Below are 115,343 nucleotides of genomic sequence, written 5' to 3' on the forward strand. Positions count from 1 at the left end.
CAGCAGCCCATGAACCACTTCTGCAGATCAGCAATCTTCAGGTCGGCTTCTCGACGCGAAATGGACACCTGGAGGCCGTCCGAGGCATCGACCTTCACCTGTCGCGAGGCGAGGTGCTCGGCGTCGTGGGAGAATCGGGATCGGGAAAATCGCTGAGCATGCTGGCCGCGCTCGGCCTGCAGGCGCGCAACGCGACCGTCGGTGGCTCCGTTCTGTTCAAGAAGCAGCAATTGGTGGGACTGCCGCGCAAGAACCTGCGGGCATTGCGCGGCGGCCAAATCGGAATGATCTTTCAAGATCCTCTGTCTTCTCTCAATCCGGTCATGAAGGTTGGCGACCAGATTCGTGAAATGCTGTTCCTGCATCGCCGCGGACTGAGCCAGGCGATGGCGACCGAGCGGGTGCTGGAGTTGCTGCGACTCGTTGCCATCCCCGAACCCGAACGCCGTCTCAGCCAATATCCGCATGAGTTTTCGGGCGGCATGCGCCAGCGCGTGATGATTGCGATGGCGGTGGCGAACAATCCCGAGCTTCTTGTCGCCGACGAGCCGACGACGGCGCTTGATGTCACCGTCCAGGCGCAGATCATGCAGATGCTGCGGGAGTTGAAGGACAGATTGGGTCTGGCACTCATTCTCATCACCCACGACCTCGGCGTGGTCGCCGGTCACGCTGACCGTGTTGTTGTGATCTATGCAGGGCAAGTGGTAGAAGAAGCCGCGGTGCGGGAGCTTTTCGCCAATCCTCGCCATCCCTATACCCGAGGCCTCATTGCTTCGATCCCCACACTCACATCGAACAGTTCGAAGCTTTATTCCATTCCCGGCGCGCCGCCGGCGCTTGGCGCCTTTGCGGAAGGCTGTGCGTTCCATCCGCGCTGCAGCTTTGCGCAGGACATCTGTCGAAAACTCGATCCGCCAACCGTCGTCATCGGCCAGCATCGCGCGGCTTGTCACTTTGCTGACAGCTTGCCGCCTTGGCAGGGTCGTCGTCACGGTGAAGCGGAGCGGCCGAGTCGGTCTGAAATCGTAGGCCCCGGGGAGGCATTGCGAGATGGAAATGTCGCACTGTCGGTCAGAAATTTGTCAAAAGTCTTTCCTGTAACGGGCGGTATCTTGATCCGGCGCGAAATCGCCGAGCTCAAGGCCGTCGATGATGTCTCCTTTGATCTGGAGCGTGGCAGGACACTTGGCCTGGTGGGCGAGTCCGGGTGCGGCAAGTCGACGCTTGGACGCAGCCTGCTGCGGCTCATCGAGCCCACCTCGGGAAGCGTGTATGTCAACGGAACCGATGTCCTTTCACTCGATGCCAAGGCGATGCGGGACATGCGCCAGCATCTGCAGCTGGTTTTCCAGGACCCCTATGGTTCGCTGCATCCGCGCATGCTGATTGAAGACAGCATCGCCGAGCCTTTGCGCATAACAGCGATGAATCGTCTGCAGCGGCGCGAGCGGGTGGAGGAAATGCTTGATCTGGTCAGTCTCAACGCAGCCCATGGCAAGCGTTATCCGCATCAACTTTCCGGTGGTCAGCGACAGCGCGTCGTCATAGCCCGCGCTCTTGCGCTGAAGCCGGAGATACTTGTGCTCGATGAGCCGGTTTCGGCGCTGGATGTCTCGGTCCAGGCCGGCGTTCTCAACCTGCTGAAGGAGATCCAGGAGAAGATGGGGACGGCATATGTTTTCGTTGCGCACGACTTGTCGGTGGTCCGCCATATATCCCATACCGTTGCCGTCATGTATCTCGGCCGCTTCGTGGAGGTCGCTCCTACCGAGATACTGTATGGGCGGCCGTTGCATCCTTACTCCCAGGCCTTGATGTCCGCCGTGCCGGTTGCCGATCCCGATCTCGAGCGCAGCCGCAACCAGATTCTTTTGAAGGGTGAAGTTCCCAGCCCGATCAATCCACCGTCGGGTTGTCCGTTTCGCACCCGCTGTTTCAAGGCGCAGGATTTATGCGCTCAGCTGAAGCCGCCGCTCGTCGAAATCGAGGCTGGCCACTTCGCCGCCTGCCATTTTCCCGCGCCGATGGAAGGCATGTTTGCAAATTGACGAAGGAGCGCGTGATGATGGGCGAAATATAGATGGACTTTGATCGGGATGATCGACTTCAGGGCTTTGTCCAAAGCGGCTACGAGACGGTGGCTGAGGCGTTCCGGGCCAATTTCCAGCAGCGCGGCGATCATGGCGCTGCTTTCGCCGCGGTTGTCGATGGCAAGCCGGTGATCGACATCTGGGCCGGCTCGGCCGATCGCGGCGACCGCCGCGCTTGGGATGCCGACACGATAGCGGGAATTTTTTCGGGGACCAAAGGACTTGTGGCGACGTGCCTGCTTTTGCTGCTCGAACGCGGTCAGCTGGACCTCGATCTGCCGGTCTGCACCTATTGGCCGGAGTTCGCAGCTCATGGTAAGGATTGGATCCTCGTTCGGCATCTTGTTTCGCATCAGGCCGGATTGCCGGGACTTACGACGCCGGTGACGGCGGAGGAGGCGACGGATGACGTTCGCATGGCGCAATTGCTGGCCGACCAGGTGCCGATCTGCAAACCTGGAACGAAATTGCAGTATCACGCGCTGACGTTCGGCTGGCTCTGCGGTGAGCTCGTTCGCCGCATCGATGGTCGCAGCATCGGCCGGCTTTTTGCAGATGACGTCGCCCGTCCCCTGAGCCTTGATGCCTGGATAGGTCTTCCCCTGGACCAGGAGAGCCGGGTGGCTGTGCTTGAACGCGGCCCGGGCTTCGGTATTGATACGCAGGCGTCATCGGCAAGCGATCGCGTCGCCTGGTCGATTTGGGAGAACCCCCGCCGATTTTCGGTGGATCCCATGCCCGCAAATACAAGGTCCTGGCGGGCGGCGGAAATACCGGCCGGCAATGGCGTCGCGTCTGTGCGGGCTGTCGCTAAGCTCTATGGATGCCTGGCCCGGGGTGGAGACATAGACGGAACGCGTATCTTGCAAGCCATCACGATAGAAAAGGGCAGGCAACGCCTGATCATTGGCGTCGAGCCGTATCTCGGCCAGCAGCTTGCCTACGGCGTTGGGTTTCAGCTGCAGACGAAATCTCGCATTTTTGGAGAGCCGGAAATTGCCTTCGGTCATGATGGGGCGGGTGGCTCCATGCACGGAGCCTGGCCGGAGCTTAAAACGGGATTCTCCTATGTCACGAACACCCTCATGAGGTCTGAAGCTGGAGATCCTAGGTCAAACGCTCTGCTCGCCGCACTTCATCGCTCGGTATGCGCACGTGCTTGATTTACTTACCCCTATGATGAGGTTTGCTTCGGAGCGGCACAAACCAGTCGCAAAAGTGAGACTGGAATTCTGCAATCGAGACTTGTCAGGGCAAGACCGCGCGTCTTTGGGGCGCGACAGCTGGAATCCCAGCCCGCCATGGAGTGGCACAACCATTGCAGTTTCGTTGCTGTTCATTGCGCAGGTTCTTGAAGGACCAAGCCTGATGCGGGTTACACCCAATGCCGAACGAAAGATTCAAAGAAAAGAAGGGGAAAATGATGAAGGAAATCTGGAACTTGCCTTATCTGCGACTATCGAAATTATCGGTTGGCGGTCTTGCCACCGCCGCGGCGCTGTTCGGGGCGACCCTCGGGGCAGTTCCTGCATCGGCCAAATCGCTTGTGATCGCGCGCGATATGGACATGAACTCGCTGGATCTGCATCGCGCATGGTGTGAGTCATGCATCATTTACAACAATGCCGTCTACGAGGGCCTCCTGACTCTCGACGCAAACAATAAGCTGGTGCCGGTAATCGCCGAGAGCTGGCAAGTCAGCAATGATCTCACGACATTCACCTTCAAGATCAATCCGAAGGCTACCTTCTCCGACGGTTCGAAGGTCGAGGCAAAAGACGTTAAATGGTCCTGGGAAAGACTGCAGAATATTAAGGGAAACGCCGCCGAACTGGCAGAAGCCATTGCTTCGGTGGACGCCCCTGATCCGGCGACCGTCATCGTAAAGACGAAAGCACCCAATTCGGAATTCCTCAACGTCCTTACAGCGACCTATTTCGGTGTCATCAATCGTCGTGTCGCCGAAACGGAAGGCAAGGCCAATGCGGGTCCCGACGCGGCAAAGTCGGATTCGAGCGAACCATGGTTCTTCTCGCATTCGGCCGGCGCCGGGCCCTTCGTGCTCGAATCCTATGAACCAGGCTCGGAACTCAGGCTCAAGCGCAATGAGCACTACTGGCGCAAACCTGCAAATGTGGACGAGGTGATCATGCGCCAGGTCGGCGATACGGTTGCGCAGGCGCAGCTGCTTCAAAGCGGCCAGGTCGATATCGCCATGCAGGTCGATGCCGAGACTGCAAAGACGCTCACCTCACCAAATGTAAAGGTCGAATCGGCTCCCTCATTCAACTTCATCTATGTGGCCATCGGTCCTGGCGCCGTCGCCAATCCATTTCCCATGACGATGGAGATCCGCGAAGCGATCTCCATCGCGATCGATCGCAAGTCGTTGATCGACTTTACGGTTGGCGAGGGCAATGGCGAGCTTATATCCGTGCCTTTCCCGATCGGCTTTCCTGGCGCCAGCGGACATGCAATTCCGGAATACAATCCGGAAAAGGCCAAGGCGATGCTTGCCCATGCGGGCAAGGCGGACGGTTTCACGCTCGACGCCACTTATCCGCAGCTCAATGTCTATGGTGTTGATCTGTCGATCATGATGCAAAAAATCCAGCAGGATCTGGCCAAGGTAAAGATCACGCTGGACCTCAAGCCTGTCGAAATGTCCGCATGGCGGCAGCGTGTCAGCGGCGACCATATTCCCTTCACCGGAGCTTATTATTCCCCGGATTTCTACGGGACTTCGCAGTTCGTCCAGACCTTCGGTCTGGCGGAGGGAACCCTGTGGTACAAACGTGGCGGCGCCGAGCGTGATCCGTCGTACCTCCTCCCCGAAAATCTCAAGCTGATGGCCGAAGCCCTGAAGGCGAAGCCGGCGGACGCGGAAAAAATCTGGTTCAAGATCGGCGAGAACATCAAGAGCGACAACGTCATTCTGCCGATGCTCAGCCCGAATCTCATGCTCACCTATGGGAGCAAAGTGCACGGTGTGCGCAATTCGGCGATCTGCATCCTGCCGCTGTATGACGTTTCTATCGAAGATTGATGGTTGCGCTTCCTGACAATTGCGACCGTGGCCTTCCTGGGTCGCGGTCGGTCAATGTCGGCTAAATCTGTCATTACCCGGCCGCATATGCGATAGTGATGAACGTCAGAAAATTCCATGCGAGGGACTAATGCTGAACTACATATTGAGGCGTGGGGTTGCGATGCCCTTCATCTTGCTCGGCATCATCACGATGGCCTTTTTGCTGACCACCATCACCAAAGGCGATCCACTGACGGCCATCGTCAGCGAACAGCAGATGAACAATCCCGAAATCGTCGCGGCGGCGAAAGCCCGCTGGGGCCTCGATCGCAGCTTACCCGAGCGGTACTTCATTTATGTGGCCAATCTGGCAAGGGGCGATATGGGCACCTCCTTCGTGACGCGCCGGCCGGTGTCGCAGGACTTGATCGCGCGCTTTCCAGCCACGTTGGAACTTGTGATCGCCGCGATGATAATTGGTGCGACGACTGGCGTCGTGTTCGGTGTGCTGGCAGCCTATTACCGGGATTCAGCCATCGACCAGGGTGCGCGGCTGTTTTCCCTCTTCGGATCTTCCGTTCCGATCTTCTGGCTGGGTCTAGCGCTGCTTTTCGTGTTCTCTGTGCATTTCCAGCTATTGCCCGGACCGGGGCGGCTTGACCCTCGCATATCGCCGCCGCCCTTCGTCACGGGCTTCATGACTGTGGATTCGCTGCTGGCAGGGAATCTGGCAGCGTTTGCAGACGCCCTTCGCCACCTTGTTCTGCCGTCGCTCGTGCTTGGCTGGACGGTCGCCGGAACGATTTCCCGCCTTGTTCGTGCAAACATGCTCGAGATCATGGAGCGCGAGTTTATCCTGACGGCCCGCGCCAAGGGGGCCGGTGAATTGCGCGTCGTTTTCAGGCACGCGTTTCGCAACATTCTGGTGCCGGTCCTGACTGTCGTCAGCTACACCTTCGCTTATCTGATTACCGGCGCCGTGCTCACGGAAGCGGTGTTCGGCTGGCCTGGTGTCGGCAGCTACGCTGTGACGGCCGCCCGTTCATTGGATTTCCCGGCGATCATAGGTGTTACCATCGTTGGCGGCGCCATGTTTTTGATTACCAACCTTTTGACGGATATCGCCTATGTCTTCGTCAATCCGCGCGTCCGTCTGACATAGACGATGTACGGGATGCAGCAAATATTGGAACAAACGTCTCACGATGAACGCGGGAAGGGGATGTCATGAAATTTGACGCGGATGTCGGAGTGTTGGGACTGGGGGCGATGGGCTCGATGACAGCGTGGCGTGTGGCCAAACGCGGCGTCAGCGTTTTGGGTTGGGACCGTCTTGCTCCCGGTCACGACCAGAGCGCCTCGGGCGGCGAAAGTCGGATTTTTCGCACCGCTTACAAGGAAGGACCGGCCTACGTAACGCTTCTGATCCGGTCACGATTGTTGTGGCAGGAGCTGGAGGCTGAAACTAATAGTTCGATTTTGAACCTCATCGGTGCTCTCTTGATGGCGCAGGAGGATTCCGACTATATGCGCAATGTGATTGCGTCCTGTGAGAACTACGATCTCGACCACGAAATACTGTCGGCCGAACAGATCCGCCAACGCTATCCCGTCCATACGCTCGATCCAGGGGAAGTGGCGGTATTGGATCGCTGGGCTGGCTATATAAGGCCCGACCGCGCCAATATGATAGCGGCCCGTCATGCCGAGAAGCTGGGCGCGGTGCTGCACCGCTATACGCCCATTCGCGATATCGAATTCAGTCAGGAAGGTGTCACCGTTTATTCCGACAACCGCGAATGGCGCGTTCGCAAACTTGTTCTCTCTGCTGGCCCGTGGACCCGTCGCCTCCTGCCGGGCACGGCCCAAAACCACAGTCTGGTCCGGATCGTATTGGCTTGGTATCGAACGGAGAACGACGCCCTTTTCCAGCCTGATGTCTTTCCAATCTTCATGCGCCAGTCAGGAGGTCTGGATTTCTGCGGCTGGCCAATGATCAACGGCGACAGCGTCAAACTCGGCCGCAATGGATCGCATGGGGTCTTTGACGATCCCGATCGGCTCGATAGAAATGTGGAGCCGGAATGGTTCGTGCGCTGGCGTCGGATGATACGAGACTATTTGCCGGGCATAATTCCGGATCCGGTGCGCGTTGGCGCCTATATGGATGGTTGGACGCCGTCGGGCCATCCGGTCGTGGATATTCATCCCGATTGCCCAAACCTCGTCACAATGTACGGCTTCTCCGGCCACGGGTACAAGCTTGCACCGATGTTCGGGGAAATCGCCGCGCGTCTGGCGCTCGGGGAGAAAATCGAAGAGGACATTTCGATCTTCCAATCTCTCCCGCTCGGTCCGCTGGATGCCGTTCCGGATGAAGCGGTGGTCGTTTGATGACATCATAGTGCCAGCATAAGGGCACGCGCGCCGCAGCGCCCTTGCCTTCGCGGTCAATTCATACCCGCGAGCTCAACCCCTTGCCCCAAAAAGGGGCAAGGGCACACAACAAAGAAAGCTCCACTTGCCGGCTGGGAAGTGATCACGTGATGTCGAGCATCTCGTCGCTATTTTCGAACTTCTCCAGGACATTGAGCGTGATTTGCGAGACATTATTTCGGTAATTCTCATGGGACAGACTTCCCGCCCAAGCCATCGAGGACACGCTGAACACTGCGCCGCCATTCTTCGATGTGTAGAGAGCAAGGTCGCCGCGGACCAAAGGAGACTCCACACCGTCCTGCCCCGGATAAGGAGCGAACTGGTCTTCTGGTGTGAGCATGGCATTGGCCGTGTGGCCAACGGAGGAAGCCAGGAGCAGGGTATGCGGTGGAGTGCCCAACCCATAGTCCATCCGGTCCATTTCCAAGCCGCTGGCGCCCCCGTTGATCAGACCAAAATTACCGATCACTTCGTCAGGCCCGACGCCTTTCATGATCCAGCTCGCCTCATCGGTCACGGCATCGGGCATCTGTTTATAGCCCACCGAGATATCGGCGCCGTGTGCGGTGTAGCCTACTGTCCATATCTTCTGTGGCGGACGGCCACGCATCCGCCAGAGCCCGCCCTTTTCTCCCGTCGTGCTGTGATACAGTTCGCCGGGTCTTGCCCGCCATGCCTGGTCACCGGTTTCGCCCTTTCGCACCTCAAGGACCCAGGGTTTTCTTGGATCGAGCGTCGCCACCCAGTAAAAGCCGTTAGCGGCCAGATACATGGCCCGCCCACCTGTGGAGATATAGTCTTCCCAGGCGTCGAGCATGGCACCGGAATAGTATTCCGGATGGGATCCCGTGATAACCACGGCATAGTGCTTGAGCAGTTCCGCGCCCTCGGTGTTGAGATCGTGGTCGGTGATGATGTCGAATTCGCGTTCGAAATGCTTGAGCCAGTCGATGATGTAGAGATCGGCTGGAAACTGCCAGAAAGCGCCAAACTCGTGCTTGTAGTGAGGGCGAAGGTTCAGGATCGGGCGGCGCCAGGAGCTGTATTGGACACCCCTGCCGTCAGCATGCAGATCGTAAACGGAAAAGCCATACAGCGGCCGGGATTCGTGCATCTCCAGGTCAATATCTTCAAGCGTTGCGAATGCCCCTTGTGTCAGCTGCATGCTGTCCGCGTTCTGCATGACTTGGCTATTGGCATAAGCCATGTAGGAGAAGGTGGGAACCAGAAAGGCAATGCGCTTTCGATGGCCACCTTTGGCCGGAGTCACGAAGAAAGGGATGTGATCCTGATCGTCGCCCGCATTCAGGCGCAGTGCGTAGACGCCCGAAGGCAGAGTGTCCGGCACGTCGAACGAAAGCGCCTTATCCCACCGACAGTCGTCAAGCGAATCCTCGTGAAACCAGATCGCGCCATACATCTGGGGCGCATGGATGAAGCGCTCCTCGCTGCCGTCCCAATTCCAACCCGTCATCGCCCGGTCCGGGCTGTTATAGCAGGTCCCATGGAGTTCATTGCCACTGACATCAGAGACGGAATCCGCGTCAACGCCTTGCCTGCTTATCTCAGCCGAAAAATCCCAGCGAGCTCTGAGATTCTTCGGTTCGACACCGTGGGATTCGAGTTCGGAAAGGGCCTTTCCACTCAGGGCTTTCTCCGTAACAAACGGCGAATCGACCTTGCCGTTGAAAAGCGCGGTGACGCGAATGCGCTCGCTGGCGCCTTGCGCGGATCCCGCGATGATGACACTCACGCCTGCATCTGCGGGGGCGATCGGGCAGGTCTCAACCACCACACAGTCCGTCTCCAGCGGCACGGTTCTGGAAAGCCGTGAGTTGTAGGCGTTGATGACGGTCCGCTGAGAAAGTCTCAGGATGCGGGCATCAGGATCGAATGTCACCGTGACAGCATACCAAACTTCACGCGCAAGCCGCCCTTTTGCGGAAACGAACTTCGTATTAACACCGTCCCCGACACAGAACCGCAACCGACCGTCAACGACTTCCAATTTCCAGCCAATAGCTGTCTCTTCGCTCCAACGGCTTATTACCGTCGAGTTCCGATGCGGCAGCGAAGGCGACAGGTAAAGATGAAGGGTGAACCCATCGCTGCCAGCGAGCTGGCTTGCAAGGTCTGGAATTTCGATGAAGCCGCCCAGCTGGGTGAATTGAGGATGGCAGCCGTAGGTACCATTGATGTCGGCTGCTACATTCTCGGAATGAAAGCCCGGCCCATCTGGGTTCGGGTCGCCATGGATAAGTTCGACCAGCTGGAATGTGACATTCCGGCTATATTCGTCGTGAACAAAAAAATCGATGGTTTGACCGGCCGTCACATTGGGTCGGTCGGTGTAGCCACGCAAGGGAAGACGGGTCACGAAACGATATCCTTCACAGTCATTTGCGTCCAAAGATCCAGCTCCTGCAGGCGGGCGCTGAATACCGCATGGGCGGCATCATTTTCGTTCGAGAACGTTTCGTTGCCCATCAGCTCCGTGGTTATGCCCGGGCCGCCCATCCGCGCCAGGCGGTACTCCCTGAAGGGCTTTACGGCGTAGATGAAGATCTTGCCCGAGCTTGGAATGTTGCGGATGTATCGCAGCACTTCACTGAGGTCACGACTATGGGAATCACCGTTGCCGCGCGGATTCCGCTCATGCTCGGCAATCAGCTCCGGCGTGACCATCTTTCGGATGATATCCTTGCGACGCTGATTAAAATAACCGGACCAGTCTTCTGTCCGATCTCGATAGTGTGACGGGTCGGTAATGGGCATTCTGTAACCATCCTCATTCAGAGCTCACCTTGATGCTGCAGTGGATTTTGGCGCGGACGCAATACGACCGGGCCACAACCCTCGTGGTAGCCTGATATCCGGGCAGGATACTCCAGGATTCCACGAGTGCTGCGCAACCGACGTTGGTTATCCCTTCACAGTGGCCCCGATGCACTTCTCGGCGCTTTCTTTGGTAATTTCAGGCGTATCCAGGGTTGTCATCTTGGGCACGGATATCCCTTGAGCCACCTTGATCGTCAATTCGGCGCCGAACTTTCCCATCAACACCGGGTTCCACAGGACGGTCGAGTATTCCTTCCCGGCCTTGACGTTCTGGTAGCCGATCGGATCGCAATCAATGCCGACGGCGACGAAATCTTTCCCGGCCTGCTTGCCGGCGCGTTCTCCCGCCAGGATCGCACCCTGCAACATGGTATCGGAGTGCGCGAAGACGCCGACGATGTTGGCATTTGCGTATTTCGAGAACATCGTCGTTGCGACCGTCTGTGCCTGGCTCAAATCCCAATTCGCGGTCTGCGTCTCCACCACTTTCAAGCCGGGAGCGGCTTTAGCGAGACCGGCGGCAAACCCTTTTTGGCGGGCGGTCGTCGTGAACCCGCCGAGGGCTCCGGTGATGTGAAGGACAGAACCTTCCGGTGCCTTGCCGATCGACTTGAGGCCGGCCACAAGGGAGGCGGCTTGCCTGGCGCCCATCTCTTCTTCGTCCATGCCGAAAAATGCGGAGTAAAGCGTCGTATCTGCCGTTGCAGGCGGGTAAACGCCGATGACGATCGGCACTGAAGGGTTGGTTTGCTTCGCCCTGGCAAGTGCCGGCAGCAATGATGTCTGGTCCGTAGGCCACAGAAGGATGGCGGCCGGGTTTGTGCTGATCGCCCGATTGAATTGCTGCGTTTGCTGAGCCGCCTGACCGAAATCGACGTACTCGACAATGACGTTTGCACCCTCCTGCTTTAGGGCATCCGTCGCGACATTCGCGAAGGTGGCACAGGTATCGCAGCTTGGGGTCAGCGAAAGAATGAACACAGTCTTGCCGGCGAGCGCCTGGGCGGCTGCGGCCGGAGTTCCGCTTGAGAATGTCGCAGCCGCGAACGCCGCCACCGTGGACAGGATAAGGATTGTCAGCTTGGTCATTGGTATTCCCCTATTTATTGTTGAAGTTCAGATTGTCGCGAAGACATGCCGGCATCTGCTTTGTGCAGTCTGCAGGCAGGTTGGTTGTTACGAATTGAGTTTCGCGTGATTTCCGTATTGCAGCCTGGGGGCGTTCAATCCGACACCACGATTTCCGCACGCCGAAGGACAAACTGCGCAAGCGGCCGATCCAGCGCCAGCACGGCAATCAGAATCGCTCCGTTGACCAATTCGATCGTCGAAGACGAGATGCCCGCCAGACCAAGTCCACTCGTCACCACCGACAAGAGAAACGCGCCACCGACAGCGCCCAGAAGAGATCCTCGGCCGCCGCCCAGCGCAATTCCGCCAATGAGGACTGCCGTGGCTGCACCGAGCAGGCTGTCGTAGTCGGCACCTGGGGTGCTGGAAGCAAGCGATATCGCCTGCAGCGCTCCAGCCAAGGTCACGCATACGGCGGAGATCACAAATGCGATCATCAGTGTCTGGATGACGGGAAGGCCCGAGGCACGGGCTTTCTTGCCGTCCCCGCCGGTCGCGTACAGGTAGCGCCCCCATCTGGTGAGCTTGACCGCCACGATGATCAACGCCACGATCGTCAACTCGGCGATGCTTTGCCAGGACAAGACCTGAGCGATCGGCTTCGTCAATTCGAGGCTTATCGTGTAGTCCATCATCGAAACGAAGTTGTTGTTCGAGACCAGAAATCCGAGCCCGATGCACAACATCATTGTCGCAACAGTGATCGCAATGGAAGGTATCCGGAGAAAACCGACGGTCCAGCCATTGACCAGCCCGCAAATCACTCCCGCTGCCGTCGCGAGGGTAAGACTGCCGATAAGCCCGACCGTGTCGGCATACTTGATGACCACAAGGCCTGCCAGAGGGAAGGTGCCGACGATCGAGAGGTCGAATTCTTTGGCCAGCATGACCACTCCGAGCCCCGTTGCCAGGAGTGCCAGGACCGAGAAGATCTGAATGAGCGAATAGATATTTCCGAAAGTGAAGAAATGCGGCACGAGGATCGAGAAGGCTATGAACGCAAGACTTGCGATCCCCCAGGCAAGCGCCGTTCTGGCGGACCAATATCCTTGCCGCGATATATGCTGGAAACTGCGAGAAAAATTGCTCATCGGCGTTGCCGGCTTTCACGTGAGAGGATGCCCGTGAGGACAACGACGGTCAGCACCAACGCTCCTTCGACCACTCTTTGAAGCGAGTAGTCGAGTCCCGCCAGAGACGCGATATTGACCAGCAATCCGACGAAGATTGCGCCAATGGCAGCACCAACAGGTGTTCCGGCACCCCCTGTGATGGCGACGCCGCCGACCACCACCGCGACAATCGCTTCGGTACCGAAACTCGAGCCCAGTTGGAGTTGTCCCGAGTTGGATTGAGCGGCCAGCAGCGCGCCGGCCATGCCGGTCGTAGCACCAGAAATTGCAAAGGCGCAGACAATCAGCCCGGTTCTCGGGACCGCCGAAATGCGTGCGGCCTTGTCATTCAGTCCCAGCAATTTCATCTGTCGGCCGGGAACGGTATGACGCATCACCCAGAAAAGAAGCAGGGTTAAAACCAGAAATATGGCCGCCTCCATCGGCAAGAAGCCAAGCAAGGTTGCGTTCAGCATTTTGGTGTCGCCGACGCCCAGAACGGTTTGTCCACCCGTCCAAAGCTGCCCTATGCCAATCATCATGGCGCTCGCTGCAATCGTCACAATAATCGGATCACCCTCGAACCGCCCGATGACAAAGCCCTGGATCGCACCGACACAGGTCGCCATGACAATCGTGATCATCATCGCTTCAATGGCTCCGAAATGCAGAAACGTGGAAAAGCAGATCGTGCTGAGCGCCACCAGAGTGCTGACCGACAGGGAGAACACCTGACCGGAAATGGTGATGAGACTGAGCCCGACTGCGACAATCCCGATTAATGAGACCGACAGGCTCAGCCCGCGAAAATTCGGAACGCTGGCAAATCCGTCGAGATAAAAGGCAGCAAGAAGGCTGACGACGATCGTTGCCGCAGCCACAAGAGCCGCGCCGGACGGTTGGTAGAACCGGACAGTCGCAAGCTTCGCCACGTGTTGGGAAATCGCGCTCATGCCGCCGCTCCACGAAGAATTTCGCTGAGAAGGACGGTGTCATCCATCCTGCCGACAGCGTGTCTGCCGATGATCCGTCCGCGGTACATCGTAATGACGTCGTCAGCCAATTCGCGAATCTCCAGCAGGTCGCTTGTCGATACGATTATGGGGACGCCCTGGCGGGCAAGTCGCCGGAGGCTCCGGTAAATATCGGGTCGGGCCCCTACGTCCACGCCACGGGTTGGCTCGCACAGAAGCAGCAGCTTCGGGGCACAGGCGAGCGCCCGCGCCAACGCGACTTTTTGCTGGTTGCCGCCGCTGAAGGCCTGGACATTTTCGCCGAGCCGCGTTCGGGTGAAATGCACTTTCTCGGCCTCGCCGATGGCCAGTTTCTTCTCCTCCCGGCGCCGCAAGATCCGCCATTTGCTGACGCGGCCGAGTGCGCTTGAACTTATATTGTCGGTAACGCTGGCATTCAGGAAGACACCTTCCGTTGCCCGGTCGGCCGGAACGTATATGACGCCATGACGCTTGGTCTGGCGGTAGGATTGCAGCGGCAGATCCGAACCATACAGGGACACGCTTCCACTGCTTGGCGGCGCCAAGCCAGCCAGCGTCCTGGCAACTTCGTCTGCGCCAGAGCCGACCTGACCAAATATTGCCAGGATACGTCCCGGATTTCCAACAAAGGAAATATCGTTGAACCTGCTGCCGAATGATAGCCCGCTGACGTCCAGCGTCGGCGCTCCGAGGTCGCGGTCTTCACGTTCGACGATGCTGAGGGACGGTGTCTGCGTGTGACCCAGCATATGGGTTATGACGTCGTGCATCTCGAAATTTTCGGTCGGTCCGCTGGCGACGACTTTCCCCGATCTTAGAATTGAAACGCGATCGGCAAGCTGGAATACTTCTCCGAGCCGGTGCGTGATGTACACGACCGAATGTCCGGCTTTGGCCAATCTGCGCGCGACCTTATACACAAGTTGGATTTCGACATCAGACAAAGTGGCGGTGGGTTCGTCGAGAACAAGCACTTTCGCATTGCGCATCAGCCCCCGGGCAATTTCCAGGAGTTGCTGCTTGGCAAGAGACAGTGTTTCTACCGGTCGGCTCAAGCTGACGTCATCAAGTCCGACCATGGCCAGAACATCGCGCGCCGTCCGCCGCATTCTGCGATACGGGACAAACAGTCCCCCGGAATTGTCCGCCAGTACCAGATTGTCCAGCACGGAGAGTTGAGGGATGACTGAAAGCTCCTGGAAAACCATCGCGACATCGGAATTCATGTGAGCGGGCCCACGAATTTCTCCTGATGTCGGAGCGATGACGCCAGCGAGGATTTTCACCAGCGTACTCTTTCCAGCACCGTTCTCGCCGAGAAGCGCGTGTATCTCGCCGCTCCGAAATTTTACGCTGACATTGTCGAGGACCGTCACCCGTCCATAGATCTTCGTTATCCCTGCGGCTTCCAGCAATATTGGATCATTTTCCAAAGACGGTTCCGACTGCTTTGCTATCTCGGTCAATTCGGCGACACACCTTTCTAAATCCAAATCGTTTCATTGGGTGAACAAGGTTCTTGGCAGCAACAACTGTCGTTTGGTCTGCTGGAAATGAAGACGCAAACACCGTGCCATCGGATTGCGCTGACGAAAAATAGCTCACCGTTCCAAACCGGGGATTTTTTCGTGACTGTTCTATCCCACTGTCATCATTAGGGAATTTTGCTGTTTCCCTCCAGCGCAAGGCCCCGATCAAGTCGGCAAGTCGGCACTTCATTGGAAATTGCAGTCGCAGCCGTGATTTCCCTGCGTCTCTTTCCTGAGACTCCACGGCTGCTGATATTCAGGGCCCTCTCCATTTGAGGATACCGTCCCGCTAACAATGGTTCAGCGCGAAGAATTGGCCGCCGGCCGCAGATCGGATCAAAACGGCGGCACTTTTGTGTGCCGCCATGTCGGCATCCGCCTATGAGATAGGCGTGAAGCAACTGGCGCTGGTTGACGCCGACGGGAAGATCGGCACAGGCCTGTCACACGGCGCGGAGCCGTCGATGTCAAGCCGGTACGCTTCTTTAGCGCCGCTTTAAACGCAGTTCGCATCTCGCTATTGGCGATGGATCGAAGCGACTTGATCTAAATGAAAATTTTGAAAGGAAAGACCAGGCTCAAGCAGAACTGCCCCGCACGACCAGACGGGGTTCCAGCAGGATATGTCTAGGATTTTTGCGCCCGTCAATTCTCTCGAATATCATGCTGGCTGCATGCTCTCCAAGGGCTTCGGCGGATTGGTCCACGCTGGAGAGGGAATTCTGCGCCAGCTTAGAAAACGCCATGTTGTCGATCCCGACGATGGCGAGTTGACGAGGGACATCAAGGCCGGCACGCTTGGCCTCGCTCAGAACTTCAAGTGCGGCGAAATCGTTCCAGCAAAACACCGCATCGGGACGGTCTTGCCCCCGCAACATGATTTCGGTCAGCGGGCCGACGTCGATTGCACTCTCTTCCGAATACAGAACCCGCGCGTGATCGTCTAAACCGTACTTCGCCATGGCTGCGAGATAACCTCTCTCGCGGCGGTGCGGAACCGCGCCTGTGATATTCGGCCAGCGGACGTTGACCATGGATATCTTTCTGTAACCCTGCTGGCATAGATGTTCTACGGCCAGACGGGCTCCCTTTTCATCATCCGCGTTTGCCGTATCGAAGGCAACGGTTTCGGGGTCGTGATATGCGACGAGCACGGTCGGTATCTTGCGGGCGGTCGCTTCCAGCACATCCTTCCCAACGCGGGGTGCAATCCAGATCAATCCATCCACCTGCCGGTCCAGCATTGCCTCGATGAGCGACGCCTCATTTGATCCCAGGGACTGACTGACGCCAAGCAGCGGCTGATATTGCGTGCCGGCCAGCTTTCGACTGATGCCCACGAACACGTCGGCAAAAAATGGATTATGTATTTCGGAAGCGAGCACACCTAACGTATACGCCTTGCCGCGCATGGCTCTGGCGGATGTTTGCGGTCGATAATCGAGGCGCTCGATAGAGGCCATGACCTTGCTCCGCAATTCCTGGCTAACGCCATAGGCATTGCAAAGCACCTTCGATACGGCGGACCGCGAAACGCCGGCATCAAGTGCGACCGTTCGTATTGTTGGACGTCGCTCGTCGGGTTCTGACCTCATCGAAAGTCCTATCGCTAAGTGGCCGAGATCTCACATCAGGTGATGCTGGTTAGCATAATCTGTTGCAACTCAATACATCTTATACTAACGTGGACCGATCCACGTAGAACGATCCACGCCGCGCATCAGGGATGGCTGCTTAACATAATCACAAATTTATCTCCGGGCTGCGATTCTGCGGCTCTTGGTTCCAACAAGGAATGCCACAGAGGAGCGAAGCCTATGTCGACGGTCATGACGGTTCTGGGACCGGTGCCAGCCAGTGAACTTGGAAAGACCATCGTTCACGAACATCTTTTCATTGATTTGAGCTGCTATTTTCGTCCGCCGGAATCCGAGGAAGCGGCAAGGGCATTCGCTGAACCTGTCAGTCTTTTCAATCTGCATGTCATGCACAAGGATCCCTACGGGAGCAGGGACAATTGCATCCTCGATGACGTAGAACTTGCCGTGCGCGAAGTCGAGGTGTTCAAGTCGCTGGGCGGACGTACGATCGTGGATGTCACCTTACCTGACATCGGGCGCGATGTGGCCAAGCTCGCTGAGGTGTCGAAACGAACTGGCGTGCATGTTGTTGCCGGCTGCGGGCATTACATCTTGTCGGCCATGTCGAATGCAACCAAGTCGGCGTCTCTGGCGCAGATCGAAGATGAAATGATGCGGGATATTGTCGACGGTATCGATGGCACGGGAATCCGGGCTGGAATTATTGGTGAAATTGGTACAGGCGATCCCATCGATCCTCAGGAAATCAAGGTTCTAAGGGCGGCGGCACGGGTCCAGCGAAAGACGGGGCTGGCGATTACGATTCACGTTCATCCGCCGGGCAGACGCGGGAATGAAGTCTTGGACATTCTTTTTGATGAAGGGGTCGCGCCGGATCGCATCATACTCGGACATGTCGACACGGCTCTGGCGCATCTTGATATCGATTTCGATGGTGCAATGGACTATCTGCAAAGCCTCATGGCCCGCGGCTGTTACGTGGAATCGGATTTATGTGGCAATGCTCATTATTTTCGCACGTCGTCCGCAGCTTGGTGGATGCCTACGGATCGGGAACGCTGCCGGGCGCTGGCCGCCCTTGTGCGCCTGGGCTACGGCGATAAATTGCTTCTTTCCCAGGACGTCGGCCATAAACACTATTTGCAATCCTACGGTGGCTGGGGATATGGCCATGTCCTTGGCGATTTCAGCCATCACTTGCGTGAGGCCGGACTGGACCAAGCTGATATAAACAGAATGTTCCTGGAGAACGCACACCGGATACTTACGCCCGCCACGGGATGAGCGGATTAGCCATCGATCGGCGGGTAATCTGTTGGATTTTGTCGGTGGTGAGCAAGAAGTAGCGCCGTATCAAAGCGGTCAAATTATTGCGCTGGCTGCTGTCGCTCCATAGTTGCCGTCACAGAGACGCACTCCTCAAAGGTCCCGATCGTCGCGCTCTTCAGACCTATGGCGCTGAAGGAGTGGGCTGCGGTGGCTCGTCGCAATCTGAGCCTTTAATTCTCCATGTAAAGCGTTCGATCTTTACGCGGCTTAACTGTGGACGTCGTTATCATAACGTGAAAGTTCCATAATTGGTATTACGCTTTAAAATTGGGGCGGGAGGTGGGTTCAAGGATGAAGTGCGACTTGCAATAGATAACAAAGGTTTATCGTTTGCAAGGAAAGCGCAATGAAACGCACTTACTCCCATATCGACTTGGACGAACGTCGCAAGATCGCTCGCTGGCGTATGGCGGGCCAGAGTATTGAGATGATCGCCGAGACACTCGGTCGCCATCGCTCGACGATCTTTCGTGAAATCAAGCGGAATACGTTTATCGATGAGGTGGTCCCGGACCTCAATGGCTATTACTGCGTCACGGCGCATGACATGGCTTGCGAACGGCGGGCCAAGCTGCGGAAGCTGGCGCGCTTTGCGAATGTGAGGCAGTCCGTGATCGACCGGATCATGCATGGTTGGTCGCCCCAGCAAATCGCCGGTCGCATGCGGCTGGAACAGCATCCGATCTTTGTCAGTCACGAGACAATCTACAAGTTCGCATACTCGGCCGACGGTCATGCCATCAAGCTGTGGCGTCACCTGCCGGAGCATCGAGCCAGACGGCGACCACGACATGCAAGACGTGAGCACAGTCAACGCTTTAGTCCGGAACTCAACATTCTGCACCGGCCGGATGTCGTTGCTGAACGCAAGCAGTTCGGGCATTGGGAATGCGATCTGATCCAGTTCCGCAAGAAGTTCGGCAAGGCGAATGTGACATCGCTTGTTGAGCGGGTGAGCCGCTTTACGATCTTGTTGCGCAACAATGATCGCCAGTCCCGCCCGGTCATGGATGGCATCATCCAGGCGCTGAAGAGCCTCCCTCACCTCGCCCGCCGATCGTTGACATTCGACCGAGGCACCGAATTCACTGACTGGCCGTACCTTCAGGCAGGCATAGGCACGCAAACATGGTTTTGTGACCCACAATCGCCCTGGCAAAAAGGAACGGTCGAAAATACCAACCGGCGAGCGCGAAAATGGCTTTCGAGAGACGTCGATCCCTTGTCCGTAGCCGCCGCCGATCTGATGGAGATCTGCAATCGGCTTAATCAGACACCGCGTAAATGCCTCGGCTACCGAACGCCGGCTGAGGTCTTCCGCAAGAAACTGCTCGCGCAGATGCGACATGCCAGCTAGCTTGAAAGCCACGCAGGTCGCACTTCGGCGTGAACTCACAGGAACAAGAGCAGTCCGAAATCGTACGCGGCCTTTATCAACCAAAGACAGCAAATACGTTGTGATATAGTGCTTTCCATGCGATTCTACGGTCAGTTCCGAAGGAGGTAAATTATGTCTGAAATGATGCTGGCAACACTTTCCAATATTCGGACAGTCGAAGACATGGTCGCCGCGTTCCGGGACGAGGAGCATTGCCGCCATTTGCTGGAAGGCATGGTATGGCGGGATGGCAGGGTCTGCCCCGCCTGTGGTTACAAACGCTCGATCGCGATAGCTGGCCGCGACATGGGCAAGCGCCGCGCGCGGCCGGGTCTCTATCAATGCTCCAGTGGTGATTGCCGGTTCCAGTTCACGGTGACAACACACACGCCCCTGCACGCCACGAAACTTCCCTTGCGCGTATGGCTCAAGGCGATGTGGTTGTTGCTGCAGTCGGACAAAGGCCTGTCCTCGGTCCGTCTCGCAGAGGTACTGGGGGTGAGCCAGCCCACGGCCTGGCGGATGGGCCATGCGTTGCGCCTCATGGTGGCGCGTGAGCGCATGCTCGACGGCACGGTGGAAGTCGACCACTTCTATCTTGGCGGCACACCGAGAAAGCATCCCGATGATCCGCCGCCCGGAAGAGGCCGCAAGGGGCAGACAAAAACGGAGAAGACGCCGGTTATGGCGATCGTGCAGCGACCGGCAGACGTTACCCCTGGCTCCACCGCCGGCGACGCCCGCGCCGCTGTCGTTACCGGCCTTTCATTGCGGGCTGCCGTAGGCGCAATTGCAACACAAGTTGAGCTTCATGCGCATTTGATGAGTGACGAGGCAAAGACATTCATGGCCATTGGCGAAAGCTTCGCCGCACACGAAACAGTCAACCACTCCAGCCGTGAATATGTCCGGGATGCCGTCCACGTTAATTCCGTTGAAGGGTTCAATGCTCGGGTCCGCCGAACCATCGCAGGTGTTTTTCATCACATCAGCCCAGAACTTGCCGACCTATATTTCCACGAAATCGGTTTCCGCTGGTCCCAGCGCATTGTTACCGGACAGGCTCTGCGAAAAAGCCGAAGCGGCAAGGAAAGCATGAAAACCCTTTGGTCGAGGGTGCCGCCGGCGCTGCAATTACTGCAAGTGTTCCGCGCTGCTACCGGCCGTCAGATGCGCAGAAGCCCGGATGGCGGCATCACCATCAAATCGGCCGTAGCTGTCTTTGGTTGATAAAGGCCGCGTACGATTTCGGACTGCTCTTGTTCTGACCCCTTAATATAAGTTTAACCGTGAATGAGGAGAAACCACCTCTAAAAACTAGAGCCGCCGGAAAGTCCCGACGGCTCATTATGATCCGCTAGCTGGATTTAGTCGCGGCGGATGCCGCTCGAACCGACATTCCTTACGCCGCCCGTGCGCTCGTCTTCCACCTCGACTTCGGTCTTGCGGAGCGAGTCGGAAATCGTTTCGTTGCGCTGTTCGGCGGTCTTCTTGAGGGCGATCTCTTCGACGACGCGCGCGTCCTTCGACACAACAGCTTCCTCGCGGTGCTCTTCGGCCTCAATCGTACGGTCGACGAATGCGTTCTCGGCACCCGTCAGTGGGCGATTGACGGTGCGGCGGGTGACTTCGACACTTTCATCTCGCAGAGAGACGCTCTCGCTGACCGGGGTCTCGGTAACGTACGAGCGAACTCGGACGCGTCCGTTGTTGACGTCGCGCTTGCCGACCCGCAGCTCTTCCTCGACGACCGGAATGGATTCTTCGTTGTTAGCTTCGATTGTGGACGTGTGGGCCGTACCGCTGGTCCGATCATACGACGACGATGCGAACGCTTCGGTCGATCCCGAACGCGACCAGCCCTCCGACTCCCAGGCCTTGGCGCGCTCGTCAATGTCGATGCTGCCATCGTCATCAAGGATGTCCAGCGCGCGGTCGTGCAGATCGAGAGGGTAGCCGGAGACAGTCAGCAGGTAGCCGCCCCGACGAATGCCCTCGGCATAGGTGGAGCGATCGTCGTCGGCGAGGAAGAATTCTCCGAGCGTCGCCCAGAAGCCCTTGGTCTCATGCGTCGTCGTTGCCGTGTCGCCGTCGCGATCTGCGATGAGCTGGATCGCCGAGCGGGGGATGCCAGCCTCGGCAAGTCTTTCGATCGCCCGGTCGGCTTCCGATCGGTCGTCGTAGAAGGCCGTGATGGTGTTGGAATGGGACGGTACGGTGTTGTTGTTGTCTGTGTAAGCCATAGCCATTGCCTCTCGTTGTTATTCGTCGATGCGTTCGACGGTCGCGGTTTGCTTCTTCAGAGTGACAGGCACCGACACATCTTCCGACGTGACGATCTGCCGAATGCGGATCTCTTCGACGACCGGGATGATCGTAGTGTCGCCTTCGACCCTGGTTTCGGGGACGGCACCGATTTCACGGTCGATGCGTTCCCGGATGACCTCGACGCGCGTTCCGGCCAACGTAGCCTGCGCCAGTTTCTCGACCTCGCTGCTCGAGGTCGAAACACGAACACGCCCGGTCACGACGCGCTCCTTATCGACGGTGACGCTTTCCTCGACGAGCTGGATTTTCCGATCGTTTTCGTCTGACATTGTCACCGCCTGTTTTGCCTAGAAAGAACACCTAAGATTCCTCAGGGTTCCGCGCTGGCCAGACGTTAGCGATCCCAGGGCGGGATAAAGCGGCGGTCCTGATAGTCTGAGATGGAACCCGAATGCAGCGGCCGCAGCTTCAGCCGTTCGTCATCCGCATTGTAGAGTTCGCCTGTCACAGGCAGACCCTCTCCCGGACGATCCAGCATCATCGGCCCGAAGAACGACGCGGCAATATAAAGCGGATAGGGTTTCGTAGTGTGATAAATCCGAGGAAGGAGCTCCCGGCAAGCCCTTCTTGTGCAGGGCGAAACTCCGTTTGAGCGTGCCATAATGAGGACTGCCGCCATGAAACATTTGCTTCCGGAATGCGGAGGGCCGGAGGGCGATCACCCCTCCGGCCGCGACTGATCAGGCCTTCATCATTTCGAGATGGGCGATGTGTTCGTTGATCATCCCACGTGCGAGCTTCGCCGTGTTCAGGTGTTCGCGGATTTGGCCGACTTTGAGGTAATCTGCTGGAGCGGTTCGAGCGGTAACGCCAGACGATGTCAAACTGCCTAAGCTGGATGTGGGTAAGTTTCTCATCGCAACCTGTCTTTCCAGCTACATCTTGTGAGATGACCATCATTTTGCCTTAGCTTAAAGCAGTGTCGTTTCCTGATAGTTTGACACCAAGCGTCTCCGGCAGAAAAATAGCTGCCATGAACGCGACTGCATATGAGCACAATGCGCATATCCCCATTGCTGTCCCGAGTGGAAGGGACGCGGCTATAACTCCCACGGTCGCCGGAACGACGGAGCCAAATCCTCTTCCTCCGCTGAGACAGAAGCCCTGACCGCTTGCACGGATGCTCGTGGGGAAAAGCTCCGAAAATGTCGGGACCATGCCTGAGGCTAGCGCACCTTGGAAAGCGCCAAGAAAGAAGCTAAGCCCGATGGTGATCCCAGGGCCAATTGGGGCAAGGAGATAGATGCCGGCATTAAGTGATTGGAGTATGAGGAAAGTCATGAAAGCGCGGCGTCTGCCAATTCGATCTGAGAGCCAGCCGTATAACAGTGGACCGATCAGAGACCCGAGAATGTTCAAAGCGAGGTAGCCAGCGCTTGTTGTCACGGTCATTCCAAGCGCGGTTCTCAGATAAGTCGGAAGCCAAGTAATCATGGTGTAGGCTCCTCCGAATATACCGGTCGACATGATCGCCGCAGTGAGCGTTGTTCTGAAATAGATTCCCTGGAAGATCGACCAGAACGGCGTCTCTTCCGTTTTCGCGGACTTCGCATCAACGTAAACCCGGGACTCGGGAACAAGACGCCTGATGAAGAAGACTAATCCGGCGGGAAGGATGCCGATTAGAAAGAAGACCCGCCATCCTAGATGCTCGGGAAAAAGAGCAGAAATGATAGGCAACAAGCCGACGGAGATGCCGTATCCAACAGCGTAGCTGCTCTGGATGGATGAAGCCACACGGCCCCTCAAAGCTGGCCTGATCACTTCACTAATCAGTACGCCGCCGACTGCGGCCTCACCTCCGTACCCCAAGCCTTGCAAAAAGCGGAACAGGAAAAGAGGCGAAAATCCAGTTGCAAATGCCGATGCTGCGGTCCACAGTGCCACCCAGGCAATTGTCCACTGTAAAATACGAACTCGTCCCAACCGATCGGCGAGGATTCCCGCACCCCATCCGCCAACAGCCGCACCGACCAGAGCCGCTGTGGCCAAGTAGCCGGCCTCCGGGCGCGTGATTCCAAGGGTGGTGATCAACGCCGGTATGACAAGCGCAAAAATAGTTGAGTCCATCGAGTCGAGCCCGAAGCCTGCAAAGCAAGCCCAGTATGTTTTCCGCTCGACGGGGTTCAGATCCGAGAACCACCCAATTTTCATGTACCGTGCTCCCAATATCAATTTGGAAATCGTAGCTACACGCAGCAACAAATCGCCCTGATCTGTATAGAGTGGGGCGTATTCGGTGCACCCGTGAGGATCTGCCGCTGACCGGCAGAGGAATAGCAGCCGCTTATTCGCTTACTGGCTGCAACTACCGTTTCACCACTTGTCGCAGCGTGCCGGAAGATGAGGAGGGCGCAGGCAAGGTGGTGATTGCGCCCAAAACGTTCTAGTCGAGCCGGATGCCCGCCTTCTTCACCAAGGCGCCCCACCGTTCGACTTCCTTGGCGATATGGTCATGGAATTCTGTCGGTGTATTGGTCCAGACGTCGGCGCCTTCGAGCGACAGCCTGTCCTTGATTTCAGCGCCGGACATGGCGGCGACGATCTCTTTGTTGAGGCGGTCAATGACTTCCTTGGGCGTGCCTGCCGGGACCAAGATGCCATACCATTGCGAGGCTTCGAAACCTGGAAAGCCCGATTCCGCCACTGTCGGGACGTCGGGCGCGGCACGAAGCCGGCTGGCGCCGGACACTGCCAAAGCACGCATCTTGCCCGCTTCGACGTGCTGGATGAGGTTGGGAGCCCCGGTGAAGGTCAGCTGAACGCGCCCGCCAAGCAGATCTGTTACAGCCGGCGCCGTCCCTTTGTAAGGCACGTGCGTCAATTGTATGCCGGCCTGATCAGCAAGTGCGACCATAGCAATATGCGCAGCACTGCCGTTCCCGCCGGACGCGTAATTCAACTTGCCGGGGTTCTGCTTCGCGTAATCGATAAGCTCCTGCAAGGTCTTTGCAGGTACATCAGGATGTACCACCAACATGTTGTGAACCTGAGCAATGCCACTCACGGGGTCCAAGCTCTTGAGAGGATCATAGGAAAGCTTGGGATAAAGGGCCGGGGCCACGCCCAGAGTGCCGATATGGCCCATGACCAAAGTATGGCCATCGGCCTCGGCGCGAGCGACGGATGCGACGCCGACCGTTCCTCCGGCTCCTGGTCGGGATTCGACGATCACCGGAAACTTCAGCGCTACTTCAAGCTTCTGGCCCAGAAGCCGTGCCAAGATGTCGGTCGATCCGCCAGGCGTAAAAGGGACAACGAGGGTTATGTTCTGGGTGGGATAGGATTGCGCCTTGGCTGATGAGAAACCGGTGGCAGTCAGGCCAAGAGCTGAAGCTCCGACGAGAACCTGGCGCCGAGTGATCTCTACCTTCGATAAGCTAGTCATGTGCATTCTCCTCCGATGAAGCGTTTAGATCATTGTCACGGGCGCCGAGTACGAGGTGGGTGGCTGGCCTGCGGTCAGTCCTCGACGAAGACGTCTTCTCTGCCGTGACGTATGGCTGGAATAAGCGCGAGAACGAGCGTCACAGCGGCCAAGCCAAGCAGCCCCTTGCTGATCGGGCTTTCGATCAAGGTCATGAGTGAGCCGTGCGATATGATCAGCGCCCGCCTGAAGTTTTCTTCAATCAGCTCGCCCAGCACAAAACCGAGCAGCAGTGGCGCAGGCTCAAATCCAAGCCGGATCAGGAGATAGCCGACAAGCCCGAACAGCCCGATAAACATCACGTCCGTCGGCAATGAACTGATTGTGTATATGCCGATGCAGCAAAACAGCAGGATTGCCGGAAACATCAGCCGATAAGGGACTTTGAGCAGCCGGACCCAGACGCCGACAAGGGGAAGGTTGATGATCAGCAGCATGAGGTTGCCGACCCACATGGAAGCAATCATGCCCCAGAAAAGGCTGGGACTCTTCGTCATCACCTGAGGTCCCGGCACGATGCCGTGAATAGTCATCGCTCCGACCATGAGGGCCATCACGGCGTTGGAAGGAATGCCAAGCGTCAGCAGCGGGATGAAAGATGTCTGAGCCCCGGCATTGTTGGCGGATTCCGGACCTGCAACACCCTCGATCGCTCCTCTGCCGAAACGGCTGGGATCTTTAGCAATCTTCTTCTCCAACGCGTAGGAGGCGAAGGGACCGAGGACCGCTCCGCTGCCGGGCAGAATACCGAGAATGGCGCCAATGGCGGTGCCTCGAAGGACGGGCTTGTAGGACTGCTTAAAATCATCCTTGTTCGGAAGCAGGCGGCCGATTGCCTGTCGCACGGTATCGCGGCTTTCGGTGGCGTCGAGGTTGCGCAAGATTTCCGAGACCCCGAAAAGGCCCATAGCAAGCACGGCAAAGTCAATGCCATCAGCCAGGAAGGACAGGCCAAAGGTCATTCGCTCTTCCCCGGTTTCCAGGTCTGTGCCAACGGTCGACAGAAGGATCCCCACGAGGATCATGGCAATGGCCTTGAGGATCGAGCCGCGCGCCAATACCACGGCGAAGATCAGTCCCATCACAACCAGCGCGAAATACTCCGGGGCACCAAAAATCAAGGCGACACTGGTGAGCGGGCCACTGAGGGCTGCGATCACAACGGTGGCAACCGTTCCCGCAAAGAAGGATCCAATGGCTGCAACACCGAGGGCTACTCCCGCCCGACCCTGACGCGCCATCTGATGGCCGTCGAGAGCCGTCACCACCGAAGAAGCCTCGCCCGGAATGTTGACAAGGATGGCCGTGGTTGATCCGCCATACTGGGCACCGTAGTAGATGCCAGCCAACATGATCAGCGCACCGGTCGGGTCCAGACCAAAGGTGATCGGCAGCAGCATGGCGATTGTGGCAATTGGGCCAACCCCCGGCAGGACACCGATCAGAGTGCCGACAAGACAGCCGATGAAGGCAAGACTGAGGTTGACCGGCGTAAAGGCAACGGAGAAGCCAAGGCTCAGATTTGCAATCAGATCAGTCATGGCAAGCTTCCGTTCTTGTCGCGTGCCGCTGTTGCCGCTTTTTGAGTACGAGGAGTGCAACCGAGATAATGATCAACGCTGCGGCGGCCGACCGCAGCAGCAGCTTTGCCGGTATGCCGACCAGAGTGCTTGCTAAGAATTGCGGAAAGACGGGAAGCGGAAGGTTCAGAATGTCGCCGAACAGGAGTATGCAGAAGGCGGTCAGCATCAAGGCAAGGATGATCATTTCGCGCAGTCGTGCTTCGGGTGCGGCAAACCCCGCCACGATGACTGCGAAGGGGCCGGCTATGATCAGACCGAGCCCAGGAACAGTGAAGGCTCCCAAATGAAAGGGCCGGATCATCAACGCGAAGCCGAAGATCGCCAACATCACGAGCCCGACGCCTCTCCACTTGAGATGCCCAAAAGCTTCATCATTGGAGCGCAGTGAAGTTCCGACCAGAGCAAGGCCCAAGGCGACGATGCCGATGGCGAGCCATCGCGGCAAAAAACCTGCTCCCATGGCAGCTAGATTACCTTGCGAGAGGTCACTCGTCAGCCAAGCTGCAGTTCCTCCCAATGCCATCAATACCAGGCCGCCAATCATATTCTGAGTGAACGGCAGCCGAGTTCTCTTCCCATCGTGCATCATGCATCTCCCTTGCATTCAGCAAGGGATCAGGCATTTTAGCGGCTGAAACAACTGAATTTTATGAACCACTGGCTGAATGAATTTCACCTAGCTTGAGGATTGGCTTTTGAATTACTCGTCCCGCGTGGACTTTCTTGGGTTGAGCGCGTTTGTCGCCATAGCGGACCGCGGCAGTTTCCGGGAGGCCGCCACGCATCTAAATCTATCACACACTGCAATCAGCCACCGTCTCCGTAAACTTGAAGAGCACCTTGGGCAGAAGCTGTTCGTGCGAGGTAATCGGGACGTGAGCCTGACCCAGGCCGGGCTGGATCTGCTTCCAAAGGTCAGAGAGACGATGGCGCAATTGGCTACATCTGTGGACGAGCTGCGGCAGGTCGGTAAGGAAAGACAGGACAAGATCTCTATCGCCTGCCTGCCGACAATCGCGGCGGGCCGCCTCCCTGGCATCCTGAAGCGCTTCCAGGAGACACACCCTCATGTTTCGGTGCAGATCTACGATAAGTCCGCATCGGAGATCTCCGACCTTGTGGAGAAGGGTCTGGTGGAATTCGGGGTCAGCATTATTACAACCCACCGATGGGACTTCGATATCGAAGTTCTTGTTGACGATCCCTTCATTCTGGTCTGCCCCAAGGATCATCAGCTCGCCCAGAAGCGGCAGGTAGACTGGCATGATCTTCACGGATACCCGCTCATCCGGGTTAGCCAGCACTCCGGCAACAGAATGATCATAGATGATGCGCTGGCGGGTTCTGGTGCTCAACTGTTGTGGAAATACGAGGCCCAGCATTTGCAGACGGCGGTTGCCATGGCACGCGCTGGGACGGCGCTTGCGGTCGTGCCGCGGATGGCCTTTGCTTCCAACAACGAAGACCTGGGACTGATTCAACTGCACAACCCCAGTGTCACTCGGCAGATCGGCATCGTGTCTAGAAGAAGCGCTCCGCTATCACCAACCGCCGATAAGCTGAGAGATCTCGTAAGGCAGATGTTCGCGTGAGTAAGGCGGTAAAAGCGAGGCGGCAAATTTGCCCCTTTCCAGGTCTCAGCAGCACGATCTTATATAGACATAGCCGCTTACTAATGCCCGGAACAGCCACCGGTTACTTTGATGATCCTTAGCGCCTTGGCTATCCGTTGTAACGATCTCGGGCCAGGACAGGCGGCTATTGCAGGCAGCTACGCGAAGGAAGCACGCCCCCGAGTAGGGGGCTATCCCGGAATAGCATTGCCTTCAAGATACAGTTCTCTGGCGCGAGCAATATTCCAGTGGGACGGGGATCTATCTTGGTGGATTGGGACCATACGGACCAGAACGGCAAGTCGCGCGTCATGATTTCCAGTAGTAGCGCAATGGATTATCCAGCAGGAGTTTCCGCTGGTGTTCCTCCGTTAAAGCGATGCGCGGGATCACATCCACCAGATTTCCGTCATCCGGCATGTGAAATGTCATGTTCGGGTGCGGCCAATCGGTGCCCCACAGGACCCGGTCGGGAAACTTTTCCACTAACGTGCGCGCAAACGGTATGACGTCATCATATGTCGGAGGCCCAGAAGAAGACAGCCGTTCGGGACATGTCACTTTGCTAACGAAGTTCTCGTGCTCCGTCATCAGCTGCACGAAGCGGCCGAATTCTGGTCCATCCACCGCTTTCGTAACATCTGGCCGCCCCATATGATCGACAACCACGGTCGTGGGCAAAGATGTGAAGAAGTCCCAACGTTCCTCAAGATCGGCCGCCTCGAAGTAGATGACCACATGCCATCCAAGCGGAGCTATCCGGTCGATGATGGCGTGGTAATAGGCGTCTGGCTTGGGATCAACGAGGCGGCGAACGAAGTTGAAACGGACCCCTCGCACCCCGGCTTCATGAAGTTCCGACAACTCGTCGGGCGACACGGTGTCGCGAACCGTCGCAACGCCGCGAGCCTTGCCATTGGAAGCACGCAAGGCATCCACGAGAGCCCGGTTGTCAGCGCCGTGGCAGGTTGCCTGAACGATGACGCTCCGGTCGAAGCCCAGGTAATCGCGCAGAGCAAACAGTTTGTCCTTGCCTGCATCGCATGGTGTATATTTCCGCTCAGGCGCAAAAGGGAACTCGTCTCCTGGACCAAAAACATGGCAGTGGGCATCGACTGCGCCGGCCGGCGGGCGAAACTTTGGCCTGCTCGGGGAGGGATGGAAGCACAGCCAGTCTGGGTCCATGGTGAACTCAGCCATCACAGACCCCTTGCCTTGAGCTGCGCGTCGAGACGCGGATAGACCCGCCGCGCGTTCAACTCGAACACCTTGCGCTTGTCTGCCTCGGAAATCTGAAGAGAGTCGACATAGCGTTTCGTGTCATCGAAATAATGGCCGGTCTGCGGATCGATGCCGCGCACCGCGCCAACCATCTCGGAGCCAAACAGGATGTTGTCGACGTCGATCACCTCGAACAGCAGATCGATGCCGGGCTGGTGGTAGACGCAGGTGTCGAAAAAAACGTTCTTCATGACGTGCTGGTCGAGAGGCGGCCGCTTCAGCATGTCGGCAAGCCCACGATAGCGACCCCAGTGGTATGGCACGGCCCCACCACCATGCGGAATGATGAACCGCAGGTTCGGAAAATCTTTGAACAGATCGCCTTCGAGAAACTGCATGAAGGCGATCGTGTCGGCGGCGATGTAATAGGCGCCGGTCGCATGCATGGCGCAATTGCAGCTTCCCGACACATGGATCATCGCCGGCACGTCCAGTTCGACCATCTTCTCGAAGAAGGGATACCAAGCGCGATCGGTGAGCGGCGGGGAATCGAAGCGCCCGCCCGAGGGGTCGGGATTGAGATTGCAGCCGACGAAGCCGAGCTCGTAGACGCAGCGCTCCAGCTCCTCGATCGAGGTGGATATCGAGGTGCCCGGTGTCTGCGGCAACTGGCATACGCCGACGAAGGTCTCGGGGTAGAGATCGACGACCCGCTTGATGAGGTCGTTGGAACGCCGCGCCCACACCCGCGCAGCCGCCTGGTCACCAATGTGCGGTGCCATGGCCGAGGCGCGGGGCGAAAAGATCGTCATGTCGGCACCGCGCTCCCGCAACAGGCGCAGTTGGTTGGCTTCGATCGTATCGCGGATCTCATCGTCGGAAATTTCGGGATAGGCGGGGTCGATGTCACCGTCGCTCTTAATGGCACCTTCCTGCTGAGCGCGCCATTTTGTGTGGGCGATGGGAGCGGTCGTATAATGGCCGTGGCAATCGATGATCATGGCGTCTGGATACCTCCTTCACGGCGAAGCATCGACAAGGCGACGCATCGCAGATCGGTTCGGGAGGTGCTGCCGCAATCAGGTCTGACGAGCGGCTCTCCTCTCATCTCGTGCAAGAGTTTTAGCGAAGAGCATCGGTTCAGGCATATCGAAACGGCTTCCTCTCCATTAGTTTTTCTGAGGTCCAGTCTTTACAGGCCGCCTTGAACTCGGTGACGAACGCCGCCTGCAACTGGGTCGGACGCCAGTCGTCGCGAATGGTGATGCCAATTTTTCGTTTCGATGAAAAGTGCCCGCGGACTTCCGCAAGCAGTCCAGCCCGGCGTTCGAAGATGAATTGATCGCGCGACATTAGAGTCAGCCAGTCGTCGTTCAGCATCAGCCCGCGACCGATCGTCACCGAATTGCTCTCGATTTTAACGCGCGGCGGTTCAAGCTCGTACTCGGCAAAAATCGCATCCCACCGCGTGCGCATTGGAGCGCCGCTGCTGGCGATCACCCAGGGGAAATCCCTCAGCCGGGCAGGATCCAAGAAGTCGCTGCTGGCCAATGGATGACCTTTGCGTGCAACGATGACCAGATCGTCGTCGAAGATTGCTTCCTCCACGACGTCGCCCACCGGTGGAGGGTCGCGCAAGGCGCCGATCAGGAAATCGAGCTGGCCGTTGCGCAAGCCGGCGAGAAGGTCCGCATACGGTCCTTCGACGACATCGATGCTGGCGGCAGGATTGGCGCGCGAGAACCGTGCCAGCGCCCGTGGCAAAAGGATCGTCTGTGCCATCGGCAATGTGCCGATCGCTATTCGTCCTGCGCCTTCGCGGCGAAGTGCCGCCAGTTCGTCGAAGCCCGCTTCGATTTCCGCCAGCGCCAGGCGGGCAAAGCGGAGCAGGTTTGTTGCAGCCGGAGTTGGCTGAACTGTCCTGCCATGGCGCGCCAACAACAATATGCCGAGCAATTGTTCCAGTTCGCGAGCAGATCGGTGCAGCGCCGGCTCGGACAATCCCGTCAGTTTCGAGGCCATGGCAAAGCTACCCGCCTGATCGACGGTCAGCAAGGCGCGAAGCTGTCCGAAGGTTATGCGACGCTCGATGTTGGGGAGGCTCGGCAGTCGGGCGGATCGCCGGACGCTGTTTCCACCGCGCACGATATAGGCAAGCGCCCGCTCTATGCGCGCGCTCATCAGTTCGCCTGCCCGCGTCAGGGTGACGCCGGTCGGCTGACGATCCAGCAGGGCATGGCCAAGTTGCGCCTCGACTTTCGCGACCGCCTGCGTGATTGCTGGCTGCGACAGGTTCAAGGCCAAAGCCGCATTGCTGATGCTGCCCAGGCGACCCGCCGTGGCGACGGCTTCGAAATGGCGCAGATTGATGTCCCGCTTCATATCCATGCCGGCACTTAACCAGAGCTTATGGCTTGGACGCAAATCTATTTTGCCTTTCCGGCGGGCTGGTCACTAGATTGGCTGAGGAGGACGAAGAGGAGTATGACCGACATTCCGGTGCGGCGCGTTTGCCAAATCCCGATCTGTGCGCTCTGCGCAACACCGGACGGGAAGCACGTCTCTTCATCCATTTGAGTTCGGTCAGTCGGCAGCGTCAGTACCGTCGACAGGCCTGGATCGCATCGCGTCGCCAGAGGCGCCGGGCATCTTGTCGAGATGCTTTCGCCTATGCACCGGATGCGCGAGGAGGAAAGATACGCGTGACCTATTCGCAAGCAACCAACTATGTGCCGCCGGAATCGGAACCAGCCCGCGAAGGCGGCAGGTTCGGGATTTTCGGCCAGCTCTGGTTCCAGGTTCTGGCCGGCACGGTGATGGGCATCCTGCTCGGCCATTACGCCCCGGGCATCGCGGTGGCGATGAAGCCATTGGGCGATGCTTTCATCAAGATGATCCGCATGATGATCGGCCCGATCATCTTCGTGACGGTGGTGCACGGCATTGCCGGCATGAACGACATGAAGAGCGTCGGCAGGGTAGCCCTGAAATCCATTCTGTACTTCGAGGCGATCACGACGCTGGCGCTGGTCTTCGGTCTGGTGACCGTCAACCTGTGGAAACCGGGCGCCGGGATGAACATAGACCCGAGCACACTTGATGCCGCGTCGATCAAGTCCTATGTCGCGACCGCGCAGGATCAGTCGATGACGGCCTATTTCATGGGCATCATCCCCGACAGCTTCCTCAGTGCCTTTACCGAGGGGTATGTCCTGCAGGTCCTCTTCATATCGGTTCTTTTCGGTATCGCACTTGCCGCCATCGGCGAACGTGGTCGGCCGGTCTTCCAGGTGATCGAGAGCGCCTCGCAGGGGTTCTTCAAGATCATCGGCTACATCATGTATTTCGCGCCGATCGGTGCATTCGGCGCCATTGCATTCACCGTCGGCCAGTTCGGCACATCGTCGCTGTGGTCGCTCGGATCGTTGATCATCGAATTCTTCGCGGTCTGTGCCTTGTTCACGGCGGTCGTATTCGGCGGTATTGCCTACTGGTGCGGCGTTAGCCTGTTGCGGCTGTTCAGCTATCTGTGGGACGAGATCGTCATCGTCGCCGCCACCACGTCGACTGAGACCGTGCTGCCGCGGCTCATCCAGAAGATGGGCAAGGCGGGATGCGAGGAGTCCGTCGTCGGTTTCGTCGTTCCGGCCGGCTATTCCTTCAACCTCGACGGCACGTGTCTGTACCTCACGACAGTCGCGATCTTTTTGGCGCAGGCGACCAACACGCCGCTGACGATCTGGCACGAACTGAGCCTGATCGGCGTCCTCCTCCTGACGTCCAAGGGCGCGGCCGGCGTCGCCGGCGCTGCTTTCGTCGTGCTAGCGGCGACATTGAACACCACGGGCGCCATCCCTGTGGCGAGCATCGCCCTGATCCTCGGCATTCACCGCATTCTCGCAGAGGGGCTTACCTTTGTGAACCTGATCGGCAACGCACTGGCCTCCATCGTCATCGCCAAATGGGAAGGCAAGCTCGACGAGAAGAAGCTGGCCGAGACGGTCGGCACGCGGCGCCTGCAGCGCATACATGGCGTCACCGTCAACTGAGATCGGCCGTCCAGGCTGGAACGAAAGGAATTATCGAAATGGCTACTGTTGTCCAGAATATCGAACGCGCCGAAGCCGACGTCATCAAGCGACTGGGCGCTGCCGGCGTGGCCACCGTCCATGAGGCTCAGGGGCGCAAGGGCATGCTGGCGAGCTACATGCGGCCCATCTATAGCGGTGCCCAGATCGGGGGCTCCGCGGTGACGATTTCGTCGCCCCCGGGTGACAACTGGATGCTTCACGTCGCGATCGAGCAGCTGAAGGAAGGCGACATTCTCGTGCTGGCGCCGACATCGCCCTGCGACAATGGATATTTTGGCGATCTTCTGGCGACATCTGCCATGGCGCGGGGCTGCAAGGGGCTGGTTATCGATGCCGGCGTTCGCGACATCCGAGATCTGACCGCCATGGGTTTCCCCGTCTGGTCGAAGGCGATCTCCGCGCAGGGAACGGTAAAAGAAACGCTGGGGTCGGTGAACGTTCCAATTGTCTGCGCCGGTGCGCATATCGAAGCAGGCGATATCATCGTCGCCGACGATGACGGCGTCTGCGTCGTCAAGCGGACGGAGGCACTGGACGTCCTTGCAGCGGCCGAAAAACGCCTTGCCAACGAGGAGGCCAAGCGCTCGCGGCTGGCGGCCGGCGAGCTTGGTCTGGATATCTACGGCATGCGCCCGACGCTGCAGCAGAAAGGCCTCCGCTATGTATGAGGACGGCATCCTGTGCCTGTGGATGCGCGGCGGCACATCCAAGGGCGCCTATTTTCTTGCCGAGCATCTCCCGGCCGACCAGCTTGAACGCGATGCGCTGCTGCTGCGCATCATGGGGTCCCCGGATCCTCGCCAGATCGATGGTATCGGCGGCGCAGATCCGCTGACCTCCAAGGTTGCGGTTCTGTCGCCGTCCAGCCGAGACGACGCCGATGTCGATTACCTCTTCCTGCAGGTTTTTGTCGATCAGGAGTTGGTCAGCGACCCAGGGCTGCGGAAACATCCTGGCCGGGGTTGGTCCGGCAGCGATCGAGCGCGGATTGGTCGCTGCCGAGAACGAGCTGACCGAAGTCCGGATCCACATGGTCAATTCCGGCGAAGTTGCCGTCGCCAAGATCTCGACGCCTGGCGGGCGCGTGAGCTATGCGGGTGAAGCCGAGATTGCCGGCGTACCTGGCCGGCATGCGGCCGTCCCGCTTCTGTTTCAGAATATTGCCGGCTCGATGAGCGGCGCCCTGCTTCCCACCGGCACCGAGATGGATGTCATCGACGACGTCCATGCGACGCTGATCGACAACGGCATGCCATGCGTCGTGATGCGCGCTGCCGACTTCGGGCTGAGCGGCACGGAGACACGCGAAGAGATCGAGGCTAACAGTGTGTTGAAGCAGCGCATCGAAGCCATTCGGCTGAAGGCCGGCCCGATGATGAACCTGGGTGATGTCACGAAGGCCTCTGTCCCCAAGATGACGCTGGTGTCTGCGGCTCGGAACGGCGGCGCGATTTCGACGCGCAGCTTCATTCCGCATCGGGTCCACGCATCTGTCGGCGTACTTGCTGCTATTACCGTGGCAACTGCGACCCGGCTCGCAGGCGGCCCGGCAGCAGAGATGGTCGCCGCGCCGGAGGATGGTCGATACCTGATCGAGCACCCGACAGGCGCGATGGAAGTGTTTTTGGATATCGACGCCGAGGGACAGATCAAGGCTGCCGGAACGGTTCGAACGGCACGCAAGCTGTTCGACGGCCAGGTCTATCCCGCTCCGGCGGAATGAGAAGCTGCTGGACTGATCTGCGCTGAAGAAGAGAGCCGCGGCCCGGTGTCGATCACCAGCCAACGCGAATTCATGGACGTCGCATCGCGCGGGTCAAAATGGGAGGTGAAGACATGAATAGGCAGGCGGGAAGAATATCCAGACACTTACGGGCGGCGGCAGCAGGCGCAATCCCGCGGGCAATGCTTTGCCGACCGATGCAGCATTGGCGCAAGCCTGTCTGGCGCCAGACATCACTTTGGTTATCCAGTTCGGACCAGGCGGCATAGCCGCCATCAATGCGTGTATCGTCGTTAAGCGCTACGCAAGGAACCAGTGTAGCCATCCAGCTCCGCGTTAGGGACGGCCCGGGCGGCCGTCGCCCCGCCGTGCGATCCATGATGATGATCTGCCCGGTTGATGATACCGCGTCCTCTGGTCGCTATCGTATGAGCCACCCCGCATCCTCACACCGCAACGCATCGATATCGGGTAGGTCGCGCGGCGTCTCATGCGGTGAGTTCCCGCAATGGACCGGGATCACCGAAGCCGGACTTCTGGATTTGAGCGTTGCCAGTCCGACACGCCTAGAACTTTTTGGACTGGCGGATGTGCAGCACGGTTACCTGCTTGAACAACTCGACATCCCCGACTGCCAGAGCGTTGATCATCTGGTGATGCTCGGTTGATGACTTGTCTATTCTGGCACGCGTATTCCACTGCGAGACCGGCGCCGACGACGTGCGCTCGCGGATGTCGCGGACGAGTGCCACAAGTTCGTCATTCCCGCATAGTGACAACAGCGCGCGATGGAAGGCCAGATTTGCTTCGTAAAGTTCCAGTACGGTGCCCGTTTGGATCAATTCGTCGAACCGGTGGGCCAATTGCCGCAGATCGTCGATCGTGTCTGGCGTAGCATTGGCGACGATCCGATCCGCTACCGATGTTTCCAGGATGATGCGAATATCGCTGATCTGCTCGGCCTGACGCTCATCGGGCGCGAACACATGGTAGCCGCGATTTGGTTCATGCGCGACCAGCCGACGCAGCGCCAATCGGTCGAGCGCCCGGCGGACCTCCTGTCGCGTGCAGTTGTAGCGTCGCTCCAGGTCGCTCTGCTTCAGCCAGGATCCGGCCGACAGCACGCCGGTGAGGATGTCGTGCAGGATAAGGTCCGTGACATCGACGTCGATGGCATTTGGACTCCTTTGGGTTTCTAACACGTTCATTGCCTGCCCCTTCTGATCGCATAGCCGACCATCCAGGATTGAATACCTCGGCCGCGCTCATTATGCCAAAAAACAATCCCTGCCTACATATTGCACAAATCATCGATATCGTATTGATTGGCGCCAATCTTGGTAACTCTTAGCAGCGCAGGACCTAGACGTCATGAAAAATTCGGAAGCGGTCTGGGATATCGTTGAGGAAAAGCGAGACGCCTTCTTCGGCTTAAGCGATCGCATCTGGGGCATGCCGGAGACGAATTATCAGGAATATCGCTCCGCCGCTGAACATGTGGCGATGCTTGAGGCCGAAGGCTTTCGCGTTGAGCAGGGTATTGCCGGCATGCCGACCGCGATGATGGGCGAGGCAGGCGAGGGCGGTCCGGTAATAGCTATCCTCGGCGAGTTCGATGCGTTGCCCGGCCTGAGCCAGCAAGCAGGTGCTGCCGAACAGCGCCCAATCGAGGAGGGCGGCAATGGTCACGGTTGCGGCCATAACTTGCTGGGTTCGGGCTCGATGATGGCGGCGGCAGCCGTGAAGGAGTATCTGGCCCGCAACAATCTCAAGGGACGCGTACGCTATTACGGCTGCCCGGCGGAAGAGGGCGGATCATCCAAGGGTTTCATGGTGCGCGCCGGCCTGTTCGACGATGTCGATATTGCCATCTGTTGGCACCCGGCCGCCTTTGCTGGCGTCAACAACCCGATTTCGCTGGCCTGCAACGAGATCAATTTCCACTTCACCGGCCGCGCTTCGCATGCCGCCGCTTCGCCGCATCTGGGCCGCAGCGCTCTCGACGCCGTCGAACTGATGAATGTCGGCGTCAACTACATGCGCGAGCACATGCCGTCCTCGGCGCGCGTCTACTACGCCGTCACAGATACCGGCGGGCATGCGCCGAATGTGGTGCAGGCCAAGGCTTCGGTGCGCTATCTGATCCGTGCGCGCACTTTGCCAGAACTGCTGGTGCTCGTCGAGCGGGTCAAGAAGGTGGCCGAGGGTGCCGCGTTGATGACGGAGACCAGTGTGCGCAGCCGCATCATCAGCGGTGACGCTAATCTCGTCGGCAATACGCCACTAGAAGCTCTGATGCATGCCAATCTGGAGCGGCTTGGACCCCCCGTCTTCGATCAGGCCGATCATGAGACTGCCAAGAAATTCCAGGAGACCTTTTCGCCGGAAGATATTGCCGCCTCCTATGACCGCTTCGGTTTGGAGCCGGAGAAGGGTCAAGCTCTCTGCGACATCATCTTCCCGCCCGGAAGCGGCGACGGCACGCTTGTTGGGTCCACTGACGTCGGCACCGTCAGCTGGGTCGTGCCGACCGTGCAGATGCGTGGCGCGACCTATGCGATCGGTACGCCCGGCCATTCCTGGCAACTGGTTGCCCAGGGCAAGTTGCCGGCGGCCCACAAGGGCATGGAACATGTGGCCAAGGTGATGGCGAGCACTGCCGTCGACCTGCTGAGCAACCCAGAGCTGATTGTTGCCGCCAAGGCTGATTTCAACGCGCGCCTGAAAGGCACACCCTTCATCAACCCGATCCCCGACGACGTGATGCCGCCTTTGCCGGAGAACACCGATGTCTGAGTTCGCTCTCAAACCCGTTACCGACCGGCTCATGGCGCATCTCGGCGAATTCGCCAAGCATGTAAAACTGTCCGGCACGCCGGAAGAGCTTGAAAGCTTTCGATACCTTCAGGCGGAAATGACCGGTCACGGTTACCGCACCGAACTGCTGTTCCACGATGCCTATATCAGCCTGCCGGGCAAGGCCCGGGTTGAGGTCGATGGCCAGAGCATCCCGTGCATTACACATTCGATGTCGCTGCCAACCCCGGCAGCCGGACTGTCGGCGTCGCTCGTCTATATCCGCGAGGGCGAAGCCGCCAATTTCGCCGCCGTCGATGTGCGCGGCAAGATTGTGCTGGTCGATGGCATCACCACCGAAGAGGTGGCGGCACTCAGCCGCGACGCCGGTGCGCTGGGCCAGCTGCATATCAGCCCGACCGAGCATCTTTATGAAATGTGTGTCTCGCCGGTCTGGGGCAGCCCCTCGCAGCATACCCGCGCTCAACTGCCGACAACCGCGATCTGCACGATCAGCCGCGACGACGGCGCAAAATTGCGAGAGCGCTGCCTGAACGGTGAGACGGTCACCGCCTTCCTGCAGACCGAAGTCGATACCGGCTGGCGCAAGACGCCGATCCTGGTCTGCGAGATGGATGCACCCAAATCCGTCGAAGGCAAACCCTTCGTGATGTTCTCCGGTCACCACGATACCTGGCACTATGGCGTGATGGACAACGGCGGCGCCAATGCCACAATGCTCGAATCCGCCCGGCTACTGGCCGAGCAGCGCGACCAATGGCAGCGCGGTCTACGCATCTGCTTCTGGTCAGGTCATTCCCACGGCCGCTATTCCGGCTCCGCCTGGTATGCGGACGAATATTTTAATGAGCTCGCACGCCGCTGCGTCGCCCATGTCAATGTCGATTCCACCGGCGGCGAGGGAGCGACTGTGCTTGCCAATTGTGCGGTCATCGATGAATTGCAGGGCGTTGCCGCCGACGCCATCGGCGCTGTCACCGGCCAGAAACATCTGGGCCGCCGTCATGGCCGCGCCGCCGACCAGTCCTTCTGGGGAGTCGGCATTCCCTCGATGTTCGGCAGCCTCAGCCATCAGCCGCCCAGCCCGGTGAAAATGCTGGCTCCGCTCGGCTTGTGGTGGCACACGCCGCACGACACGATTGAGCACATCGATCCGGATTTTCTGACCCGCGATACCGCCATCATCCTGCGGGTGCTCTGGCAGCTGCTGATATCGCCGGTGCTGCCGCTCGACTACACCGCTTATGCCGCCTCGCTGCAAGTTGCGCTGTCGGTGGTGAAGAGCGGCCTCGATGGCCGAATGGATATTTCGCTGCTCGAGGAAGCCGCGGCCGCCCTGGCAGAATCCGCAAAGCAGGTGGTGAGGAAATCGTCATCCGCCTCTGCGGAACAGGCCGAACGCCTCAACGCCGCCCTGCTCAAGGCCTCGCGGCTGTTGGTGCCGCTGAATTACACCAGCGGCGAGCGCTTTCATCACGATCCTGCCCTGCCGCATCAGCCCTGGCCATCGCTCTCCGGCCTGCGCGAGCTGGCGGCGTTGCCAACCGGCTCCGACGACACGCTGTTTTACGCCGTGCATGCGCGGCAACACGCAACCGCATCGCCCACGCATTACAGGAGGCGACATTCATCCTTTCGACGGCGCTTTAGGCAGCGCTGGCCGATCCGAAGACCAGATATCCTAAACGCTTTCGTTTCAGCGCCAGATGAGATCGCTGCCATGTCGTGCGCGTTGTCGACGAAGAAGATGTCCGAGTTCTGGAAAACAAGGTCCGCCGTCGTCGCTAGCGGATTGTCTGTTGCAAGCGTGGGTCCAGCGACGCCAAATAGCTTCATGGCGAAACCAAGGGTGTTATTCTCTTGATCAGGCTTATTAGGAGGCGCGTCGCTCGACCAGCGAATCCAGACGGCATAAGGGCCGGCTGCCCACAGACCAACGCGGAATTCTGGTGGACAGGAGGATGCGACGCCAAGTTGTCCTTTCGCCACGCCGTGCTGTTTACGAAACACGGCACGTTCGGCTGGCTTCTCACCCTTTGCGATGCGAACTTTCTGGAAGTCGTCGATGAACGACGCACGGATGTCTTCGAGGGGCTCGATTACTGATCTGGGTGGTATATGGTCAGTCGCCCCAATCGTGGCGGTCGGCACACTCGAAGTGGTGTCAAAAATTCTGTTCATGGCGACCCCCATTCGTGCGGATTCAACTTTCTTGTATCAATGGCGGACGATTCACGACGGATCAAAATATCCGACCACTTTGCCTTCTACGCCTCAAAGCAGCAGCATATCCGCGCCGCTGCCAAAGTCGCCAATAGCATCGTCAATGACCCCCGTCGTCATAACCACGGGCAATCGCAGAATGCGATTTTTCATGGGCTTAGTTTGATCCCGGCGCTATGCGCCTTCCTGTCGGCCGGCGCCTTGGTTTGTGGCTGACCTAGCCGAGGATTCATTCGGTCTCTGTCGGCTTCGGTGACAATCTGCGGGCATCTCACACAGGCCGGTCTCCCCTGTTCTGCAAACCAACGACAGGATTTCCTTACGACGCAGGGCGGTAGCGAGTCGGTCACCACAGCGAGAGTTTCGACAATGCGGCTGGCGAGCGTGCAAATTTGACCATCGAAATGGGTACAGCGCTCCTCTTCGCATCGTGCAGCGATCCGGAGCACGCGCAAAGGGGGTGCCGGTGATACTAACTGCAGTACCTCTTCGGTGACCGGCAGAGCGGCGTTGAGATATGAAACTCGCGAACCTTCTGGTGTCCGGTTGACGACACCCAAAACCCGAGCTTGGTCCATTCCGGGCTGAGCACTGGGACACATCGCGTGGTCAGTCTCGATGCGCTTTCCCATCGCCGGTCCTCACAATGTGACAGCTTCGTTCGTCGGAAAGAAGCCGACTATGACGTTTCCATCGCGTATCAGTAGATCCATTGTCTTGACGCCGGATACCGGCTTTAGTTTCTTGCCAACAAGCTTTGCGATATTGGCAACGTCCCCCAAAACGCGGCCCTTTACCTCGGATTCCCTGATCACGAAACCGATAATTCCGGGATTGGGTATAAAGCTGATTTCGGGTTCAATTTCGAAAAGAGCCGGGTTTTCTTTGTGAACTTCGGAAATCGCTGCTTTCACGTTGACCGCTAGCTCAGCGATGCTGATCGATTTCGCCCTCTTCATATCGCCCTCAAAAGCAAAGAACATCGAAATGCAGTCGGCATTGCCGTGCAAGTCTTTGCGCGTTACAGGATTAGTCTTGAAGAATACTGCCTTGATATTGCAAGCGCCGACAATAGTCAAGGGAATTGTATTGTGAGGTTGAATGCCACTTTGTGGGGAGATATGGGATATGCGAAGACACGCACCTGGTTCAGAGTTAAAAATGAGCCGATCTTCGCCTGGGGCGGCTTTGGCGCGTGAGCCACGATTGAGGGCCGGTCTATTCGGGTGCCATCACCGATACCAACGAGGCCGTTGTCCCACCGCACAACCGCATGCCGGCTCTGCTTCATCGCGACGAATATGACCGGTGGCTGAATGGCAGTTTTGATGATCTACAAGCGCTTCAGAAACGGGTGTTTCCCGCTGATTTAATCGAGATCGACAGAACGAGCGAGCTCTGGGTCAAGAAGAAGTCAGCCAACCCGGACGGCGTCATGCTCCCTAAAGAGAGGCTAGGCCTGAGTTTAATCGTCCCCGCCTTAGTGCTGCTTGAGCACTCCAGAATTTGCTGCGAAAACAGGTCCGTAAAGCTATGTGGAGAATAACTGCTCGCTTGACGAGAGTAATATTAAGGTTATTCTATATTAACGCTTGTTGTGGAGACGCAAATGAGCAACGGTGAGTATACTGCCCTTGTCGTCGGTATCCCGATGGAACCGAGAAGGTTTCTGATTACCATCCAAGCGATCGGTTAAACGCCGTTGTTCTTTCCAACGAATTTGCAACCGACGAAATGAAGAAGCTTTTCAACGTATCCAGCAGCGACTGGAGGAAGAATCCGGCAATGATCATCGTTGATGGAGTAAAGCTTAGGCCGAATTGCGATTATCCCGACTGCCAGAATGCCTGACAATTTGCGGTCCGCATCGCTTATTTGAATATCCGTACAGGTTTACAGGAATTCTTCGTCGCTTCGAGCCGAAGCCCATGCAAGCGAATTGACAAGCGAAGGTGGCTTCCGTGAAGATATTTAGGCACAGCACGACGCGCTACATTTTTCTCGCATTCGCACTCGGCTCCAGTTGGCCGGTGGGCGGCCACGCCATGGGACGAAACCCGGACGAGGTCGTCGGAAATCAGTTGAGCCAATACAGGCGCGTCCTCCTTACCTATTTCAAAGCGTTCAACTTGTTGCCGATCGTGCTTCCTGCCGATCAGGTGCCTGGCGACGTCTTCGACATGGGCCAAAAAGGTGTGCTGGTATCGAAGGCCGACGAGTGCTTTCCCGGCTTGAAGCAGCCTGAGCCAGTGCAGTCTGTCCTTGCCTACACCTTCGAACTCGACACTCAGAAGGCGGGCCTGGCATTGGGAATCCCGAAAATCGGCTCGGTCGATCTGGGTGGAGATTTCGAGCAGACGATTACGGTTAACTATACGGATGTGAAGGTTCGCACAGTTTCCCAGCAGTCGTTGAGGACGACCGCATCGGACAAATGCCCCGACGTTCTGGCGATCGCGCGGCAAAAAGAGGTCGCACTGACAGACGGATCGAAGCCTGCACTCTTGGCCATCGTAGGAACCGTGGTGACGGCGAAGCGCGAGATTTTCATCGGCGCAAAGACAAGTATAGACATGAAGGTGGCCGCAGATAAATTGAGCACGTTGCTGACGGGGACCGGGGCCGGTATGGCCCTGAAAGTCAGTGGCCTCGATCCTTCGCTCAGTGCCGTGCTCGGGTTCGGAGGCAAAAGTGGCCTCCTCGTTCAGAGCAACATGGAATTGCCTGTGGCTTTCATGCCGGCATTTATCCCTGAGGTGCTCTTTGCAAGTACGCAAGGCGACCAAAAGCCGACGCCGCGCGCGCTCAAGTGGGATGATTACGATCCTAACGCAGAACAGAACAAGCAACTTCTGAGGTCGCTCATCGATGGGGCAGCAAACAAATAGAGGGCCGGTCCCCATAGCGGTCGTCTTGTTGATGGTGATTGGAGGTTTTTTCCTTGGCGCAGGACCTTCGGCAGCGCAGGCGCCCCTCTCGGATCGGATGTCACGAATAAGCGAGATGATTGCCTCCGGGAAGTTCAAAGAGGCCGCAATCAGTGCCGCGCAATTGATACAGGAGATGCCGGCGTTGGAAGCGTCCGTCTCAGATCAGATCGAGATGTTCCGGCTTGCCGGCAAAGCCGAGTATCAAATCGGCGAGTTTCAGAAGTCCCAGCAATACAACGAGCAAGCACTCGCGCTGGTTCGCGGTGCCGCCCAACCGGACCGCGAGGAGATCGCGTCGATTGAGGCAGATGTCGCTGTGGCATTGAGGAATCTCGGGCGCTACGGGGAGGCGGAACAACGCTTCAAGGCGTCCTACGATGCTTTCCAGCAGACATCAGTGCGCAACAAAGCCGCTTATTCGGATGTACTTGTCAATTACTCGATCCTTTTATACCAACTCAGCGATCTCGATCGAGCAGCTGACCTAACCGATCAGGCGATCAAGATCCGACGTGTAATCAGCCCGCCAGCGCCTGCGAGTCTTGCCCAGGCCCTTGATAATTTCGGCACGATCCTGATGTCGCAGGGTCGGCTCAGCCTTGCCGAGCCTCCGCTCCAGGAGGCACTGCGCATCAGGCGCGAAACGTTGAAAGCGGAACATCCAGACATCGCCGCAAGTTTGAATAATCTCGGCACGCTCCAGTACCGAAGGGGTGAATACGCACAGGCCGATGGGCTATTTCGCGAGGCGATCGCTATCGACATTGCAGCTTACGGTGAAGGCGACGCTCAAGTCTTGCTGGATTTGAACAATCTCGCCGAAACTCTGCGATCGATGGGCCGGCCGGATGAGGCGCTCGAGCTTCAAATGAAAATATTGTCGGGCCGTGAACGGCAATCTGCGAGCAACGGCGCCGACGAAGCGGCATCCTATGATCTCGCCCTATCGAACGCGAACGTCGCAAACCTTCTGAGTGATCTCGGAAGAGATCCTGAAGCGCTGGCATATTATCTTAAGGCGCTCACGCTTGATGAAAAGAGGGCCAATGGCAGACCATCCGTCGAAATTGCCACGGACCTGAACAGTCTCGGCGACTTGATGAGGGAGAGTGGGAAGCCAGACGAAGCGGAGGCGTTCTTAAGGCGTGGAATACAGATCACTGAGCAGTTGGGTGTTTCCGGCAAACCGATGAGGGCTACTCTGTACAACAATCTGGGTGCTCTCGAATTTGATCGGGGCAGCTTTGAAAAAGCTAGAATATCATTTCAAACCGCACTGGATATCAGAACCGAGATTTTGCCGCCCGAACATAAAGATCTCGCCGTCAGCCACGCATGGCTTGCTGAGACTCTTTCGAATCTCGGAGATCAAACTTCGCTCGTTCATGCGCGAAAGGCTCTCACGATTGTGGCCGCCCGAGGCAATCGGCTCGCGGAAATTGGAAATTCAATGGCTAGTGTAGCAGCTGAAGCAAGGACCAGTCGATTGGTCGTCGAAAAGGTTCTTTCGACAATCGCGCGGAGCGGGCCGCGCAGTGGACGTTTTCTCGGGGCGGAGGTCGCGGACGACGCACTCGCCGCACTTCAGATCGCGCAATCAAGCGGGACCGCGGTCGTTGCCGCGCGCACCGCTGTGGCTACGCTATCTTCCGATCCGAACACCGCGGCGTTGATGCGCGATATATCTGACCTAAACGATAGACGCGAGCTTGCAGCCCAGAAAGAGGCCGGCATCGCAGCGAGCCCTTCGGCTGACCATAACCAACCCAACGAATCCTCAGCCCAAATTCAAACCCTGATCGAAACAAAACTTCAATCGCTTTCACCCGAGTTTATCGCATTGGTCCGTCCGCCAACGCTCACTTTTCCAGCGATTCGGCAGAACCTCGAAGTTGGCCAAGGTTGGCTAGGCTTTGTCGTGGGAAGTCGGATCACGACGGTTGTCCTTGTGACAGAGGGGGGCGTGGAGGTCACCTTGGTTGGCGAGGGGGCAAACAAGATCGCACAGCAGGTTCAGCACCTCGTTGAACAGCTAGACCCGGCGGCAAATCGGCCGTTTGATCTGGAGGCATCCTACAGTCTTTATGGCCGTCTTCTTGGTTCGATCGACGATGATTTGAAAAGGTTGGCGAGCGTTGTGGTGTGTTCCGACGGGCCTCTGGAAAGCCTACCATTGTCCGTCCTCGTGACGTCTGAGCCGACCAATCTGACGGGCAATACGGCCAATTCATACCGCCGTGCCGAGTGGCTTTCCAATCGCAACATCATTCAGCTGACGCCGAGTTTTGCGACACTCATTGCGTCGCGACGCGTCGGGCCGCGCGCCAGCACAAGCCGATCCTTTATCGGATTTGGTAACCCCTCCCTCGGCCCCCCACAGAACGTCGGTGTCGTGGCAGGCGCCAATGTGCTGACTAGCTTGGTCGTTCTGCAGGGAACAGGCGAGGCGGTCACCAAGGTCTCCGAAATGGCAAGCTTGCCGGAGACTGCGGACCAGCTGGCTGCGATGAACGCTTTGTTCGGTGGCACGACCGGACACCTGGTGATGGGGCCGGCAGCAACGCGCGACGCGGTTCTAACCGCGGATCTGAGCCGGTTCAGGGTCATTGCATTCGCGACGCATGGGCTTCTTGCAATCAAGAACACCACCGGCGAACCTGCGCTGGTCATGACCCCGATCCCAGGGCAGGATGACGGTCTCCTTACCGCCACCGACATAGCGAGACTGAAGCTAGACGCCGATCTTGTGATCCTCTCGGCCTGTAACACCGCTGCTCCACGCACAGGCTATGCAGCCGATGGTCTATCGGGGCTCGCTCGCGCTTTTTTTCAGGCGGGTGCAAGGACGATTGTCATCTCGCACTGGCCGGTCGACAAAAATGCGACAACCACCCTGATGAAGATCCTTTCCACCATCAAAGGCGAGAGCATCGCCGTGGCGTTTAACCACGCTGCGCGATCGTTGCGTGATGATCAACCTTTTGCCCACCCAGCCTTCTGGGCACCGTTCTCGCTGGTAGGCGACGGAAAAGAACCCTTGCAGGCGCAGTAGCGCGAGTAAGGGTCGCGCAGATTTGGTGCCTGCGAGTTCCTAAGTCAATCTTATACGTCGCCTTGCTGATGTTGACTCTTTGGGCTTCCCAAATCGCGGTGAATCTGAATCTCTGGGGCAAACCGGAGGTTTACGATGCGATCAGGGATTTCGTTGCGTGAAGATTTTGATGGAGACCATCTCCGGCGGCTGGCGCGGCAGACGAAGGACGCGGCCCAGGTAAGACGCTTGTTGGCGCTCGCGTCGATCTATGACGGCGGCACGCGGTCAGATGCCGCCCGCCTCGGCAATGTCACGCTCCAGATTATCCGGGACTGGGTCCTGCGCTTTAACGAACGCGGCCCCCAGGGCCTGATCAATGGCAAGGCTCCCGGTCAGCAGTCGCGGATGAACGATCAGCAGCGTGCGGCGCTGGCGCAGGCCATCGAGCGTGGTCCGACGCCCTATCTCGACGGCGTCGTTCGCTGGCGTCTGTGCGATTTGGCGCAATGGCTCTGGGAAGAGTTTCGCGTTTCTGTGAGCGAGCAAACGCTGAGCCGTGAAGTTCGGGCCATGGGCTATCGCAAGCTGGCTGCCCGGCCCAAACATCACGCGCAGGACCCTCAGGCCATTGACGATTTTAAAAAAGTTTCCCAGCCGCAGTGGCAGAAATTGTTGCCGGAGCAGCCCAAGGAAAACGAATAGAGATTTGGTTCCAGGACGAGGCCCGGATCGGGCAGAAGAACAAAATCACGCGCCGTTGGGCCAAGCGCGGAACGCGACCGTCCGCGCCGCATGATCAACGCACGAGATCGGCCTATATCTTCGGTGCCATCTGCCCGAAGCTCGGCAAGGCCGCCGCGCTGGTCATGCCATGGTGTGACACCTACGCAATGACCCAGCATCTGGCTGAAATCGCCCGTCATGTCGATGACGGCGCGCACGCCATCCTGATCATGGATCAGGCTGGCTGGCACATGTCCAACACGCTCGTCGTGCCCGACAACATCACCATCCTGCCGTTGCCGCCGAAGTCGCCGGAGCTCAATCCCGTCGAAAACCTTTGGCATTTCATGCGCGAAAACTGGCTCTCAAACAGGATCTTCAAATCTTACGACGACATCGTCGCTCACTGCTGCGATGCCTGGCGAAAGCTCGAAAGCCAGCCGTGGCGCATCATGTCCATCGGACGCAGAGAGTGGGCAAATGGGTTTTGATCAATGAGACGGCGTATTATGCCACAGTGACGTATTTTCAGTAGTTTAGACGATTGATTGAGGGGGCCGGTGGTTCGGATCCCTTCACATCAGGATTTTTGTCAATTGTTCATTCGAGTGGCATCGAATTTCTCCTTCGTAGGCGGATCCACGGTCTGAGCCCATAGCAATTACCGGCCCGGTTCTCGGGCCTATACAACCTCATATGTGGAACGGCCCGCGGTGCAAGGGGCTTCACAGTCGAATTCACGCATGCGGACGGTGCGGTCATATGTACGGCCTTTACGTGCGGTACATGACCGCTGGCCTCGATGAGATCCGCGAAACGAGGAGCTAAATCACATCCGCGCACTTTAAGTGCAGTGAGGTTGGCGGCTTTGCTCGGTTCGGGATTTCGTCCCATGGGTTCATCGCTTGTTGTTGCACCTTACATCTGCCGGCCTGCGCCGGTCAGATTGGTTTGTGGGTCATATACTCATCAGGCAGCCGCAGTAATCGAGAGCGGCTTGGGACGATTGTAAACCCCGCCGTTATTCAGCAGCGCCCAGATGATCCTGGCCATCTTGTTGGCCAACGCGACAGCTGCCACCTTGAACGGACGCCTGGCAAGTAGCGCTTTCAGCCAAGGTCGTGCCCGATCATCGTTTCGAGCAATCCGCAGAACGGCTGTCGCTCCGAGGACCAGGAGAACGCGGAGTTCGGGATTACCCATTTTAGAGATCCTGCCCAATCGCTCCTTGCCTCCGCTGGAATGGGGCCTCGGTGTCAATCCCACCCAGGCGGCGAAGTGGCGTGCCGATTTGAAGCCCCCGGGATCCGGAACTAAGGCCTTTATCGTCGCCGCAGTGATGGCACCGACACCGGGGATCGTCGTTAGGCGGCGCATATCTTCGTCGCGCTTCGATTCCGTAACGATGGTACGTTCGAGCACGTCGAGCTGGTCGGCCAAGGCGTCGATTTGGTCGACAATCGCCGTGAGGGCGAAGCGTGCCGCTGCGGGTAGTCGAGTATCTTCTACTTCCCGAACGATGGCCACCAACGCTGCGACGTTGGGAAGGCCACTGGCCGCGATGATACCCAGTTCGGCCAAATGCGCTCGTAAGGCGTTAACCGACTGCGTTCTCTGTTGCACCAGAAGAGACCGTGTTTTCAGCACCATCGCCTCCGCTTGCTGTTCGGCGGACTTGATAGGGACGAAGCGCATGGTCTTGCGGATCACCGCCTCGCTGATGGCTTCCGCATCGGCCGCGTCCGTCTTGCCGCGCTTGACGAAAGGTTTGACGTAGGCCGGCGGAATGAGGCGCACATCATGACCAAGTTTAGCGATCTCCCGCGCCCAATAGTGAGCGCCACCGCATGCCTCCATGCCAACCAGACATGGAGGCAGCCTCTCGAAGAAGCGCAGCACCTCGGTGCGACGCAGTTTTCGATTGAACATGGGCGAACCTTCATTGTCGGCGCCGTGAACTTGGAAAACGTGTTTGGCCAAATCCAGCCCGATGGTGCTAACTTGCTTCATGGAACGGTCCCTCCTTTGTGGCGTTCAAGCAACGACCACGTTTTAGCACTAGATGCTGTCGGAGCGGGCCGTTCCACCTCATCACATCCGGTCGCCGCTCTCACGCGGCTGCACCATTATCCCGCTTTCGACGGGCACGGGCTCAGGAGAACGGGACCAAACTCAAGGTCGGCGTTGAAAGCCAAAAGGATTCCCGGTCCGTTCACCTGGATCCGTCAGGGCTGATCAGGCCCTGAGGATTAGAAACTGTGTTTCGCAGCAGTTTGTCTTTCAGGCGGTTTTCATGATTGCACCTTCGATGACGACGCCGGAGCTCACATACTTCCAGAGGGCCACGAGCAGCTTACGCGCGAGCGCAACGATCATCGGCGTCTTTAAGCGGCCGGCGTTCCCCGCGATGCGTTCCTTAAACCATAGCGTTAAAGTCGATCTCGGTTGGTGGCGCAGCCATAGCCAGGCGAGTTCGACCATCGTTGCCCGCAATCGCGGATTTCCCGCTTTCGAGACCCCTTGTTCGCGATTGACGTTGCCGCTTTGCCAAGGGGAGGGCGCAAGGCCCGCATAGGATGCGATTTGCCGCCGATTGTCGAAGTGTCGGAACAAGCCTTCCGTGTAAAGTATCGTAGCGAACTCTGGGCCTATTCCTTTGATGCCTAAAAGCGCGGTCGCCTCTTTCGGCGTTTCCGGCGTCTCCTGAACGATCAAGGCATCTCGCTCGGCTTCAACAGCCTTGATTTGTGTGAGCAACAATTCGAGGCGATCGAGTTCTCTGCAGATTTCCCCTTTCAAATGCTTTGAGAGTGGCCGACCATCGCCAGTCCGAAGTTCTTCCAGACGTTGGCGGCGATCTCGATTGACAGGTTGGTAATCCCGAATTCCTTGCGTGAAGAGCAGCCCCTTTATGCGGTTGACGTGGAAGACACGTTCCGCAATCAGAGTTTTCCGCTCCCGTCCAATCCGTCGATTGTCGTCTTCCTCGGGTGAGAGAAGTTTGACCATTGAGCACGCGCGAGGCTCCCCTCGGCCTTTGACAGCGGAAGAATTGAGAGCGCTTCAAGAGTATGCCGAACGTCACGGCCGCTCATGGAAGCGCATTCTGAACCACGTCTGGATGGGAGAGGCGCCGCCTGACGACGGTCCCGTTCTGCGCCGGTTGCGCAACACCCACGGTCCCACCTGGCTGGATCGCTATCGCCTGCCCAAGCGGTAGGCAGCGTTCTGATCAACGCTTGCGCACGGGCTCGCAAGGGCGCCGCAATCCAGCGACGGCAGCTTCATCAAGAAAAGCCCGAGTTGCGCCGGCATGTTTGGGCAGCGCTTCACCTCTTGCACTCCGAGCCTGGGTCCAGCGAAGGGCTCCAGATGATGACGGCAAGTATTGGCGCGGCCCTTGCATGGTTTCCTCTTCCGTCTTGGCACCCGGACTCGATACCCGGCCGATCCGCCTTTCGGTTTCGTGGCGGTCTGAACCAGCGCCCGTTCGGTTCAAGGCCGCTGTCGCGCCGCGGGACGGCCGGCCAAGCCGCTCGTCGCAAAGCAGGTACGCGGAGCTTCGCAGGACCCATGGCCCCGCTTGACCGCGCACCGGCTCCGCTCGATCCGGCCCGTCCGGACCCTGAACCGCCCGGCTTGCGCCGGTTCCTTTCGACCGCACCGAAGGGCGGATCGACCAAGGGGTCGAACGCTTCGGAAAATCGAAAAGGAAACCATCATGGCAAAGCCCGTAAACCAACCCCGTCAACCCGCTCGCCCGTCCGCTCGCGTCGTCCAGCTCCGCAAGGGCGCCACGATCGAAATGGTACGCCTCACATGCCAGGATGAAGCACAGGCGCTCAAGATCGCCGAAAGCTTTGGCGCCGCCGTCCTCGATAGCGACGGTATCCGCGACATGCACGAGCGCTTGATCGTTGAGACCGCCACCGGTCTCGCAGAGGGCCTCGGTGAACGGGCGATGCAGATCCATCTTCAGCGCATTGTCGGAGCCTATGTCGGATCGGCCCATGGCGCCGGCCAGTTCTACTCCCGCGCCGTCAGCGAAGCGCGCGATGCCACCGCCAAGGGTGCCGCCAATGCCCGCGACGAGGATCTCGACGGCCCCGTTGGCTACGACAGCGCAGCCCAGCGCAAACGCGAGTTCGCAGCCGACATGGGTATTCAGGCCCACGCGCTCAGGATGGCCGCCGAAGGTACTGTCTCAGCTTACGAGCAAATCGTCGGTGAGTCTTGGAAGCCCTTCGACCGGCCGGTCGAACATCCCGGACAGACGCTCGACCGCACAGCGGCCGCAGCACAGATGTCGGCCTTCGATTAAGTTCGAGATGGCGGAGCTTCGGCTCCGCCCTTCTACCGGTCGGCGACATGTCCTGCCAGAAACAGCCGCGTTTACGAGCGTGCCTTCAAAAGATCTGCCGCGCTTGTTCCGAGATCGTAACCGGCGCCAAGAAGCGCATCGTCACTGACAAGCTTCGCTCCTATGCAGCGGCACAACACCAGGTCATTCCGACAGTCGAGCATCGATCGCATCAGGCCTGGACAATCGCACCGAGAACTCGCATGGAAGGCCATCTGATCCAACCGCATCTGTCCCAAAAGACTCTTGCGGATTTAGCCTCACATCACCCAGCCAGGAGCTTTCTCGGATCATCCCCAACGAGATGGAGCGACCTGCTCGGATTGTGTGTGGATCCTCCTTAAGTTGGAGGTTGGGGGTGTTAGTCGGTGGGACGCGGGACAGTTGCGTGCAAAGAGTGCGTCGTCCTCACCCACAAGCAGAGCGGCCCGAGGAGGCGCTCGACTACATTGCTCAACTGGAACCTCATGGATTACATTTGAGTGCCGGCGCGTAGTCCTGAAAATGAGATATCGTCCCGTATGCAGGCGATCCGGTGACCACCGCTCACTTCCCTGAGCGCCGGACGCGCCAACGAACAAGCCTCAATCGCGAAAGGGCAACGTGTGCGAAACACGCAGCCACTTGGAGGATTCGCAGGGCTGGGCGGATCGCCACGAAGCGCGATCCTCAGGACCGGCCTGACATCCGCATCAACCCTAGGGATGGCGCTCAGCAAAACGGCTGTATACGGGTGACGGGGGTTGGAGAACACGGCCTCCACCGAACCTTCCTCCATGATCCGACCAAGATAAAGTACAACCACCCGGTTGCACAGGTGCTTCACGACCAGTAGGTCATGGCTGATGAACAGAAGGGTCAGGTTCAACGTCTCCCGCAACTCAATAAGCAGTGCGAGAATTTGAGCCTGAACGGATACATCAAGGGCGGAAACCGGCTCGTCGGCGACAATGAAGTCTGGCTCCGTCGCAAGGGCGCGGGCAATCCCGATGCGTTGACGTTGGCCGCCGCTGAACTCGTGCGGAAACCTTTGAGCGTGTTCCGGACGAAGTCCGACCTGAACTAGGAGATCCGCAATCCGGCTTTCGCGTTCGCTTCTGCTCTTGCGGGTATGGAGCTTCAAGGCATCGTTGATTTGCGAACCGATCCGACGCCTTGAATCAAAGCTCGAATAAGGATCCTGGAAAATAATCTGCATCCGTTGACGAAGTCGGCGCAAATCAGTCTTGTTCATGCCGTCGAGCGTCTCACCGTCGAAGGTCACCGAGCCACCGCTCAGAGGGATGAGATTGAGGAGAAGCCGTCCGATTGTGCTTTTGCCGGAGCCACTTTCGCCGACCAGCCCGACTGCCTCGCCGCGGTTGATGGTGATGGATACATCGGAGACAGCTCTGACCGGTTTTTTGGCGGACAGGAACTGCGACGATCCAAAGGTTTTTTCCAGGCACGAGGCCTCGATCAGCGGAATGGTCATAGTTCCTCCCAACGAATACACCGGGTTTTGCGGTCGACTTCAATGCTGACCAAGGAAGGTCGCTGTCTTTCACAGTCGGGAAGGCAAAGCGGACATCTCGGGGCAAACGAACAACCGGGTGGTAGATGATGCGGCGGCGGAACCGAGCCTGGAATACCAACGGGCGCGGGGCCGAACTCCTTGGGATAGCTCTTTAGGAGAGCCATGGTGTACGGGTGTTTGGGTTTGTGGAAGACATCTCCGACCGGTCCTTCTTCCAGAATTTCCCCGGCATACATGACCATCACCCGGTCAGCAATTTCGCGGACGACACCAAGGCTATGCGTCACAAACAGGATCGCGAGATCACCCTCATCCCGGCGTTTGCGGATGAGATCGAGGACCTGCGCCTGAATTGTCACATCGAGCGCCGTTGTCGGTTCGTCCGCAATCAAGAGCTTAGGCTGGTTGGCCAACGCAATCGCAATCATGACGCGCTGCTTCATTCCGCCGGACATTTCGTGCGGGTACACACGAGCGCGACGGGCGGGATCCGCGATCCCGACAGATGAAAGGAGGTCGACGACGGCGTGCGAAACCTGCTTGCGGGTCATCTTCGCATGGGCTTGCAATGCTTCCGCCAGCTGGAAGCCGATCTTCTTGACCGGGTTGAGGCTGCTCGACGGATCCTGGAATATCATGGCGAGCTTGCGCCCGCGACTCTTCAAGAGCTCGCCTTCGCTAAGCCCGAGGATTTCTTCGCGCTCGATCTGGATACTGCCCGACCGCGCTGCAACCCCCTCGGGAAGCAGGCCCATGACCGACAGGCTGAGCAGCGATTTGCCGGATCCGCTCTCACCGACCAGCGCAACGATTTCGCCGCTACAGATCGATAAAGAGACATTGCGCACCGCATAAAGGGGAGCTTTATCGTTGGTAATCGTGACCGACAGGTCATTCACTAAAAGACAGGCGTCGCGATTCGCATCCGCCGCATGTGACAACCGCGGCTCGATTATCGCTCGGGCTCTGAGTCTCGGCCTTGGGTCGAAGTGGTCACGCAGACCGTCGCAAAGCGCATTCATGACGAGGACGATGAAGGTAAGCGCCGCAGCTGGCCAAATGAGGAGATGCGGAGCCTGATACATAGACATACGCGCGGACGCGACCATGAGACCGAGCGATGATTCCGGTGGCGGAACACCGAGACCTAGAAAGGAGAGGCCTGATTCCATGAGAACAGCCGTCGCCATGGCGATGCTACATTGGACCAGAAGCGGCCCGATAATGTTCGGCAATATCGTGCGGAACATGATAAAGGAGCTGCGCACCCCGAGCGCCCGCATGGCTTCGACGAATTCCTGTTCGCGGATACCAAGAACGCCGGAGTAAACGACCCGCACGAAAGTGGGTACGAAAACGACGGAAAGTACCCCAATCAGTGTCGTGAGCCCCGGACCCGCGATCGTCACGACCAGCAGGGCAACCAGCAAGGGCGGGAAACAGAGCATGACATCTGATCCCCTCAATGCGAGAACGGCTGCAATCCCTTTGTAATAGCCTGCAAGAAGTCCAAGCACCGTCCCGATGGCAGCGGCAATCAGCGTCGCGATCACTGCGATCGTCAAGGACACGCGCACGCCATGAAGAAGCCGCACCAGGACGTCGCGACCGAAATCGTCCTGTCCGAGCCAGTGCGAAGCGGACATCGGGCCAAAGCGGCCCGTAAAATCCATGGCAATCGGGTCGGCTCTCAGGATGAGCGGGCCGCAAAAGGCTGCAGCGATAAGGAGGGTCAGCGCAACAATACTGAAGACAAGTCCGGGCTTCATGCGACGCGGCTCCTGGGATCGAGCACTCCGTAAAGGATATCGATCAGCAAATTGAGGAGCACAAAGACGATCGAAATCGTCATGATGATGCCAACCACCATCGGGTAGTCCCGGTAGTTGACAGAAGACACGAGCAACGACGAAAGGCCCGGCCAGTTGAAGACGTATTCCACGAGGACTGTGCCGCCCAAGAGCCCACCAAGTTGCAGCCCGAAGACTGTGGTTATCGGCAGTAGCGCATTGCGGACGACATGGTGAATCATCGTCCGGGGTTGTGACACACCTTTGGCGCGTGCGGTACGAATATAGTCCTTCAGCGCAATCTCTAGAACGGCCGTGCGCGTAATCCGGAAAATCGTCGCTGAAAGCCCGACCGCGATCGTGGTTGCTGGCATGATCAGCAATATCAGATGCTGAACAGGATCTTCGCTGAAGTTTACGAAGCCGCCGGCAGGTACCAGCCGCCAATACTGCGCCAAAAGGTAAAGAATACCTGTTCCAACGACATAGATTGGAATGGAAATGCCAAGACCGGCAATGGCGCTGAGGACACGATCGATCCACATGCTTCTCGAAAGTGCCGCAGCCACCCCGAAAGGGATACCAACGAAGGCGCTGATCAACGCGGCTGCACCGATCAGTTCGAATGTGCGCGGCAAGCGCTTGGCGATTTCGGCTCCCACGGAGGCTTCGTCACGCAGCGAATATCCGAAGTTGCCGTGCACAAAACCCTTCCAGGCCTGCAGGTATTGTTGGAGGAAGGGCTGATCGAGACCGAGCTGGGTGCGCAAGGCGGCAACAGTTGCCGGATCTGGTGCGGAGCCACTTTGCGAAAGAAGGAGTTCCGCGGGGTCGCCCGGAACGAGGTAGATGATGGAGAAGACGACGCTTCCGACAATCCAGACCAGCAGGATTGAAATCAGCAAGCGTTTTACAAACCAGACCATAATGCTTTCCTAGATAACAGACGTCGGCAGATCCTGGGCATCCGAAAGATAATGCCGAAAACAAATCAGGCGACCGGCAGTAGCCGGCCGCCCGACGCCTCGTTAACTAAGCGACGTGCTCTCCAGGGTTCTTCCGGAGAAGAATGTGAGCGCTCCGGGAAGGTTGTTGAAGCCTTGGACATTCTTGCGCAGCGCATAGGACTGGTTGCGCCAGGTCAGGCCCACATAGGGGGTGTTTTGGTAGACGAGTTTTTCGACCTCGGCATAGATACCCTTGCGGGCCTCGAGATTGCTTTCCCCACGACCCCTGGCCAACATCTCAGCCAGGCCCGGCGTCTTAATGTTGAGGCTGCGGGTATAGGCGGGCGACAGGGAATCGTCGACGATGGATGTGATCCCGTCCGGGTCATTGTTGTCGCAAGCGGTTCCGTTCACGCCGATATCGAACTGACCCTTGTTGCCGAGCGAAACACGCGTTGCAAAGTCCGGAAGGTTGAGCTGCGCCTGGATGCCGATTGCCGCCAGACCCTGTTGCACAACCTCCGCTGTGGCCTTCTGGATCGCCACGTCGGATGCTGACAGGAGATTGCACGAAAATCCGTTCGGAAAGCCGGCTTCCGACAGGAGTGCCTTGGCCTTCGCCAGGTCTTCGGTCCAGAAATTCGAGCGCGGGGCATCAAAATAGGGAGTGCCCTTGTAGAAAGGAAGACCCCTCAGGGGTTCACCGTGCCCATAGAATGCCGCCTGGACCATGGCCTCACGCTTCATCGCGAAGGCAACAGCCTGGCGAACGCGTGGGTTGGCCATCGGCCCCTGCGTGCCGTTGAACATCAGGTACATGAAGGCGCCCGGTGTCGTATCCAGCTTGAGATTGAGATCTTTCTCAAGGTTGTCGATCGCCCACCATGGGGCGTATTCCGTCATGTCAATGTCACCTGTCTGGAGGGCCGCGACACGCAGGTTTTCGTCCGGAAATGCCTGCAGCCGGATCTTCGAAACTTTCGGCAGGCCCGGCTTGTAATACTTGTCGAAGGCTTCGACGTCGATGTAGGAGCCACGCTCAATGTTAACGAGCTTGAAGGGACCCGTCCCGTTGGCGTTGTTTTCCTTCGTCGTCCCCTTTTTCAGGATCGGCATATAGTAGGTCGCCAGGAGTTGGGTCACCGTCACCGACGGGTTTTTCATGATGACCTTGACGGTCCGCTCATCCGGAGTCTCGATCGAGGCGACTTCCTGAAACTGAGCGCGGAAGTAAGCGGTCGAATCCTTGGCTGCGACCTGTTCCAACGTCCACTTTACGTCTTCTGCCAACAGCGGCTGACCGTCGTGATAGGTCGCCTTGCGCAGCTTGAACGTGAAGACCTTGTTGCCGTCATTTTCAAAACTCTCGGCAAGCTCTCCCTGCAGACTTCCATCCGGGGCAAATGAGAACAGGCCCCTGTGGACAAGGCTCATGAACGTGCCGGCGGCGGCGCCGGCATTCACCCATGGCGTCAGGTTGGCCGGAAAATTGTTGAGGCCATAACGAAGATACTTGCCGGGCGTCTGCGCCAACGCGGTCTTGGCGGCCATTCCGACAAATGGAAGTGTAAGCGAACCGCCTACGAAACCACGACGAGAGATATTCATGCTTTAGTTCCCCTTCTTTAGCTAACTTCCTATTGCGAGAAGGCAAGCGGCGCCAAGCGCCGAAGTAGCTGCCCTTGTCGAGCAACCCCTTCACGCCCGCTTGACACGGTGGCCCGGAGTCAAGTTCAGATAGTTATGCAAGAATTTATAGCCCAAAATGTAGTCCAGTTGAAATTGGATTGCAAGCTGGTATTATCGGCGGTCAAAATTTTTGGTCGCGCAGGCAATCATGCGCGATTTGGTCTAAAACCCCACCCACTGGAGGGCAATCGCGTGAGATCGGTAGAGATCGCCGAGCATTAAGCGGTGAGGGGATGCGCGAATGCGCAAGGCCGGCCGGGCCTGTTGCGGACCAAACCAGAGCGTTGGGGTCGTATGTTAACGTGCTGACCGGTCTTTTTCGTTCGTCCGAAAGACGACCAGTTTAGGATTGTTCAGCGAGTTCATGTACTCGATGGCCTGGCCATCACTGGTTTCGACGGTGAGGCGCAGGGACAGGACTGCAGCGCCCGGGGTCATTTCGAGCAGACGGCTTTCGAGGTCGTTCAGATACGAAATGGTGATGGTTCGGTCCGCATTGATTGTTTCATATCCATAGCGGCTTTTGAGCAACGCGTAGAGCGATTGCCCAGTGATTAGATCCTCAGCCGTCAAATCTGGTACAAGCTTGGTGACGAGATAGCTGGTCTCAATGCAAAAGGGCTTCTGGTTTATACTCCATAGGCGCCGAAGAATGGTGACGTCGTCATCCTCCGCGATGCGAAGGCGCTCCGCCATTCTGGCGCTGGCCTTTTCCACATGGAAATGCAATAGTTTATTGCTCGAAATGCCACCTTCCTCGGTGATGTGGCGCCCTACGCCGATAGACCTGTAGATATCAAGTTTGCGCGCCACTTTCGCTGCAGCGACGCGCGTTCCGCCGGTTCCATTGCTTTCTAGCAGGCCCGCTTTGATCAGATTTGCGACAGCTCGCCTGACGGTCGCCCTGTTGATACCGAGGGTTTCAGCGAAGTCGCGTTCGGAAGGAATACGGTCGCCCGGGCCGTATTCCGAAGAGGTGAGCAGTTCCTTGATGTGTTGCTCCACCTGCCTGAATAGAGGGCCTTTCCCACTGCTGGCCGTCGTTCCGCTTGCTGCTTCCGAAAGAATCTGACGTCGCCCTGTCTGCGTCGATTTTGCTGCGGTCACGCTCAATTTGTATCCCACCGGTTCTGACTGAAGTGTTCCAATTATAATGGCGCCAGGAGTACCAAAAGTCAACGAAACTGAGCATCCTCAAAAAATGTGGTCTAGTATGCCTTGATCTGGTCCGCTATCTGGTATAGCAAAATGACACCGCATATGATCCAGACACATCAGAGAGTAGGTCAAACCATGCAGCCATCCCAAATTGAATCCTCCATCCAGAGCGCGCTTGCAGCGGTTGCGCAGCGGAAATCGGTTTCGACCATCTACTTCGTCGCCTGTGGCGGATCGTTTGCCCAGATGCATCTGCCGAAATATGCGGTTGATCGAAATTCCTCGACTATTTTTGCTGAGACTTTCAACTCGGCCGAGTTCATTGCTCGCGATCCGGTTCATCTCGGCGAAGGAAGCGTCGTCATCCTTTGCTCGAGCTCCGGCAACACCCCCGAAACGGTAGCAGCCGCTGCTTTCGCAAAGAAGAAGGGCGCCTTCACCATCGGACTGACCACGAAACCCGAGTCTGAGCTCGGGCAGGTCTCCGATTCCACGGTTCCCTATGTCTCGACGCCGCTGATCGGCAACCAGGACGCACCGTCCGGTATCATCCTGCGAATCGCATTCGGTATCGTGAACGCTCGCGAAAATTCGCCAAAGGCGGCTGCACTTCTGTCGGCGCTGGAAAAGGTCGGAGATATCGCAGCCTCCGCCCAGAAAGTTCATGCGGAGGATGCCCGCGAATGGGGTGAGCGCAACAAGCGCGAACCGACGATCTACACGATGGCGTCGGGTTCGAACTGGGGTGTCGCCTATTCCTTCTCCATCTGCATTCTCCAGGAGATGCAATGGATCAACTCCCAGGCAATCCATTCCGGCGAATACTTCCACGGTCCCTTCGAAATCACCGACTTCGATACGCCAATCTTACTTCTTGTCGGCCTTGGTCCGACCCGCGAGATGGACACACGGGCACAGAAGTTTGCCGAGAAATACTCCAAGAATCTGCTCGTGCTGGATGCCGCCAAGATCGACATGCACGGCGTCGCGCCCGAGGTTGCCGAATACATCACGCCGTTGGTGTTCCAGCCGCTGATGCGCATCTATGCGGTGGAGCTGGCGGAGCGTCGCGGCCACCCGCTTACGGTTCGCCGATACATGTGGAAGATGGAATACTGATTGACCATAGGGTAGTGTTCTCTCGTCGATCGACACAGCTTCTCTAAAAAGTGTCTTCCCGGACCGCACGCATCGCTCGGTCTTCGTGAGCGATGCGAAACTGACCAGCCCCACGATCTCTGGGGCTGGTCCGAAAGCCACCGAGGCGACCGTAGAAAATGGGTACTTTCATGTGGGATCGCGAGCCGTCACTTCTTGGAATAGGCGACAACACCGTCGACGTCTATGTCGACAAGGGTTGGATGTTTCCAGGCGGAAACTCGGTTAACGTCGCCGCGATGGCCGCCAAACTCGGTGTTTCCGCAGGCTATGTTGGATGTCTTTCCCGCGATCAATACGGCTCGCTGATCTATGACGCCTTAAAAGAAGAAGGCGTTGACCTGTCCCATTGCCGCAGAGCCGAGGGCGCCAATGCCTGCGCTCTTATCGGCCATGACCAGGGAGACCGCCGATTTCTAGGCTCCCGTCCGGGCGTGCGGGAAGACTTTACGCTGATGGACGACGACTACCTTTACATGAGGTCCTTCGACATCGTGCACACGAGCATCTTCAGCGGTCTCGATGATCGTATCAAGACGCTCGCGGAGAACGCCACGATGCTTTCCTACGACTTTTCCAATCGTTGGACGGATACTCATCGGGATCATCTGGCGGACAAGATCGATATTGCTTTTCTGTCCTTGAGCGAGCTTGCACTCGACGAGTGCGAGGGAGTGCTTAAAAGCTGGGCGCAAGCTGGATGCCGGACCGTGGTCGGGACGCGCGGGAGCGAAGGTTCTCTTGCGCTTCACGAGGGACGGCTTTGTTCCTTTGGCGTGAAGCCCGCTAGGGTCGTGGACACGCTCGGTGCAGGTGACGGTTTCGTCGCCGGCTTCCTGGTGGAATGGTCCAAATCGTCCGACCTCACACGCGCGCTCGAGGCTGGTGCCGTCAATGCTGCTGCAGCTTGCGCGGTCATGGGCGGTTTTGGCCATGGCCGACCCTTCTCGGTTCTCCCGGATGACCTGCCGCCCAGGCGTGCAGCCGCCCGCACCTGACAGGGCGTCGGTCTCTGAAAAGGCGCGGCCGGCGTATATATCAATACTCACACCCGGAGTAACGCTGAACTAGGCGGCCCGGGCTCGATAAAAGGGGATCTTGCTTGAACTGGATTATCGGTGTCGATGTCGGCGGCACGTTCACGGATTTCTTTGCCTTCAACGCTATGAGCGGTGAGAACCGCTACTGGAAGCGCCCTTCCACGCCCGATGATCCGGCAAAGGCGATCATCGACGGACTTGGCGAACTGAGCCGGGCCCACGGCATTGATCTTAAGGACGTCTCGCGACTTTGCCATGGCAGTACCGTTGCAACAAACGCACTTATTCAACGGCGAGGAGCCCCGGTTGCGCTCGTCACGACGAAGGGCTTCCGCGATGTTCTGGAAATCGGGCGGCAGACAAGGCCGGCCATTTTCGACTTCCATCTCGACCAGCCGGCGCCCCTCGTTCCCCGGCGCCATCGTTTCGAAATCAACGAGCGCATCATGGCAGACGGAAGCGTGCGCAAACCCGTTGATGCCAGCGATCTAAGCGCGGTCATCGACGCAATTCGCGCCGAAAAGCTTCCTGCCGTCGCCGTGTGTTTGCTCTTCTCCTACATCAGACCCGAACATGAAAAAGAGGTCGGAGAGGCAATCCGTGCAGCGCTCCCGGATGTTGCGATATCGCTGTCGAGCGAGGTTCAGCCGGAGTTTCGTGAATTCGAGCGGTTCACCACGACTGTCGTCAATGCCTATCTTCAGCCTCGCCTTGATGTCTACATCACGACCCTGATCGAAACACTGGGCAAAGCCGTCCCCAACGCCAAGGTTGGTATCAACCAGTCCAGCGGCGGATTGATGTCGCTGGCAACAGCGCGCGCGTTTCCGGCGCGGATGGCTTTGTCGGGGCCTGCAGCCGGCATCGTCGGTGCGATCGAGATCGCAAAGGAAGCCGGGCGCTCCGAGGTGATTACGCTCGACATCGGCGGCACAAGCGCTGACGTGGCGCTTATTCGCGACAATGTCGCTGAACTCTCCAGTGGGCGAGACGTCGATGGTTTCCCGATCCGGTTGCCGATGATCGATATTGCAACGGTCGGCGCGGGCGGCGGCTCGATCGCGTGGTTCGATACCGACGGCCTGTTTAAGGTCGGCCCGCAAAGCGCCGGCGCTGTACCCGGTCCCGCCTGCTATCGACGTGGCGGGACCCTGCCGACGGTATCAGATGCCAATCTAGTGCTTGGCCGCCTGCCGTCGACCCTGATCGATGGTGAGATGACGCTCAGCCGCGAACTCGCCGAGAAGGCCCTGAAGTCGGTTGCCGACCCCATGGGCAAGTCGATTGAGGCCACCGCTCTGGGCATTCTCGAAATCATGACTGGCAACATGGTCCGCGCCATCCGCACGATGTCGGTTGAACGTGGCCACGATCCGCGGGATTTCGCGTTGATGCCCTTTGGCGGAGCCGGGGCACTTCACGCTCGCGATGTGGCTGTTGCGCTCGGTATCGGTGAAATTATCGTTCCGCTAGCACCAGGTATTGTCTGCGCCCAAGGGTTGACCGACGCCAAACTTCAGGAGAGCTTTGTCGTGAGCAGCCTGATCGTCTGCGAGGATGATGCCCGCGATACAATCACCGCCACTGTGCAGGGATTGCTCCAAGCCTGCGACGACTGGTTTGAACGCGAGCAGATCGAGGCATCGCATCGAAGCATTGATATCAGCGTCGACGCCCGCTTTCGTGGTCAGAACTATGAACTGAATGTCATACTCGGTCAGTCACGTACTGGCGCGCCGCCCGACATCGTCTCCATGGATGAGCTCAGGGAGCGTTTCTTCGCAGCACATCACCGAGCGTATGGGTTTGCAGATCGCCAAGGCTCCGTCGAAATCGTCAACGCCCGGGCCACCGCACACGCCCCCCTGGGCGTGGCAAGATCGCCGATGCAGGTAATTGCCTCCGAACGCCGCCCTCAGGCAAAGCAGTTCCGCGAGGTATGTTTCGGTGTCGCCAAAACAGTGAAGACGCCTGCCTTCCGACGCGATGAGCTTGAGCCCGGAGACCTGATCGAAGGGCCAGCCGTTATCGACCAGATGGATGCCACCACGGTTATTTTCCCAGGCGATATTGCCCATGTCGACACTTTCCGCAATATCCTCATCGAGGTTTCCCAATATGTCTGAGACCGCGACCGTGCTTCACGACCCGATCACGCTGGAAATCCTCTCGAACGCGTTGCGCTCGGTGGCGGACGAGACCTTTGTCGCCCTGCAGAAGAGTGCGTTTTCCACCAATATCAAAGAGCGCCACGACCATTCTACCGCCTTGTTCGACAGTAGCGGCCGCCTCGTCATGCAAGCCCAGAAATCCCTGCCGCTCCATGTGGGCGCGATGTCCGGCACGGTGGCCAAGGTCGTCGAGAAATATGGCACCGACATCCACGAGGGCGATGTTTTCGTCGCAAACGATCCCTACGCCGCGTCCGGCACCCATTTGCCCGACATCTGCATATCCGCGCCCATCTTTTTCGACGGGCAACTGATCGGTTTCAGCAGTTCGACCGCACATCACGCCGATATCGGCGGCGCGAGTGTTGGTGGGTCGGCCGCCGGGTTGACCGAGATCTTTCAGGAGGGCTTGCGGATTCCAATGATCCGCCTTTTCTCGGAAGGGATGGTGAACCAGGAGCTGTTCGACCTCCTGCTGTTGAACGTGCGGCGGTCGGAGGAGCGCAAGGGCGACTACAATGCTCAGTTTGCGGCGGTAGCACTCGGCGTCAAGCGCATGCAGGAGATGTGCCGCCGTTATGGTGGGCCTTACGTTGCTGCTGCCTTCGATGAGATCATCGCCCGGACCAAAAAGCGGATGGAGAGGGCGATCGCGAGCATTCCGCAAGGCGAATATGCCTTTTCTGACATTATCGATGACGACGGGCTGGGGAATGAGAACATCCCCGTTGCAGTCCGGATCATCAAAAGCGCGGATCGCCTCACCGTCGATTTCGAGGGATCTGCCCCCCAGACCGCAGGAAATATCAACTCCCCCTGGGCGGATACTGTCGCAACCGTCATCTATGTATTGAAGTGTGTCCTGGACCCGCACATCCCCAGCAATCATGGCCTGTTTGCAACGGTCGACGTCGTAGCGCCAAAGGGGTCAATCGTCAGGGCGGAGTTTCCGGCCTCCGTGACAAATCGCTCTACGACTGCACAGCGTGTGGTGGATATCATGATCGGAGCCCTGGCTCAGGCACTGCCCGACCGGGTGGTCGCCGCCTCAAACGGTGCCAATACCGGTATCTATTTTTACGGTACCGACCATCGCACCGGCAAGCCGTTTTACTTTTTCGAAACGATGGGAGGCGGCTTCGGCGCTCGCCCGGAAAAGGACGGAAAGGACGCTGTCCAAGTTCACACTACCAATACCGCCAATACGCCCGTCGAAGCGCTCGAAAGAGAATTTCCGCTGTTTGTCGAGGAGTATTCGGTGGTGGAGAATTCCGGTGGCGCAGGTCGTCAGCGCGGCGGCTGTGGGCTGCGTCGCATCGTCAGGCCGCTTGGTCAATCCTGCACATTCGGGGGGACTGGCGAGCGCTTTAATAACCGCCCATGGGGTTTGTTTGGTGGTCAGCCCGGGGAGATGGGCAGCTTCGCGATCTCGGGCGACGATGGAAGCATGACGCGCCTGCCGAACAAGATCCCCAAAGTGCCTGTGGCACCCGACCAGACCGTCGTCATGCAAACGGCTGGCGCCGGCGGATATGGCGATCCCGCCGAGCGTACGCCCGCCGCGGTCCATGACGATCTTCTCGATGGGCTTTTCTCCCGTGCGTATCTCGAAAAACATTACCCCGCACAGATCAAGAGCGCCGAGTAAACGGAAACAAACAGGCAAGGCCCGGCAGGCAGGTCTCGCGACAGCCAGCTTGAAACAGCAGGAGGGCACCATGATGGCGAAAGCGCGCAAAGTTGGAATTATTGGCGCGGGAACGATCGGCAGGGCGATCCTCCACGATCTGATGACATCGCGCCTTGCGGAGATCGACTATATACTGATTTCCAATCCAAGCAGACATGTGGACCTGCGCGATTTGGGCCCAGCCATTCTCACCGACACGGAAGAAGCGCTGGAGCGATCTGTGGACCTTGTCATCGAGGCGGCAATGCCGGATATCCTGGCTCGTGTGGCGCCAGCTGCGCTCCGCTCCAGCGATGTCTGCGGCTTCAGTTGCACCGCGCTTGCCGACCCGACGACCGAGGCGGCGATCCAAGCTGCTTGCCAAAGGTCGGGGCATAGACAACACGTTCCCCACGGCGCGATCCTTGCGCTAGATGGACTTGCAGATGGTCGTGACGTGATCGATCGTGTGACGGTGACTACGACCAAAAGTGGCAAAAGCCTTGGGATCGACAAGGATGCAGAGGGTGTGATCTTCGAAGGTCCAACGCGCGATGTTTGTGCCCGCTTTCCCCGCAACGTGAATGTCCATGCCGCCATCGCGCTAGCTGGGATCGGTTTCGACAATACTGTCAGCCGCGTCGTAGCCGCTCCCGGGCAGGAAGACATGCTGCACCGTCTGGTAGTCGGGGGCAGGGGCTTTTCCTGGGATATCCAAGTGTCTTCCCGTTCGCTCGGCGGGGTCACCGGTGCCTACACGCCACGGTCCGCAGTGGGGTCCATTCGCCGTATTCTGGCCGGTGGCGGATTAAGCATTGCCTGACCAATGCGAGGCAACGGCAATCGAAGGGCAGTTTAGGCATGAGCACAACGATCGATATCGAGGCCGCAGCGCGCCGCATAAACGAAAATGCGCTCCGAACGCCGCTTCTGAATTCCCCGCTGATGGACGACGTTGCCGGGCGGCGCATCCTTGTCAAAGCCGAATGCCTGCAGAAAACTGGATCTTTCAAGTTTCGCGGGGCCTGGTCGGCAATCTCCGCTCTTCCCAATGATATTCGCGACCGCGGGGTTATTGCATATTCGTCCGGCAATCACGCACAAGGCGTAGCACTCGCCGCCCGCATGCACGCCATACCTGCTGTGATCGTCATGCCAGCCGATGCCCCGAAGATGAAGGTCGATAACACGCGTGCCTATGGCGCCGAAGTCGTTCTCTATGACCGGCGGACGGAAGATCGCGACGCGATCGGCGTGGACATTGCCCGAGCCAGAGACCTGACACTCATACGCCCTTACGACGAGCCTAACGTGATCGCAGGGCAAGGCACGATCGGGCTCGAACTTGTCGAGCAGTTGAAGGCACTCGGTGTCGCCGACACGCAAATTCTCGTACCGTGCGGCGGTGGTGGGCTGACCTCGGGAACTGCGCTTGCGCTCGAAGCCTCAGGCACTGGGTGGACCGTGCGCCCCTGTGAGCCTGAATGTTACGACGACACGACCCGCTCGCTGGCGCAAGGGTCGGTCGTTGCCAATCCTGGGTATGCACCCACAATCTGTGATGCGATCATGACGCCGCAGCCCGGCAATGTCACCTTTCCAATTATGCACAGATTGTGCGGACCCGGTCTGGTTGTTTCCGACGACGAGGTTCGCAGGGCCATACGGCTAGCCTTCAACCATCTGAAGATCGTAGTCGAACCGGGTGGTGCGATCGCGCTCGCTGCAGCGCTTTCCCGCCAGAACAGAATCGACACGGATACGATTACCGTCATCGCTTCAGGCGGGAACGTTGATCCTCATGTCTTTGCGTCGATGTTATCGATGTAATGCGTTATTCATCCTAGTTTCAGGAAGAGGTTTGCATGACCACGGTACTCGAAAAATTTGAAAAGTTGAAGACCGAGCATGCGCCCGGGCAGGAGGTACGGCAAAAGACGCCCGCCTTCGAAGAGTTGTTGATTGGCGAAAAGCTCGAAGGTCGAACGGTTGATTTCTCCCATGGCGACGTCGATGCATTCCTTCCGACCCCTGGTGCTTTCGAAGAGTTCAGCGACGGTGTGCACAGCGGCGGCAAGCAAGCCTACACCGTGTATCGTGGGCTTGCCGATCTCCGCGAAATTCTGTCGGTGAGGCTCACGAGCTTTACCGGCGCACCGGTCAACGCTGCCGACAACCTGATCATTACCCCCGGAACGCAAGGCGCTCTTTTCCTGTCTGTCGCCGCGACTGTTGCCGCCGGCGACAAGGTTGCAATAGTCCAGCCCGACTATTTTGCAAACCGTAAGCTTGTCGAATTTTTCGAAGCGGAAATGCTGCCGGTTCAGCTCGACTATCTTGGCACTGACAAGGCTGCGGGGCTCGATCTCAACCAGTTGGAGGCAGCCTTCCGCGATGGCGCCCGCGTATTCGTGTTTTCCAATCCTAACAATCCGACCGGCGCGGTCTATTCCACGGAGGAAATCGATGCCATCGCGGCGCTTGCGGACCGGTACGGCGCAATGGTCATTGTCGATCAACTCTACTCGCGCCTTTTGTACGAAGGCACGGAATACCAGCACCTCCGCGCCGTTGGCGGAACCGGCCGCGACAACGTCATCACGATCATGGGGCCATCTAAAACCGAGTCGTTGAGTGGTTACCGTCTCGGCGTCGCCTTCGGCCCCTCATCGGTCATCGAACGAATGGAGCGGCTCCAGGCGATCGTCTCCCTTCGCGCTGCCGGATATAACCAGGCGGTCCTCCAGACTTGGTTCTCTGAACCTGATGGCTGGATGAGCGAGCGTATCAAACTTCACCAGGCTATTCGCGATGATCTCCTTACCCGTTTCAGGGCGAGAGCAGACGTCGCAGTACGCACACCACAAGCCGGAAGCTATATGTTTGCCAAACTGCCGCGGCTTCGGGTATCGCCTATCGACTTCGTCAAGATCTTGCGCCACCAGGCAAGGGTGATTGTGACGCCGGGAAGCGAGTTCAGTCCCCACACCGCCTCCAGCATCAGGCTGAATTTCTCCCAGAATCATGCGGCCGCTACGGGGGCTGTCGAACGATTGGTTACGCTGATCGAGCGGTACAGAGAAGCGCGGCCCTAACAGTAGGCTCCTGGTCCATGCTGCCTGAACTTGCTCCGCGGGCCGCTATTCTATCACTCAGATTAACGTCCACAAATCAAAACGCGGCCAAACGGACCGGCATCTTCCGCGAAAGGCCACTCTTTAACGGTTGGATAGATACCCTGATGCGGATCGTCTTGTTCTCCGGCGGAAGCGCCTGATCACCTCGTTCAAGAGCGCGAAGGAGATCGCCACCAATCCCGGCCTGATCATCCAGGCTCCGACGCTCGTCAACTATGTGAAGGTGCTGACGGACACGAGCCGCTTCAACATCTACGCTTTCCTGCTCAATAGCACGTCGGCCGCCTTCATCGGCTCCTTCCTGGCGCTCCTTCTGTGTCTGCCGGCTGCCTACGCGATCGTTAGGACGAATGTCGGCCGCAAGCATCTACTGCCGATCGTCGCCAACCTTCGCGCCGTGCCTTTGGTGGTGTTCGCGATCCCGCTCTACATGATGTTCCAATTCGTCGGCCTCCTCGACACCCGGACAGGTCTCGGGTTGATCCTGACGATCGTGAACCTGCCGCTCAGCCTCATGATGATGGTCAACGCCATTTCCGAGATTCCGGGGGAGATCGACGAGGCGGCCCGCATGGACAAGGCGAGCGCCTTCGTCATCCTCCGGAGGATCGTCGCCCCGGTCATACGACCCGCGATGGTAACGGCCCTGATCTTCGGCTTCATCACGGCATGGAACGAGTACCTGTTCGGCCTCATGCTGACGACCCGGCAGGCTGTGCCGATCACGGTCGGCGCGTCGTTCTTTTTCTCCGCAAGCGGCGGCGGCATCCAGTGGGGCGCTTCGTCTGCAGTCATGATCCTCGGCGCACTGCCTCCCGCCATCCTCGGAAGTCTCATCTATCGACAACTGACCGGATCCATGACCGCCGGCGCGGTCAAAGGTTGATCGGCAAGCATTTGAATTGGAGGGACCATGTCACAGATCAGATTTGAGAAGACCAGCAAGGTCTTCGGCAAGATAACCGTCATACCACCGCTCGATCTGGAGATCGGCAAGGGAGAATTCGTGGTATTCGTCGGCCCATCGGGCAGCGGAAAGTCGACGCTTCTCCGCCTGATCGCGGGTCTCGAGGACGCCAGCGGCGGCAAGATCAGTATTGAGGGCAAGGATGTCACCAGGGTTCCTTGCGGGGACCGAGGCCTCGCGATGGTGTTCCAGAGCTGTCCGTCGTCGAATGATTTGAGACTTCCTCGGCTTTGGAAGAATGGAGTTTCCGGCTCGGTTTGCGCGTTGATTTAAGCTGCTTTCTTTTGGTGGTTCAAGCGGCGTTGTCTGATGGTGTCTCTTTTGATCTTTTCGCGTTCGAGCAGTATGGTCTGGCCGCGCCCGGAGTAGACGTCGGCTGGGGTAAGATTGTCGAGGCTTTCGTGATAGCGCCGATGGTTGTAGTGCTCGACAAAAGCCGCGATCTGAGCTTCGAGGTCCTCCTGGAAGAAGTAGTTTTCGAGCAGGATGCGGTTCTTCAGCGTCTGGTGCCAGCGTTCGATCTTGCCCTGCGTTTGCGGATGGCCGGGAGCGCCGTGGACCTGCCCGATCTTGTATTTCTCCAGCCATTCACCGAGATCGGAAGCAACGTAACACGGGCCGTTGTCGGACAGCAGGCGCGGCCGGTGTTCGACCTTGACCTTGTCGCATCCTGATGCCGCAAGCGCCAAGTCGAGCGTGTCGGTAACATCCTCGACTTTCATGCTGGTGCACAGCTTCCAGGCGATGATGTAGCGCGAGAAGTCGTCGAGGATGGTCGACAGGTAGAACCATCCCCAACCAATGACCTTCAGATAGGTGAAGTCAGTTTGCCACATCTCGTTCGGGCGCGTGGTCTTGTCCTTGAACTCGTCGTTGGCCTTGATGACGATATAGGTGGGCGACGTTATCAGATCGTGGGCCTTGAGCAGGCGGTAGACCGAAGCCTCTGATACGAAATAGCTTTCCGTGTCGGTGAACTTCACGGCCAGTTCGCGCGGCGACAACTCGGCATGATCCAGCGCCATTTCGATGATACGGTCCCTGACATCGTCGGGAAGACGGTTCCATACCCGTGACGGGGCGGATGTCCGGTCTTCCAGCCCCTCGACGCCGTAGGTCAGGAAACGATCATACCAGCGGTAGAAGGTCGGCCGAGGAATGCCGAGCTTGTCGAGGGTCTGCTTGGCAGGCAGGTGGGATTCTTCCACGAGCCGGATAATCTCAAGCTTCTCGGTGGCGGGATATCTCATTCGTCGCCGCCCCCATCCCCGATCATGCTTTTTTTAAGCAGGCGGTTTTCCAGGGTGAGGTCGGCCAGAGCCTCCTTCAGGTCGCGGCTTTCACGGCGCAGTGCTTTCACCTCGTCAGTGGTTGCCGAACGGGCGGTGTCGCCCGCAAGCCGCTTCTTGCCAGCTTCGAGGAATTCCTTGGACCAGCTATAATACAGGCTCTCGGCAATCCCTTCACGTCGGCAGATTGCGGCAATGCTGTCCTCGCCACGAAGGCCTTCCAGCACGATGCGAATTTTCTCTTCCGACGAATGGTGCTTGCGCGTGGCGCGGCGGATGTCCTTGATCGTCTTCTCGGTCGTCGATGTCTGCGGCCCGGATTTCTGTCTCATGGGCGCTGATGTCGGACAGTGCTGACCAAGGGCATCCGCAGTTTCGGCGACATGGTTCAAAACAAGAGGGCCAAGGACATCACTCCCGACGATGTGATGTCAACCGTGGCCTCGATGCTCGCTGTCTACATCCGCGAGCCCGAGTTCGTCGGCCAGACCAAGGACAAGCTGGCGACGGCCGAGGCGCAGCGGACCGTCGAAAAGGCGATGTCGGATGCTTTCGACCACTATCTGTTCCAGAACAAGTCCGAAGGGACCAAACTCCTTGAATGGGTGATCGACCGGGTAGATGAAAGGTTGCGCCGGAAGAAAGAGAAGGACGTTTCCCGCAAGACTGCCGTCAAGAAGCTCAGGCTTCCAGGCAAGCTGGCCGATTGTTCGCAGAACGATCGCAAAGGGACTGAACTTTTCATCGTCGAAGGAGACTCAGCTGGCGGCTCCGCCAAGCAGGCCAGAAGCCGCCTTGACCAGGCGATCCTTCCGCTGAGAGGCAAAATCCTGAATGTGGCGAGCGCGACGCGGGACAAGATGGGGTCGAACCAGCTCATCAACGACCTAACCACTGCGCTCGGATGCGGGACGCGCAGGAACTACCGCGAGGACGACCTCCGCTACGAGCGCATCATCATCATGATTGATGCTGACGTGGACGGCGCCCATATCGCGTCGCTGCTGATCACTTTTTTTTATCAGGAAATGCCGAAGCTTGTGGAGGAAGGACATCTCTTTCTTGCCGTGCCGCCGCTCTTTCGGCTGACGGTCGGTTCGAAGACCGTCTATGCCCGAGATCACGCGCACAGGGCAAAGCTGCTTAAGTCAGCTGGGTTCAAAAACAAGAAGGTCGAGATCGGACGGTTCAAGGGACTAGGTGAAATGATGCCCGCGCAGCTCAAAGAAACCACTATGGACCCGACGACGCGAACATTGCTCAAGGTTGCTATCAGCGAGGGTCTGGAAGACGCGACAGCCGAAGTCGTTAGCGCTCTTATGGGGACCAAAGCTGAAGCCCGGTTCTCGTTTATTCAGGCGAACGCAGAGTTCGCACAAAACCTCGACATTTAAAAATAGCAAAGCCGTGACCATCGCCGAGGAAAGGATAGGCTCTGAGCTCCTCGGGATCGCTAAGTATGGCCCGTCCGACATTTTCACACACCCGTGACTGAGCCGCTACGTTTTACCACGGTTTGGGAACATCTTCTGAGGTGGGTGGGCATTCAGTTGGGGGCACGCGTTCTAGCGTAATGTCCGGGGAAGAACTTACGAAGCATAGTTGTCAACGTCCCCGACATACTACATGGCACCTCGAGAATAGGGATGCAGATGACAAGGAATACACGGCAGGAGATCGCGGACAGAGTACTGGCGCGAATGCGTGAACGCGGGTTCACCGTCGAACAGGACAGCGCCTTCATGAACCTCATCGACGACTGGACGCATGGCCTCATAGAAATGGCGGAGGTCAGCACTGCGCGTAGGCCGTTTTCGTGAGTGCCGCCTTCACGCGTCGGGATGGTGTTGCAGTAGGAATTTACATAGCCATCGTCGGTATGCCAGGTCACCGCCCATTCGACCGCGCCGTGCCTACCTGCCGTGCCGACGCTGCCCGCGAAAGGTTCGGAGACGATAGTCGCTTCCTTACCCAGCGCCTCAAGCAGGTAGTCCTTGAGACCGCCGGGGAAATGCAGCGTCGCCTCGGCCGGTGTCGGATCCTTTCGTTCAAGCAGTGATTGGTCGCATTTCCACCTGATCTTCACGCCCTTGACGAGATACGCCTTCGACCGTGCCATGCGAAACAGGGTTGCCGGGTCGAAGCTAAGGGCATTTCCAAAGATTTCAGGATCGGGATGGAAGCGAACGGTCGTGCCGCGCTTCTGTACCCTGCCGACATGTTGAAGCGCAGAGGTCGGCTTGCCGCGGGAATAAGTCTGTTTGTAAAGCTGGAGGCCGCGAGCCACTTCGACGACGAGATCGTCCGAAAGCGCGTTGACGACTGAGACGCCGACGCCATGCAGTCCTCCGGAAGCCTCGTAAGCGGACCCGTTGAACTTTCCGCCTGCATGGAGTTTGGTCATGATGACTTCGAGTGCGGAGACGCCCGACGAATGCTCGTCAATCGGAATGCCTCGCCCGTTGTCTGCTACCGACAGCATCCCGTCCGCGGTCAACTCCACGTCGATCACCGTGGCGTGGCCGGCAACGGCCTCGTCCACCGAATTGTCCAGCACCTCGGCAAAGAGGTGGTGGTAGGCCTTCAAGTCAGTACCGCCGATATACATCCCCGGCCTCGCACGGACCGGCTCCAAACCCTCAAGAACCTTGATGGAATGCGCGCCGTAATCGGATTCTGCAGCTAGCTTGGGCGCTGCTTCTTTCGTCCGCTTCGCTACCACCTTGGCTACCTGGAGCGAAGTTTTGCTGTCGAAGAGGTCGGTCATGTCTCGTGCTCAGTTCCCGCTTTGTTCTCTCTGTTCCTAACATACTGGACATGCTTGTCTAGGCACCTGTGGCTCGGGGGAGGGCGGATAGCCTGTTGCTCACTCGAAGATAAAGGACATCGCCTCGCAGATGGATCCTGGAACATATAGGTTCCACCCGCTCAAATTGCTTGAAGCTGCGGGAACCGGCTTGGATCCTCTTTTAGAACCAAATGCCCCGTCGGGGTGGACTGACAGCTTTCCAGTCGCTATCTCCTCGGCTTACGGCGACTTAGGGCACGTCGCGACACATCTTCAAAAAATCCGGAAGCTCTTCGAGTGAAAAAGACACAACGTAGTTTTGCGATCGAATACAAATCCGGCCGCCGGAAAATTGACGCCAAGCCTAACTCTATCTGGGGCAGTATGGACCTCAAGTCTGTCGCGCGGGACGTAGAGGAGGAGGCTATGCCATTCCTGCAGAAGGTGTCTGCAGGCGATGAATTGGATCCGGATATGTCGGCACCAGAAGAAAATCCCCCTTCGCCAAGATTGACACCGCCCGCAGCGACGCCGACAAGTGCTGAAGAAACACGAGGGATGTTCATGGCCGACGACACCGATACAATCAACGATGCTGAAGCGCCCGCGCTTGAAGAAGCGCCTGTTGCACAAAAGAAGCAACGCAAGCCCCGGGCGAAGAAGACATCTCTGGGGGCTGGGACCGACACGATAGCAGAGACTGCCTCAGGCGGTATCGATGGTCAAAAAATGCGAGGCCGCAAGGCAAGCATGAGCGAAGGCCCAGCGGCAGCCAAGCGCCGAGCCCCCAAGGTCACACTTGAGGTTGACCAAATCGCTGATGAGGTGGCGCCTTCAGCTGGCGATGAAATGGCCGATCTCCTGCAGCTCGAGGCGGAAAACCAGAGGCTGCGCAAGCTGCTGGCTGAAAAGCTTCGTTCCGAAAACGCCGATCTTCGGAAAAAGCTCAAGCTCGATTGACCTGTCGGCTGCGGCCAAGGACTGGCCACATGATCACATTAGCGAGCTAACGAGTTCGGCGGCTACCAGACTGTCGCCGGACAGAACCCGCATGCATGCGGAATAGATGCGAGGTTGATCCAATGGCATCTCCTTGGAAGTTTTTGAGCCGGTTCGTGCCAGGCCGACGCGGGCAAAAGCAGGACGACGGCAAAGTCGTCCACCCGAAGCCGGATGTCCTGGCTATTGCCGGTCCGTCCGGGTCGGTGGCGGAGGAAGACTTCGACTCCGAAGACCCGTTGGCAGATGTTGAGCTGCCACGTCCGGATCCATCCGATCCTGTTTCGGTAGAGCATGAGCCTGTGGGCGGCGCCGTAGAGGAAGCTGGTGAGAAGTTGGACAATGTCGTCGCCGGCATTGTGGTTGATGGTTCGGCGCCATCCGACAACACGGATCTTGGCGTCACCTCTGCACCGGATGCTACGGATCTTCACCCACCTGTCGAGGGCAAAGCACGCAAACCGAGGCCACGCGCAAAGAAACCCGAGCCGGTTGTGGTCACTGCGCAAGTCTCTTTGGGCGTCGACACCGCGTCGGATGACACGATAAGCCTTGATGAGGAGATCAGGGTGCTCAGGGGGCAGCTAGCAGCCAAGCTTCAGCTGCAAAACGCGCAGCTGAGAAAGATGCTGGAGCGATTCGAGCGATAACCCAAGACGATGCCAGATCGCTTAAAGCCGGATAGGGATCAGTTTTCTGGGTGGGATATGTCTTTCAGGCTACATGTTAATGCCAGTGCATGGTAATTCTGAAAAGATGACGCGACAGGATCAAGCCGACAGAACAGCCCAATTTGATATGTTCGATGACGCGGCGGTGGTCCAAGAGACGGCGGCCTACTCCACCTCGCGTGCCAGACGCGTCAAGCGTCAACCCCTGGAAGAAGCGGAGATGGTGGCGCATCTTGCAGCCTCTGGCCGCTACCGCATCCTGCACAAGCTCGAACCACGTCGGGTCGCAGTCAGCGTTGGCCCAGAATGCCCCCTGAAGGGCGTCATCGTCGACACCGAAACCACCGGTCTCAACCACCGCAGAGACGAGATCATCGAAATTGGCGTTATTGCCTTCACCTTCGATGAACAGGGGGCTATCGGTGATGTCACTGGAGTGTATGGCGGACTGCAGCAGCCTGAATCCGCCATCCCAGAAGAGATCACCAAGATCACCGGCATTACTGACGAGATGGTTGCCGGTCAGCTTATCGATATACCGATGCTGCGGTCCCTAATCGAACCTGCTGATTTGATTATCGCCCACAATGCCAGTTTCGACTGTCCGTTCTGTGAAGCATTCTCGCCGGTGTTTTCCGGTAAGGCATGGGCCTGCTCAAACGCCGAAATCGACTGGTCAGAGCGAGGCTACGAGGGCACCAAGCTTCGTTACCTGATCAACCAGGCCGGCTTTTTCCACAATGGCCATCGTGCGGTCGATGACTGTTTTGCGCTGCTGGAGGTTCTCGACCGGAAGGGTGATGCGGATAGTTCCACCCCCTTCGCGGACCTCTACAAAGCGAGCCAGCGCTCGCGTGTCCGTATCTTTGCAGAGAACAGCCCTTATGATCTGAAAGATCACCTGAGGGCGCGGGGCTACCGTTGGTCGGATGGAAGCGAGGGCGGGCCGAAATCTTGGTGGGTTGAAGTGGATGAGACGGATCTCGAAGACGAGCTCCATTATCTCCGCCGGGAGATTTACCGATATCCCGAAGCAGACCCGCTGACGAAAGTCATGACGGCGTTTGACCGATTTCGAGCCTAATGCTCTTGTCCTGAACTTGCCTAAGAAGGGGTCAAATGCTTCCAGCGCATAGCTGTACTGCGGTTGCCTGCCGTACTCACATCGAAGAAATCACGTAAGAATACCTCCAACGAAGCGATGCACCTCCTCCCGCAGGGCTTCGGAATTTAGAGCAAATCCTGTTCAGTCCGGGTCATATCCGGCGGCTCTAAAATAGTTTGCGCATTCCGCTGGTGTGAAGCGGTGGACCAAGGCGCCCACCGCATCCCACAGTGCGTCAATTGTTCGTTCACCCCGCGGCGGGCTTCATATCTACCTGATCGACGTCCGAGGAGGTGAGATCGAGAGAGAATTGATGGCAGAAGACCAAGGGTTGAGTTCGAGTCTCTTCAACAGCTGGAAAAGGTTCCTCGCGAAAAATCAAAAGCTTATTGCACCTCATTTACGTATCGATGGTTAGCCGTAGTGGCCCGATGTGCCGAAATCAGAACTGGAACGGCCATCTGGTCATAGGCGACCTCATCGATGGTGAGCACCGCGGCAGGTTGCCCCAGGTCTAGCCACCGGACATCGTCCTCCGTCGCCAAATCGGCCCCGATTTGCTCGCGGATGGCCGAGATGCGGATCCCATGTTTTTCAAGAAGATGTAGGTAGAAGAGCGGGGGAATGTCCTCAGCCTTTTCTGGGAAGTCGGGAATTCTGTCGCTAGCGAGCGTAAGCGTTTCATGCATAATCGGGCGCTCGTCCACGTATCTGACCCGATGAAAGCTCACAGTCGGAGCTCGTTCTTCAATCTGAAGCTTGCGTGCCTCGCCGGCTACGGCGTGACCTCTTTTCAACCGAGTTACTTTGGTAACTGACTTGCTCAGGGACCCGTCTAGCCCGTGCAGTCGAAAGTACTGAAAAAAGAGCCTGAGGCTATGCTGCGGTTTACGGCCGGTGACTATTGTCCCTGTCTTGCGCCTGCGGCTTAGAATGCCGTCATTCGTTAAATCCATCAATGCTCGGCGAATGGTCCCGACCGCGACCCCGTATGTTTGGGAAAGTGCAACCTCACTCGGCAGAACTGCGCCCGCTTTCAGGTCCCCGATCATGATCGCTTCTGTGATCTGCCGCTTAACCACTTCATAAAGCGGGATAGCGAGCTCGCTGAGGTTAACTGATGTTGATGAATTTATAGGCGATCCAGCCAATGAATTGCCTCTTCTTTGGAGTTGACGAGAACCAGTCGGATGAGCAGTATTACTATATAGTTTATATGAAAGCACAAGCTGAGGAGGCGGTTTGCTTTGAGCCGAGGAGACATCGTGAGCTCGCACCGAACCACCTCACAAGAAGGCGCTTTCAACACTGCCATGACAGCGATTGAGCGCTATGTCGAGACCGCCGTTGCTGATCTCGCCCGTATGATCGAAGTCGATACGTCATTCCCGCCAGGCGAAGGTTACCATGCCTTCGCAGACCTGATGCAGGACTTGCTAGCGCCGATGGGCTTTGACTGCACCCGCGTGATCGTGCCGGAAGAGCTCTGGAAGGTCGAGGGAGGCCCTGCTTCAGGTGCGCGCACCGATCTTATCTCCTCGCGCGAGACCGGGAAGCCGGTTCTCGGCCTTTATTACCACGTCGATACGGTTCCGGCAGCCCCCGGCTGGCAGCGTGATCCGCTGAAGCTCACCGTCGAAGGTGATACGCTCTACGGTCTCGGCGCCGCCGACATGAAGGGCACAATCGCCGCGACGCTTCTGGCGCTTCGGGCAGCGAAAGAGGCGGGCGTCGAACTCGCTTACGATCCGATGCTGCTGCTGTGCACTGACGAGGAGGGCGGGCTTTATCCAGGCATCCGCTACCTGGCCGAACAGGGCATGCTAAAGGGCCATATCCTCAATTTCAACGGCTCGGCCGCGCCGCGTGTCTGGGCCGGATGTTTCGGCATCTTCAACCTGCAACTGACGATCCGTGGCCATGCCGTGCATGCCGGCGAGGGCAACCGCACCGGCGCAGGCATCAATGCGATCGAGGGCGCGCTGCCGGTCATGAACGCACTGATGGGCCTAAAGCCGGTCGTTGCTGCCCGAGCCTCGGCGCTCGCCCCGCCGCCCCATGCGACGGGCCCGCTGCGCCCGCAGCTGACGATCGCAGCCGTCGAAGGTGGCACAGCCGGCGGCCAGGTGCCGGCCGAGGTAAAAATCCTCGTCAGCCGCCGTTATGCGCCGGAAGAAAGTTATGAAGAGGCCCGCGCCGAGATCGAGGCCGTCATCAACAAGGCTGTTACCGAAACGCCGGGCCTTGGGCTTGGCATTGATCTCGTCGGTCATCTGATCCCGACTGCCGATCCGGACGGGCCACACTGGCCGCGCTGGCAGAAGGCGCTGTCGGTCGGTTTCGGTTACAAGCCGGAAGACTTTCACAAATGGGGTGCGGCAAGCTGTTCGGACTTTGGCTACGTCCAGAAGGCCGGTTTTACGCAGGAAGTGCTGCTGAGCGGTCTCGGCCGGCCGGAAAGCTGCATTCACAGCCCGGAAGAACATACGACGAAACAGGACATCGTCGCGCTCGCCAAGAGCATTCTTGCCTATCTCGCGGCGGATTTCGCCGCCGATCTCATTCCCGAAACCGCATCCATAATCTGAAGGGGACTACGCATGCTTGAAATGAAACGACGCTTTTTCCTGGCCGGCACCGCTGCAATCCTCGCAGCACCCGCCATGACGCCCGCTTTCGCCGCGGCTCCGACCAAGGGTGGCACCCTGCGTGTCTCGATCGACCAGGCCGTCAGCGTCATCCATCCGCTGCTGACCCGCGTTAACCCGGAATACCTGGTCAGCGAACTGCTCTACAGCAACCTGACCCGTCTCAAGGTCGACATGTCGGTCGAGCCGGATCTGGCCGAAAGCTGGAGCGCCAATGCCGAACTGACCGAATGGACCTTCAAGCTTCGTTCGGGCGTAAAATTCCATGACGGTTCGGCCTTCTCCGCCGATGACGTCGTCGCCACCATCAAGGCGATCCTCGATCCGGCCAATGCTTCGCCGGGCCGCAACAATATCGGCCCGATCGCATCGGTTACGGCCGTCGAGCCGCAGACTGTCAGCTTCAATCTGTCCGGCCCTTATGCCGACCTTCCGGTCGCACTGGCCTATACCAACGCCCGCATCATTCCGGCCGCAATCGCCACCGGCGAATTCAAGAGCCTGGCCACCAAGGCCGTTGGCACCGGTCCCTTCAAGCTCACCTCCTACGAGCCTGACCGCCTGATCGTCGTTGAGCGCAACCCGGCCTATTACGATCCGGCACGTCCCTATCTCGATCGTATCGAAATCCGCGTCTTCCCGGATCTGTCTGCCGAAGGTTCGGCCCTCATCTCCGGCGATACCGACATCATGTCCACCGTCCAGCCGACCGAATTCCTGCGTCTGAAGGACAGTGCCGGCGTCGATACGCTGCGCGTTCCGTCGGGCCAGTTCTGCAACATCAACTTTGGTTGCGACACCGCACCGTTCAACGATCCGCGCGTCCGCCGCGCCATCGCGCTCACGGTCGATCGTCAGGCCATGGTCGAATTCGTCACCGAAGGTTTTGGCACGCCGGGCAACGACACCCCGCTCAACCCGTCCTACCAGTTCTTCAAGCCGGTCGCGACGCGTGCTCAGAACATCGCGGAAGCCAAGAAGCTGCTTGCCGAAGCCGGTCATCCGAACGGTTTCGAGACGACCCTGATCGCGTCTGACCGTCCGTCGGTGCGTGGCCACCTGGCCGTCGCGATCCGCGAAATGGCCAAGGAAGTCGGTATCACCATTAACGTGCAGACGATGCCGCATGCGACCTATCTCGATCAGGTCTGGAAGAAGGGCTCGTTCTACGTCGGCTTCTACAACATGCAGCCGACCCCGGACGGCATCTTCAAGCTGCTCTACACCTCCGACGCCTCGTGGAACGAGACGCGCTGGAACAACAAGGCTTTCGACGCCCTCGTCGCCGAAGCCCGCGGCACGACCGACAAGGAAAAGCGCACAGACCTCTACACCAAGGCGCAGGCCCTGATGAACCAGGAAGTCCCGTCGATCATCCCGGCCTTCTTCGACGTGCTCGCCGCCAAGCGCAGCTGGGTCCAGGGTTACGAAGTGCATCCGCGCGCTTCCGTCTTCCGCCTCGACTACGTCTCCTTGACCGACAAGGCACCGAAGCGCGGCTGATACCAAACCACCGGACGCGGCAACTGCCGCGTCCGGCCCTCTCTTGAACCAAGGAACACTCGTGTCCCCGAATTACCTGCTCAAACGATTGCTGATGATCTTCTACACGCTGTTTGTCGTGTCGCTGATCGTGTTTGCGATCACGCAAGTCCTGCCGGCCGATGCCGCCGTGATGATGCTCGGCGAACATGCAACGCCCGAAGCGCTCGATGCGCTGCGCCAGACGATGGGTCTCAATTCGCCCGTCTGGGTGCAATACGGGCACTGGCTCTGGGCTTTGCTGCATGGTGATTTCGGCACCTCGTTGCGCACCGGTCAGCCGATCGGGCCTGCCATGTTCAGCGCGCTCGGGCGTTCCCTGCTTCTCGCCTTCCTTTCGATCGGACTGATGCTGATCCTGGCGATCCCGCTCGGCATTATCGCCGCCGTCCGGCGGGGCAAGATCGCGGATATCGTCGTCAGCCTCGTTTCCTATCTCGGCGTCGCCCTGCCGGAATTCGTCACTGCCACGGTTGCCGTCCTGGTTCTGGCCGACTGGCTGAAATGGCTGCCGCCGACCGGTTATGTGCCGCTGACCGAGGACTTTTTCGGGGCGATCGCCCATCTCGTCCTGCCGGTCTGCGTCATCTCGGTAATCCTCATCGCCCACGTCTCGCGCATGGTGCGCTCTGAGTTGGTGGACGTTCTGCATACCGATTACATCCGCGCCGCCCGGTTGAAGGGCATGTCGCGCGGCACGGTCCTGCGCCGGCATGCGCTGCGCAACGCGCTTCTGCCGACGATCACCATCGTCGCGCTGGATGTCGGTTATCTTCTGGGCGGTGTCATCGTCGTCGAGGAAATCTTCGCCATTCCGGGCATCGGCCGCGAGTTGATTGTCGCCATCCAGGCCCGCGACCTGCCGGCCATCCAGGCGGGCGTGCTGATCATGGCCGCCACCTATTCCATCGTCAATTTCATCGCCGACATGCTCTACGCGGTGCTCGACAAGAGAATCCAGTATGATTGAGTTCTTGAAACGTCTCCTGCGCACGCCGCAGGGCGCCATCGGCCTCTTCGTGGTCCTGCTGGTTCTGCTGATCGTCGTCTTCGGGCCGATGGTTGCCCCCAACGATCCCGACAAGATGGCGCCACTCGCCCGCTACAAGGCGCCGAGCCTCACTTTTCTGCTTGGCACCGACCAATATGGCCGCGACATCTTCAGCCGCCTGCTGATCGGTGCCCGCGCCACCGTCGTCATGGCGGTGCTGGCGACGATCGTCGGAACCCTGGTCGGCGCCTTCATCGGCACGACCTCGGCTTTTCTCGGTGGCCGCGCAGACGAATTCATCATGCGCACCATCGATGCGGTCATGTCGATCCCGAGCCTGCTGTTCGCGCTGCTCGTCGTCAACCTGCTTGGCTCCAGCACGATCAACGCGCTCGTGGCCGTGGCGATCGCCTTTGCGCCCGGCATGGCCCGCATCACCCGAAGCGTGGCGCTTTCGGTGCGCAAGCAGGATTACGTCAACGCGGCGATGGCCCGTGGCGAAAGCTCGGCTTTCATCATCCGCCGCGAAATGCTGCCGAATGTCGTAGCCCCAATCATCGTCGAGATGACCATCCGCATTTCCTTCGCGATCATTCTGTTTGCCACGCTTTCCTTCCTTGGCCTCGGCGCCCAGCCGCCGGCTGCGGAATGGGGCCTGATGGTCTCGGAAGCCCGCCGCTACATGCACCTTTCGGCCGGCATCCTGATCTGGCCGAGCGTTGCGATCGCGATTGCCTCGATCGGTTTCAACCTGCTCGGTGACGGGCTGCGCGATGCGCTCAACCCACGCACATGAGGCAGGCACGATGACCAGTACTCCAGATATGCCCGTCCTCGACGTCAGGAACTACAGCCTCGATTACGAGACGGCGAACGGCACGTTTCATGCGCTGAAAGGGCTCAACCTTTCGATCTTGCGCGGCGAAATCCTTGGCCTCGTCGGCGAATCCGGTTCCGGCAAGACATCGCTCGCGTGGTCGATCATGCGTTACCTATCGAAGAACGCCCGTGAGGTTAGCGGCGAGATCATGCTTGGCGCCAAAAACCTGCTGACCATGTCGGATGCCGAGGTCGAGATGATGCGCGGCCAGCGGATCAGCATGGTGTTTCAGGATCCGAGCACGTCGCTCAACCCGACGCTGTCGCTCGGGACCCAGCTTTCCGAAGTTCTGGTTCGCCACCGTGGCCTCACACGCAGACAGGCTTGGGCGGAAGGCGAGGCAATGCTTGCCCGCGTCGGCCTCAAAACGCCGGCCGACATGATGCGTCGTATGCCGCACGAGGCTTCGGGTGGTGAAAAGCAACGCGTCGTCATCGCCTCGGCCTTCGCCTGCAATCCCGAATGCATCATCTTCGATGAGCCGACGACGGCGCTCGATGTCATTACCTCGCGCCAGATTCTTGACCTTTTCGTCGAATTGCAGGCCGAGACGGGTGTTGCCTCGCTTTATATCTCGCACGATCTGGCGCTCGTCTCGCGCACCGCAAGCCGGGTGGCCGTCATCCGTCGCGGCGAGATCGTCGAGCAGGGACCGGTGCGGGAGATTTTCGCCAATCCGCGTGAAGAATACACCCGCGAGCTTTGCGCCGCAGTTCCGAACCCGTCGCGGCGGCTGGTCGCGGACAGTGTTGCAAAAACCGATGGCAAGCCGCTGGTCTGGGTGGAAAATGTCAGCGTTCATTATGGCCGCAAGCCGTTGCTGGCCTCGCTCACCGGCAAGGCGTTTACGCGGGTCAAGGGCAACAATGCGGTGACGCTCGGCGTCAGCGAGGGCGAGATCCTTGGTATCGTCGGCGAATCCGGCTCGGGCAAGTCGACGCTTGCCAAGGCGATGACCGGGCTCAACCCGTTCGAGGGCAAGATCTGGTTCGACGGCCGGCCGATCACCGGCCTTGCCGACATGGACACATCTTACCGGAAGGATGTGCAGATCATCTTCCAGCATCCGGATGCCTCGCTCAATCCGCGCCACAAGATCGGCGAGATCCTGTCGCGGCCGTTGAAACTCTACGGTTCCGGCGGCAATATCGCCGAACAAGTCGGCGACATGCTGGAAAAGGTGCGTCTGCCGCGCACCCATGCGGATCGTTACCCGCACCAGCTTTCCGGCGGCGAGAAGCAGCGTGTGGCGATTGCCCGCGCCTTCGCCTCCAAGCCACGGCTGGTCATCTGCGACGAAATCACCTCGGCGCTCGATGTCTCCGTCCAGGCCTCGATCGTCGAGTTGCTGCTCGATCTGCAGAAGGCCGGCAACACGGCCTGCCTGTTCATCACCCACGATCTCAACCTCATCCGCCAGATCGCCCACCGGATCGCCGTCATGTATCGCGGCGATCTGATCGAGATCGCCCCGGCCACCGAGATCGAGAGCCCGGGACGGGCCGAATATACCCGCCGCCTTATTGCAGCCGTCCCCCTTCCGGCCGGCACGCAAGTTTGATTTTGAGCATAGGAGCATGACAATGGACCCGAAGTCCCTGGTGGATCGGATCGACGAAAAGGCCTGCCTCGATTTCCTGTCGAAGATGGTCCAGCACAAGAGCCATTCGGAAACCGAAGGCGAGAAGGATCTCGCCCGCTGGATGGCTGCAGAGCTTGAAAAGATCGGCGTCGAAGCCGAGCTTCAGGCGTTTGACGAAGGCCGCCGCTTCAACACGATCGGCCGCCTCAGGGGGCAGGGCGGCGGTAAAAGCCTGCTGTTCAACGGCCATCTCGACACCAACCCGGTCACCGAAGGCTGGACGGTCGATCCTTATGCCGGCCTGGTCGATGACAAGTTCATCTACGGCATCGGCGTTTCGAACATGAAGGCCGGCGATGCGGCCTATTTCTGCGCCGTGAAGACGCTGGTCGATGCCGGCGTCAAGCTGAAGGGCGATGTCGTTTTGACCTTCGTGGTCGGCGAACTGCAGGGCGGCGTCGGTACGCTGGCTGCGATCCGCAGCGGCGTGAAGGCCGACTATTTCATCAACAGCGAGCCGAGCGACCTCGTTGCCGTCACCATGCATGCAGCAGCCCTCAGCTATGTCATCGAACTGACCGGCGATACCCGCCACCTCTCCAAGCGCGAAGAGTCGGTCGATGCGATCGCGGCGGCCTGCGACATCATCCCGCGCATCAACGCCATGACCTTCAGCGGCGCTCGCAGCGATGTGCATCGCTCGATCAACCGAGGCCATGTCGGTGTCGTGCATGGCGCGCTCGGTCGCGACCTTGCGGAATGGCGTCCGCCGCAGGTGGCCGATTTCGTCCGCCTCAAGGGTTCCTGCCGTTATGCGCCGGGCCAGACCCAGGAAGGCGTGCTTGCCGATCTCGATCGCGAATTGCGCGCACTCGAAGAAAGGTTCCCGGGCCTGAAGGCGAAGCTCGTTCCCGAACAGATCGAAGGCCGGCCGCTGATGCCGCCCTTCGAAGTCTCGCCGGATAGCCGCATCGTCAAGTCGATCAATGCCGCTTATGAAACCGTGCGCGGCGAAAAGCAGCCGACCGGCGCGATTACCCCGACCCGTTTCTACGGTACGGATGCCGGCCATCTCTACCATGAGCTTGGCATGGAAGGCATCGTCTGCGGTCCGGGTGGCCGTTACAACACCATGCCGGACGAGCGCGTCGACATCGTGGATTTCCTCGACATGATCCGCGTCTACATGCTGACCATTCTCGATATCTGCGAAGTGGCCTGATCATGTTTGCGGCGGCGGAATATCAGCGGCGACTGGCCAAGGCGCAGGCGGCGATGGAAACCGCCGCCGTTGATCTCCTGCTGATCGACAGCGGCGAACTGCTCGCCTGGGCGACCGGTTATACCGTGTCGGAAACCATGTATCGCGCGGCCTTTTTGCCGCGCGAGGGCGAGGCCTGGTTCACGCTGCGCGCATTGGACGAAGCGCCCTGCCGCGAGAAGAGCTGGATTTCCGACGTCACCGGTTTCAGGGATACCGAGGATGCCGTTGCGGCGGTGGCGGCAAGCATCGTCGCGCATGGCTTCGGCAATGCGCGGATCGGCCTCGATACCCGGTCCTACAGCATGAATGCCGAGACTTGTGCGCGGCTCGGGGAGTTATTGCCTGAGGCCTGGCTCGTGCCGATGCCCGGCCTCAGCGACAGCCTACGCTGGGTCAAATCCGACGCGGAAATTGCCGTGCTGCGGCAGGCTTCCGAGATTGCCGACAAGGCGATGCTGGCGATCGCGCAGCAGGCAAAGCCCGGCATGACCACCCGCGATGCGGCGGCGATCGCATCTGGCGTCTTTTTGCGGGAAGGGGCTGATACCGGCGAAGTCGGGCCAATCGTCAAGGCAGCCGGCAGCCATGAATTCCTGCATGGCGTCTTCAAGACCGAGACGATCGGCGCGGGCGACATCCTGCATTGCGAGCTGATCCCGCGTGTCGGAAATTATGGCGCTCGCATGATGCGGCCAGTCATGGTCGGCACGCCGTCGGCTGAGCTTGCGGCAACGGCCGAAAGGCTGGTCGCGCTGCAGGATCGTCAGGTTGCAGCGATGAAGCCGGGCACTCTGGCCCGCGATGTGGATGCGATCATGCGGCAAGGCGCGCTCGATGCGGGTCTGCGGCCGGATTATGAAAACGTCACTGCCTACACGCTCGGCCTTTACACCCGCACGCCGCGCACCAGCGATTTTTCCCGGGTTCTCCTGCCCACGTCCGATTGGGGTCTCGAGGAGGGAATGGTCTTTCATCTTTATGCCACCGCCCAAGGCCTTGGGTTCAGCGAGACCGTGGTTGTAGGGAAAGACTGCGGGCTCCGCCTGACAACATGCCAGAGGCAGATTCTGCAACCGACAATCTTGTGAAAGTTGCAACGAGGGGTCTTAAGTTCACATCCATTCAAGGCGAAAGATCTACTTTCAATAGGTCTCCGGTTGCGCGAAACGCTGACGGATTAATGCTGAATTTCTGCGCTATTCTCTGCTTGCCGCAGCGGAATTACAGCCTATTTTAGCGACCGATAAACCTGAGGTTCGCTTTGATCAAGGCACGTCCCGCAATTCTGCTGCTCTGCGCGGCCCTCATTCCGGTGCTTGTGCTCGCGACCGTTATGGCCTGGTTCGTTATCCGCGAGCGACAAGTGGCACTTGTTGACGCGCTGCAGGATAGAGCGAGGCTCATTGCGGCCGCCGTCCAACGTGACCTTCAAACTCAGATCCAGCTTCTTTCCATTATTGCCGAGTCTCCCAGATTCGATCTGCCCGTCGCCAGATCTAGCTTCGCCGAGACGGCGCGCCGGCTTCAGGCCAGAGCGCCTCAATGGGAGCAAATCAGGGTTAGTGACGACGACGGTGATGTCGTCTTGTCATACCCTCCGCTGTCGGCATCGGCATCAAGGAAAGTAGTTGACCGAGAGAGCCACGAACGGGTGCTCACATCGGGTGCCGGACTGGTCGGCAACGTTGTCGTTGGTTCCGGAGGAAAACCTGCTTTCCCCATACGCGTGCCGATCCAACGCAATGAACAGACGAAAGCCGTATTGTCAGCGGTTATCCGGCCCGAAATGATTGCGTCGATCCTGAAGGACAGCGGACTACCGCCGGCGTGGTCGGCATGGGTGGTTGATGGCCAGGACCGGCTCGTTGCGGCAACGGTCACTTCTGACCTTGAAGCCAAGCCCGCAACCGACTTTGGTCATGCCATTGAAGGCGAGCGGTTCGAGTTGTTTGACGGATCAAGCGTTCAGACCGCTGCTGCACCTCTCTTAGGTATACCTTGGCGGGTAAGGGTTGGGCTGCCCTCAGTGGACTACATGCGACCGGCCGAACAGGCCGTGCTGCTGCTCGTAGTGGCCAGCGCCCTGATCGTTCTGCTATGCGCGTCGGCAGCCTTCCTAGCTTACCGCGAGTTGCAAGCGCGAACGGCCGGCCGAGAAAGCATGGCGAACTGGCAGCGAATGGATGCACTCGGAAAGCTGACCGGGCAGGCAGCCCATGACTTCAATAATCTCCTGATGGTTTTCCAGTCTGGCGTCGAGGGAATAGAACGACGCAGGAATGATGAGGAGCGCGTGACACGGCTCCTTGGCCATATGAGAGAAGGACTGATGAGAGGAAAATCCATCACTCGCCGGCTCCTGTCCTTTGCTCGACGATCCAATCAGGGCGCTGAACACACCGAACTTAACGCTAAATTCCAGGAAATGACGCCACTCCTTAAGCAAGCGCTGAACGACAGCATTGTGTTGGAAACAAACCTGCCGGTCGATCTCTGGGCGATCCATGTTGATCCGGTCGGCCTAGAGATAGCACTAATTAATCTTCTGACCAATTCTCGTGAGGCGATGCCCGATGGGGGAACTGTGACTGTAACTGCCCGCAACGTCCCTGAAGGATCGTTTGAGGACAAGCGAGTTCATGGCCCGGTCGTCGCAATTACGGTCGTCGATACCGGAAGCGGGATCTCATCTGCCAACCTGGAGCGGATGTTCGAGCCCTTCTTCACGACAAAGTCAAACGGAGGACCGGGTCTCGGCCTGACGCAGGTTCATGGTTTTGCCACAAGCTTTGGCGGTGTCGTCAGGGGTGCAAGTCTGCCGGGCCGCGGAAGCGCGATCACGCTCTTGCTGCCAAAGTCGAATGTCCCAAGCCAGGTTGTCGACAGCTCCTTGCATCCTGATCTTCCAAAATGCATCCTGATTGTGGACGATACACCGGCCTCCCTGGAGTCTGCGCGCCTTGCATTGGACGGGCTGATAGCCGAGGTCATTATGGCGTCAAGCGGAGCGGAAGCTCTCCATGTGCTGCAGCGCAAGCCGGAGATAGATGCGGTTATCAGCGATATCATGATGCCCGGTATGTCCGGCATCGAGTTGGCGGAGGAAATTGCCCGCCAGAAGCCCGGACTTCCCGTGGTGTTGATGACCGGTTACAGCGACAAGCTGGAAGCTGGAGCAGCTGTGTCGTGGCCAGTCCTCAACAAGCCGTTCGCATTGAAGGATCTTGCCGCCGGCCTGATCAGCGCGCGATCTTCGGTCCCGGATCTGACGAATGTCGTCCGCCTGGATCAATCGACAAGATCTTGAGCGCAAGATGATGATCTACTCACCCATCCAGTACCCAACGGGGGTTAGCGTTGAGAGGTGGCGGGTCGTCCCCTGTTACATTAGAACGTCAAGCAGAATGTGCATGTGGCCGCTGCTCGCGGCCGTGGGGGACGCGTGAACGATATAGATAAAAACCTTTTCGACGAAGCCTCCGATGACAGAACGCCGCCGAGCTTCTTGGTGGGGGGCGGCGCGTCAGGCAAATTGATCCGATCGCGGAATTGGGCAGAGACACCATTTGGTGATCCGGAAACCTGGCCGCAGAGTTTGCGTTCGGCCGTCAGCATCTGTCTCGGGACCAACTTCCCGATCGCCATCTACTGGGGACCGGAACTGGCCCTTCTCTACAACGATGCCTGGAGCGACATCCCAGGGGAAAAGCACCCTTGGGCACTCGGCCGCCCTGGACGCGAAGTCTGGCCAGAAATCTGGGATACAATCGGACCGCTGTTCGAAAAGGTGCTTTCCACCGGGGAGGGCGTCTGGCAGCAAGATCAGCTGCTTCCAATGCACCGGCACGGTTATACGGAAGAGTGCTACTTCAATTTTACCTTTAGCCCAATCCGTGGTGAAAACGGCGGGTCAGAGGGTATATTCAACGCGGTAGTCGAAACCACGTTTCAAGTGATCGGAGAACGGCGCGAGCGAGCGCTGCGCGAACTTGCCGAACATCTGGCCACGGCGCGATCTGAACAGGACGTGCTCTCCGCTGCCTTGTCGATGCTGGGGTCAAAGGTCGAGGATGTCCCATTTTGCGCGCTCTTCATGGCGGCTGATGACGGATCGACTCAGCGCCTGGTCGGAACCGCCGGTTCGGAAGTCGACGGCAACAAACTCCTGCCCTTGGGCAATTCAACTGATCCAAGGCCTTTTGTAGTCGAAGACCTCGCCGAAGTGCTCGGTCGTAAAACCCCTAGTCAGGCCTGGCCGGAGCCAGTTGACCGTGCCCTCGCAGTTCCGTTTGGTACTGTCGTGAGACTTACTCAGTCGAGCTTTCACCATCCTTTGCAGAGACGTTTCAGATCGAGGATATTCAGCCATTGCCAGCACGGACGACGATAGGTGTCCGAGGCCAGATGTTGACGTTCGAAAGCCCCGGTCGAGACGGCGGATCCATCAAACTTCATATAAGAGCGCAAAGCGTTGGTATGGCATCCTATGAGATGTCGGTAAACGGCGCGCCCCCACGCCACTCTCCACCATTATTCTTCCCTGAGGCTAACATGGAAACCGTGATCCGCGGCGCTGCCATCTATTTCGTCCTGCTTATCGCGTTGCGGCTGTCAGGACGACGGACCGTGGCGCAGATGACGCCATTCGACCTCGTTCTACTGCTTATCATCGCTGAAACAACCCAGCAGGCTCTGCTTGGCGACGACTTCTCTCTGACAACCGCAACTTTGCTGATCATCGTTTTGTTCGGCGTCGACATTGGTTTGTCTTATGTGAAAGAATGGGCACCGGGCTTGGCACGCTACCTGGATGGCGCGCCTACTGTTCTTATCTCGGATGGGACGCCCGATCTGCGGGCCTTCGCGAGGGCACGGGTGAGCTTGGACGACGTGCTGACAACCGCACGTCAAGAGCAAGGTCTGGAACGTATGGAGCAGATAAAGTCTGCCGTGCTGGAGGCCGACGGGAAAGTCAGTATCATACCTCGTGAGAAAGGCTAATCGCCAGACTGAAAGCCGGTGCCCGCGCCGCAGCCTTGCCTTAGATGGTGCAACAGCCCGCACCAATGCACTCTGAATTACAGATTAGACACCTCGCAATGTTGTATTGGACCATTTAGCCGCGACCATCAGTGTTTTTTGAGGAACAATCGGATTTCCCTTGGGTTGAGATGGCTCCAGCAACCAGCCAATCCTTGGGAGGGTCTCATGATTAATCATGGAGAAAATGCATCCGGGTCAACGACCGCGGATCTGAAGCAAAAGGTTAGCGAAGATATCCACTCGGTGTCAGATTTTGCCAGCCGGGAAGCAACAGTCGCGTCGGAAAAGGTCAAAGACGCTGCGACGGACCAGAAGAACATCCTCGCCAACAAACTCGGCGGCGTTGCCGACGCTTTGGAGAAAGTAGCCGCCGAACTGGAAACCGGAGACAATCGGGACATTGGCAAACTCACGCGAAATCTCGGAGCCAATCTCCGCGATGCCTCTGAAAGCATCGAAGACCGCAGCCTGAGCGAGATTGCTGGAATGGCCGAGGACTTCGGCCGCAAACAGCCGCTCGCATTCTTAAGCATGGCCGCCATTGCCGGCCTTGCAGCCAGCCGTTTCTTGACATCTTCAGCGCCCAAGTCGGGCGGATCGCAGGTCCGTGCGACTGAGTCTACCACCCAGCTGCCGTCGTCCAGAGCTCCGTCGACCTCCGTAGCACCCACTAGCCTCACTGGCACGGAGGGCCGCAGCCATGACTAATCCGACCGATAGCCGATCCCTTCCAGAGCTGGTCACCGGCTTGGTTGGCGACATATCCGGTCTCTTCCGAAAAGAGATCGAGCTCGCAAAAACGGAAGCGTCTGAAAAGATGTCCCACGCTTTGACGGGCGTGGAAGCCTTTGCTGCGGGCATCGTTCTGGCCATCTGCGCCGTAGGCGTACTGTTGGCGGCATTGGTCAAAGGTCTCACGGCGCTCTTGGTGTCTCAGGGAATGACTGAGCCAAATGCTGATGCGCTGTCGTCTGTCGTCGTCGGCGTTGTCGTCGCACTGATCGCCTGGGGTCTTGCATCACGTGGACTGAAGGCCCTGAAGGGCGAAAATCTCAAGCTTGAGCGCACATCCGCCTCGTTGCAGCGCGATGCTCAGATTGTAAAGGACAGAACCTAATGGCTTACACGTCAGAAAATTCCCGATCTGCAGAAATCGAGCAGGAAATTGCCCAAGATCGGCAGCGCATCGAAGAACGGCTCGACGCAATCCAGCAGCGTATGTCGCCGGGCCAACTCGTCGACGAAGCCCTCGCCTACGTGAAATCAAGCGGTGGCGGCGAGTATGCCTCGAATTTTGGATCTGCCGTAAAAAACAACCCCATCCCGCTTGCCCTCATGGGTGTGAGCCTCGCATGGCTGATGGCCGGACCAAAGACCAGCTTGGCATCTTATGCCCAAAGCTCGGACGAGACCTACCCGCTCGCGACCGCCAATGGTAGTCTCCGACGTATCGGTCCGCCGGATGCAGAAGGCGACGTTCATTACAGCCACTTCAGTGATGCCGGCGGTAGCCGCTTCAAGGCCTTGACGGACAAGACTGGCCGTCGCGCGGGCCACTTTATTGATGCCAGCGGGAAAACCTACCGCGGATTTGCTGATGCCACGGGTCGTCAGATCCATGATATTCGTGATGAGGCGGGAAACCTTTTTGACGAAGCTTCAGGTTGGGTATCGAGCACCTGGCAGTCGATCACCGGCTCGGTCGGTAAGGCCAAGCAGCAGCTGTCTAGTCCCGGTAGCAGTGCAACGGATATGCGCTCGCAGTTGAATGACGCCGTGCTGAAGCACTTCAAGGATCAGCCTCTTGTCGGCGGCGCGCTGGCATTTGCGCTCGGCGCGGCGATTGGAGCGGCGCTTCCTCATACGCAAACGGAAGACGAGGCTCTCGGCGAGACCTCTGATCGGCTGAAGGATTCCGTTTCTGCAGAGGTGTCCAAAACAGTTGATAAACTCGGCGAAGCAGCGTCGGAAGCTTACGAGAAAGCCGTAACTGTCGCCGCCGACGTTCACGACGCCGCCCGGGACAGGATTGCGGCGGAAACGAGTGGAGCTGGCTCTGCCGAGCGTCCAAACAACCCCGAAGACCGCTAAAAATTGTGGCCTGCTCCGCATTTGTGCCGGGCAGGCCCAACTGCGTGAACGATCGTCTCAACAAAACTTCGCAATATCGGCCGGCGTTTTTCAGGGTTCTCGAGTTGAAAGGAACCAACCGCCATCCGCAATTCTTGAACAGTAGGCACCCACGTCAAAGCTACATACGTCGCAAACTTGGTCTGAGCCGAATAATCCCCTCTACATGGAGTTCACATGGCCCTCAAAGTTCTCGCCTTGAATGGCACTCTCAAAACGTCGTCTTCATCTGAAAACTCATCGACAGCAAAACTGCTCGAACTGATCGCCGACGAATTCAAGAAATTCGATGCGACGACGGAGACCGTCTGGCTCGCCGATCACGACATCAAGCCGGGAGTCACGTCGGAGGAGGGCGAAGGCGATGCCTGGCCAGCCATTCGCACCAAGATCCTTGAAGCAGACATCCTGTTGCTGGGTACGCCGATCTGGCTCGGGCAGCCAGGCAGCGTCGCAAAACGTGCGCTTGAAAGAATGGATGCCTTTCTTGAGGAGACAGATGATCAAGGTAGGATGGTCTCATACGGCAAAGTCGCCGCTGTGGCAGTGGTCGGCAACGAGGACGGCGCCCATCATGTGTCGGCGGAGGTCTTCCAGGCATTAAACGACGTCGGCTTTACCATTCCGGCAAATGCCGTTGCCTACTGGGTAGGTGAGGCCATGGGTTCGACCAACTTCGTTGACTTGCCGCAGCCGCCTGAAACGGTCACGACGATGGTGTCTATGCTGGCCAGAAACACGGCACACCTGGCGGCCCTCCTCAAGGCGAACGAGTATCCCGGCGAAGAGAAGTAGAACCGATGTCACATCTCGACACGGAAGAGCTCAGGATCCACTTTTCCGAATACGGCAAAAAAAATGGGAAGGCCGTGCTTCTGCTGCACGGCTGGCCTGACGACGCCACCACATGGGATGAGGTCGTTCATTATCTTGAGGATCGCAACGTTCGGCTGATCGTGCCAACGCTGAGAGGGTTCGGCGAAACCGAATTCAAATCTGCAACCGCACCGCGCACGGCCAATCCTGGCATTCTCGCAATGGACGCCATCGCTCTCATGGACGGTCTGGGTATCGAGACTTTCTCGGCTGTCGGACACGATTGGGGGTCGAACATTGCGGAATCGCTGGCGATCGGTTGGCCGGATCGCGTCGAGCGTATTGCGCTTCTCTCGTCGATACCGAGGCTAGGCGGTATGCCGACACCGCCTTTCTGGCATGCGCAACTGGACTGGTATCACTGGTTCATGGCCACGAAGCGTGGCGCCGCAGCAATCGAGAAAGATCGTAAGGCTTTCACCCGTTTGCATTGGCAAAACTGGCACCGGATGGATGGTTTGACGACGCAACGTTTGAACAGGTTTCTCAATCGTTCTTCAATCCCGACTGGCTGGCGGTTACTCTCCACAGCTATCGGTCGCGCTGGGACGAGGCTGAGCCTGACCCGCGCAGTCAGTGGCTGGAAGACAAGGTGAAGTTGACCAAGACGTTGCCGCTCCCTGCAACCTATATCCAGGGAGCAGAAGACGGCGTAAATCCGCCCGGGGTGTCTGAAAACGTCCACGAGAAATTCACCGGAGCGTTTGAGCGCATCTTGCTTCAAAATGTCGGTCATTTTCCCCAACGGGAAGATCCGGATGCCGTCGCCCGCAACCTCACTGTTTTTCTGGAGCTGTGATTTGCGCGTGAACGTCCACCGGGCTGACCGTCTTATTGGGATCAGGCTACCATTAGATGTTTGACGGATTCCAGCTGATGACGGTTGAGACATCGTTTGGCCACGTTCGCTTGCGGACCGGGGGACGTGGCCCCACGCTCGTCCTTTTGCACGGGCATCCTCGGACCCACATGACATGGGGTCAAGTGGCCGATCTGCTAGCGCCGTCCTACACGGTTGTCTGCCCCGATTTGCCGGGTTTCGGCGGTTCGTACATCCCCGAGGACACACCGGACAGCTCTGGGTCATCGAAACGGCAGAAAGCTGTTGCCATGGTCGAGGTCATGCGAAAGCTTGGCCATGAGCGTTTTTCAGTCGTCGGGCACGATCGTGGAAGTTACACCGCATTTCGGATGGCGATGGACCATCCGGCCCAAGTGCAGAAATTGATTGTGGTCGATTGCCTGCCTATCATTGAGCACCTCGAGCGGGCGGATTGGAAGTTTGCCCGCGACTGGTATCACTGGTTCTTCTTCGCACAGGCAGAGACGCCCGAACGTGTCATCTGCGCCGACCCGATCAGTTGGTATAATGGACTTTCTCCGGACCTCATGGGGGAAGCTGCCTATGAGGATGTGGTTCAGGCAATCAACACCCCCGGTGTCATCCATGGGATGATCGAAGACTATCGTGCTGGCCTTCGCGTGGATCATTTTCACGATCGCGCCGATCGGGATGCCGGGCGGAGAGTTCAGTGCCCGGTACTTTGCCTTTGGTCGCTCGACGATGATCTCGAGCAAATTTACGGTAACCCGTTAGACATCTGGCAGCATTGGGCCAAAGACCTTCGCGGCTTCGGCATCCAGGCGGGCCACCACATTGCGGAGGAAAACCCTCGCGATCTGGCAAAGGCAATCAGCGCGTTCCTGTAGTGAAGAACATTCAGCGAAGAATAGGACTGCGGACGGACCTGGAACCGCAACAGTGCGGCCGACATCATCGAGTTTGCCAGCTTAACCCAGGAACAAATGTCCGAAGGCAAGGTTAAACATCCAGTTAACCGGAGAGCCTCGATGAAATCCAAGATCTTGTTTGCGTTTACCGTGGCGAGTGTATTCGCGACGTTGCCACTTCCCACGTCCTTCGCCCAAGAGATGGCTAAGCCCACAACCGAGATGCAAGCCGTCCTAGACAAGCTAGCGGCACTCGGCGCAAAGCCGTTTTCAACGCTATCCGTTCCGGAAGCTCGCATCCAAGCAAGTCCTGCGGATGCGGCCCATGCGGTTCAATGGGACAAACGCATCTCGTCCAACCCTGAAGCCCAGGTCACCACCAAAGATATCATGATCCCTTCTGCAGAAGGCGGTCTGGCGGCGCGTGTCTACATCCCCGGTGGAGCAGGGCCGTTTCCGGTAGTCGTCTATTACCATGGCGGCGGCTGGGTGGTTGCCGACGTCAACGTCTATGACGGCGCGCCCCGTGCCCTAGCTATGGGTGCCAACGCCATCGTCGTTTCGGTCGAATATCGCCACGCTCCGGAGCACAAGTTCCCGGCCGCTCATAACGATGCGTGGACGGCATATAAGTGGGCAGTCGAAAACATCCATGAGCTGAACGGCAATTCCGACAAGATCGCCGTCGCCGGAGAAAGCGCCGGCGGGAATTTGGCGGCGAACGTCGCCCTGATGGCCAAGGAGATGAAGACAAAGCAGCCCCTCCATCAACTCCTCGTCTATCCTGTCGCAGGCAGCGACATGGACACGCCATCCTACAAAGAAAATGCCAACGCCAAGCCACTCGGCAAGGCCGACATGGAGTGGTTTGTCAAGAACACCACTTCGTCCATGGCCTGTCCATGGACCAGGCCAAGGACCCACGTCTCAACCTGAACGGACGTTCAGATCTGGCCGGCGTTGCTCCGGCGACCGTGATCCTCGCCCAGATCGATCCGCTGCGCTCGGATGGGGAGACTTATGCCGGCAAGCTGAAGGAGGCGGGGGTACCTGTCGATATGAAGGTTTTCAACGGCGTCACCCACGAGTTTTTCGGCATGGGTAAAGTGGTGCCCGAAGCTAAGCAGGCTCTTGATCTGGCCGTCGCCGATCTAACCGCAGCCTTCAATAAAGCCAAGTAAGGAGAGCCGATATGAACAAATTGATTTCCGCCTCGCTCCTGTCGCTCTCTCTGTTCACGTCGACCGCGGCGCTGGCAGCCATGCCCGCCAGCGCCGACAAGGCAGCTGCCGCGATGAATGTCGACAAGGCCTCGTTCTTGAAGGTCGTTACCAGTTCCAATGCTTTCGAGATCGAATCGAGCAAACTGGCCGAGCAAAAGGCCAAGGACGCGGACGTAAAGGAGTTCGCCAAGCAGATGATTGCCGACCACACCATGGCAGCCGATGAGCTGAAGAAGGCGGCGATGCTCGGCGACGAGCCCCCGATGCTGTCTCCTAAGCATGCCGCCATGTTGGAGATCTTGAAAGGTGCCTCCGAGCAAGACTTCCAACCGCTCTACATCGACATGCAGGCTTCTGCCCATAGAGAAGCGGTGACCCTGTTTGCGACTTATTCAAAGGGCGGTGACGATCCGGCGGTAAAGGCGTTCGCGGCAAAGACGCTGCCCAAGCTAGAGATGCACAAAATGCATGTGACGAAGCTCGTCGCTGCCCACTGATCGTAAGATCCAAAGCCCGGTTCCCGCAGCCGGGCTTTCTCGTTTCAGAACCTATTCGAGGAGACACCATGAAACCCCGTCTGCTTCAGGTCGAGATCCCGGATGGCGCCCGGCCGGAAATAGGTGTCGATGAAAAATGCGTCGCCAAGCTTCTTTTCCGGATAGGCAGCAGCAAATGCCTTTCCGACGGCATCGGCCTTGTCGCCGAAACGCTGTTTCAGCTTCTCCAGCGCTTTGGCCTTGTCCCAGTCGTTCTTGTTGTCGGCCAGAAGATCGGCCGACTTGTTGCGGATCACAGTCTCGAACTCGTTGAGCGTATTGCCGACCATCAGCGGAATGTCGTGCGCCTGATCGACCCAGCTCGTGCCGACGGGGTTTTGCGGAATAAAATCGCCATCCTCGACCGGCGCATAGCGGGCATCCTTTGCGCCTTGCGCCGTCGCGTCCTTGATCGCCTTGTCGGAGGCGGCCAGGAGCTTGTAGTAGTCGACCGTTGCCAGTTTGTCGGCCTCGTCCGGCTTGAGGCCGAGATTTGCAAGCGTAAGCTCCGCCACCTTGCGGGCGGAGACCTGGTCGGTGACCGAATCCACACGAGAGCCGCTCTGCACGATGGCCTTTTCGAACAGGCCCTTGGCCGAAGGCGTGCCCATCAGCGCCCGCACCTTGTAGCCGCCACCGGACTGGCCGAAAATCGTGACGTTCTCAGGATCGCCGCCGAAAGCGGCGATATTCTCGTTGACCCATTTCAGTGCGGCGACCAAATCGCTGACCCCGGCATTTCCGGAAGTCTTGTACTTGCCGCCATAGGCTGAAAGATCGAGAAAACCCAGCACGTTGAGTCGGTGATTGAGCGTCACCACGACGACATCGCCGGACTTGCTGAGATTGTTACCGTCGTAAGAGGTCAGCTCGATGCCCGAACCGTTGGTGAAACCACCGCCATGGATCCACACCATGACCGGCCGCTTCTTCTTGTCCTTGATGCTCGGCGTCCAGACGTTGAGAAACTGGCAACTTTCACTCATCGGCATGTAGCGATGCGGATTGAAGAGCTCGTCTCCCGCAACGCTGGTCATCTGTGGTATGAAGCAATTCTCGCCATAGCTCACCGCCGGGCGGGCACCCTTCCAGGGATTGACCTCCTGGGCCGGCATGAAGCGTTCGGCCTGTGCATAGGGCACCCCGAGATAGCTGTAGATCCCGCCGTCAAAGGCGCCGATCAACTTGCCCTTGTTCGTTTCCACGAGCGTCTTGCTCGCGGATGCCACGAAATCGTCGGCACGCACCTCCTGCGGTCGGCTTGCTATTAACATTATCGCGGCCGACGCGGCCAAAAGAAACGCTTGCCGGTACTCCGGCCGAAAGTAATGCTGCAGCATCAGGTCTCCTCCCATGATCTCAACATTCAACTGTTCGCTACGTTGGCCCCTCCCAAGGAACGAACGTCCGTACAAAACTGGCCTTATGGATATGTCCTCAAGGCCATCTTACCTCACGACTTGATGCAAATCGGGCAGGTTGATGACTAATCCTCGCCTCTCGAAGTCCAATTTTGATGGTTTGCCACGATGTGTCCAATCAGGATTTTTCGCACCTTGGCATTTGCTTTCCCAATGAATACGCGCCTGAATCAGATGCCCAATGTTTGTCGCCCTGCCCATTTTCCGTATTCCTGGATCATCCCGCCGGGAAGACGCGTCCGTCGAACAGCATACGCGCCGTTCGAATGGTGCCGGCTCCTCTGATGGAACCGTCCTGATCGAGATCGAGAAAGACTTCCATATCGCCGGTCGGATGCTCGATACGGTAGCGTCCGTCGCTCGGTCTATCGACCAATTCATACGCCGGAGAGCCGGCAAGCCGTGTCGCCGTCGCAACCGTGACGGCCGCCAGGACGCCAACGGATGCATGCACGCGATGCGGAATGAAGCTGCGGGTGCTGATCGCGCCGCCTTGTCTGGCCGCGGAAACGAGCGTCATCTTGGGAACTGATGCCGCCTCGACATCGCCGAGGTTCATAAGCGGCCCTGCCTTGAGTCGAATGGCCTCGATACGGTCCCTAAGAGCCGCATTCGTCTCGATCTCCTCGCGCGTCTCCTCTCCGGACAGCTCGAAATCGGATGCACGCATGATGACGCAGGGCATGCCATTGTCGATCAGCGTCGCTTCGATGCCATCGATCAGATCGACCTCGTTTCCGGTCGGTAGGAGCGCGCCGCACATCGATCCGGCAATATTGGTGAACAGCAGTGGCACCGCGGCATGGCTTCCCGGCACACCTGCAATCACGGCGTCGCCCTTGTAGTTCACCTTGCCCGAAGGGGTCTCGACCTGCGCCACGGCGACCTCCCCCGAATTCACCATATGGATGCGGACCGGCGTCACATCGCCCGCCACCGCCACAAGGCCGCGCTCGATCGCCGCTGGACCGACACCGGCCAAGATATTCCCGCATCCCTGCTTGTCACTGACGAGGGCCTGATCGACGAAGACCTGCAGAAAGAGATAGTCGACATCCGCATCCGTGCGGCTGGAAGGCGACAAGACCGCCACTTTCGAGGTCAAAGGATCAGCACCGCCGATGCCGTCGATCTGCCTCGGGTCAGGAGACCCCATGACCCGCAGCAGCAAGGCGTCGCGCTCTCCAGGATCGGCCGGCAGATGCTGGGCCAGGAAATAGGCGCCTTTGGATGTGCCTCCCCGCATCCAGAGGCAGGGAATGCCGTCCTCATACATATTTGAGGCCCTTTTCTTCCAACCTGCCGCGCATGTCGTAGATGTCGAGGCCAAGTTCACCGGCGGCAAGCCGCTTGCGCTTGGCATCCTCGTTGGCAACACGTTTATCTGCGGCGGTGGCCACCGCCTCGGCCTCTGCCCGCTTGACGACGCAGACGCCGTCGTCGTCGGCCACAATGATGTCACCTGCCTCGATTGCCGCGTTGGCGCAGACAATCGGGATGTTGACGGAGCCGAGCGTTTCCTTGACCGTTCCTTGGGCGGACACGGCCTTCGACCAGACAGGGAACCCCATCTGCGTCAGATCAACGATATCACGCACGCCGGCATCAATGATGAGGCCCTTGCAGCCTCGCGCGATTGCCGAGGTCGCCAGAAGATCGCCGAAATAGCCGTCCTCGCAAGGGGAGGTCGGCGCCAGAACGAGGATATCGCCGTCGCGGATCTGCTCGATCGCCACATGGATCATCCAGTTGTCCCCCGGAGGGGCCGAAATGGTGATCGCCGATCCGGCGATCTGCGCGCCGGACCAGATCGGCCGCATATGGCTTGCCAACATGCCCCGGCGCCCCTGCGCCTCGTGCACGGTCGCAACGCCCGCCTTGGCCAGTCGCTCGACTACCTCGGCGCTGGCGCGCTCGATGTTCTGGATCACAACGCCCATGGTCAGGCTCCTTTTTTGTCTGCCGGCGGCGTGCCGTGCGTGTGGAATGTGTCGATGGTCTTCAGGCCCCAGGCCTGCCCCTTCTTGCGCTCCGCCTCCGTCCAGACGACGGGCTCCCAATCCGGCGCGAGGATCAGCCTGGCACCGGAATTGGCAAGCTCGACGCGATTGCCGGCAGGCTCCCAGACGTAGAGGAAGAAGGTACCCTGGATGGCATGCTTGTGCGGCCCTGTTTCGATATGGACGCCGTTTTCCAAAAAGATGTCGGCGGCCCGCAGGATGTCTTCGCGGGTATCGGTCGCATAGGTGACGTGGTGCAGCCGGCCATTGCCGCGCCCGTGTTCCTCCGTGCAGGCAAGGTCATAGGTCTTGTTGTTGACGGTGAACCAGCAGCCACCGACACGACCGTTGTCGAGCTGGATCATTTCCGTCACGCGCGAGCCGAGGCAGGTTTGCATGAAACGGCGGAACTCGGACACGTCGGCGGCCAGGAGATTGAGGTGATCGAGCCGGCGCGGATGGCAGCCGCGACCATGAAAGCGCTGCGCCAGATTTTTCAGCCTCGGCCGCTCTTCAGTCGGCGGATTGTAGCGCACGGTATCGAAATAGATCTCGAAGACATGCCCGAAAGGATCTTCGAAGCGGAAAGCCCGGCCATGGCCGAGATCGCCCTCGACCCAGCCGATCACCTTGTAGCCGCTCGCTTCGATCACGTTGACGCGCCGGGCAAGCGCCTCGGGAGACGACGCCCGGTAGGCGATATGACCGACGCCGGTCGTCGTGTGCCGGGTGAGCTTCAGCGAATGGAACTCGTAATCGTCCCAGGCCCGCAGATAGGCCGAGTTCTCGTCCCTTTCGGTGAGGGTCAGGCCATAGACGTTGATGAAGAAATCGAGACTGTCTTCGAACCTGTCCGAATACATCTCGACATGCGCCAGATGCGCGATGTCAAAGCACGATTCCATTTTCCTCCTCCTGTCGGTTTCTCAGAGTTCGTCGACCGTTTTCGGGAATACGGACTGGAAACCTTCGGCATATTTGGCTGCGCGGCCGCCCGACTGCCCGCCGGAATTACGCTGGAAATGATTGGCGCGGTTCTGGGCGACGCGGGTGTAGAATTCCCACAGATGCTCTTGCCCCTCCATGCATTCGATCGCCGCGCGCTTCTTCTCCCAGACTGAAGTGATATCGAGGAAGACGTCGGGCTTCCATCCCATCTGTTCCGTCTGATGCGGCTCGAACAGATAAAGCTGTGGTGCGCCAAGCACTTTTTCACCCGGCTTGTGGCCCCAAGCCTGGGCGATCATGCGCGTTTCGAGCGCCACCTGCGTAGCATACATATGATCGGTATTATAGGGGTCGTATTGCGAGTGGCTGAGCATGAAGGACGGCTGTACGTCGCGGATGACATCGACCAGCCGATATTTGTCCTCGTCTGTCAGCCGCAACGGATAATCTCCGAGATCGAAGCTTATGAGATCGTGGACCCCGAGCGCCTTGGCAGCCCTTTCGGCCTCCAAGCGGCGCGCATCCTTGACCCGCTCAAGCGTCATGTCCGGCTGCTTCCACAGCTTTGCCGATTCGCCGCGTTCGCCGAACGACAGGCATACGACCGTGACATTGTATCCCCGCTCGGCATGCGATGCGATCGCGCCCCCACAGCGCCACACAAAATCTGCCGCATGCGCACTGATGACAAGTGCCGTCTTTTTCTCTGACATGGGATAGTCTCCTTCCTGATGGCAACGACTTTCACGCCCCGGAAGTAGATTTGCCAATTTGGAAATTCGGCGCTTCCAATAATTTTTAGCTATACCGGGCGCCGTCGCACCTCGATTGTGTATAGCTTTTTCTTATGGAGCCGCGATGAGTTTGAAATAGGAATTCGGCGCTCTTCCCGTCAGCCTTAAGCCTCGAACTGGCCCGGCCCTGCTGGCCGCGCCATGGAGAGAGTTCGATCCGCCTTCATGCAGGCGGCAATGCCGGGAGGAAAAATGCTGACCCTTCTATTCGATGGGCTTGCCTATGGGATGCTGCTGTTCGTGCTGTCGTGCGGACTGGCTGTCACCCTTGGCCTGATGAACTTCATCAATCTCGCCCATGGTGCCTTTGCAATGGCGGGTGGTTATGTCACCGTCATCCTGACCAATCGTCTGGGCGTTCCCTTTCTTCTGTCGCTGCCTGCCGCCTTCATCGTCACGGCACTGGCCGGCGGCATTCTGGAAAAAACGCTCTACTGCCGCCTTTACGACAAGAGCCATCTCGACCAGGTGCTGTTTTCGATCGGTATCGTCTTCGTCGCCGTCGCCGGCATCGATTACGTCATGGGTTCGCAGCAACAGATCCTCAATCTCCCGGATTTTCTGCGCGGCCGGATCAGCATTCTCGGCATGGGGATCGGTATTTATCGCGCCTTTCTGATTGTCACCTGCGGTATTCTTGCAGCCGTGCTGCAGATCATCCTGGCGCGTACGCGTTTCGGCAGCCGCCTGCGCGCCTCGGTGGATGACAGGCGCGTCGCCCGCGGCGTCGGCATAAGGGTCAACACGATCTTTGCCGTAACCTTTGCCGTCGGCTCGGGCCTGGCCGGGCTCGGCGGTGCGCTTGGCGCCGAGATCCTCGGTCTCGATCCGACCTTTCCGCTGAAGTTCATGGTCTATTTCCTGATCGTCGTGTCGGTCGGGGGAACGTCGAGCATGACCGGCCCGCTGGTCGCCTCGATCCTGCTCGGCGTCGCCGATGTTCTCGGCAAATATTACGTGCCGTCGCTCGGCGGCTTCATCATCTATATCGTCCTCGTCGCGGTGCTGGTTTTGCGCCCGCAGGGCCTGTTTTCGAGGGCGGGCTGATGTCGCGCGACAACACGCAAACTCCCCTCACCCCGGCAAATATCCAGGCCAACATGCGCCGGAACAGCCGCTGGTCGCTGCTTGAGATCGGCTTCTGGATCGCCGCCGTCGCGGCCTGGTTCCTGGCACCGGCGGAACATCTCATCCTGACGGAAGTCGTCGGTTTTGCGGTTCTGGCGCTGTCGATCGACCTCGTGCTGGGTTATGCCGGCATCGTCACGCTCGGTCAGGCCGCCATGTATGGCGTCGGCGCCTATGCCAGCGGGCTATTTTCGATCTATGTCAGCGGCGAACCTCTGACCGGGCTCCTTGTCGCAGCACTGGCGGGTGCCGCGGTGGCACTGCCGACGAGTTTTCTCCTGTTGCGCGGCGCTGACCTGACACGCCTGATGGTAACGCTCGGCGTCGCCGCCGTTCTTCACGAGCTCGCCAACCAGACAAGCTGGCTGACCGGTGGCGCCGACGGTCTGCAGGGTATCACCATCGAGCCGCTGTTCGGCCGCTACGAGTTCGATTTCTACGGACATACCGGTTATGCCTACAGCCTTGCCGTGCTGTTCGTGCTCTTCGTCATTGCGCGCGTCATCGTCGCCTCGCCTTTCGGTTATTCGTTGAAGGCGATCCGCGACAATCCCCTGCGGGCCTCGGGAATCGGCATTCCGGTCAAGGCGCGTCTCGTTGCGATCTATACCCTGTCGGGCGCCTATGCCGGCATTGCTGGTGCGCTTTTCACCCAGACGCAGCAGTTCATCTCGCTCGATGTCCTGTCCTTCCAGAAATCCGCCGACGGACTGATGGTTCTCGTCATCGGCGGCACCGGATATCTTTATGGCGGCCTGATCGGCGCCCTCGTCTACAAGGTCATCCAGGATCTGCTGTCATCGCTGACACCGCAATACTGGCAGTTCTGGCTGGGCCTGCTGCTGATCGCCTTCGTCATCATCGGCCGGCACCGTCCGCGCCAGCTGGTCGAAGCCTTGCAGGCGCGCCTGCGGTCGATCCGCCTCCGGAAGGCTGCGCCGGCTCCATCCGTCAAAAGCGAAGGCAAGGCGTCATGACTGCTGTCGCGCTGGAAACCAGAAATCTCCACAAGCTGTTTGGCGCGCTGCAGGCGACGACCGATGTCAGCTTCCGTCTCGAAAAAGGCGCGCGCCATGCGCTGATCGGTCCGAACGGCGCCGGCAAGACGACCTTCATCAACCTGCTGACCGGTGTACTGCGCCCCTCCAGCGGCGACGTGTTCCTAGACGGCGTCAGTGTCACCGGGCTGAACCGGGAACGGCGTGTCCGGCGCGGTCTGGCACGCACCTTCCAGATCAACCAGCTCTTCGCCGGCATCACTGTCGTCGAAAGCCTCGCGCTTGTAATCAACGAACGCGACGGGCGGGGTTGGAACTGTTTGAAGCCCGTGTCGAAGGTCGCCGGCATCGAGGGCGAGATTGCCTCGCTGCTGCGGGATTTCGGCCTTGAAACCGTTTTCGACCAGCAATGCTCGAACCTGCCCTATGGCAAGCAGCGGCTGCTGGAAATCGCGCTTGCGGTTGCTTGCAAACCGAAGGTCCTGCTTCTCGACGAACCTGCGGCCGGCGTTCCCGAGGCCGACCGCAAGGAGGTAATGGCAAGGATTGCCGCCCTTCCCGCGGATGTCTCCATTCTCCTGATCGAACACGACATGGATCTCGTCTTCAACTTCGCTAACCGCATCTCGGTTCTCGTGGCCGGTGCACTGTTTGCCGAAGGATCCGTCGACGAAATCTCGAAAAGCCAGCGGGTGAAAGAGGTCTATCTCGGAGGCGCCGATCATGGCTGAACTGTTGCGGATCGAAACGCTTTCGGCGGGATATGGCAAGGCGACGGTGATCCACGGCGTCGACCTGACACTCGAGCGGGGCAAGGCGCTGGCGTTGCTCGGGCGCAACGGCACCGGCAAGACGACACTGCTCAACACGGTGGTCGGCCTGACCCGCCATCATGGCGGCCGTATCAGCCTCGACGGGACCGACCTGACCAGAATGGCGCCGGAGCGCCGCGTCGAGGCCGGGATCGGCTGGGTGCCCCAGGAGCGCGGCATATTCCGGTCTCTGACCGTCGAGGAAAACATCACCGCGGTCGCCCGGCCGGGCAAGTGGACGCTTGCGTCCATGTACGCGCTGTTTCCGCGCCTGCAGGAACGCCGCAGCAATTTCGGCAATCAGTTGTCCGGCGGAGAACAGCAGATGCTGTCGATCGCCCGGGCGCTGGTGCTGAACCCCAAGGTGCTGCTGCTCGACGAGCCGACCGAGGGCCTGGCGCCGATCATCGTCGAGGAATTGCTTGCCGCCATTCGCCGGATCGTCCGCGACGAGGGCATGGCGGCCATCATCGTCGAACAACATGCGCAGCAGATCCTGGCGATCACCGACGCGGCGATCATCCTCGACCGCGGCAGCGTCGCCCATGCCGGCGACAGCCTGGCACTCGCCGAGGACCGGCAGACCCTGTCGCGGTTCCTGGGGGTCGGCGCAGGAGAATGAGCGCGTCGGCCAGAGGGAATGACCGGCGCGTGAATGACGGAAAACAACAAGGAGGGAGAGAGCAATGCGAATGAACAGATTTATGACCGGTGCGATTGCAGCAATCGCACTCATGGCGGGTTCGGCACCCGCCCTTCGGGCCGAAGACGCGGTCAAGGTCGGCGTCGTCATCCCGCTGACTGGCGGGTTCCAGTCCAACGGACGTCAGATCAATGCCGCCCTGAAGGCTTTCGTGGTGACGCACGGCGAGAAGGCCGGCGGCAAGACGGTCGAATTCGTCGTCAAGGACGACGGCAGCGTTCCGGACAACGCGCTGCGCATCTCGCAGGAACTGGTGACCAACGACAAGGTTTCCATCCTGACCGGTTTCGGCAATACGCCGACGGCTCTTGCGGTCGCGCAGCTGTCGAAGCGCGCCAAGATCCCACAGGTGATCATGGTGGCCGCGACATCCTCGATCATGAAGGCTTCGCCCTATATGATCCGCACGTCTTGGACGATCCCGCAGGTCGCCAGCGTCATCGGCAAATGGGCGCCTGAAAACGGTTCCAAGAAGTTCGTCAGCATCGTCTCCGACTATGGTCCGGGCAAGGATGCCGAGGAATGGTTCGCCAAGGCCATCGAGGCGAATGGCGGCACGGTGACCTCCAAGCTGAAGGTACCGCTTGCTAATCCGGATTTCGCACCCTTTCTGCAGCGTGCGGCCGACGAAAAGCCCGAAGCGCTGTTCGTCTTCGTTCCGACCGGCGCAGGTGCTGCCTTCATGAAGCAGTTCGTCGAGCGCGGCCTCGACAAATCGGGCATCAAGGTCATCGCCATGGCCGACGTCACGGATGACGATATCCTTAACAGCATGGGTGACCCTGCCATCGGCGTCATCACCGGCGGACCCTACTCCACCAACCACGTTTCGCCCGAAAACAAGAGCTTCGTCGAAGCCTTCAAGAAAGCCAATGACGGCATGCGACCCAACATGGTGGCTGCCGCCGCCTGGGACGCGCTCGACCTCATCTACAAGACGCTCGACAAGACGAAGGGCGATGCAGGCGGAGATACGTTCGTCGATGCCGCAAAGGGCATGTCGCTCAACAGCCCGCGCGGTCCGATCTCGATCGACCCGGACACCCGCGACATCGTGCAGAACATCTATATGCGCATGGTCGAACGTGTCGGCGGCGACCTCTACAACACCGAGTTCAAGACCTATGAAAAGGTCAAGGATCCGGCGCAGTAAAACCAGGATCGCAATGACATCGAGAGGCGCGGCAGCCGCGCTTCTCCTTCCTTGAGTGTTGCGGCCGGGCGGTCATGGCCCTGGCCAAGGAGACGGCATGTTCAGCATTGCGACCTTGGGCTATGGCGAAGCGGCTCAGGCCTTCATATCCGGCTGGCGAAGCGAGATCGAGCCGCAACGATTGGGTACGATCAGCACGTTCGATCTGAAGATCGAGGACCCCGGCCAGCACAATACGCTTATCGATGCCTGCGCGGCACTCGGCGTCCTCTGTGCCGGCAGCCGCGCGGCGGCGTTCAAGGGAAAATCGGTGATCTTCAGCCTCGTCACCGCCGACCGCGCCCTGGAAGCAGCGGAGGCGACCCTACCGTTTCTCGACAAAAGCAGGCTTTATCTCGACTGCAATTCCTGTTCGCCGGCAACCAAGCAGGCCGCCGCTGCACGCATCGAGCAGGCAGGCGTCCGTTACGTCGATGTCGCGGTGATGTCACCGGTCCATCCGGCAAAGCACCGCACGCCACTGCTTCTTTCCGGCCCGTCTGCCCCCGCGGCCCATGCCGTACTGGCCGAACTCGGGATGAGGGCGAACATTGCAGGCGAAAGGATCGGCGAGGCATCGTCGATCAAGATGTTGCGATCGGTGATGATCAAGGGGCTGGAGGCATTGACTGCCGAGTGCATGCTGGCCGCCCGTCGCGCAGGCGTCGAAAAGCAGGTGCTGGCTTCGCTGCAGGCTTCCGATCCCGGCATAGACTGGACCGCGCGTTCCGCCTACAATCTCGAACGGATGCTCGTGCACGGCAAAAGGCGGGCAGCGGAGATGCGGGAGGTCGCGGCCACGTTGGAAGAATTGTCACTGCCAAATCGCATGGCGCTTGCCACCGTGGACTGGCAAAGCCAACTTGGCGAACTCGACGCCGAAATCACCGACGCCAGCCTGACCGGGCGGGCAGATGCAATATTGAAATCCCTCTCGACGTGACCCTGGTTCAGACCGCATCGAACGTTCAACATAATCTTCGACATCTGCGGGTTTTCCTCGCGGTTGCCGACACCAATTCGGTAACCCGGGCGGCGGCGCTTTGCTATCTGTCGCAACCTGCAGTCACCCAGGCACTTTCGAAGATCGAGCGCATTTTGAAGACGCCGCTGTTCGAGCGCACGGCGCAGGGACTTTTTCCCAATACCGAAGGCCGGGTTCTGGAGCGGCGTGTGCGGCGCGCCTTCGATTTTCTCGATCCAGCCCTCGCCGAGCTCAGTCCACGGCTGAAACTTATCGCAACCACATCCCAGCTTGAAGCGCTGATCGCGGTCAAGGAAGCCGGCAACTTTACGCTGGCGGCCCGTAGGCTCGGTCTGGCACAGCCCACCGTCCATCGCGCCGTAACACAATTGGAGGCAGAGGCGGCCAAGCCACTGTTCGAGCGGACATCTTACGGCATCATAGCGACGAAACAGGCTGTCAGCATTGCCGAGGCGGCAAGGCTCGCCTTTGCCGAACTTGTACAGGCGGAAGTCGATCTGGCGGAAACGCGGTCGGAAGAGGTTGGGAAGATCGTTGTTGGTGCTCTACCGCTGTCGCGTTCGTATTTACTGCCAAGAGCCATCGCCGAATTTCGCAATTGGCGCAGAAGGATCACAATTCAAATTGTCGACGGACCTTACGCCGAACTCCTGGCCGGCCTGCGTCGAGGTGAGATCGATTTCCTGATTGGCGCGCTTCGCGACCCACTTCCGATCGCCGACGTTAAGCAAACATTTCTCTTCAGCGACACAATTGTGATCGTTGCCGGGAAATCTCATCCGATACTGAAAGATATGCCCGTGCGAGCTGATAGGCTCGTGGAATACCCCTGGATCGTCGGACTGCAAGGTACGCCCATTCGTGCACAGTTCGATGGCATGTTCGAACGGTGGAACTGTCGTCCGGACAGCATCGTGGAATCGGCTTCGCTTATCCTAATGCGGGAACTGCTGCTGACAACCGATCACCTCGGATGCATCTCATACCGCCAAGCTCAAGCCGAACTGTCGCGCGGCCTCATTTCATCCATATCGCTCGATCTCGAGCAAACGGCCCGCCCGATAGGTCTCACCACTCGAGCCAACTGGGTGCCCACTGCGCCTCAACGCCAGTTTCTTGAGATTATAGACAAGTATTCCAAAGCCGATATGGAATAGGGGACCCAGGCAGACCCGTTCTTACTGCTTCGGCACTCCCGCACGATCGATCACCGACGACCACTTCGCGATATCATCTGCGAGCCGCTTCCCGATTTCCTGCGGTTCGCTCGATCGTGCCTCAACGCCTATGTCTGCAAAGCGCTTTTTTATGCCCTCGTCTGCAAGCACCTCCTTAAGTGCCCCATTGAGGACATCCAATGCCTCACGCGGCGTCCCCTTGGGCGCAAAAACAGCATTCCACGAAGTGACTTCGAAGCCCGTAACACCTGCTGGGCTTGTCGCAAATTTCCGCGTTTAACGGTATGTTGACCATCAGAAGAGAAATTGCCGCTCCGAAAGTTGTGGAGCGTACCAATGATTCTGAATGCCATTACCGAAAAACTAAAGCGCCAGTCGAAAGATGATTTCAAGGGGCGGCACTTCGAGGCATGGCTAATCGTGCAGGCGGTGACTTGGTACCTTCGCTATCCGCTCAGCTACCGAGATCTGGAAGAGATGTTTCGCGAGCGTGGATTCGAGGTCGATCACAGCACCATCAACCGTTGGGTTCTGGCTTATGCGCCGATGATCGAGAAGCGGCTGCGCCAGTTCCGCCGTCCACACTGTGGATCGGTTCGCGTCGATGAGACCTATGTTAAGATCCGCGGCAAATGGCGATACCTGTATCGCGCCATCGACAAATACGGAAACCCAGTAGATTTCCTGCTGACAGCGAAGCGAGATCTGGATGCCGCCAAGCGGTTCTTCCGCAAGATGCTCAAAGACGAGCCCTTGTTGTCGCCGACAAAGATCGGCACGGACGGCGCCAATACCTTCCCGTCAACGATCAAAACGTCGGTTGACGCCGGATTGCTGCATCCTGATCCTGTGCACTATGTCACCAAGCACCTCCAGCAAGGCATCGAAAGTGACCATTTCCGGGTAAAGAAGAACATGCCAAAGATCGGTGACTTCCAATCCTTCAACACGGCGCGGCGAACGATTGCCGGTTTCGAGGCGATGCTGTGGCTGAGGAAAGGCTTCGGCTTCTCCGGTGGCTGGACTGTCAACGACCAGAACGATCTGCTTGGGCGCCTCTTCGGGCTGCAAAAGGTTAACAAAGTCTGAAACCCCACGGCATAGGGGACAATCGCGCCCTGCAAAAATCTTTGCGACAAGCCCGGAGGACGCCATCGCTTTCCACGAAAGGGGAAATGGGTGTATGTTTGGCGAACGGAACGCAGTTCAGATACGAATTGTCTTATTGAGATCGAGCGTGAAATCTGGCGTCGACATGGAACCTCAAGCAACCGCATCTCGTCATTCAGGCCGCCTTCAACTAGGCAGTGTGGACGGATTTGATCAAGATGAAGCCTGCGGCGATTGCGACGATGGAGGAGAAATTTTGTTTGGTCTTCTCGCATCGTAGCGCAACGCGCTTGAAGCGCTTGAGTTTTCCGATTGCTTGCTCGATGCGGGCGCGACCTTTGTAGAGCGCTTTGGGAAAGAACGTCGGCTTTGATTTTGCCGTTGAACGATAAGGAATGACGGGAACCGCACCCCGCCTTCTTGCGGCCTGGCGGTTAGCCTTGCTGTCATAGCCCTTGTCGCCCATGGCGGCGCGGGGATCTACATCGGGGCCAAGGCCAAGCAGGATTGGAAAGTGCGGAGCGTCACCTTTCTCGCCCCCGGTCAGATCAAAGGCGATGGGATGTCCGTCGAAATCGGTCTTCAGGTGGATTTTGGTCGAGAAGCCGCCTCGCGAGCGGCCAAGCGCTTGGCCATATTGCCCCCTTTTGCTCCTGCTACCGAAACATGCGCGCGCACCACGGTGCTGTCGAACATCTGAACCAGATCGGCCGACGTGCTCAGGCTGGCAAGGTGCTCGAAGAAAATCTCAAAAACACCCGCCTTGCTCAATCGGGAAAAGCGCTTCCAGACACTGTTCCAATGTCCATAGCGCTCCGGCAGACCGCGCCAGGTGATATTGTTGACGGAGAAATAGTGCAGGGCCTCCAAAAACAGCCGGTCATCTCGACCCTTGTCGCCCCGCCGCGGAAGCGAGGCGCGGAAAACCTCAAGTGCGACCGCCCAGTCCGCTTCTGTCATCTTCGTCAGCATCGCCGATCTCCTCTGAAACCGGCAACCCATGAATCATTCAAATACTGATTTGGGAATCGCAGAAATTAAACTTGCGGCAATCCGTCCACACCGCCTAGTGGAACTATCATCTTCACGGATCCCAGATTGGGGGCTTAGATTACGTTGATTGTTGCGTTCTCATTGCGTTATTCCATGTTATCAAACGCATTTGTCCGTCCTCAAAATTGCCCGTTATCCATCTGCTTGTAAACATGCATATTGGATATGACACTTTTGTGACAATGTGACTTGCAATGTTGCTAATAGTGGGAAACCATAGTCGGCTAATCAGATAGAGTGATTTGCAGCTGTCTGCTGATCGAGTTTCCTCCTGCAATCTGAGGACTAACATGGCACTTATTGGCGGGCTCATCGCCCTCGCCGGACATATTGCCCTTCTCCTGTGGGGTACGCGGATGGTCCAAACAGGGATACAGCGCGCGTTCGGGCCAAATTTGAAGTCAGTCCTTGGTCACGCACTGAGTAATCGAGTAAAGGCGTTTCTTGCTGGCGTAGGTGTGACCGCGGTTCTACAAAGCAGCACAGCCACGGGCCTTATGGCTTCAGGGTTTGCGGCCGGTGGTCTTGTCGATCTGGTCCCAGGCCTGGCCATAATGCTTGGAGCGAATGTCGGGACGACGTTGATCGTGCAAGTTTTGTCTTTCGATGTTGCTGCAGTTTCGCCTGCTCTAATCCTGGTCGGCGTCTTGATGTTTCGCAGGGTAGCAAACCCGCAGGTTCATGATCTTGGCCGGGTCTTCATTGGTCTCGGGTTCATGCTACTGGCGCTCCACCAACTCCTCGTTCTGATGACTGGGTATGAAGGCTCGAGAATCCTTGTCAGCATCCTGGAAAACATTTCCTCCACGCCAGTCCTCTGTGTCCTCTTGGCGGCGATTGTAACCTGGGCAGCGCATTCAAGCGTCGCGGTCGTGCTTCTCATCGTATCGCTGGCGAGCAGGGGACTGATCGACCCGTACCAGGCATTTGCCCTTGTGCTCGGAGCAAATCTGGGAACGGCAATCAATCTAGTCATCGAAGGTCATTCAGGCCCGGATCTTTCGGTAAAGCGCCTTCCGATCAGTAACCTGATCACACGAATTTTCGGGGTCATCGCAGCCTTAATGCTCCTACAACCCATTACTGATCTCTCGGACCGGCTTTCACACGACACCGCCAGAGCAGTCGCTGACTTTCACACAGCCTTCAATTTGGTGCTGGCATTCGTCTTCATGCCATTTCTACGCCCTTATGCTGATCTGATCACTCGGCTATTGCCGCGCGGACTGAACCAAGCGGATCCGGCTCAACCAAAATATCTCGATCCAGCCGCTAAAGAGACGCCTGTAGTGGCCTTAGGTGCCGGTGCACGGGAAGCGCTTCGCCTCGTGGATGTTTTGACGGAAATGTTGAAGGGCGCGAAGGCGGCCATGTCCAGCACGGATAGGAAGTCGTTGGCCGGGTTGCGTGCGATGAACAATGTTATCGAACGCCTTAACCTCGCACTTAAGGCCTATCTGACATCCATTGATCCCGAAGAGCTTGGTGAAGCCGATACGCGGCGGTTAAACGAAATCCTCCTGTTTTCCATGAATATGGAGCATGCGGGTGATGTTTTTAATGAAAACCTATTGCCTCATCTCGCCAAACGCATCCGCCGGGGATTGAACTTCTCAAAAGAAGGCCAGCGCGAGCTCAACCACCTCTTTGACCGACTCCTAACCAATCTTCAGACGGCTGCCGGCCTTTTCATGACGCAGGACGAGCGCGCAGCAAGGCTTCTAGCAAACGAGAAAGTGATCTTTCGTAGGGCCGAGCGAGAAGGGACCGACGCTCACTTTGAGCGACTGCGTAGCGGCGGCATCGATACGGCCGAGACAAGCTCGCTTCATCTTGACCTGTTAAGAGACTTCAAGCAGATCAATTCGCATTTGGTTGCTGCCGCCGCTTATCCCGTCCTGGAAGGGAAGGGGCAGCTTCTACAAAGTCGGACGGCGGGGCCGGATGGAAAGACACGTTGGGATGCCAATGTCTAAAAAGAGGCCGAAAACATATCTCGGGAAGTTGGCTGAGGAAGCCGAAAAGCTGTTCTCTGGACGAGCAATCGAGCAGTACGCCGCGATTTGCTATCGGCGTCATCCGGTGTCCGCAGAAGTCGAAGTACTGTTGATTTCTGCGCGAGACAGCGGTCGTTGGATCATTCCAAAAGGTTGGCCGATTGAGCAGAAGCTTCCCCATCAGGTCGCGGAGCGGGAAGCTTGGGAAGAGGCCGGCATAAAGGGCAAGGCTAAAAAGCGAGCCTTTGGTTATTACACCTATCTCAAAACATTGGAGGGCGGTGACAAGGTGCCGTCCGTCGTCCAAGTCCATCTGCTTAAGGTTGGTTCGATCGCGAACAACTTTCCGGAGCAAGGTCAGAGAGTTGCTGTCTGGCTTTCGCCTCACGACGCTGCCTTAAGGATCAGGGAGCCTGAGCTACGAAGTATGCTGGGATGCGTGGCTGCCAAATTGAATAAGCCAGGGAAGGTCAGGGAGGCTTCGCTTATTGGTGCTTTGGTTGAATGAAGCCGGTTGGCGCTGCCATTACGAGGTACGCATGCCGTCGGTGGGCACTGTAAACTTATGGACCTCGGGTCAAGTTAGGGCACGAGGTCTGCAATCAGGCTACCTGAAGATGAGCGATCTCGCTCCACATCTGCGTCGCGGCTACTCGCAGCTCGCGATAATGGAGAGATGAAGTGTCGTGGCGGGGAATTTGGAAGAGGTTGGCGATCGGGTCGTGGATGGAAACGAAACGCTGAAGGTGTCGTGCCGACTTGAAGCGCTTCATGATCCGCTCTCGCCTTCGGATCGGCTGATGAGAGTTTTCTGCCCGATTGTTCAGTCCCTTATGTGAACGATGCTCGACGGCGGGCATGATCTCCCGCTTCGCCGCACCGTAGGACCGGAGCTTGTCGGTGATCATCACGCGAGGCGAACGGCCTTGTCCTTTCAGGAGTTTTCGCATCAAACGCTTTGCAGCCTTGGCATTGCGGCGGCTCTGGACAAGGACGTCAAGGACGAAACCATCCTGATCGACGGCGCGCCAGAGCCAATGTTTCTTGCCGCCAATGGAGATGACGACTTCATCGAGATACCATTTGTCGCCAAGCTTTCCGGCCGATCGCCGCCGGATTTCATTGGCAAAGCGCCGCCCGAATTTCTCGGCCCAAAGGCGGACTGTCTGGTGCGAGACAGTTATCCCGCGCGCCGCCAGTAAGTCTTCGATCATGCGCAAGCTGAGCGGGAAGCGAAGATAAAGCCAGACGGCATGAGCAATCACTTCAGCTGGGAACCGGTGGCGGCGATAAAGGGGATCACGAACGGTTTGGGTCATGCCGCAAAATCGCACAGGGCAATCGCCGAGGGGTTAACGTTACGATGCCCCGGCAGCATTACGTATATGCCATGGCTTACGACTCTCGCCGCGGCAGGCATGGTACTCTTGCAATTGTCGGCTGTGGCCTTGCATCTTTCTCGCGGGGAAACGAGAGTGCTTTGGCTCAATGCAATTTTGGTCTTCGTCGCCGGAGCAGTTGTCTGGGTCGGCGGTTTCACGGCGTAGCATTTAATGCCATCATGTGGATCGAAACGGACCGACCAGTCGTCCGCCGTGAACGCCCACGTGACAGCTTTTCAGTTCCATGAACGAGATGACATCGGACAACGGGTCCATTTTAGACGATCCCCAAGGATTATTGGACGGCATAGCATAGATCGTCTCCGCGGCGCGGCGCTCTAAATGCCACCTGGCGTCGTTCTCGTCCCGTTCCTATAATCGTTGGCGATCTCGGATATCCTGTGCATGACGAAAGGTTTGCGTTATGCCGTCGTTTGCGCCATAGACTGTATGATCAAGGGCAATTCCTTGCGTTGCAGGCTCAGCTCATAAGTTCACGAGATTGGAAACGCATGGCACTGGTGAAAACCTCGCAGTTAGGCGCAAAGACAAATCCTCCGAAGGCCGGCCAGACGGGAGCTGTGGCGGAGCCAAACACAAGATCCGTCAGCCGACGATCGCAGGATCGTTCGCGCGTGCGGCAACAGCAGGCGGCCGAGCGAATCGGGGCTGCGACGGAACAACTTGCGACGGGCGTGTCGGAAGCCGCGGCAGCCGCAGAAGAGTTGCGCCGGGCGCTTGAGCAGATCGCCAGCGGGGCCGAAGAAGCAGCAGGAGCAGCGCATGAGTCTTTGTCCGCTACCACCCACCTTTCGGCGCGGTTCTCCGAGGCTAGGACGGAAGCGGAAGCCGCGCGCAGGCGCACCGAGGAACTTCAGACCTCTGTCTTCGAATCCGCGGCGCAGATCGATACGTCGATCTCCGCAATCGATGCGAATGCTTCACGCCAGATCGCTTCCGTTGCCGTCATCGACAGGCTGCAATCCCAGGCGGAAAGCATCGGCGCTACGACCGTCGCGGTTGCCGATATCTCGGACCGCACCAATCTGCTCGCGCTCAATGCGGCGATCGAGGCGGCGCGGGCCGGTGACGAAGGCCGTGGATTTGCGGTCGTCGCCGACGAGGTCCGGTCGCTGGCGGAAATTGCCGAGCGAAGCTCCCGCGATGTCAGCCAGCATGCCGAGACGGTCGTCGATGGCGTTCGCCGGATTGCCGATCGCATCCGGTCCGCTGCCACCAAGGCGCAGGAGCAGACGGCTTCGGGCCGGACGGTGTCCGAGGAACTACATGCCATCCGCTCGGGCCTCACCGCCCTGTCGCAGAACAGCCAGGTGATCCTGATCGCTGCGGTCGAAGCGGAAGTCGCTACGCGCGAGGCCCAGAAGGGTGCCGAAGCTGTTGCGGCAGCGGCCGAAGAGCAATCCGCGGCTGCGACCGAGGCGCAACGCGCGGTCCAGCAACAGAGCGCGGCGTTAGAGGAAAGCCAGCAGACGGCGCAATCTCTGGCCACACTTGCCGATGAGCTGATGAACGAAAGCGGCCGGGCCTCGCGGACG

The 115,343-nt window shown here is 58.4% G+C and carries 96 protein-coding genes and 11 pseudogenes (2 of these 107 cut by a window edge); 67 read left to right on the forward strand and 40 right to left on the reverse strand.

Annotated elements, in window-relative coordinates:
- From AVCG78_RS24505 to solA, 5 genes are all read left to right on the forward strand, one after another.
- On the forward strand, positions 1–2,051 hold the 3' portion of the coding sequence (locus AVCG78_RS24505) for an ABC transporter ATP-binding protein (RefSeq protein ID WP_071585059.1). 16 nt of this gene lie to the left of the window's left edge; only the last 2,051 of its 2,067 coding nucleotides appear in the window; its start codon lies off the left edge, out of view; the stop codon is at positions 2,049–2,051.
- A gap of 32 nt (positions 2,052–2,083) precedes the next feature.
- Complete coding sequence (locus tag AVCG78_RS24510; RefSeq protein WP_156600294.1) at positions 2,084–3,256, forward strand: serine hydrolase domain-containing protein; 1,173 nt, start codon at positions 2,084–2,086, stop codon at positions 3,254–3,256.
- A gap of 257 nt (positions 3,257–3,513) precedes the next feature.
- Entirely contained in the window at positions 3,514–5,139 is a 1,626-nt protein-coding gene (locus AVCG78_RS24515; protein ID WP_234617967.1) for an ABC transporter substrate-binding protein, read from the forward strand.
- 130 nt (positions 5,140–5,269) lie between these two features.
- The gene (locus AVCG78_RS24520; protein ID WP_071585061.1) at positions 5,270–6,283 is read left to right on the forward strand and encodes an ABC transporter permease; all 1,014 of its coding nucleotides are present in this window, start codon (positions 5,270–5,272) and stop codon (positions 6,281–6,283) included.
- Positions 6,284–6,348: 65 nt separating this feature from the next.
- Positions 6,349–7,515 carry an N-methyl-L-tryptophan oxidase gene (gene solA, locus AVCG78_RS24525; RefSeq protein WP_071585062.1) on the forward strand — a complete coding sequence of 389 codons (1,167 nt, stop codon included), beginning with the start codon at positions 6,349–6,351 and terminating at the stop codon, positions 7,513–7,515.
- Between the two features lie 145 nt (positions 7,516–7,660).
- Here the strand turns inward: solA and AVCG78_RS24530 are convergent, their stop codons facing one another.
- From AVCG78_RS24530 to AVCG78_RS27390, 8 genes and pseudogenes are all read right to left on the reverse strand, one after another.
- Entirely contained in the window at positions 7,661–9,937 is a 2,277-nt protein-coding gene (locus AVCG78_RS24530) for a N,N-dimethylformamidase beta subunit family domain-containing protein (protein WP_071585063.1), read from the reverse strand.
- The gene (locus AVCG78_RS24535) at positions 9,934–10,335 is read right to left on the reverse strand and encodes a hypothetical protein (protein ID WP_071585064.1); all 402 of its coding nucleotides are present in this window, start codon (positions 10,333–10,335) and stop codon (positions 9,934–9,936) included. Before AVCG78_RS24535 ends, AVCG78_RS24530 begins: the two co-directional genes overlap by 4 nt.
- 147 nt (positions 10,336–10,482) lie before the next feature.
- Complete coding sequence (locus tag AVCG78_RS24540; RefSeq protein WP_071585065.1) at positions 10,483–11,487, reverse strand: sugar ABC transporter substrate-binding protein; 1,005 nt, start codon at positions 11,485–11,487, stop codon at positions 10,483–10,485.
- 134 nt (positions 11,488–11,621) lie between these two features.
- On the reverse strand, positions 11,622–12,416 hold the full coding sequence (locus AVCG78_RS24545; protein WP_409065506.1) for an ABC transporter permease: 795 nt from the start codon (positions 12,414–12,416) through the stop codon (positions 11,622–11,624).
- A 200-nt stretch (positions 12,417–12,616) separates the two neighbouring features.
- A complete protein-coding gene (locus tag AVCG78_RS24550) occupies positions 12,617–13,594 on the reverse strand; it encodes an ABC transporter permease (RefSeq protein ID WP_071585067.1) in 978 nt (325 codons plus the stop codon).
- Positions 13,591–15,069 carry a sugar ABC transporter ATP-binding protein gene (locus AVCG78_RS24555; protein ID WP_174083660.1) on the reverse strand — a complete coding sequence of 493 codons (1,479 nt, stop codon included), beginning with the start codon at positions 15,067–15,069 and terminating at the stop codon, positions 13,591–13,593. The genes AVCG78_RS24550 and AVCG78_RS24555 overlap by 4 nt, the downstream gene beginning before the upstream one ends.
- Before the next feature lie 674 nt (positions 15,070–15,743).
- Entirely contained in the window at positions 15,744–16,628 is an 885-nt protein-coding gene (locus AVCG78_RS24560; protein WP_234617966.1) for a LacI family DNA-binding transcriptional regulator, read from the reverse strand.
- Between the two features lie 24 nt (positions 16,629–16,652).
- Positions 16,653–16,760 (reverse strand): annotated as a pseudogene (locus AVCG78_RS27390) (hypothetical protein); the annotation flags it as partial.
- 222 nt (positions 16,761–16,982) lie between these two features.
- Here AVCG78_RS27390 and AVCG78_RS24565 point away from each other — a divergent pair.
- From AVCG78_RS24565 to AVCG78_RS24575, 3 genes are all read left to right on the forward strand, one after another.
- The gene (locus AVCG78_RS24565; protein WP_071585069.1) at positions 16,983–18,050 is read left to right on the forward strand and encodes a phosphotriesterase family protein; all 1,068 of its coding nucleotides are present in this window, start codon (positions 16,983–16,985) and stop codon (positions 18,048–18,050) included.
- A gap of 391 nt (positions 18,051–18,441) precedes the next feature.
- Complete coding sequence (locus tag AVCG78_RS24570; protein WP_156620490.1) at positions 18,442–19,452, forward strand: IS30 family transposase; 1,011 nt, start codon at positions 18,442–18,444, stop codon at positions 19,450–19,452.
- 153 nt (positions 19,453–19,605) lie between these two features.
- The gene (locus tag AVCG78_RS24575) at positions 19,606–20,703 is read left to right on the forward strand and encodes an IS1595 family transposase (protein ID WP_071584643.1); all 1,098 of its coding nucleotides are present in this window, start codon (positions 19,606–19,608) and stop codon (positions 20,701–20,703) included.
- Positions 20,704–20,840: 137 nt separating this feature from the next.
- Here AVCG78_RS24575 and AVCG78_RS24580 read toward each other — a convergent pair whose 3' ends face one another.
- The 6 genes from AVCG78_RS24580 to AVCG78_RS24605 all read right to left on the reverse strand — a co-directional run bounded on the left by AVCG78_RS24580 (position 20,841) and on the right by AVCG78_RS24605 (position 27,400).
- Positions 20,841–21,716: a YsnF/AvaK domain-containing protein gene (locus tag AVCG78_RS24580; RefSeq protein ID WP_071584644.1), complete on the reverse strand. Its 876-nt coding sequence runs from the start codon at positions 21,714–21,716 to the stop codon at positions 20,841–20,843.
- Between the two features lie 18 nt (positions 21,717–21,734).
- Positions 21,735–22,070, reverse strand: coding sequence for a DUF2382 domain-containing protein (locus AVCG78_RS24585; RefSeq protein ID WP_071584645.1), 336 nt, complete (start codon positions 22,068–22,070; stop codon positions 21,735–21,737).
- Positions 22,071–22,707: 637 nt separating this feature from the next.
- Positions 22,708–23,955: an MFS transporter gene (locus AVCG78_RS24590; RefSeq protein ID WP_071584646.1), complete on the reverse strand. Its 1,248-nt coding sequence runs from the start codon at positions 23,953–23,955 to the stop codon at positions 22,708–22,710.
- 232 nt (positions 23,956–24,187) lie between these two features.
- Positions 24,188–25,189, reverse strand: coding sequence for a Bug family tripartite tricarboxylate transporter substrate binding protein (locus AVCG78_RS24595; RefSeq protein ID WP_071584647.1), 1,002 nt, complete (start codon positions 25,187–25,189; stop codon positions 24,188–24,190).
- A 74-nt stretch (positions 25,190–25,263) separates the two neighbouring features.
- A complete protein-coding gene (locus AVCG78_RS24600; protein WP_087730418.1) occupies positions 25,264–26,769 on the reverse strand; it encodes a tripartite tricarboxylate transporter permease in 1,506 nt (501 codons plus the stop codon).
- The gene (locus AVCG78_RS24605) at positions 26,762–27,400 is read right to left on the reverse strand and encodes a tripartite tricarboxylate transporter TctB family protein (protein ID WP_234636791.1); all 639 of its coding nucleotides are present in this window, start codon (positions 27,398–27,400) and stop codon (positions 26,762–26,764) included. Before AVCG78_RS24605 ends, AVCG78_RS24600 begins: the two co-directional genes overlap by 8 nt.
- A gap of 124 nt (positions 27,401–27,524) precedes the next feature.
- Between AVCG78_RS24605 and AVCG78_RS27395 the strand changes: the two are divergent.
- Both AVCG78_RS27395 and AVCG78_RS24610 read left to right on the forward strand, forming a co-directional pair.
- Positions 27,525–27,647, forward strand: a pseudogene (locus AVCG78_RS27395) (LysR family transcriptional regulator); the annotation flags it as partial.
- Positions 27,648–27,686: 39 nt separating this feature from the next.
- Positions 27,687–28,403, forward strand: coding sequence for a LysR substrate-binding domain-containing protein (locus AVCG78_RS24610; RefSeq protein WP_234617963.1), 717 nt, complete (start codon positions 27,687–27,689; stop codon positions 28,401–28,403).
- A gap of 330 nt (positions 28,404–28,733) precedes the next feature.
- Here AVCG78_RS24610 and AVCG78_RS24615 read toward each other — a convergent pair whose 3' ends face one another.
- The 3 genes from AVCG78_RS24615 to AVCG78_RS24625 all read right to left on the reverse strand — a co-directional run bounded on the left by AVCG78_RS24615 (position 28,734) and on the right by AVCG78_RS24625 (position 32,033).
- The gene (locus tag AVCG78_RS24615) at positions 28,734–29,624 is read right to left on the reverse strand and encodes an amidohydrolase family protein (protein ID WP_071584650.1); all 891 of its coding nucleotides are present in this window, start codon (positions 29,622–29,624) and stop codon (positions 28,734–28,736) included.
- Complete coding sequence (locus AVCG78_RS24620) at positions 29,624–30,646, reverse strand: amidohydrolase family protein (protein WP_071584651.1); 1,023 nt, start codon at positions 30,644–30,646, stop codon at positions 29,624–29,626. The genes AVCG78_RS24615 and AVCG78_RS24620 overlap by 1 nt, the downstream gene beginning before the upstream one ends.
- Before the next feature lie 139 nt (positions 30,647–30,785).
- On the reverse strand, positions 30,786–32,033 hold the full coding sequence (locus AVCG78_RS24625) for a LysR family transcriptional regulator (RefSeq protein ID WP_071584707.1): 1,248 nt from the start codon (positions 32,031–32,033) through the stop codon (positions 30,786–30,788).
- Between the two features lie 314 nt (positions 32,034–32,347).
- On the opposite strand from AVCG78_RS24625, the gene dctA reads away from it, so the two are divergent.
- The 3 genes and pseudogenes from dctA (at position 32,348) to AVCG78_RS24640 (ending at position 35,459) form a co-directional block, all read left to right on the forward strand.
- Complete coding sequence (dctA, locus tag AVCG78_RS24630; protein WP_087730419.1) at positions 32,348–33,694, forward strand: C4-dicarboxylate transporter DctA; 1,347 nt, start codon at positions 32,348–32,350, stop codon at positions 33,692–33,694.
- A 38-nt stretch (positions 33,695–33,732) separates the two neighbouring features.
- Entirely contained in the window at positions 33,733–34,404 is a 672-nt protein-coding gene (locus tag AVCG78_RS24635) for a 4-carboxy-4-hydroxy-2-oxoadipate aldolase/oxaloacetate decarboxylase (RefSeq protein WP_071584652.1), read from the forward strand.
- Positions 34,397–35,459, forward strand: a pseudogene (locus tag AVCG78_RS24640) (4-oxalomesaconate tautomerase). Before AVCG78_RS24635 ends, AVCG78_RS24640 begins: the two are co-directional and overlap by 8 nt.
- Positions 35,460–35,529: 70 nt before the next feature.
- On the opposite strand, the gene AVCG78_RS24645 reads toward AVCG78_RS24640, so the two are convergent.
- Together AVCG78_RS24645 and AVCG78_RS24650 are read right to left on the reverse strand one after the other, a co-directional pair.
- Positions 35,530–35,784, reverse strand: a complete 255-nt coding sequence (locus AVCG78_RS24645) for a hypothetical protein (protein WP_087730420.1) — start codon at positions 35,782–35,784, stop codon at positions 35,530–35,532.
- A gap of 241 nt (positions 35,785–36,025) precedes the next feature.
- Positions 36,026–36,667: a GntR family transcriptional regulator gene (locus AVCG78_RS24650; RefSeq protein ID WP_071584653.1), complete on the reverse strand. Its 642-nt coding sequence runs from the start codon at positions 36,665–36,667 to the stop codon at positions 36,026–36,028.
- A gap of 163 nt (positions 36,668–36,830) precedes the next feature.
- Between AVCG78_RS24650 and AVCG78_RS24655 the strand changes: the two genes are divergently transcribed.
- The 3 genes from AVCG78_RS24655 (at position 36,831) to AVCG78_RS27255 (ending at position 40,382) form a co-directional block, all read left to right on the forward strand.
- A complete protein-coding gene (locus tag AVCG78_RS24655; protein ID WP_071584654.1) occupies positions 36,831–38,255 on the forward strand; it encodes a M20 family metallopeptidase in 1,425 nt (474 codons plus the stop codon).
- Entirely contained in the window at positions 38,248–40,140 is a 1,893-nt protein-coding gene (locus AVCG78_RS24660; RefSeq protein WP_234617962.1) for a M28 family peptidase, read from the forward strand. Before AVCG78_RS24655 ends, AVCG78_RS24660 begins: the two co-directional genes overlap by 8 nt.
- 110 nt (positions 40,141–40,250) lie before the next feature.
- On the forward strand, positions 40,251–40,382 hold the full coding sequence (locus tag AVCG78_RS27255; protein ID WP_267889534.1) for a hypothetical protein: 132 nt from the start codon (positions 40,251–40,253) through the stop codon (positions 40,380–40,382).
- 758 nt (positions 40,383–41,140) lie between these two features.
- On the opposite strand, the gene AVCG78_RS24665 is transcribed toward AVCG78_RS27255, so the two are convergent.
- On the reverse strand, positions 41,141–41,578 hold the full coding sequence (locus AVCG78_RS24665; RefSeq protein WP_143049387.1) for a hypothetical protein: 438 nt from the start codon (positions 41,576–41,578) through the stop codon (positions 41,141–41,143).
- Between the two features lie 882 nt (positions 41,579–42,460).
- Here AVCG78_RS24665 and AVCG78_RS24675 point away from each other — a divergent pair.
- The 3 genes from AVCG78_RS24675 (at position 42,461) to AVCG78_RS24685 (ending at position 47,677) form a co-directional block, all read left to right on the forward strand.
- Positions 42,461–43,387, forward strand: a complete 927-nt coding sequence (locus AVCG78_RS24675; protein ID WP_071584658.1) for a hypothetical protein — start codon at positions 42,461–42,463, stop codon at positions 43,385–43,387.
- Positions 43,368–46,481 carry a CHAT domain-containing tetratricopeptide repeat protein gene (locus AVCG78_RS24680; protein ID WP_071584659.1) on the forward strand — a complete coding sequence of 1,038 codons (3,114 nt, stop codon included), beginning with the start codon at positions 43,368–43,370 and terminating at the stop codon, positions 46,479–46,481. The genes AVCG78_RS24675 and AVCG78_RS24680 overlap by 20 nt, the downstream gene beginning before the upstream one ends.
- A gap of 135 nt (positions 46,482–46,616) precedes the next feature.
- A protein-coding gene (locus tag AVCG78_RS24685) for an IS630 family transposase (RefSeq protein ID WP_087730422.1) occupies positions 46,617–47,677 on the forward strand; the annotation gives its coding sequence in 2 pieces (ribosomal slippage) (positions 46,617–47,109 and positions 47,109–47,677; 1,062 coding nt in all).
- A gap of 478 nt (positions 47,678–48,155) precedes the next feature.
- On the opposite strand, the gene AVCG78_RS24690 is transcribed toward AVCG78_RS24685, so the two are convergent.
- Together AVCG78_RS24690 and AVCG78_RS24695 are read right to left on the reverse strand one after the other, a co-directional pair.
- Positions 48,156–49,196, reverse strand: coding sequence for an IS110 family RNA-guided transposase (locus AVCG78_RS24690; RefSeq protein WP_071584662.1), 1,041 nt, complete (start codon positions 49,194–49,196; stop codon positions 48,156–48,158).
- Positions 49,197–49,466: 270 nt separating this feature from the next.
- Positions 49,467–50,219: pseudogene (locus AVCG78_RS24695) on the reverse strand (IS110 family RNA-guided transposase); the annotation flags it as partial.
- Between AVCG78_RS24695 and AVCG78_RS24700 the strand changes: the two are divergent.
- The 3 genes and pseudogenes from AVCG78_RS24700 to AVCG78_RS24710 all read left to right on the forward strand — a co-directional run.
- Positions 50,188–50,406: a hypothetical protein gene (locus tag AVCG78_RS24700; protein ID WP_156583048.1), complete on the forward strand. Its 219-nt coding sequence runs from the start codon at positions 50,188–50,190 to the stop codon at positions 50,404–50,406. The pseudogene AVCG78_RS24695 and the gene AVCG78_RS24700 sit on opposite strands and share 32 nt — an antisense overlap.
- A 501-nt stretch (positions 50,407–50,907) precedes the next feature.
- Positions 50,908–51,507, forward strand: coding sequence for a hypothetical protein (locus tag AVCG78_RS24705; protein ID WP_071584663.1), 600 nt, complete (start codon positions 50,908–50,910; stop codon positions 51,505–51,507).
- Between the two features lie 131 nt (positions 51,508–51,638).
- Positions 51,639–51,751 (forward strand): annotated as a pseudogene (locus tag AVCG78_RS24710) (IS6 family transposase); the annotation flags it as partial.
- A 267-nt stretch (positions 51,752–52,018) separates the two neighbouring features.
- On the opposite strand, the gene AVCG78_RS24715 reads toward AVCG78_RS24710, so the two are convergent.
- The 5 genes from AVCG78_RS24715 to AVCG78_RS24735 all read right to left on the reverse strand — a co-directional run bounded on the left by AVCG78_RS24715 (position 52,019) and on the right by AVCG78_RS24735 (position 58,595).
- The gene (locus tag AVCG78_RS24715) at positions 52,019–53,020 is read right to left on the reverse strand and encodes an ABC transporter ATP-binding protein (RefSeq protein ID WP_071584664.1); all 1,002 of its coding nucleotides are present in this window, start codon (positions 53,018–53,020) and stop codon (positions 52,019–52,021) included.
- The gene (locus AVCG78_RS24720) at positions 53,017–54,831 is read right to left on the reverse strand and encodes a dipeptide/oligopeptide/nickel ABC transporter permease/ATP-binding protein (protein ID WP_071584665.1); all 1,815 of its coding nucleotides are present in this window, start codon (positions 54,829–54,831) and stop codon (positions 53,017–53,019) included. The genes AVCG78_RS24715 and AVCG78_RS24720 overlap by 4 nt, the downstream gene beginning before the upstream one ends.
- Entirely contained in the window at positions 54,828–55,778 is a 951-nt protein-coding gene (locus AVCG78_RS24725; protein WP_071584666.1) for an ABC transporter permease, read from the reverse strand. The genes AVCG78_RS24720 and AVCG78_RS24725 overlap by 4 nt, the downstream gene beginning before the upstream one ends.
- Positions 55,779–55,880: 102 nt before the next feature.
- Positions 55,881–57,350: an ABC transporter substrate-binding protein gene (locus AVCG78_RS24730; protein WP_234796120.1), complete on the reverse strand. Its 1,470-nt coding sequence runs from the start codon at positions 57,348–57,350 to the stop codon at positions 55,881–55,883.
- A gap of 435 nt (positions 57,351–57,785) precedes the next feature.
- Positions 57,786–58,595 carry a GntR family transcriptional regulator gene (locus tag AVCG78_RS24735; RefSeq protein ID WP_234618184.1) on the reverse strand — a complete coding sequence of 270 codons (810 nt, stop codon included), beginning with the start codon at positions 58,593–58,595 and terminating at the stop codon, positions 57,786–57,788.
- A gap of 186 nt (positions 58,596–58,781) precedes the next feature.
- On the opposite strand from AVCG78_RS24735, the gene AVCG78_RS24740 reads away from it, so the two are divergent.
- The 9 genes and pseudogenes from AVCG78_RS24740 to AVCG78_RS24780 all read left to right on the forward strand — a co-directional run.
- Positions 58,782–59,765 (forward strand): SIS domain-containing protein, encoded by a 984-nt coding sequence (locus tag AVCG78_RS24740; RefSeq protein WP_007759466.1) that lies wholly within the window; start codon positions 58,782–58,784, stop codon positions 59,763–59,765.
- A gap of 158 nt (positions 59,766–59,923) precedes the next feature.
- Positions 59,924–60,802, forward strand: coding sequence for a PfkB family carbohydrate kinase (locus tag AVCG78_RS24745; protein WP_071584668.1), 879 nt, complete (start codon positions 59,924–59,926; stop codon positions 60,800–60,802).
- Between the two features lie 104 nt (positions 60,803–60,906).
- Positions 60,907–62,970, forward strand: a complete 2,064-nt coding sequence (locus AVCG78_RS24750) for a hydantoinase/oxoprolinase family protein (RefSeq protein ID WP_087730423.1) — start codon at positions 60,907–60,909, stop codon at positions 62,968–62,970.
- On the forward strand, positions 62,963–64,663 hold the full coding sequence (locus AVCG78_RS24755; protein WP_012650559.1) for a hydantoinase B/oxoprolinase family protein: 1,701 nt from the start codon (positions 62,963–62,965) through the stop codon (positions 64,661–64,663). Before AVCG78_RS24750 ends, AVCG78_RS24755 begins: the two co-directional genes overlap by 8 nt.
- Before the next feature lie 70 nt (positions 64,664–64,733).
- A complete protein-coding gene (locus AVCG78_RS24760; protein ID WP_007751186.1) occupies positions 64,734–65,507 on the forward strand; it encodes an aspartate dehydrogenase domain-containing protein in 774 nt (257 codons plus the stop codon).
- Between the two features lie 38 nt (positions 65,508–65,545).
- A complete protein-coding gene (locus tag AVCG78_RS24765) occupies positions 65,546–66,514 on the forward strand; it encodes a threonine ammonia-lyase (protein WP_012650560.1) in 969 nt (322 codons plus the stop codon).
- A 35-nt stretch (positions 66,515–66,549) separates the two neighbouring features.
- Complete coding sequence (locus tag AVCG78_RS24770; protein WP_071584671.1) at positions 66,550–67,779, forward strand: pyridoxal phosphate-dependent aminotransferase; 1,230 nt, start codon at positions 66,550–66,552, stop codon at positions 67,777–67,779.
- Positions 67,780–67,909: 130 nt separating this feature from the next.
- Positions 67,910–68,707: a carbohydrate ABC transporter permease gene (locus AVCG78_RS24775; protein ID WP_234618183.1), complete on the forward strand. Its 798-nt coding sequence runs from the start codon at positions 67,910–67,912 to the stop codon at positions 68,705–68,707.
- Between the two features lie 27 nt (positions 68,708–68,734).
- Positions 68,735–68,983 (forward strand): annotated as a pseudogene (locus AVCG78_RS24780) (ATP-binding cassette domain-containing protein); the annotation flags it as partial.
- 74 nt (positions 68,984–69,057) lie between these two features.
- Here AVCG78_RS24780 and AVCG78_RS24785 read toward each other — a convergent pair.
- A protein-coding gene (locus AVCG78_RS24785; protein ID WP_180609086.1) for an IS3 family transposase occupies positions 69,058–70,409 on the reverse strand; the annotation gives its coding sequence in 2 pieces (ribosomal slippage) (positions 69,058–70,073 and positions 70,073–70,409; 1,353 coding nt in all).
- 12 nt (positions 70,410–70,421) lie between these two features.
- On the opposite strand from AVCG78_RS24785, the pseudogene AVCG78_RS24790 reads away from it, so the two are divergent.
- A pseudogene (locus AVCG78_RS24790) lies at positions 70,422–71,471 on the forward strand (toprim domain-containing protein); the annotation flags it as partial.
- A 386-nt stretch (positions 71,472–71,857) separates the two neighbouring features.
- On the opposite strand, the pseudogene AVCG78_RS24795 reads toward AVCG78_RS24790, so the two are convergent.
- A pseudogene (locus AVCG78_RS24795) lies at positions 71,858–72,844 on the reverse strand (ATP-binding protein); the annotation flags it as partial.
- Positions 72,845–73,162: 318 nt separating this feature from the next.
- Between AVCG78_RS24795 and AVCG78_RS24800 the strand changes: the two are divergent.
- From AVCG78_RS24800 to AVCG78_RS24810, 3 genes are all read left to right on the forward strand, one after another.
- Entirely contained in the window at positions 73,163–73,825 is a 663-nt protein-coding gene (locus tag AVCG78_RS24800) for a transcriptional regulator (protein WP_071584676.1), read from the forward strand.
- A gap of 122 nt (positions 73,826–73,947) precedes the next feature.
- On the forward strand, positions 73,948–74,514 hold the full coding sequence (locus AVCG78_RS24805) for a hypothetical protein (protein WP_071584677.1): 567 nt from the start codon (positions 73,948–73,950) through the stop codon (positions 74,512–74,514).
- A gap of 106 nt (positions 74,515–74,620) precedes the next feature.
- On the forward strand, positions 74,621–75,619 hold the full coding sequence (locus AVCG78_RS24810) for a 3'-5' exonuclease (protein WP_081355329.1): 999 nt from the start codon (positions 74,621–74,623) through the stop codon (positions 75,617–75,619).
- 162 nt (positions 75,620–75,781) lie between these two features.
- Here the strand turns inward: AVCG78_RS24810 and AVCG78_RS24815 are convergent.
- Positions 75,782–75,895 (reverse strand): annotated as a pseudogene (locus AVCG78_RS24815) (IS630 family transposase); the annotation flags it as partial.
- A gap of 131 nt (positions 75,896–76,026) precedes the next feature.
- Positions 76,027–76,791 (reverse strand): GntR family transcriptional regulator, encoded by a 765-nt coding sequence (locus AVCG78_RS24820; protein ID WP_071584678.1) that lies wholly within the window; start codon positions 76,789–76,791, stop codon positions 76,027–76,029.
- Positions 76,792–76,953: 162 nt separating this feature from the next.
- Here AVCG78_RS24820 and AVCG78_RS24825 point away from each other — a divergent pair, with 162 nt between their 5' ends.
- The 20 genes from AVCG78_RS24825 to AVCG78_RS24915 all read left to right on the forward strand — a co-directional run bounded on the left by AVCG78_RS24825 (position 76,954) and on the right by AVCG78_RS24915 (position 96,047).
- Positions 76,954–78,228 (forward strand): M20 family metallopeptidase, encoded by a 1,275-nt coding sequence (locus tag AVCG78_RS24825; RefSeq protein WP_087730407.1) that lies wholly within the window; start codon positions 76,954–76,956, stop codon positions 78,226–78,228.
- Positions 78,229–78,240: 12 nt separating this feature from the next.
- Positions 78,241–79,791 carry an ABC transporter substrate-binding protein gene (locus tag AVCG78_RS24830; protein ID WP_071584680.1) on the forward strand — a complete coding sequence of 517 codons (1,551 nt, stop codon included), beginning with the start codon at positions 78,241–78,243 and terminating at the stop codon, positions 79,789–79,791.
- Between the two features lie 61 nt (positions 79,792–79,852).
- Positions 79,853–80,800: an ABC transporter permease gene (locus tag AVCG78_RS24835; protein ID WP_071584681.1), complete on the forward strand. Its 948-nt coding sequence runs from the start codon at positions 79,853–79,855 to the stop codon at positions 80,798–80,800.
- Positions 80,793–81,617, forward strand: a complete 825-nt coding sequence (locus AVCG78_RS24840) for an ABC transporter permease (protein ID WP_071584682.1) — start codon at positions 80,793–80,795, stop codon at positions 81,615–81,617. Before AVCG78_RS24835 ends, AVCG78_RS24840 begins: the two co-directional genes overlap by 8 nt.
- Positions 81,618–81,627: 10 nt before the next feature.
- Positions 81,628–83,262 carry an ATP-binding cassette domain-containing protein gene (locus AVCG78_RS24845; protein ID WP_071584683.1) on the forward strand — a complete coding sequence of 545 codons (1,635 nt, stop codon included), beginning with the start codon at positions 81,628–81,630 and terminating at the stop codon, positions 83,260–83,262.
- Positions 83,263–83,284: 22 nt separating this feature from the next.
- A complete protein-coding gene (locus AVCG78_RS24850; protein ID WP_071584684.1) occupies positions 83,285–84,505 on the forward strand; it encodes a M20 family metallopeptidase in 1,221 nt (406 codons plus the stop codon).
- Positions 84,506–84,507: 2 nt separating this feature from the next.
- On the forward strand, positions 84,508–85,635 hold the full coding sequence (locus AVCG78_RS24855; RefSeq protein WP_071584685.1) for a M24 family metallopeptidase: 1,128 nt from the start codon (positions 84,508–84,510) through the stop codon (positions 85,633–85,635).
- Between the two features lie 173 nt (positions 85,636–85,808).
- Positions 85,809–87,854 carry a response regulator gene (locus tag AVCG78_RS24860; RefSeq protein WP_071584686.1) on the forward strand — a complete coding sequence of 682 codons (2,046 nt, stop codon included), beginning with the start codon at positions 85,809–85,811 and terminating at the stop codon, positions 87,852–87,854.
- Positions 87,855–87,989: 135 nt separating this feature from the next.
- A complete protein-coding gene (locus tag AVCG78_RS24865; RefSeq protein ID WP_197433215.1) occupies positions 87,990–88,937 on the forward strand; it encodes a PAS domain-containing protein in 948 nt (315 codons plus the stop codon).
- Between the two features lie 161 nt (positions 88,938–89,098).
- Positions 89,099–89,548, forward strand: coding sequence for a DUF421 domain-containing protein (locus AVCG78_RS24870; RefSeq protein ID WP_071584688.1), 450 nt, complete (start codon positions 89,099–89,101; stop codon positions 89,546–89,548).
- A 207-nt stretch (positions 89,549–89,755) separates the two neighbouring features.
- Entirely contained in the window at positions 89,756–90,298 is a 543-nt protein-coding gene (locus tag AVCG78_RS24875) for a hypothetical protein (RefSeq protein ID WP_071584689.1), read from the forward strand.
- Positions 90,291–90,707 carry a phage holin family protein gene (locus tag AVCG78_RS24880; protein WP_071584690.1) on the forward strand — a complete coding sequence of 139 codons (417 nt, stop codon included), beginning with the start codon at positions 90,291–90,293 and terminating at the stop codon, positions 90,705–90,707. The genes AVCG78_RS24875 and AVCG78_RS24880 overlap by 8 nt, the downstream gene beginning before the upstream one ends.
- Positions 90,707–91,681, forward strand: a complete 975-nt coding sequence (locus tag AVCG78_RS24885; protein ID WP_071584691.1) for a DUF3618 domain-containing protein — start codon at positions 90,707–90,709, stop codon at positions 91,679–91,681. Before AVCG78_RS24880 ends, AVCG78_RS24885 begins: the two co-directional genes overlap by 1 nt.
- 216 nt (positions 91,682–91,897) lie before the next feature.
- Positions 91,898–92,515, forward strand: coding sequence for a flavodoxin family protein (locus tag AVCG78_RS24890; protein WP_071584692.1), 618 nt, complete (start codon positions 91,898–91,900; stop codon positions 92,513–92,515).
- A gap of 5 nt (positions 92,516–92,520) precedes the next feature.
- Positions 92,521–93,192 carry an alpha/beta fold hydrolase gene (locus tag AVCG78_RS24895; RefSeq protein WP_234618172.1) on the forward strand — a complete coding sequence of 224 codons (672 nt, stop codon included), beginning with the start codon at positions 92,521–92,523 and terminating at the stop codon, positions 93,190–93,192.
- The gene (locus tag AVCG78_RS24900) at positions 93,189–93,395 is read left to right on the forward strand and encodes an alpha/beta fold hydrolase (protein ID WP_234618171.1); all 207 of its coding nucleotides are present in this window, start codon (positions 93,189–93,191) and stop codon (positions 93,393–93,395) included. Before AVCG78_RS24895 ends, AVCG78_RS24900 begins: the two co-directional genes overlap by 4 nt.
- A gap of 56 nt (positions 93,396–93,451) precedes the next feature.
- Positions 93,452–94,306: an alpha/beta fold hydrolase gene (locus AVCG78_RS24905; RefSeq protein WP_071584693.1), complete on the forward strand. Its 855-nt coding sequence runs from the start codon at positions 93,452–93,454 to the stop codon at positions 94,304–94,306.
- Positions 94,307–94,447: 141 nt separating this feature from the next.
- Positions 94,448–95,263, forward strand: a complete 816-nt coding sequence (locus tag AVCG78_RS27260; RefSeq protein ID WP_197433214.1) for an alpha/beta hydrolase — start codon at positions 94,448–94,450, stop codon at positions 95,261–95,263.
- Complete coding sequence (locus tag AVCG78_RS27265; RefSeq protein WP_197433213.1) at positions 95,230–95,508, forward strand: alpha/beta hydrolase fold domain-containing protein; 279 nt, start codon at positions 95,230–95,232, stop codon at positions 95,506–95,508. Before AVCG78_RS27260 ends, AVCG78_RS27265 begins: the two co-directional genes overlap by 34 nt.
- Before the next feature lie 11 nt (positions 95,509–95,519).
- Complete coding sequence (locus AVCG78_RS24915) at positions 95,520–96,047, forward strand: DUF4142 domain-containing protein (protein ID WP_071584694.1); 528 nt, start codon at positions 95,520–95,522, stop codon at positions 96,045–96,047.
- A 44-nt stretch (positions 96,048–96,091) separates the two neighbouring features.
- Here AVCG78_RS24915 and AVCG78_RS24920 read toward each other — a convergent pair whose 3' ends face one another.
- The 5 genes from AVCG78_RS24920 to AVCG78_RS24940 form a co-directional block, all read right to left on the reverse strand.
- Positions 96,092–97,456: a carboxylesterase/lipase family protein gene (locus AVCG78_RS24920; RefSeq protein ID WP_234796121.1), complete on the reverse strand. Its 1,365-nt coding sequence runs from the start codon at positions 97,454–97,456 to the stop codon at positions 96,092–96,094.
- Between the two features lie 268 nt (positions 97,457–97,724).
- A complete protein-coding gene (locus AVCG78_RS24925) occupies positions 97,725–98,783 on the reverse strand; it encodes a 4-oxalomesaconate tautomerase (RefSeq protein WP_071584695.1) in 1,059 nt (352 codons plus the stop codon).
- Positions 98,776–99,447 (reverse strand): 4-carboxy-4-hydroxy-2-oxoadipate aldolase/oxaloacetate decarboxylase, encoded by a 672-nt coding sequence (locus AVCG78_RS24930; protein WP_071584696.1) that lies wholly within the window; start codon positions 99,445–99,447, stop codon positions 98,776–98,778. Before AVCG78_RS24930 ends, AVCG78_RS24925 begins: the two co-directional genes overlap by 8 nt.
- 2 nt (positions 99,448–99,449) lie before the next feature.
- The gene (locus AVCG78_RS24935) at positions 99,450–100,412 is read right to left on the reverse strand and encodes a VOC family protein (protein ID WP_071584697.1); all 963 of its coding nucleotides are present in this window, start codon (positions 100,410–100,412) and stop codon (positions 99,450–99,452) included.
- A 21-nt stretch (positions 100,413–100,433) separates the two neighbouring features.
- Complete coding sequence (locus AVCG78_RS24940; RefSeq protein WP_071584698.1) at positions 100,434–101,168, reverse strand: PIG-L deacetylase family protein; 735 nt, start codon at positions 101,166–101,168, stop codon at positions 100,434–100,436.
- A gap of 273 nt (positions 101,169–101,441) precedes the next feature.
- Here AVCG78_RS24940 and AVCG78_RS24945 point away from each other — a divergent pair, with 273 nt between their 5' ends.
- From AVCG78_RS24945 to AVCG78_RS24975, 7 genes are all read left to right on the forward strand, one after another.
- Positions 101,442–102,296, forward strand: a complete 855-nt coding sequence (locus AVCG78_RS24945) for a branched-chain amino acid ABC transporter permease (protein WP_087730408.1) — start codon at positions 101,442–101,444, stop codon at positions 102,294–102,296.
- Positions 102,296–103,354, forward strand: a complete 1,059-nt coding sequence (locus tag AVCG78_RS24950; protein WP_071584700.1) for a branched-chain amino acid ABC transporter permease — start codon at positions 102,296–102,298, stop codon at positions 103,352–103,354. The genes AVCG78_RS24945 and AVCG78_RS24950 overlap by 1 nt, the downstream gene beginning before the upstream one ends.
- Positions 103,351–104,106 carry an ABC transporter ATP-binding protein gene (locus tag AVCG78_RS24955; protein WP_071584701.1) on the forward strand — a complete coding sequence of 252 codons (756 nt, stop codon included), beginning with the start codon at positions 103,351–103,353 and terminating at the stop codon, positions 104,104–104,106. The genes AVCG78_RS24950 and AVCG78_RS24955 overlap by 4 nt, the downstream gene beginning before the upstream one ends.
- The gene (locus tag AVCG78_RS24960) at positions 104,099–104,809 is read left to right on the forward strand and encodes an ABC transporter ATP-binding protein (RefSeq protein WP_071584702.1); all 711 of its coding nucleotides are present in this window, start codon (positions 104,099–104,101) and stop codon (positions 104,807–104,809) included. The genes AVCG78_RS24955 and AVCG78_RS24960 overlap by 8 nt, the downstream gene beginning before the upstream one ends.
- A gap of 64 nt (positions 104,810–104,873) precedes the next feature.
- On the forward strand, positions 104,874–106,043 hold the full coding sequence (locus AVCG78_RS24965; RefSeq protein WP_071584703.1) for an ABC transporter substrate-binding protein: 1,170 nt from the start codon (positions 104,874–104,876) through the stop codon (positions 106,041–106,043).
- A 97-nt stretch (positions 106,044–106,140) separates the two neighbouring features.
- The gene (locus AVCG78_RS24970; RefSeq protein WP_071584704.1) at positions 106,141–107,025 is read left to right on the forward strand and encodes an NAD(P)-dependent oxidoreductase; all 885 of its coding nucleotides are present in this window, start codon (positions 106,141–106,143) and stop codon (positions 107,023–107,025) included.
- Positions 107,022–108,224, forward strand: coding sequence for a LysR family transcriptional regulator (locus AVCG78_RS24975; protein WP_071584705.1), 1,203 nt, complete (start codon positions 107,022–107,024; stop codon positions 108,222–108,224). Before AVCG78_RS24970 ends, AVCG78_RS24975 begins: the two co-directional genes overlap by 4 nt.
- 21 nt (positions 108,225–108,245) lie before the next feature.
- On the opposite strand, the pseudogene AVCG78_RS24980 reads toward AVCG78_RS24975, so the two are convergent.
- Positions 108,246–108,443 (reverse strand): annotated as a pseudogene (locus tag AVCG78_RS24980) (tripartite tricarboxylate transporter substrate binding protein); the annotation flags it as partial.
- 138 nt (positions 108,444–108,581) lie between these two features.
- On the opposite strand from AVCG78_RS24980, the gene AVCG78_RS24985 reads away from it, so the two are divergent.
- A complete protein-coding gene (locus AVCG78_RS24985; protein ID WP_071204890.1) occupies positions 108,582–109,334 on the forward strand; it encodes an IS6 family transposase in 753 nt (250 codons plus the stop codon).
- Between the two features lie 211 nt (positions 109,335–109,545).
- Here AVCG78_RS24985 and AVCG78_RS24990 read toward each other — a convergent pair.
- Positions 109,546–109,959: pseudogene (locus AVCG78_RS24990) on the reverse strand (transposase); the annotation flags it as partial.
- The gene (locus AVCG78_RS24995) at positions 109,938–110,327 is read right to left on the reverse strand and encodes a transposase (protein ID WP_156583139.1); all 390 of its coding nucleotides are present in this window, start codon (positions 110,325–110,327) and stop codon (positions 109,938–109,940) included. The pseudogene AVCG78_RS24990 and the gene AVCG78_RS24995, both read right to left, overlap by 22 nt.
- A 371-nt stretch (positions 110,328–110,698) precedes the next feature.
- Between AVCG78_RS24995 and AVCG78_RS25000 the strand changes: the two genes are divergently transcribed.
- Both AVCG78_RS25000 and AVCG78_RS25005 read left to right on the forward strand, forming a co-directional pair.
- Positions 110,699–112,384: a Na/Pi cotransporter family protein gene (locus tag AVCG78_RS25000; protein ID WP_012650491.1), complete on the forward strand. Its 1,686-nt coding sequence runs from the start codon at positions 110,699–110,701 to the stop codon at positions 112,382–112,384.
- Complete coding sequence (locus AVCG78_RS25005; RefSeq protein WP_012650492.1) at positions 112,377–112,913, forward strand: NUDIX hydrolase; 537 nt, start codon at positions 112,377–112,379, stop codon at positions 112,911–112,913. The genes AVCG78_RS25000 and AVCG78_RS25005 overlap by 8 nt, the downstream gene beginning before the upstream one ends.
- Positions 112,914–113,007: 94 nt before the next feature.
- Here AVCG78_RS25005 and AVCG78_RS25010 read toward each other — a convergent pair whose 3' ends face one another.
- Positions 113,008–113,724: an IS6 family transposase gene (locus tag AVCG78_RS25010; RefSeq protein ID WP_041699307.1), complete on the reverse strand. Its 717-nt coding sequence runs from the start codon at positions 113,722–113,724 to the stop codon at positions 113,008–113,010.
- A 99-nt stretch (positions 113,725–113,823) separates the two neighbouring features.
- Between AVCG78_RS25010 and AVCG78_RS27400 the strand changes: the two genes are divergently transcribed.
- Together AVCG78_RS27400 and AVCG78_RS25015 are read left to right on the forward strand one after the other, a co-directional pair.
- Entirely contained in the window at positions 113,824–113,952 is a 129-nt protein-coding gene (locus AVCG78_RS27400; protein ID WP_409065507.1) for a hypothetical protein, read from the forward strand.
- 347 nt (positions 113,953–114,299) lie between these two features.
- A protein-coding gene (locus AVCG78_RS25015) for a methyl-accepting chemotaxis protein (RefSeq protein WP_071204596.1) crosses the window boundary here: on the forward strand, positions 114,300–115,343 show its 5' portion. Its footprint extends 888 nt past the window's final position; the window shows 1,044 of its 1,932 coding nt (coding positions 1–1,044); its start codon is at positions 114,300–114,302; the stop codon falls past the right edge of the window.

It is taken from the genome of Gillisella vitis, from assembly GCF_021559775.1.
GTDB classification, from domain to species: domain Bacteria; phylum Pseudomonadota; class Alphaproteobacteria; order Rhizobiales; family Rhizobiaceae; genus Allorhizobium; species Allorhizobium ampelinum.

What these genes read in the sequence shown, in the direction of transcription:
- AVCG78_RS24510 (WP_156600294.1), top strand. Translation starts at nt 2,084, where the DNA reads ATGGACTTTGATCGGGATGATCGACTTCAGGGCTTTGTCCAAAGCGGC.
- AVCG78_RS24515 (WP_234617967.1), top strand. Translation starts at nt 3,514, where the DNA reads ATGATGAAGGAAATCTGGAACTTGCCTTATCTGCGACTATCGAAATTA.
- AVCG78_RS24520 (WP_071585061.1), top strand. Translation starts at nt 5,270, where the DNA reads ATGCTGAACTACATATTGAGGCGTGGGGTTGCGATGCCCTTCATCTTG.
- solA (WP_071585062.1), top strand. Translation starts at nt 6,349, where the DNA reads ATGAAATTTGACGCGGATGTCGGAGTGTTGGGACTGGGGGCGATGGGC.
- AVCG78_RS24535 (WP_071585064.1), bottom strand. Translation starts at nt 10,335, where the DNA reads ATGCCCATTACCGACCCGTCACACTATCGAGATCGGACAGAAGACTGG.
- AVCG78_RS24540 (WP_071585065.1), bottom strand. Translation starts at nt 11,487, where the DNA reads ATGACCAAGCTGACAATCCTTATCCTGTCCACGGTGGCGGCGTTCGCG.
- AVCG78_RS24545 (WP_409065506.1), bottom strand. Translation starts at nt 12,416, where the DNA reads ATGCTGGCCAAAGAATTCGACCTCTCGATCGTCGGCACCTTCCCTCTG.
- AVCG78_RS24550 (WP_071585067.1), bottom strand. Translation starts at nt 13,594, where the DNA reads ATGAGCGCGATTTCCCAACACGTGGCGAAGCTTGCGACTGTCCGGTTC.
- AVCG78_RS24560 (WP_234617966.1), bottom strand. Translation starts at nt 16,628, where the DNA reads ATGGCCTCTATCGAGCGCCTCGATTATCGACCGCAAACATCCGCCAGA.
- AVCG78_RS24565 (WP_071585069.1), top strand. Translation starts at nt 16,983, where the DNA reads ATGTCGACGGTCATGACGGTTCTGGGACCGGTGCCAGCCAGTGAACTT.
- AVCG78_RS24570 (WP_156620490.1), top strand. Translation starts at nt 18,442, where the DNA reads ATGAAACGCACTTACTCCCATATCGACTTGGACGAACGTCGCAAGATC.
- AVCG78_RS24575 (WP_071584643.1), top strand. Translation starts at nt 19,606, where the DNA reads ATGTCTGAAATGATGCTGGCAACACTTTCCAATATTCGGACAGTCGAA.
- AVCG78_RS24580 (WP_071584644.1), bottom strand. Translation starts at nt 21,716, where the DNA reads ATGGCTTACACAGACAACAACAACACCGTACCGTCCCATTCCAACACC.
- AVCG78_RS24585 (WP_071584645.1), bottom strand. Translation starts at nt 22,070, where the DNA reads ATGTCAGACGAAAACGATCGGAAAATCCAGCTCGTCGAGGAAAGCGTC.
- AVCG78_RS24590 (WP_071584646.1), bottom strand. Translation starts at nt 23,955, where the DNA reads ATGAAAATTGGGTGGTTCTCGGATCTGAACCCCGTCGAGCGGAAAACA.
- AVCG78_RS24595 (WP_071584647.1), bottom strand. Translation starts at nt 25,189, where the DNA reads ATGACTAGCTTATCGAAGGTAGAGATCACTCGGCGCCAGGTTCTCGTC.
- AVCG78_RS24600 (WP_087730418.1), bottom strand. Translation starts at nt 26,769, where the DNA reads ATGACTGATCTGATTGCAAATCTGAGCCTTGGCTTCTCCGTTGCCTTT.
- AVCG78_RS24605 (WP_234636791.1), bottom strand. Translation starts at nt 27,400, where the DNA reads ATGATGCACGATGGGAAGAGAACTCGGCTGCCGTTCACTCAGAATATG.
- AVCG78_RS24615 (WP_071584650.1), bottom strand. Translation starts at nt 29,624, where the DNA reads ATGGCTGAGTTCACCATGGACCCAGACTGGCTGTGCTTCCATCCCTCC.
- AVCG78_RS24620 (WP_071584651.1), bottom strand. Translation starts at nt 30,646, where the DNA reads ATGATCATCGATTGCCACGGCCATTATACGACCGCTCCCATCGCCCAC.
- AVCG78_RS24625 (WP_071584707.1), bottom strand. Translation starts at nt 32,033, where the DNA reads ATGGATATGAAGCGGGACATCAATCTGCGCCATTTCGAAGCCGTCGCC.
- AVCG78_RS24635 (WP_071584652.1), top strand. Translation starts at nt 33,733, where the DNA reads ATGGCTACTGTTGTCCAGAATATCGAACGCGCCGAAGCCGACGTCATC.
- AVCG78_RS24645 (WP_087730420.1), bottom strand. Translation starts at nt 35,784, where the DNA reads ATGGCTACACTGGTTCCTTGCGTAGCGCTTAACGACGATACACGCATT.
- AVCG78_RS24650 (WP_071584653.1), bottom strand. Translation starts at nt 36,667, where the DNA reads ATGAACGTGTTAGAAACCCAAAGGAGTCCAAATGCCATCGACGTCGAT.
- AVCG78_RS24655 (WP_071584654.1), top strand. Translation starts at nt 36,831, where the DNA reads ATGAAAAATTCGGAAGCGGTCTGGGATATCGTTGAGGAAAAGCGAGAC.
- AVCG78_RS24660 (WP_234617962.1), top strand. Translation starts at nt 38,248, where the DNA reads ATGTCTGAGTTCGCTCTCAAACCCGTTACCGACCGGCTCATGGCGCAT.
- AVCG78_RS24680 (WP_071584659.1), top strand. Translation starts at nt 43,368, where the DNA reads ATGGGGCAGCAAACAAATAGAGGGCCGGTCCCCATAGCGGTCGTCTTG.
- AVCG78_RS24690 (WP_071584662.1), bottom strand. Translation starts at nt 49,196, where the DNA reads ATGAAGCAAGTTAGCACCATCGGGCTGGATTTGGCCAAACACGTTTTC.
- AVCG78_RS24705 (WP_071584663.1), top strand. Translation starts at nt 50,908, where the DNA reads ATGGCAAAGCCCGTAAACCAACCCCGTCAACCCGCTCGCCCGTCCGCT.
- AVCG78_RS24715 (WP_071584664.1), bottom strand. Translation starts at nt 53,020, where the DNA reads ATGACCATTCCGCTGATCGAGGCCTCGTGCCTGGAAAAAACCTTTGGA.
- AVCG78_RS24720 (WP_071584665.1), bottom strand. Translation starts at nt 54,831, where the DNA reads ATGAAGCCCGGACTTGTCTTCAGTATTGTTGCGCTGACCCTCCTTATC.
- AVCG78_RS24725 (WP_071584666.1), bottom strand. Translation starts at nt 55,778, where the DNA reads ATGGTCTGGTTTGTAAAACGCTTGCTGATTTCAATCCTGCTGGTCTGG.
- AVCG78_RS24730 (WP_234796120.1), bottom strand. Translation starts at nt 57,350, where the DNA reads ATGGCCGCCAAGACCGCGTTGGCGCAGACGCCCGGCAAGTATCTTCGT.
- AVCG78_RS24740 (WP_007759466.1), top strand. Translation starts at nt 58,782, where the DNA reads ATGCAGCCATCCCAAATTGAATCCTCCATCCAGAGCGCGCTTGCAGCG.
- AVCG78_RS24745 (WP_071584668.1), top strand. Translation starts at nt 59,924, where the DNA reads ATGGGTACTTTCATGTGGGATCGCGAGCCGTCACTTCTTGGAATAGGC.
- AVCG78_RS24755 (WP_012650559.1), top strand. Translation starts at nt 62,963, where the DNA reads ATGTCTGAGACCGCGACCGTGCTTCACGACCCGATCACGCTGGAAATC.
- AVCG78_RS24760 (WP_007751186.1), top strand. Translation starts at nt 64,734, where the DNA reads ATGATGGCGAAAGCGCGCAAAGTTGGAATTATTGGCGCGGGAACGATC.
- AVCG78_RS24765 (WP_012650560.1), top strand. Translation starts at nt 65,546, where the DNA reads ATGAGCACAACGATCGATATCGAGGCCGCAGCGCGCCGCATAAACGAA.
- AVCG78_RS24770 (WP_071584671.1), top strand. Translation starts at nt 66,550, where the DNA reads ATGACCACGGTACTCGAAAAATTTGAAAAGTTGAAGACCGAGCATGCG.
- AVCG78_RS24805 (WP_071584677.1), top strand. Translation starts at nt 73,948, where the DNA reads ATGGCATCTCCTTGGAAGTTTTTGAGCCGGTTCGTGCCAGGCCGACGC.
- AVCG78_RS24810 (WP_081355329.1), top strand. Translation starts at nt 74,621, where the DNA reads ATGACGCGACAGGATCAAGCCGACAGAACAGCCCAATTTGATATGTTC.
- AVCG78_RS24825 (WP_087730407.1), top strand. Translation starts at nt 76,954, where the DNA reads ATGACAGCGATTGAGCGCTATGTCGAGACCGCCGTTGCTGATCTCGCC.
- AVCG78_RS24830 (WP_071584680.1), top strand. Translation starts at nt 78,241, where the DNA reads ATGCTTGAAATGAAACGACGCTTTTTCCTGGCCGGCACCGCTGCAATC.
- AVCG78_RS24840 (WP_071584682.1), top strand. Translation starts at nt 80,793, where the DNA reads ATGATTGAGTTCTTGAAACGTCTCCTGCGCACGCCGCAGGGCGCCATC.
- AVCG78_RS24845 (WP_071584683.1), top strand. Translation starts at nt 81,628, where the DNA reads ATGACCAGTACTCCAGATATGCCCGTCCTCGACGTCAGGAACTACAGC.
- AVCG78_RS24850 (WP_071584684.1), top strand. Translation starts at nt 83,285, where the DNA reads ATGGACCCGAAGTCCCTGGTGGATCGGATCGACGAAAAGGCCTGCCTC.
- AVCG78_RS24855 (WP_071584685.1), top strand. Translation starts at nt 84,508, where the DNA reads ATGTTTGCGGCGGCGGAATATCAGCGGCGACTGGCCAAGGCGCAGGCG.
- AVCG78_RS24870 (WP_071584688.1), top strand. Translation starts at nt 89,099, where the DNA reads ATGGAAACCGTGATCCGCGGCGCTGCCATCTATTTCGTCCTGCTTATC.
- AVCG78_RS24875 (WP_071584689.1), top strand. Translation starts at nt 89,756, where the DNA reads ATGATTAATCATGGAGAAAATGCATCCGGGTCAACGACCGCGGATCTG.
- AVCG78_RS24880 (WP_071584690.1), top strand. Translation starts at nt 90,291, where the DNA reads ATGACTAATCCGACCGATAGCCGATCCCTTCCAGAGCTGGTCACCGGC.
- AVCG78_RS24885 (WP_071584691.1), top strand. Translation starts at nt 90,707, where the DNA reads ATGGCTTACACGTCAGAAAATTCCCGATCTGCAGAAATCGAGCAGGAA.
- AVCG78_RS24890 (WP_071584692.1), top strand. Translation starts at nt 91,898, where the DNA reads ATGGCCCTCAAAGTTCTCGCCTTGAATGGCACTCTCAAAACGTCGTCT.
- AVCG78_RS24895 (WP_234618172.1), top strand. Translation starts at nt 92,521, where the DNA reads ATGTCACATCTCGACACGGAAGAGCTCAGGATCCACTTTTCCGAATAC.
- AVCG78_RS24905 (WP_071584693.1), top strand. Translation starts at nt 93,452, where the DNA reads ATGTTTGACGGATTCCAGCTGATGACGGTTGAGACATCGTTTGGCCAC.
- AVCG78_RS27260 (WP_197433214.1), top strand. Translation starts at nt 94,448, where the DNA reads ATGAAATCCAAGATCTTGTTTGCGTTTACCGTGGCGAGTGTATTCGCG.
- AVCG78_RS27265 (WP_197433213.1), top strand. Translation starts at nt 95,230, where the DNA reads ATGGACCAGGCCAAGGACCCACGTCTCAACCTGAACGGACGTTCAGAT.
- AVCG78_RS24915 (WP_071584694.1), top strand. Translation starts at nt 95,520, where the DNA reads ATGAACAAATTGATTTCCGCCTCGCTCCTGTCGCTCTCTCTGTTCACG.
- AVCG78_RS24925 (WP_071584695.1), bottom strand. Translation starts at nt 98,783, where the DNA reads ATGTATGAGGACGGCATTCCCTGCCTCTGGATGCGGGGAGGCACATCC.
- AVCG78_RS24930 (WP_071584696.1), bottom strand. Translation starts at nt 99,447, where the DNA reads ATGGGCGTTGTGATCCAGAACATCGAGCGCGCCAGCGCCGAGGTAGTC.
- AVCG78_RS24935 (WP_071584697.1), bottom strand. Translation starts at nt 100,412, where the DNA reads ATGGAATCGTGCTTTGACATCGCGCATCTGGCGCATGTCGAGATGTAT.
- AVCG78_RS24940 (WP_071584698.1), bottom strand. Translation starts at nt 101,168, where the DNA reads ATGTCAGAGAAAAAGACGGCACTTGTCATCAGTGCGCATGCGGCAGAT.
- AVCG78_RS24945 (WP_087730408.1), top strand. Translation starts at nt 101,442, where the DNA reads ATGCTGACCCTTCTATTCGATGGGCTTGCCTATGGGATGCTGCTGTTC.
- AVCG78_RS24950 (WP_071584700.1), top strand. Translation starts at nt 102,296, where the DNA reads ATGTCGCGCGACAACACGCAAACTCCCCTCACCCCGGCAAATATCCAG.
- AVCG78_RS24955 (WP_071584701.1), top strand. Translation starts at nt 103,351, where the DNA reads ATGACTGCTGTCGCGCTGGAAACCAGAAATCTCCACAAGCTGTTTGGC.
- AVCG78_RS24960 (WP_071584702.1), top strand. Translation starts at nt 104,099, where the DNA reads ATGGCTGAACTGTTGCGGATCGAAACGCTTTCGGCGGGATATGGCAAG.
- AVCG78_RS24965 (WP_071584703.1), top strand. Translation starts at nt 104,874, where the DNA reads ATGCGAATGAACAGATTTATGACCGGTGCGATTGCAGCAATCGCACTC.
- AVCG78_RS24970 (WP_071584704.1), top strand. Translation starts at nt 106,141, where the DNA reads ATGTTCAGCATTGCGACCTTGGGCTATGGCGAAGCGGCTCAGGCCTTC.
- AVCG78_RS24985 (WP_071204890.1), top strand. Translation starts at nt 108,582, where the DNA reads ATGATTCTGAATGCCATTACCGAAAAACTAAAGCGCCAGTCGAAAGAT.
- AVCG78_RS24995 (WP_156583139.1), bottom strand. Translation starts at nt 110,327, where the DNA reads ATGCTGACGAAGATGACAGAAGCGGACTGGGCGGTCGCACTTGAGGTT.
- AVCG78_RS25000 (WP_012650491.1), top strand. Translation starts at nt 110,699, where the DNA reads ATGGCACTTATTGGCGGGCTCATCGCCCTCGCCGGACATATTGCCCTT.
- AVCG78_RS25005 (WP_012650492.1), top strand. Translation starts at nt 112,377, where the DNA reads ATGTCTAAAAAGAGGCCGAAAACATATCTCGGGAAGTTGGCTGAGGAA.
- AVCG78_RS25010 (WP_041699307.1), bottom strand. Translation starts at nt 113,724, where the DNA reads ATGACCCAAACCGTTCGTGATCCCCTTTATCGCCGCCACCGGTTCCCA.
- AVCG78_RS27400 (WP_409065507.1), top strand. Translation starts at nt 113,824, where the DNA reads ATGGTACTCTTGCAATTGTCGGCTGTGGCCTTGCATCTTTCTCGCGGG.